Origin of the sequence: Inquilinus sp. CAU 1745 (assembly GCF_039839375.1) — a bacterium.
Lineage (GTDB): Bacteria > Pseudomonadota > Alphaproteobacteria > DSM-16000 > Inquilinaceae > JBDOQU01.
In genome coordinates this window covers 1-110,427 of record NZ_JBDOQU010000015.1, presented here as the reverse complement: position 1 = coordinate 110,427, position 110,427 = coordinate 1, and the positions used below count along the sequence as shown (strand labels likewise).

General features: G+C 67.2%; 111 protein-coding genes and 1 tRNA gene. 56 read left to right on the top strand and 56 right to left on the bottom strand.

The window, feature by feature from the left end:
• Positions 1-47 precede the first annotated feature (47 nt).
• The 7 genes from pspF to asnB all read left to right on the top strand — a co-directional run bounded on the left by pspF (position 48) and on the right by asnB (position 7,808).
• Positions 48-1,055: a phage shock protein operon transcriptional activator gene (pspF, locus tag AAFN89_RS16610; RefSeq protein WP_347540294.1), complete on the top strand. Its 1,008-nt coding sequence runs from the start codon at positions 48-50 to the stop codon at positions 1,053-1,055.
• 68 nt (positions 1,056-1,123) lie between these two features.
• On the top strand, positions 1,124-1,864 hold the full coding sequence (locus tag AAFN89_RS16605; protein ID WP_347540293.1) for a response regulator: 741 nt from the start codon (positions 1,124-1,126) through the stop codon (positions 1,862-1,864).
• Positions 1,865-1,956: 92 nt separating this feature from the next.
• A complete protein-coding gene (locus tag AAFN89_RS16600; protein ID WP_347540291.1) occupies positions 1,957-3,783 on the top strand; it encodes an ATP-binding protein in 1,827 nt (608 codons plus the stop codon).
• A gap of 75 nt (positions 3,784-3,858) precedes the next feature.
• A complete protein-coding gene (locus tag AAFN89_RS16595) occupies positions 3,859-4,449 on the top strand; it encodes an HAD-IB family hydrolase (RefSeq protein ID WP_347540290.1) in 591 nt (196 codons plus the stop codon).
• Between the two features lie 44 nt (positions 4,450-4,493).
• Complete coding sequence (locus tag AAFN89_RS16590; protein ID WP_347540289.1) at positions 4,494-5,438, top strand: nucleoside hydrolase; 945 nt, start codon at positions 4,494-4,496, stop codon at positions 5,436-5,438.
• A 153-nt stretch (positions 5,439-5,591) separates the two neighbouring features.
• Positions 5,592-6,014 carry a GNAT family N-acetyltransferase gene (locus AAFN89_RS16585; protein ID WP_347540288.1) on the top strand — a complete coding sequence of 141 codons (423 nt, stop codon included), beginning with the start codon at positions 5,592-5,594 and terminating at the stop codon, positions 6,012-6,014.
• Positions 6,015-6,059: 45 nt separating this feature from the next.
• On the top strand, positions 6,060-7,808 hold the full coding sequence (gene asnB, locus AAFN89_RS16580; RefSeq protein WP_347540284.1) for an asparagine synthase (glutamine-hydrolyzing): 1,749 nt from the start codon (positions 6,060-6,062) through the stop codon (positions 7,806-7,808).
• Between the two features lie 8 nt (positions 7,809-7,816).
• On the opposite strand, the gene AAFN89_RS16575 is transcribed toward asnB, so the two are convergent.
• The 3 genes from AAFN89_RS16575 to AAFN89_RS16565 all read right to left on the bottom strand — a co-directional run bounded on the left by AAFN89_RS16575 (position 7,817) and on the right by AAFN89_RS16565 (position 10,776).
• Positions 7,817-7,893, bottom strand: a tRNA-Arg gene (locus tag AAFN89_RS16575).
• Between the two features lie 70 nt (positions 7,894-7,963).
• Positions 7,964-8,893, bottom strand: coding sequence for an ATP-grasp fold amidoligase family protein (locus AAFN89_RS16570; RefSeq protein WP_347540283.1), 930 nt, complete (start codon positions 8,891-8,893; stop codon positions 7,964-7,966).
• Between the two features lie 74 nt (positions 8,894-8,967).
• Positions 8,968-10,776 (bottom strand): PAS domain S-box protein, encoded by a 1,809-nt coding sequence (locus AAFN89_RS16565; RefSeq protein ID WP_347540282.1) that lies wholly within the window; start codon positions 10,774-10,776, stop codon positions 8,968-8,970.
• 190 nt (positions 10,777-10,966) lie between these two features.
• On the opposite strand from AAFN89_RS16565, the gene AAFN89_RS16560 reads away from it, so the two are divergent.
• Entirely contained in the window at positions 10,967-11,827 is an 861-nt protein-coding gene (locus tag AAFN89_RS16560; RefSeq protein WP_347540281.1) for an NAD(P)-dependent oxidoreductase, read from the top strand.
• A 10-nt stretch (positions 11,828-11,837) separates the two neighbouring features.
• Positions 11,838-12,638 (top strand): enoyl-CoA hydratase-related protein, encoded by an 801-nt coding sequence (locus tag AAFN89_RS16555; RefSeq protein ID WP_347540280.1) that lies wholly within the window; start codon positions 11,838-11,840, stop codon positions 12,636-12,638.
• Between the two features lie 111 nt (positions 12,639-12,749).
• On the opposite strand, the gene AAFN89_RS16550 is transcribed toward AAFN89_RS16555, so the two are convergent.
• A complete protein-coding gene (locus tag AAFN89_RS16550; RefSeq protein ID WP_347540279.1) occupies positions 12,750-13,592 on the bottom strand; it encodes an EamA family transporter in 843 nt (280 codons plus the stop codon).
• A gap of 86 nt (positions 13,593-13,678) precedes the next feature.
• Between AAFN89_RS16550 and AAFN89_RS16545 the strand changes: the two genes are divergently transcribed.
• Complete coding sequence (locus AAFN89_RS16545; protein ID WP_347540278.1) at positions 13,679-14,539, top strand: LysR substrate-binding domain-containing protein; 861 nt, start codon at positions 13,679-13,681, stop codon at positions 14,537-14,539.
• A 116-nt stretch (positions 14,540-14,655) separates the two neighbouring features.
• Here the strand turns inward: AAFN89_RS16545 and polA are convergent, their stop codons facing one another.
• From polA to AAFN89_RS16525, 4 genes are all read right to left on the bottom strand, one after another.
• Entirely contained in the window at positions 14,656-17,511 is a 2,856-nt protein-coding gene (gene polA / locus AAFN89_RS16540) for a DNA polymerase I (protein WP_347540277.1), read from the bottom strand.
• Between the two features lie 54 nt (positions 17,512-17,565).
• Positions 17,566-19,095, bottom strand: coding sequence for a murein biosynthesis integral membrane protein MurJ (murJ, locus tag AAFN89_RS16535; protein WP_347540276.1), 1,530 nt, complete (start codon positions 19,093-19,095; stop codon positions 17,566-17,568).
• A gap of 93 nt (positions 19,096-19,188) precedes the next feature.
• Positions 19,189-19,452: a hypothetical protein gene (locus tag AAFN89_RS16530; protein ID WP_347540275.1), complete on the bottom strand. Its 264-nt coding sequence runs from the start codon at positions 19,450-19,452 to the stop codon at positions 19,189-19,191.
• A gap of 175 nt (positions 19,453-19,627) precedes the next feature.
• Positions 19,628-20,707 (bottom strand): class I SAM-dependent methyltransferase, encoded by a 1,080-nt coding sequence (locus AAFN89_RS16525; RefSeq protein ID WP_347540274.1) that lies wholly within the window; start codon positions 20,705-20,707, stop codon positions 19,628-19,630.
• Between the two features lie 185 nt (positions 20,708-20,892).
• On the opposite strand from AAFN89_RS16525, the gene AAFN89_RS16520 reads away from it, so the two are divergent.
• Positions 20,893-21,972 (top strand): AraC family transcriptional regulator, encoded by a 1,080-nt coding sequence (locus AAFN89_RS16520; protein ID WP_347540272.1) that lies wholly within the window; start codon positions 20,893-20,895, stop codon positions 21,970-21,972.
• Positions 21,973-22,088: 116 nt separating this feature from the next.
• Here the strand turns inward: AAFN89_RS16520 and AAFN89_RS16515 are convergent, their stop codons facing one another.
• From AAFN89_RS16515 to AAFN89_RS16505, 3 genes are all read right to left on the bottom strand, one after another.
• Complete coding sequence (locus AAFN89_RS16515; RefSeq protein WP_347540270.1) at positions 22,089-22,613, bottom strand: hypothetical protein; 525 nt, start codon at positions 22,611-22,613, stop codon at positions 22,089-22,091.
• 253 nt (positions 22,614-22,866) lie between these two features.
• A complete protein-coding gene (locus tag AAFN89_RS16510) occupies positions 22,867-23,682 on the bottom strand; it encodes a FadR/GntR family transcriptional regulator (RefSeq protein WP_347540268.1) in 816 nt (271 codons plus the stop codon).
• A gap of 86 nt (positions 23,683-23,768) precedes the next feature.
• Entirely contained in the window at positions 23,769-24,764 is a 996-nt protein-coding gene (locus AAFN89_RS16505; protein WP_347540267.1) for a DMT family transporter, read from the bottom strand.
• Positions 24,765-24,866: 102 nt separating this feature from the next.
• On the opposite strand from AAFN89_RS16505, the gene AAFN89_RS16500 reads away from it, so the two are divergent.
• From AAFN89_RS16500 to AAFN89_RS16475, 6 genes are all read left to right on the top strand, one after another.
• Positions 24,867-25,691, top strand: a complete 825-nt coding sequence (locus AAFN89_RS16500) for an N-formylglutamate amidohydrolase (protein WP_347540265.1) — start codon at positions 24,867-24,869, stop codon at positions 25,689-25,691.
• A gap of 13 nt (positions 25,692-25,704) precedes the next feature.
• On the top strand, positions 25,705-26,844 hold the full coding sequence (locus AAFN89_RS16495; RefSeq protein ID WP_347540264.1) for a carboxylate-amine ligase: 1,140 nt from the start codon (positions 25,705-25,707) through the stop codon (positions 26,842-26,844).
• Positions 26,845-27,136: 292 nt separating this feature from the next.
• Positions 27,137-27,436 carry a DUF1244 domain-containing protein gene (locus AAFN89_RS16490; RefSeq protein WP_347540263.1) on the top strand — a complete coding sequence of 100 codons (300 nt, stop codon included), beginning with the start codon at positions 27,137-27,139 and terminating at the stop codon, positions 27,434-27,436.
• 127 nt (positions 27,437-27,563) lie between these two features.
• Positions 27,564-27,833, top strand: a complete 270-nt coding sequence (locus tag AAFN89_RS16485) for a DUF2312 domain-containing protein (protein WP_347540262.1) — start codon at positions 27,564-27,566, stop codon at positions 27,831-27,833.
• Between the two features lie 10 nt (positions 27,834-27,843).
• Positions 27,844-29,349 carry a TrkH family potassium uptake protein gene (locus tag AAFN89_RS16480; RefSeq protein ID WP_347540261.1) on the top strand — a complete coding sequence of 502 codons (1,506 nt, stop codon included), beginning with the start codon at positions 27,844-27,846 and terminating at the stop codon, positions 29,347-29,349.
• 27 nt (positions 29,350-29,376) lie between these two features.
• Positions 29,377-30,873, top strand: a complete 1,497-nt coding sequence (locus tag AAFN89_RS16475; protein ID WP_347540260.1) for a TrkH family potassium uptake protein — start codon at positions 29,377-29,379, stop codon at positions 30,871-30,873.
• Positions 30,874-30,879: 6 nt separating this feature from the next.
• Here AAFN89_RS16475 and AAFN89_RS16470 read toward each other — a convergent pair whose 3' ends face one another.
• The 9 genes from AAFN89_RS16470 to AAFN89_RS16430 form a co-directional block, all read right to left on the bottom strand.
• The gene (locus tag AAFN89_RS16470) at positions 30,880-31,608 is read right to left on the bottom strand and encodes a DUF4424 family protein (RefSeq protein ID WP_347540259.1); all 729 of its coding nucleotides are present in this window, start codon (positions 31,606-31,608) and stop codon (positions 30,880-30,882) included.
• Between the two features lie 111 nt (positions 31,609-31,719).
• Positions 31,720-32,514, bottom strand: a complete 795-nt coding sequence (locus AAFN89_RS16465; RefSeq protein WP_347540257.1) for a MetQ/NlpA family ABC transporter substrate-binding protein — start codon at positions 32,512-32,514, stop codon at positions 31,720-31,722.
• A 37-nt stretch (positions 32,515-32,551) separates the two neighbouring features.
• Positions 32,552-33,211, bottom strand: coding sequence for a methionine ABC transporter permease (locus AAFN89_RS16460; protein ID WP_347540256.1), 660 nt, complete (start codon positions 33,209-33,211; stop codon positions 32,552-32,554).
• Positions 33,180-34,238 carry a methionine ABC transporter ATP-binding protein gene (locus AAFN89_RS16455; RefSeq protein ID WP_347540254.1) on the bottom strand — a complete coding sequence of 353 codons (1,059 nt, stop codon included), beginning with the start codon at positions 34,236-34,238 and terminating at the stop codon, positions 33,180-33,182. The genes AAFN89_RS16460 and AAFN89_RS16455 overlap by 32 nt, the downstream gene beginning before the upstream one ends.
• A 342-nt stretch (positions 34,239-34,580) precedes the next feature.
• Positions 34,581-38,081, bottom strand: a complete 3,501-nt coding sequence (locus tag AAFN89_RS16450; RefSeq protein ID WP_347540253.1) for an indolepyruvate ferredoxin oxidoreductase family protein — start codon at positions 38,079-38,081, stop codon at positions 34,581-34,583.
• A 418-nt stretch (positions 38,082-38,499) separates the two neighbouring features.
• Complete coding sequence (locus AAFN89_RS16445; RefSeq protein ID WP_347540252.1) at positions 38,500-38,667, bottom strand: hypothetical protein; 168 nt, start codon at positions 38,665-38,667, stop codon at positions 38,500-38,502.
• Between the two features lie 49 nt (positions 38,668-38,716).
• A complete protein-coding gene (locus AAFN89_RS16440; RefSeq protein ID WP_347540250.1) occupies positions 38,717-39,142 on the bottom strand; it encodes a VOC family protein in 426 nt (141 codons plus the stop codon).
• A 7-nt stretch (positions 39,143-39,149) separates the two neighbouring features.
• On the bottom strand, positions 39,150-41,885 hold the full coding sequence (gene secA, locus AAFN89_RS16435) for a preprotein translocase subunit SecA (protein WP_347540249.1): 2,736 nt from the start codon (positions 41,883-41,885) through the stop codon (positions 39,150-39,152).
• A gap of 240 nt (positions 41,886-42,125) precedes the next feature.
• The gene (locus AAFN89_RS16430; RefSeq protein ID WP_347540246.1) at positions 42,126-42,296 is read right to left on the bottom strand and encodes a hypothetical protein; all 171 of its coding nucleotides are present in this window, start codon (positions 42,294-42,296) and stop codon (positions 42,126-42,128) included.
• A gap of 204 nt (positions 42,297-42,500) precedes the next feature.
• Here AAFN89_RS16430 and AAFN89_RS16425 point away from each other — a divergent pair, with 204 nt between their 5' ends.
• The 6 genes from AAFN89_RS16425 to AAFN89_RS16400 all read left to right on the top strand — a co-directional run bounded on the left by AAFN89_RS16425 (position 42,501) and on the right by AAFN89_RS16400 (position 47,337).
• Positions 42,501-43,733, top strand: coding sequence for an O-antigen ligase family protein (locus AAFN89_RS16425; protein ID WP_347540245.1), 1,233 nt, complete (start codon positions 42,501-42,503; stop codon positions 43,731-43,733).
• A 61-nt stretch (positions 43,734-43,794) separates the two neighbouring features.
• Positions 43,795-44,307 carry an OsmC family protein gene (locus AAFN89_RS16420; protein ID WP_347540243.1) on the top strand — a complete coding sequence of 171 codons (513 nt, stop codon included), beginning with the start codon at positions 43,795-43,797 and terminating at the stop codon, positions 44,305-44,307.
• 38 nt (positions 44,308-44,345) lie between these two features.
• Positions 44,346-44,507, top strand: coding sequence for a hypothetical protein (locus tag AAFN89_RS16415; protein ID WP_347540242.1), 162 nt, complete (start codon positions 44,346-44,348; stop codon positions 44,505-44,507).
• A gap of 229 nt (positions 44,508-44,736) precedes the next feature.
• Positions 44,737-45,738: an aliphatic sulfonate ABC transporter substrate-binding protein gene (locus AAFN89_RS16410; protein WP_347540241.1), complete on the top strand. Its 1,002-nt coding sequence runs from the start codon at positions 44,737-44,739 to the stop codon at positions 45,736-45,738.
• On the top strand, positions 45,735-46,607 hold the full coding sequence (locus tag AAFN89_RS16405) for an ABC transporter permease (protein ID WP_347540239.1): 873 nt from the start codon (positions 45,735-45,737) through the stop codon (positions 46,605-46,607). Before AAFN89_RS16410 ends, AAFN89_RS16405 begins: the two co-directional genes overlap by 4 nt.
• A complete protein-coding gene (locus AAFN89_RS16400) occupies positions 46,594-47,337 on the top strand; it encodes an ABC transporter ATP-binding protein (RefSeq protein WP_347540237.1) in 744 nt (247 codons plus the stop codon). Before AAFN89_RS16405 ends, AAFN89_RS16400 begins: the two co-directional genes overlap by 14 nt.
• A gap of 14 nt (positions 47,338-47,351) precedes the next feature.
• Here AAFN89_RS16400 and recQ read toward each other — a convergent pair whose 3' ends face one another.
• The 5 genes from recQ to AAFN89_RS16375 are packed head-to-tail and all read right to left on the bottom strand — an operon-like array spanning position 47,352 to position 52,243.
• Complete coding sequence (gene recQ / locus AAFN89_RS16395) at positions 47,352-49,163, bottom strand: DNA helicase RecQ (RefSeq protein ID WP_347540236.1); 1,812 nt, start codon at positions 49,161-49,163, stop codon at positions 47,352-47,354.
• A 59-nt stretch (positions 49,164-49,222) separates the two neighbouring features.
• Positions 49,223-50,449 (bottom strand): MFS transporter, encoded by a 1,227-nt coding sequence (locus tag AAFN89_RS16390; protein ID WP_347540235.1) that lies wholly within the window; start codon positions 50,447-50,449, stop codon positions 49,223-49,225.
• Positions 50,450-50,470: 21 nt separating this feature from the next.
• Positions 50,471-50,833 (bottom strand): arsenate reductase (glutaredoxin), encoded by a 363-nt coding sequence (arsC, locus tag AAFN89_RS16385; RefSeq protein ID WP_347540233.1) that lies wholly within the window; start codon positions 50,831-50,833, stop codon positions 50,471-50,473.
• A 14-nt stretch (positions 50,834-50,847) separates the two neighbouring features.
• A complete protein-coding gene (gene arsB / locus AAFN89_RS16380) occupies positions 50,848-51,897 on the bottom strand; it encodes an ACR3 family arsenite efflux transporter (protein WP_347540232.1) in 1,050 nt (349 codons plus the stop codon).
• Between the two features lie 19 nt (positions 51,898-51,916).
• The gene (locus AAFN89_RS16375) at positions 51,917-52,243 is read right to left on the bottom strand and encodes a metalloregulator ArsR/SmtB family transcription factor (RefSeq protein WP_347540231.1); all 327 of its coding nucleotides are present in this window, start codon (positions 52,241-52,243) and stop codon (positions 51,917-51,919) included.
• Positions 52,244-52,285: 42 nt separating this feature from the next.
• On the opposite strand from AAFN89_RS16375, the gene AAFN89_RS16370 reads away from it, so the two are divergent.
• From AAFN89_RS16370 to mutT, 6 genes are all read left to right on the top strand, one after another.
• Positions 52,286-52,807 carry a DUF6428 family protein gene (locus AAFN89_RS16370; protein ID WP_347540230.1) on the top strand — a complete coding sequence of 174 codons (522 nt, stop codon included), beginning with the start codon at positions 52,286-52,288 and terminating at the stop codon, positions 52,805-52,807.
• A 118-nt stretch (positions 52,808-52,925) separates the two neighbouring features.
• A complete protein-coding gene (locus AAFN89_RS16365) occupies positions 52,926-53,846 on the top strand; it encodes a peptidylprolyl isomerase (protein ID WP_347540228.1) in 921 nt (306 codons plus the stop codon).
• A 75-nt stretch (positions 53,847-53,921) separates the two neighbouring features.
• The gene (locus AAFN89_RS16360) at positions 53,922-54,284 is read left to right on the top strand and encodes a hypothetical protein (RefSeq protein WP_347540227.1); all 363 of its coding nucleotides are present in this window, start codon (positions 53,922-53,924) and stop codon (positions 54,282-54,284) included.
• 115 nt (positions 54,285-54,399) lie between these two features.
• The gene (argJ, locus tag AAFN89_RS16355; protein WP_347540226.1) at positions 54,400-55,632 is read left to right on the top strand and encodes a bifunctional glutamate N-acetyltransferase/amino-acid acetyltransferase ArgJ; all 1,233 of its coding nucleotides are present in this window, start codon (positions 54,400-54,402) and stop codon (positions 55,630-55,632) included.
• A complete protein-coding gene (locus AAFN89_RS16350; RefSeq protein WP_347540225.1) occupies positions 55,613-56,197 on the top strand; it encodes a GNAT family N-acetyltransferase in 585 nt (194 codons plus the stop codon). Before argJ ends, AAFN89_RS16350 begins: the two co-directional genes overlap by 20 nt.
• Positions 56,194-56,595, top strand: coding sequence for an 8-oxo-dGTP diphosphatase MutT (mutT, locus tag AAFN89_RS16345; protein ID WP_347540224.1), 402 nt, complete (start codon positions 56,194-56,196; stop codon positions 56,593-56,595). The genes AAFN89_RS16350 and mutT overlap by 4 nt, the downstream gene beginning before the upstream one ends.
• Positions 56,596-56,741: 146 nt before the next feature.
• On the opposite strand, the gene AAFN89_RS16340 is transcribed toward mutT, so the two are convergent.
• Positions 56,742-57,455: an RES family NAD+ phosphorylase gene (locus AAFN89_RS16340; protein WP_347540223.1), complete on the bottom strand. Its 714-nt coding sequence runs from the start codon at positions 57,453-57,455 to the stop codon at positions 56,742-56,744.
• The gene (locus AAFN89_RS16335) at positions 57,452-57,865 is read right to left on the bottom strand and encodes an MbcA/ParS/Xre antitoxin family protein (RefSeq protein ID WP_347540222.1); all 414 of its coding nucleotides are present in this window, start codon (positions 57,863-57,865) and stop codon (positions 57,452-57,454) included. Before AAFN89_RS16335 ends, AAFN89_RS16340 begins: the two co-directional genes overlap by 4 nt.
• A 138-nt stretch (positions 57,866-58,003) precedes the next feature.
• On the opposite strand from AAFN89_RS16335, the gene AAFN89_RS16330 reads away from it, so the two are divergent.
• On the top strand, positions 58,004-59,572 hold the full coding sequence (locus AAFN89_RS16330; protein WP_347540221.1) for an EAL domain-containing protein: 1,569 nt from the start codon (positions 58,004-58,006) through the stop codon (positions 59,570-59,572).
• On the opposite strand, the gene AAFN89_RS16325 is transcribed toward AAFN89_RS16330, so the two are convergent.
• Positions 59,569-60,534 (bottom strand): methyltransferase domain-containing protein, encoded by a 966-nt coding sequence (locus AAFN89_RS16325; protein ID WP_347540219.1) that lies wholly within the window; start codon positions 60,532-60,534, stop codon positions 59,569-59,571. The genes AAFN89_RS16330 and AAFN89_RS16325 overlap by 4 nt on opposite strands.
• A 101-nt stretch (positions 60,535-60,635) precedes the next feature.
• Here AAFN89_RS16325 and AAFN89_RS16320 point away from each other — a divergent pair, with 101 nt between their 5' ends.
• From AAFN89_RS16320 to AAFN89_RS16310, 3 genes are read left to right on the top strand one after another with little or no spacing between them, the layout of a single operon-like run.
• The gene (locus AAFN89_RS16320) at positions 60,636-61,346 is read left to right on the top strand and encodes a ComF family protein (protein WP_347540218.1); all 711 of its coding nucleotides are present in this window, start codon (positions 60,636-60,638) and stop codon (positions 61,344-61,346) included.
• A gap of 27 nt (positions 61,347-61,373) precedes the next feature.
• On the top strand, positions 61,374-61,640 hold the full coding sequence (gene grxC / locus AAFN89_RS16315; protein ID WP_347540216.1) for a glutaredoxin 3: 267 nt from the start codon (positions 61,374-61,376) through the stop codon (positions 61,638-61,640).
• Positions 61,637-62,461, top strand: coding sequence for a carbon-nitrogen hydrolase family protein (locus tag AAFN89_RS16310; protein ID WP_347540214.1), 825 nt, complete (start codon positions 61,637-61,639; stop codon positions 62,459-62,461). Before grxC ends, AAFN89_RS16310 begins: the two co-directional genes overlap by 4 nt.
• A 134-nt stretch (positions 62,462-62,595) precedes the next feature.
• On the opposite strand, the gene AAFN89_RS16305 is transcribed toward AAFN89_RS16310, so the two are convergent.
• The 3 genes from AAFN89_RS16305 to AAFN89_RS16295 are packed head-to-tail and all read right to left on the bottom strand — an operon-like array spanning position 62,596 to position 64,621.
• Positions 62,596-63,027 carry an AtaL-like protein gene (locus AAFN89_RS16305; RefSeq protein WP_347540213.1) on the bottom strand — a complete coding sequence of 144 codons (432 nt, stop codon included), beginning with the start codon at positions 63,025-63,027 and terminating at the stop codon, positions 62,596-62,598.
• A gap of 15 nt (positions 63,028-63,042) precedes the next feature.
• Entirely contained in the window at positions 63,043-64,044 is a 1,002-nt protein-coding gene (locus AAFN89_RS16300; protein ID WP_347540212.1) for a Gfo/Idh/MocA family oxidoreductase, read from the bottom strand.
• Positions 64,045-64,075: 31 nt separating this feature from the next.
• Positions 64,076-64,621, bottom strand: a complete 546-nt coding sequence (locus tag AAFN89_RS16295; RefSeq protein WP_347540210.1) for a methyltransferase domain-containing protein — start codon at positions 64,619-64,621, stop codon at positions 64,076-64,078.
• 66 nt (positions 64,622-64,687) lie between these two features.
• Here AAFN89_RS16295 and AAFN89_RS16290 point away from each other — a divergent pair, with 66 nt between their 5' ends.
• Positions 64,688-65,131, top strand: coding sequence for a DUF1178 family protein (locus AAFN89_RS16290; RefSeq protein WP_347540208.1), 444 nt, complete (start codon positions 64,688-64,690; stop codon positions 65,129-65,131).
• Between the two features lie 3 nt (positions 65,132-65,134).
• Here the strand turns inward: AAFN89_RS16290 and ubiG are convergent, their stop codons facing one another.
• Entirely contained in the window at positions 65,135-65,893 is a 759-nt protein-coding gene (ubiG, locus tag AAFN89_RS16285) for a bifunctional 2-polyprenyl-6-hydroxyphenol methylase/3-demethylubiquinol 3-O-methyltransferase UbiG (RefSeq protein ID WP_347540321.1), read from the bottom strand.
• Positions 65,894-66,121: 228 nt separating this feature from the next.
• Between ubiG and AAFN89_RS16280 the strand changes: the two genes are divergently transcribed.
• The 8 genes from AAFN89_RS16280 to AAFN89_RS16245 all read left to right on the top strand — a co-directional run bounded on the left by AAFN89_RS16280 (position 66,122) and on the right by AAFN89_RS16245 (position 77,157).
• The gene (locus AAFN89_RS16280) at positions 66,122-67,342 is read left to right on the top strand and encodes an aspartate kinase (RefSeq protein ID WP_347540207.1); all 1,221 of its coding nucleotides are present in this window, start codon (positions 66,122-66,124) and stop codon (positions 67,340-67,342) included.
• Between the two features lie 25 nt (positions 67,343-67,367).
• Positions 67,368-69,659: a phosphoenolpyruvate--protein phosphotransferase gene (gene ptsP, locus AAFN89_RS16275; RefSeq protein ID WP_347540205.1), complete on the top strand. Its 2,292-nt coding sequence runs from the start codon at positions 67,368-67,370 to the stop codon at positions 69,657-69,659.
• Positions 69,660-70,143: 484 nt separating this feature from the next.
• Complete coding sequence (gene aztD / locus AAFN89_RS16270; protein ID WP_347540204.1) at positions 70,144-71,337, top strand: zinc metallochaperone AztD; 1,194 nt, start codon at positions 70,144-70,146, stop codon at positions 71,335-71,337.
• Positions 71,338-71,570: 233 nt separating this feature from the next.
• Complete coding sequence (locus tag AAFN89_RS16265; RefSeq protein ID WP_347540203.1) at positions 71,571-72,806, top strand: RodZ domain-containing protein; 1,236 nt, start codon at positions 71,571-71,573, stop codon at positions 72,804-72,806.
• Positions 72,807-72,956: 150 nt separating this feature from the next.
• Positions 72,957-74,084, top strand: a complete 1,128-nt coding sequence (ispG, locus tag AAFN89_RS16260) for a flavodoxin-dependent (E)-4-hydroxy-3-methylbut-2-enyl-diphosphate synthase (RefSeq protein ID WP_347540202.1) — start codon at positions 72,957-72,959, stop codon at positions 74,082-74,084.
• A gap of 98 nt (positions 74,085-74,182) precedes the next feature.
• Entirely contained in the window at positions 74,183-75,250 is a 1,068-nt protein-coding gene (gene prfA / locus AAFN89_RS16255) for a peptide chain release factor 1 (protein ID WP_347540201.1), read from the top strand.
• Positions 75,251-75,261: 11 nt separating this feature from the next.
• Positions 75,262-76,125, top strand: coding sequence for a peptide chain release factor N(5)-glutamine methyltransferase (prmC, locus tag AAFN89_RS16250; protein WP_347540200.1), 864 nt, complete (start codon positions 75,262-75,264; stop codon positions 76,123-76,125).
• A 183-nt stretch (positions 76,126-76,308) separates the two neighbouring features.
• On the top strand, positions 76,309-77,157 hold the full coding sequence (locus tag AAFN89_RS16245) for a DUF4167 domain-containing protein (protein WP_347540199.1): 849 nt from the start codon (positions 76,309-76,311) through the stop codon (positions 77,155-77,157).
• Between the two features lie 123 nt (positions 77,158-77,280).
• On the opposite strand, the gene AAFN89_RS16240 is transcribed toward AAFN89_RS16245, so the two are convergent.
• Positions 77,281-78,306, bottom strand: coding sequence for an MltA domain-containing protein (locus AAFN89_RS16240; RefSeq protein WP_347540198.1), 1,026 nt, complete (start codon positions 78,304-78,306; stop codon positions 77,281-77,283).
• Between the two features lie 10 nt (positions 78,307-78,316).
• Complete coding sequence (locus tag AAFN89_RS16235; RefSeq protein WP_347540197.1) at positions 78,317-79,081, bottom strand: MOSC domain-containing protein; 765 nt, start codon at positions 79,079-79,081, stop codon at positions 78,317-78,319.
• 187 nt (positions 79,082-79,268) lie between these two features.
• On the opposite strand from AAFN89_RS16235, the gene clpB reads away from it, so the two are divergent.
• Positions 79,269-81,872 carry an ATP-dependent chaperone ClpB gene (clpB, locus tag AAFN89_RS16230; RefSeq protein ID WP_347540196.1) on the top strand — a complete coding sequence of 868 codons (2,604 nt, stop codon included), beginning with the start codon at positions 79,269-79,271 and terminating at the stop codon, positions 81,870-81,872.
• Positions 81,873-82,033: 161 nt separating this feature from the next.
• Positions 82,034-83,245, top strand: a complete 1,212-nt coding sequence (locus AAFN89_RS16225) for a DUF1207 domain-containing protein (RefSeq protein ID WP_347540195.1) — start codon at positions 82,034-82,036, stop codon at positions 83,243-83,245.
• Between the two features lie 23 nt (positions 83,246-83,268).
• On the opposite strand, the gene AAFN89_RS16220 is transcribed toward AAFN89_RS16225, so the two are convergent.
• The 8 genes from AAFN89_RS16220 to lgt form a co-directional block, all read right to left on the bottom strand.
• Positions 83,269-83,502, bottom strand: coding sequence for a hypothetical protein (locus AAFN89_RS16220; protein ID WP_347540193.1), 234 nt, complete (start codon positions 83,500-83,502; stop codon positions 83,269-83,271).
• Between the two features lie 358 nt (positions 83,503-83,860).
• Positions 83,861-84,499, bottom strand: a complete 639-nt coding sequence (locus AAFN89_RS16215; protein WP_347540190.1) for a hypothetical protein — start codon at positions 84,497-84,499, stop codon at positions 83,861-83,863.
• Between the two features lie 144 nt (positions 84,500-84,643).
• Positions 84,644-85,132 carry a translation initiation factor IF-3 gene (gene infC, locus AAFN89_RS16210; protein ID WP_347540187.1) on the bottom strand — a complete coding sequence of 163 codons (489 nt, stop codon included), beginning with the start codon at positions 85,130-85,132 and terminating at the stop codon, positions 84,644-84,646.
• Positions 85,133-85,258: 126 nt separating this feature from the next.
• Positions 85,259-87,184, bottom strand: coding sequence for a threonine--tRNA ligase (gene thrS, locus AAFN89_RS16205; RefSeq protein ID WP_347540186.1), 1,926 nt, complete (start codon positions 87,182-87,184; stop codon positions 85,259-85,261).
• A gap of 136 nt (positions 87,185-87,320) precedes the next feature.
• Complete coding sequence (locus tag AAFN89_RS16200) at positions 87,321-88,256, bottom strand: ribose-phosphate pyrophosphokinase (protein ID WP_347540184.1); 936 nt, start codon at positions 88,254-88,256, stop codon at positions 87,321-87,323.
• A 190-nt stretch (positions 88,257-88,446) separates the two neighbouring features.
• Positions 88,447-89,214 carry a peptidoglycan editing factor PgeF gene (gene pgeF, locus AAFN89_RS16195; RefSeq protein WP_347540180.1) on the bottom strand — a complete coding sequence of 256 codons (768 nt, stop codon included), beginning with the start codon at positions 89,212-89,214 and terminating at the stop codon, positions 88,447-88,449.
• Positions 89,215-89,227: 13 nt separating this feature from the next.
• Positions 89,228-90,298, bottom strand: a complete 1,071-nt coding sequence (locus AAFN89_RS16190) for a class I SAM-dependent methyltransferase (RefSeq protein WP_347540178.1) — start codon at positions 90,296-90,298, stop codon at positions 89,228-89,230.
• Positions 90,295-91,116, bottom strand: coding sequence for a prolipoprotein diacylglyceryl transferase (gene lgt, locus AAFN89_RS16185; RefSeq protein WP_347540176.1), 822 nt, complete (start codon positions 91,114-91,116; stop codon positions 90,295-90,297). The genes AAFN89_RS16190 and lgt overlap by 4 nt, the downstream gene beginning before the upstream one ends.
• A 188-nt stretch (positions 91,117-91,304) precedes the next feature.
• On the opposite strand from lgt, the gene AAFN89_RS16180 reads away from it, so the two are divergent.
• The 7 genes from AAFN89_RS16180 (at position 91,305) to AAFN89_RS16150 (ending at position 94,987) form a co-directional block, all read left to right on the top strand.
• Positions 91,305-91,652, top strand: coding sequence for an accessory factor UbiK family protein (locus tag AAFN89_RS16180; RefSeq protein WP_347540175.1), 348 nt, complete (start codon positions 91,305-91,307; stop codon positions 91,650-91,652).
• Positions 91,653-91,867: 215 nt separating this feature from the next.
• Positions 91,868-92,371: a YbjN domain-containing protein gene (locus AAFN89_RS16175; protein ID WP_347540173.1), complete on the top strand. Its 504-nt coding sequence runs from the start codon at positions 91,868-91,870 to the stop codon at positions 92,369-92,371.
• A 10-nt stretch (positions 92,372-92,381) separates the two neighbouring features.
• Positions 92,382-93,185, top strand: coding sequence for a pyrroline-5-carboxylate reductase (gene proC / locus AAFN89_RS16170; RefSeq protein WP_347540172.1), 804 nt, complete (start codon positions 92,382-92,384; stop codon positions 93,183-93,185).
• Positions 93,186-93,270: 85 nt separating this feature from the next.
• Complete coding sequence (locus AAFN89_RS16165; RefSeq protein ID WP_347540171.1) at positions 93,271-93,891, top strand: helix-turn-helix domain-containing protein; 621 nt, start codon at positions 93,271-93,273, stop codon at positions 93,889-93,891.
• A gap of 13 nt (positions 93,892-93,904) precedes the next feature.
• A complete protein-coding gene (locus tag AAFN89_RS16160; protein ID WP_347540168.1) occupies positions 93,905-94,330 on the top strand; it encodes a phasin family protein in 426 nt (141 codons plus the stop codon).
• A 61-nt stretch (positions 94,331-94,391) separates the two neighbouring features.
• On the top strand, positions 94,392-94,727 hold the full coding sequence (locus AAFN89_RS16155) for a tRNA-binding protein (RefSeq protein ID WP_347540167.1): 336 nt from the start codon (positions 94,392-94,394) through the stop codon (positions 94,725-94,727).
• Positions 94,728-94,831: 104 nt separating this feature from the next.
• Positions 94,832-94,987 carry a hypothetical protein gene (locus AAFN89_RS16150; protein WP_347540166.1) on the top strand — a complete coding sequence of 52 codons (156 nt, stop codon included), beginning with the start codon at positions 94,832-94,834 and terminating at the stop codon, positions 94,985-94,987.
• A gap of 9 nt (positions 94,988-94,996) precedes the next feature.
• On the opposite strand, the gene AAFN89_RS16145 is transcribed toward AAFN89_RS16150, so the two are convergent.
• The 3 genes from AAFN89_RS16145 to AAFN89_RS16135 all read right to left on the bottom strand — a co-directional run bounded on the left by AAFN89_RS16145 (position 94,997) and on the right by AAFN89_RS16135 (position 97,648).
• On the bottom strand, positions 94,997-96,382 hold the full coding sequence (locus AAFN89_RS16145) for an ATP-binding protein (protein WP_347540165.1): 1,386 nt from the start codon (positions 96,380-96,382) through the stop codon (positions 94,997-94,999).
• Positions 96,382-97,080, bottom strand: coding sequence for a response regulator transcription factor (locus AAFN89_RS16140; protein WP_347540164.1), 699 nt, complete (start codon positions 97,078-97,080; stop codon positions 96,382-96,384). Before AAFN89_RS16140 ends, AAFN89_RS16145 begins: the two co-directional genes overlap by 1 nt.
• 64 nt (positions 97,081-97,144) lie before the next feature.
• Positions 97,145-97,648, bottom strand: a complete 504-nt coding sequence (locus AAFN89_RS16135; RefSeq protein WP_347540163.1) for a MarR family transcriptional regulator — start codon at positions 97,646-97,648, stop codon at positions 97,145-97,147.
• Positions 97,649-97,780: 132 nt separating this feature from the next.
• Here AAFN89_RS16135 and AAFN89_RS16130 point away from each other — a divergent pair, with 132 nt between their 5' ends.
• Positions 97,781-98,683 (top strand): branched-chain amino acid aminotransferase, encoded by a 903-nt coding sequence (locus AAFN89_RS16130; protein WP_347540162.1) that lies wholly within the window; start codon positions 97,781-97,783, stop codon positions 98,681-98,683.
• Between the two features lie 108 nt (positions 98,684-98,791).
• Here the strand turns inward: AAFN89_RS16130 and AAFN89_RS16125 are convergent, their stop codons facing one another.
• Together AAFN89_RS16125 and moaD are read right to left on the bottom strand one after the other, a co-directional pair.
• Positions 98,792-99,244 carry a molybdenum cofactor biosynthesis protein MoaE gene (locus tag AAFN89_RS16125; protein ID WP_347540161.1) on the bottom strand — a complete coding sequence of 151 codons (453 nt, stop codon included), beginning with the start codon at positions 99,242-99,244 and terminating at the stop codon, positions 98,792-98,794.
• Position 99,245: 1 nt separating this feature from the next.
• Complete coding sequence (gene moaD, locus AAFN89_RS16120; RefSeq protein WP_347540160.1) at positions 99,246-99,497, bottom strand: molybdopterin converting factor subunit 1; 252 nt, start codon at positions 99,495-99,497, stop codon at positions 99,246-99,248.
• Positions 99,498-99,656: 159 nt separating this feature from the next.
• On the opposite strand from moaD, the gene AAFN89_RS16115 reads away from it, so the two are divergent.
• Complete coding sequence (locus tag AAFN89_RS16115; RefSeq protein WP_347540159.1) at positions 99,657-99,893, top strand: hypothetical protein; 237 nt, start codon at positions 99,657-99,659, stop codon at positions 99,891-99,893.
• On the opposite strand, the gene glp is transcribed toward AAFN89_RS16115, so the two are convergent.
• The 6 genes from glp to AAFN89_RS16085 form a co-directional block, all read right to left on the bottom strand.
• A complete protein-coding gene (glp, locus tag AAFN89_RS16110) occupies positions 99,865-101,118 on the bottom strand; it encodes a gephyrin-like molybdotransferase Glp (protein WP_347540158.1) in 1,254 nt (417 codons plus the stop codon). The genes AAFN89_RS16115 and glp overlap by 29 nt on opposite strands.
• The gene (mobB, locus tag AAFN89_RS16105) at positions 101,118-101,615 is read right to left on the bottom strand and encodes a molybdopterin-guanine dinucleotide biosynthesis protein B (protein WP_347540156.1); all 498 of its coding nucleotides are present in this window, start codon (positions 101,613-101,615) and stop codon (positions 101,118-101,120) included. Before mobB ends, glp begins: the two co-directional genes overlap by 1 nt.
• A 36-nt stretch (positions 101,616-101,651) precedes the next feature.
• Positions 101,652-102,170 (bottom strand): DUF2062 domain-containing protein, encoded by a 519-nt coding sequence (locus AAFN89_RS16100; RefSeq protein WP_347540154.1) that lies wholly within the window; start codon positions 102,168-102,170, stop codon positions 101,652-101,654.
• 46 nt (positions 102,171-102,216) lie between these two features.
• Positions 102,217-102,837, bottom strand: coding sequence for a CDP-diacylglycerol--glycerol-3-phosphate 3-phosphatidyltransferase (gene pgsA, locus AAFN89_RS16095; RefSeq protein WP_347540153.1), 621 nt, complete (start codon positions 102,835-102,837; stop codon positions 102,217-102,219).
• Between the two features lie 30 nt (positions 102,838-102,867).
• Positions 102,868-104,766 carry an excinuclease ABC subunit UvrC gene (gene uvrC / locus AAFN89_RS16090; RefSeq protein ID WP_347540152.1) on the bottom strand — a complete coding sequence of 633 codons (1,899 nt, stop codon included), beginning with the start codon at positions 104,764-104,766 and terminating at the stop codon, positions 102,868-102,870.
• 356 nt (positions 104,767-105,122) lie between these two features.
• Positions 105,123-105,899: an SDR family oxidoreductase gene (locus AAFN89_RS16085; RefSeq protein ID WP_347540150.1), complete on the bottom strand. Its 777-nt coding sequence runs from the start codon at positions 105,897-105,899 to the stop codon at positions 105,123-105,125.
• A gap of 151 nt (positions 105,900-106,050) precedes the next feature.
• Here AAFN89_RS16085 and AAFN89_RS16080 point away from each other — a divergent pair, with 151 nt between their 5' ends.
• A complete protein-coding gene (locus tag AAFN89_RS16080; protein WP_347540149.1) occupies positions 106,051-106,689 on the top strand; it encodes a LysE family translocator in 639 nt (212 codons plus the stop codon).
• Positions 106,690-106,761: 72 nt separating this feature from the next.
• Here the strand turns inward: AAFN89_RS16080 and AAFN89_RS16075 are convergent, their stop codons facing one another.
• Positions 106,762-107,337, bottom strand: a complete 576-nt coding sequence (locus tag AAFN89_RS16075) for a hypothetical protein (RefSeq protein WP_347540148.1) — start codon at positions 107,335-107,337, stop codon at positions 106,762-106,764.
• A 143-nt stretch (positions 107,338-107,480) separates the two neighbouring features.
• On the opposite strand from AAFN89_RS16075, the gene AAFN89_RS16070 reads away from it, so the two are divergent.
• Positions 107,481-108,881, top strand: coding sequence for an FAD-linked oxidase C-terminal domain-containing protein (locus AAFN89_RS16070; RefSeq protein WP_347540147.1), 1,401 nt, complete (start codon positions 107,481-107,483; stop codon positions 108,879-108,881).
• 22 nt (positions 108,882-108,903) lie between these two features.
• On the opposite strand, the gene AAFN89_RS16065 is transcribed toward AAFN89_RS16070, so the two are convergent.
• Positions 108,904-109,533, bottom strand: coding sequence for an ABATE domain-containing protein (locus AAFN89_RS16065; RefSeq protein WP_347540146.1), 630 nt, complete (start codon positions 109,531-109,533; stop codon positions 108,904-108,906).
• A gap of 69 nt (positions 109,534-109,602) precedes the next feature.
• On the opposite strand from AAFN89_RS16065, the gene AAFN89_RS16060 reads away from it, so the two are divergent.
• Positions 109,603-109,827, top strand: coding sequence for a hypothetical protein (locus AAFN89_RS16060; RefSeq protein WP_347540145.1), 225 nt, complete (start codon positions 109,603-109,605; stop codon positions 109,825-109,827).
• Positions 109,828-109,840: 13 nt separating this feature from the next.
• On the opposite strand, the gene AAFN89_RS16055 is transcribed toward AAFN89_RS16060, so the two are convergent.
• The gene (locus AAFN89_RS16055; protein ID WP_347540144.1) at positions 109,841-110,077 is read right to left on the bottom strand and encodes a hypothetical protein; all 237 of its coding nucleotides are present in this window, start codon (positions 110,075-110,077) and stop codon (positions 109,841-109,843) included.
• Positions 110,078-110,427: the final 350 nt, after the last annotated feature.

Genomic DNA, 110,427 nt, shown 5'->3' with positions numbered 1-110,427 from the left:
ATAGCCAAATATTGGTGAATTGCCCCAATAATGGGTTATATAGACCAATGTCCGAACCACCACCTCTCCTGGGCGAATCCCGCGCCTTCGTCGCGATGCTGGAGCATGTCTCGCGGGTCGCGCCGCTGGACCGGCCGCTCTTGGTCATCGGGGAGCGGGGGACCGGCAAGGAGCTGATCGGGGCGCGGCTGCACTTTCTCTCCCGCCGCTGGGATCGTCCCTTCGTGAAGGTCAATTGCGCGGCGCTCAGCGACGACCTGTTGGAAAGCGAGCTGTTCGGCCATGAGGCGGGGGCGTTCACCGGGGCGGCGCGCCGCCATGTCGGCCGGTTCGAGAGGGCCGAGGGCGGCACGCTGTTCCTGGATGAAATCGCCACCGCCTCCTCCCGCGTCCAGGAGAAGATCCTTCGGGTGGTGGAGTATGGGGAACTGGAGCGGGTGGGCGGATCGGCCACGCTTTTGGTCGATGTCCGGGTGATCGCGGCGACCAATGTCGACCTGCCGGCCCGCGCGGCCGCCGGAACCTTTCGCGCCGACCTCCTAGACCGGCTGGCGTTCGACGTCGTCACGCTGCCGCCGCTGCGGGCGAGGCCGGAGGATATTCCGCTGCTGGCCGACCACTTCGCCGTGGCGATGGCGCGGGAGCTGGGCCTGCCGGAATTCCCCGGCTTCGCTCCGGCGGCGCTGGAGGCGATGGCCGACCATGGCTGGCCCGGGAACGTCCGGGAACTGCGCAACGCCGTGGAGCGCGCGGTCGCCAAGGCTCCCCGACTCGACCGGCCGCTGGAGACGGTCGATATCGATCCCTTCCGTTCGCCCCACCGGCCGCGGGACGCGATGGCCGCGCCACTGGCGGCGGAGGTTCCGGAAGAAGGCGGTTCCGCCCCCGATTCTGCCGACAGCTACCATGACCGCGTCCGGCGGCTGGAGGTCGATCTCCTGACGCGCGCGCTGGCGGAGAATCAGCACCATCAGGGCCGGGCGGCCGCCCAGCTCGGCCTCAGCTATGACCAGTTCAGGGGGCAGCTTCGCAAGCACGGAATGAAGGCCAAATAGCCCCTCAATCATTCCTTAAGGCATGCCCGTGTATCGAAGTCGACTGTCGAACATGGTGTCAGCGACACATGCCACTCGCTTTGTTCATATGTCTGGGGTTCGTGGGTCTGCTGGCCGGTTGGGGCGTCCGGCGCTGGCGACGCGCGCGCGACGTGGCCCTCATCGTCCCCGCGGCCGGCGAACCCGTCGATCGCGGGGCGCTGCATGACCTGAACAATACCCTGACCTCCGTCGGCGGCTTCGCGGAGCTCGCCCGGCTCTATGCCGACCGGCCCGATGAGCGCGACGCCTGCCTGGCGGAGATCCTGCGCGCGGCGCGGCGCGGCGGCGCCATCACCGCCCGCCTGCTGGGCCGGCCGATCGCGACGGTCAAGGACCGTGGGGCGCTGCAAGCCGACCGGGGACGGCACACGATCCTCGTGGTCGACGATGACGAGGCCGTGCGCACCTTCGCGGCCATGGCGCTGGAGGAACTGGGCTACCGCACGCTCCGCGCCGCCGACGCGGCGGAGGCGCTGCGGCTGCTGGACGATGGGGCGCTGATCGACATGCTGCTGACAGACGTGCTGATGCCGGGGTTGAGCGGCGTCGACCTCGCCCGCCGGATCGGTGAGCGGGGCGCCTGCGTGCCGGTCGTCTTCATGTCCGGCTACGAACATCGCCGGCCCGCCAACGGCCGGGTCACGGACAAGAACGCCCTGTGCCTTGCCAAGCCGCTCGATCTGGAGGCGCTGGGCGGCGCGGTGGCGGCGGCGCTGGCCGATCCCGCGCCCTTCCTGCCGCGCCTCGCACCCTCCACCGCCGCCTGACGCCGACGGATCGCGGATTGCCATGATTTATGAAAAAAGCATGTCGATCGTCGCGGACTGCGATATGGTCGCGCCCGAAAAATGACTTCCCCATGCCGATGACATTCAACCTGGGCCAATCCGTGCCGGTCGGCAAGTGCGCCGACAAGCACCTGATCGAACGCGTTCGGTTCCTTTACGGCCAATCGACGGTAGCCATCGGCGGTACGACGCTGGGCGCCCTCCTGACCTACGCCGCCTTGCTGCCGCATGGGGAGCTGGCGCCGCTGACGGCATGGTGCGCCGTCTTCATCGCCGTGGCGGCGCTTCGTTTGTTGCTGGTGCACAGATTCAGGCGGGCCTTCATCCAGGAAGGCCGGATTCGCCATTGGATGCGCCTTCACGCCGTCGGCGCGCTGGCCGCCGGGGTCTGCTATGGCGCATCGGCCCTGTTCCTCACGGAAAGCCAGCCGGAAGCCATCCGCCTGTTCATCTATCTGATCGTCGCGGGGCTGGCGGCGGGAGCGGTCACCACCAATGCCGCGATCATGCCGTCGCTGCTGGCTTTCACCGTGCCGCTCATCGCGCCGCTGACCGTCCATTTCCTCCTGCCGCCCCTGGACCAGTCTTCCTGGCTGGCGGCCATCGCCTCGGTCGTGTTTCTCGCCGCCATGCTGACCGCCGGCTGGCGGCAGAATCGCGCGATCGATGCGATGCTGCGCATCAAGTTCGAGAATCTGGACCTGATCCGGACGCTGGAGAGCGCCAAGGCGGACGGGGAGGTGCTGAACGATTCCCTGAAGGCGGAGATCGCGAGCCGGCGGCGGACGCAGATCGAACTCGCCCGCAGCGTCGCCCTCTATCAGGCGACCATGGACGCGGTCGACCAGGGCATCCTGGTCGCCGACCGCGCCGGCCGCGTCGCCGCCGTCAACGGGCGGTTCCGCGAGCTGTGGGGCGTGTCGGATTCCGGCGTCGCCGACGCGCTGCGGGATCTCGATCCCGTCGACAACAGCCGCCACGGACGGTCGAAGGACCGGCTGATCGAACGGCCGGACGGACGGGTGTTCGAACATCAGGCGCTGCATTATCGGCTGGAGGTCGAGCCGCTGGGCCTTGTCCATACCGTCCGCGACGTGACCGCGCGGATCGCGGCGGAACGCGAGCTGCGCCAGGCCAAGGAGGTCGCGGAGGCGGCCAACCGCGCGAAATCCGAATTCCTGGCCCATATGAGTCATGAGTTGCGGACGCCGCTCAACGCCATCATCGGCTTTTCCGACATCTTCCGGCTGGAGATGTTCGGTTCCGTGGGCAACGACCGCTATCGCTCCTACGCCGACGACATCCATGAAAGCGCGACGCTGCTGCTGTCGCTGATCAACGATATTCTCGACCTTTCCAAGGTGGAGGCCGGCCGGTTCGATCTGTCCGACGATCTGTTGTCGGTTGCCCACGCCGTGTCGGCAACGCTGCGCCTCACCCGGTCCCGCGCCACCGACGCCGGCATCCGCCTGAAGGCAGGGGTGGGGGCGGACCTGCCGGCGCTCCGGGCCGACGAACGGGCGCTGAAGCAGATGCTGGTCAATCTCGTGACCAACGCGGTCAAATTCACGCCCTCGGCGGGGGCGGTGACCATCGACGCGGAGATCGCGGACGACGGCTCGCTGGTCGTCTCCGTCACCGACACCGGCATCGGCATGAGCCAGGAGGAAATCCCCCTGGCGCTGGAGCCGTTCACCCAGATCGACAACGCCATGAGCCGGAGGCATCAAGGCACCGGCCTCGGCCTGCCGCTGGTCCGTGCGCTGATGGAGGCTCATGACGGCCGGCTGGAGCTGGAGAGCGCGCCGGGGAAGGGCACGGTCGCCCGCCTCGTCTTCCCGGCTTCCCGGCTGGTCGGGACGGGCGAGCCGCCGCCGCGCGCGCTCCAGGCGGGGTAAGGCCCAGCCTCTCGCCTTTTCGCCCCGGCCGTACTATGACGGTCGGCGAGTGAGGATCAGGGGGAGAGGGAGCGCATGACGCGCGTCGCCGCGTTTTTCGATTTCGACTGCACGCTGACCCGCCAGGACACGCTGATGCCCTGGCTGATGGAGCTGCGTGGACGGCGGCGGACCTACTACACGGCCGTGCGCGTCGGCATCGCCCATCCCTTTCGGCGCGATACCGGCTCCGGCGATCTGCGCACCCGCGTCAAGGCCGCGCTGCTGGCCCGCCTGCTGGTCAACGTCGCCGTCGACGACGCGCGGGAGGCCGCCGCCCGCCTGTTCAACCGGCTCGACTGGCGCGACGATATCGTGCGCGCCTTCGAGGATCATCTGGAGAAGGGGCACAGGGTCGTCGTCGCCACCGGCGCGCCTACTGTGGTCGCGGAACCGCTCTTGCAGAAGCGATTCGGCGGGGCCGAGATCATCGGGACGGAGCTGGAGGTCGATGGTGGCAGGCTGACCGGCCGGATGAAGGGCGTCAATTGCGTGCGTCAGGGTAAGGCGGCCCTCGTCTCGGACTGGCTTGAGATAAACGGCCCGTTCGAAGACCTCTACGGCTACGGCAACCGGCCCCACGACCTGCCGATGCTGGCGCTGATGACCCACCGGCGGATCGTCTAGATCCTTCCCCCGTTCCCGACTTTCCGATTCTGAAGAGACTTCCCATGGCCAGCGATCCGCGCCCGATCATCATCGATACCGACCCCGGCCAGGACGATGCCGTGGCGATACTGCTGGCCTTCGCATCCCCGGAGCTGAAGGTCCTCGGCCTCACCACCGTCGCCGGCAACGTGCCGCTGCCCCTGACGACGCTGAACGCGCTGAAGATCCGGGAACTGGGCGGCCGGCCGGAGGTGCCGGTGCGGGCCGGCTGCGCACGGCCTATGCTCCGGCCCCTGGTAACCGCCGAACATGTCCATGGCAGGACCGGGCTGGATGGGGCGGACCTTCCCGATCCGGCGCTGGGCCTCGCCGACGGCCACGCCGTCGACTGGATGGTCGACACGCTGATGGCGGCCGGCGACGGGGAGATCACGCTCTGCCCGCTGGGGCCGCTGACCAACATCGCGGCGGCGATCGTCAAGGAGCCTCGGATCGTGCCGAAGATCCGGGAGATCGTGCTGATGGGCGGCGGGTATTTCGAGGCCGGCAATATCACGCCGATGGCGGAATTCAACATCTATGTCGATCCCCACGCCGCCTCGATCGTGCTCGACAGCGGCGCGCCGGCGACGATCCTGCCGCTGGACGTCACCCATAAGGCGCTGATCAGCCGGGCCTGGCTGGACGGCCTCCGGACCGCCGGCACCCCGGTCACGGTCGCGGTCGCCGGGCTGGTCGATTATTTCGAACGATTCGATACGGAGAAATATGGCGGGGAGGGCGGGCCGCTGCACGATCCCTGCGTCATCGCCTACCTGCTCCATCCCGAATGGTTCGAAGGAAGGGAATGCGGCGTGAAGGTGGAGACCCAGTCGGAACTGACCATGGGCGCGACCGTGGTCGATTGGTGGCGCGTCACCGACTGGCCGAAGAACGCCCGCTTCATCACCGCGCTCGACCGTCCGCGCTATTTCGACCTCCTGGCGGAGCGCCTGGCGACGCTGTGACATATTGGCCCTCTCCCCTGTGGGAGAGGGTTGGGTGAGGGGTGTTTTTGGTTGTTTCGTGCCGGCCAACCCCCGCACCCTCCCGCCCGCTCCGCGGTCGGGCCCCTCCCTCTCCCACAAGGGGAGAGGGCGACGTTTGTGAGAGGGATGGCGATGGCCTCGATCGAACTCGACATCACGGACGCCCCGCGCGAGGAGGACCACCGCGCGGTGTTCGAGGGGTTGAGCGCCCATAACAGGCCCTTCATTGGCGCGGCCGGCCGGCGGAAGCTCTGCGTGTTCGCCAGGGAAGGCGGCCGGGTCGTGGGCGGTCTGGTTGGCGAAACGTCGCGGCGGTGGCTTCAGGTCGATCTGCTCTGGATCGACGACTCCCATCGCGGCCGGGGCCTTGGTCGCGGGCTGCTGGAGGCAGCGGAGACGGAGGCGCGGGTGCGGGGCTGCGTCGGCGTCCGGCTGGAAACCATGGATTTCCAGGCCCGGCCCTTCTACGAACGTCACGGCTATGTTTTATCCGGCCAGGTGGATGACTATATGGGTGGTCGAACGGATTTCCTGATGATCAAGCGGCTGGTCTGAGGCTTTCATTTGAAGACGGTCATGCCGGCGAGGGATTGAACAGGCATGTGTGGAATCGCCGGAATCATGGCCTCGACGCGGGGCGGCGTCGACGCGGCCGCGCTCGATGCGCTCGGCAGGGCGCTGGCCCATCGCGGTCCCGACGGCGATGGCCGCTTCGCCGACGATCATGTCGGCCTCGCCCATACCAGGCTTTCGATCATCGGCCTCGACGACGGCGCTCAGCCCCTCCATGGCCCCGGCGGGGAGGTGCTGGTCGCTAATGGCGAGATCTACAATTACATCGAGCTTCGGCGTGACTTCCCCGACTACGCCTTCCGCACCGGTTCGGATTGCGAGGTGATCCTCGCCCTCTACCGCCGGCACGGGCTGGATTTCGCGCGCCATCTGCGCGGCATGTACGCTCTCGCCCTCTACGATCCCGCCGCCGGCCGGCTGGTGCTGGCCCGCGATCCGTTCGGGATCAAGCCGCTCTATGTGGCGGAAACCCCGGCCGGCCTCGCCTTCGCCTCGGAACCCCGCGCCTTCATCGGCGCCGGCCTCCTCTCCCCCAGCGTCCAGCCCTCCAAGGCGCTGGAGGTCATCGACACCCAGATGGTCGAAGGCGGGACGACGATCTATGAGAGCGTCGAACGGATCGCGCCGGGCGAGACGGTCGTCGTCGAAGGCGGCCGGATCGTCGAACGCCGCCGCCTCCGGCCGCTGGCCGACCGCGAGCCGCCCCATGCCGATGAGCCGGCGACGCTGGAGGCGCTGGAGAAGGCCTGGTTCGGTAGCGTCGAGCTTCACCAGCGGTCCGACGTCCCGTTCGGGCTTTTCCTGTCCGGCGGCGTCGATTCCTCCGCTGTCCTGGCGGCGATGGCGCGGCTGCTCGACCGGCCGGTCCGCGCCTATGCGGCCGGCTTCCCCGGCGCCAGCGTCGCCGATGAGCGCGACCAGGCCCACCGGGTCGCCGATGCGCTGGGCGCGGAGTTCGTCGACGTGCCGGTGACGGAGGAGATGTTCTGGTCCCATCTGCCGGAGATGGTGGCCGCGTCGGACGATCCGGTGGCCGACTACGCCGCCGTGCCGACCTGGCTTCTCGCCCGCCGGGCCAGAGAGGATGTGAAGGTCGTGCTGACCGGGGAGGGCGGGGATGAGATGTTCGCCGGCTATGGCCGCTACCGTTCGGCCTCCCGCCTGCTGCTCCCAAAGCCTGTCCGGCGGGGCGACGGGCTGCTGTCTCGCCTGGGGCTGACCCGCGGCGGCGTCGCATCGCCGCGCGACCGGCAGAGGCTGAAGACGGACTGGCGGCAGACGCGTCTCCAGCGGGCGCAGTGGGAGGATATCTCCACCTGGCTGCCCGACGATCTGCTGCTGAAGCTGGACCGGAACCTGATGTGGCACGGCGTCGAGGGGCGGGTGCCCTTCGTCGATCCTGAGATGGCGCGCTTCGCCTTCCATCTGCCCGATGGGCTGAAGCTGCGTGGCAAGGCCGGGAAGTACATCCTGAAGCGCTGGCTGGAGGGCGTGTGCCCGCAGGCCGAGCCCTTCTCGAAGAAGCGCGGCTTCACCGTGCCGGTGCGCGACTGGATCGCCGGCCGCGCCGACCGGCTGGGGCCGCTGGTGGCCGCCCAGCCCGGCGTCGCGGAGCTATGCCGGCCGGACGCGGTGCGGGAGGTCTTCAAGGGCGGCGGGAAGACCGCGTTGCTTGCCTGCTGGCGGCTCACCTACTACGCGCTGTGGCACCACATCCACATACTGGGCGCTCCGCACGACGGCGACATCATGGGCGTGCTGGCTGCGCGGCCTTAGGGGGAGACTGGTACGCCCGGCGGGATTCGAACCCACGACCCCAGGATTAGGAATCCTGTGCTCTATCCTGCTGAGCTACGGGCGCGACGCCGGCTCTATAGCATATGGGAGCGGTCTCGTGCAGTCCCGGTTTGACCATGCCATCCGGGCTTCTCTCACGACGCCGCTGGTGCGCCGGCGACGGCCGGATCGCCCGTCCAGGCGGCTTCCGGCCAGCCGAACTTCCGGCCCAGCAGCAGGTCCCATTCGGGCGGGTCGAACCTGGTCATGCCGGCCGCCGGTGTGAAGGTCAGTTCTCCGATGAAGATCCTGTCCGCATGGAGGTAGCAATCCACGCGGCAATAGCCGAAGGGGCCGGCGAGCCGCTTGGCCAGCCCGATCATCTCGTCGAACAGGGCGGGCTTGCCGTCGACGCCGTATCCTTCGTTCTGGTCATGATCGACGTTCCTGAAGGGGGCGGGCGTCCAGGATTCCAGATAGATGTCCTCCCGCTGCCGGCCGAAGCGGCCACGGATCACCTGGACATAGACGAAGGGCGGTTCGGACGGGCCGGGATTGAAGATGTGGCATTTGTAGTCGGCGGGAGACGCGCCATCCTCCAGGAGCGCCTCCTCCACGATGAGCATCGGGACAATGGCCTTGTAGTGCCTCTCGCCGTGCCGGGCGGAGAAATCCTCATCCAGCCAGGCGTTGGCTTCTCGGGCGATGGCCGCCAGGTCCTCCGCGCGCCCGTCCTTCACGACCCTGACATGGCCGGAGCCGTGATTGGCCTTGATCACGAAGCCGCCTTCCATCTTCTCCAGATCGTCGGCGGTTAAGTGTGAATAGATCCCGATCAGCGGCACAAGATGATCGGTGCCGATAATGCTCCCGATATAGTCCCTGGCGAGAAGCTTGTCCGACAGCCTCGCCAGGACGGGGGAAGGATATCTCATCCTGTGAAATATCTTCTCCGAGAATTTCTTCGGGAATCTGTAGTCGCAGATCCGTTTATGGTGTTTGAAGTATCTGAGCTGATAGGAAATACTGTCCGGAGAATAGGGGATCAGAATTTCATTATAAATGAATTTCAGCCTGGATTTCATCGCCGGCTCCAATGGAATACTGGCGAACCTCTCCCCGCTCCATGTTAACCATAAATGATGGCCCGTGTCCTCTGCTATCGGCTGCCGGTATCGGGCCAGGAGATGATGACGGTGCAGCCGGGTCGCGAGGCTTTCTCCTCACCGGGGGCGAAAGCGACTTCGCCATCCACCTGCCCCGCCAGCAGTTGCGTCAGCTTCAGCCCCAGCGAGGCAGAGGTCGCCGGGTCGATGTCCGGCGACACGCCGACGCCGTTGTCGGCCACCTTCAGCAGCGCGCGGCCGCCGGACCGGTCGAGGGAGATCGCCAGTCGGCCGTCCTTTATCCCGGCGTCCGGCGGGAAGGCGTGGGTGAGGGCGTTGGTCAGTATTTCGTTGAAGACCAGCCCCAGCGGCACCGCCCGGTCCATATCCAGCCCCACCGAAGACAGGTTGAAGCTCACCGACGGAGCATCGCCGGTGGCGTAGAGCCTGATCAGGTGGCTGGACAGGCGGCGGATATAGTCGGCCATGTCTATCCGCGCCAGCGAGTCGCCCTCGCACAGCATCTGGTGGACCAGCCCCAGCGACCGGACCCTGTTGCTCAACTCCTCATAGCTGCGGCGGACTTCGGGATAGACGATCGACCGGGATTGCAGGTTCAGGAGGCCGATGATCACCTGCATGTTGTTCTTCACGCGGTGATGGACCTCCTTCAGCAGCGTCTCCTTCTCCGCGAGCGAAGCCTTGATCTGGTTCTCCGCCTGCTTCCGCCGCGTCCGGTCGCGCGCCGTGACCACCGCCGCGCCGACCGCGCCGTGGGTATTGCGCACCGGCACCATGGTGTATTCGTAGTGGCGCGATCCATCGGCCGTCGCCACGGCGCAATCCGCGCTGACGGGCGCGGCGACGCGGATCGCCTCCGACAGGGTCTTCTCGATCGTATCGACGATCGGCGCGGGCAGCCCGACCGCGTCGAACCGTTCTCCGACCAGCTCGGTCGCGTTCCCGCGGCCCGCCGCCTCGGCCGACCGTTCGCTGGCGAACAGGTAGCGGCCGTCGCGGTCCAGCATGCTGATATCCGCCGCGACCGCGGCGACCACCGCGTCCAGCGTTCTCGCATGCTCTTCCGCCCGCGCCGCGGCCCGCTCCTGCGCCTGTTCGGCCCGCACCCGGTCGGTCACATCCATGCTGAAGACGTAGAATCCTTCCGGATCGCCCGCCTCGGTGCGGTGGGGAACGTAGGTGACGCGCATCACCCGGTTGCCCTTCAGTCCAAGATCCAGCGCCGCCTCGTAGGTCACCGGCTTGCCGGCCAGCGCCGCCAGGATATGGGTTTCGATGTGTTTGTAACCTTCGACGCCCACCACCTCCCGGATATGCCGGCCGAGGATCTTGTCGCGGTCGATCCCGAACGTTTCCTCATAGGCCCGGTTGACGTCGACATAGCGCCCGTCGGAATCGATCTCCGCCGCCATGGCAGGCAGGCTGTCCAGCATGGTGCGCAGCCGGTGCTCCGCGCGGCGGCGGCGGTCGATATCCTCGATCATGCCGATGAAGAAGGAACCGCCATCGGGATCGCGGCCCAGCGAAACGGTGACGCGGCCCCAGCGGGCCCGCCCGTCTTTCCGGAGGTAGCGCTTCTCCCGCCGGTAGGTGTCGATCTTTCCCGCCGACAGCCGGCCCATCTGCCGGGCATCCTCCGCCCGGTCGCCCGGATGGGTCAGGTCGGCCAACCGCCGGCTCACTATTTCATCCTGGTCGTAGCCCAGGAAATCGGCGATCGCCGGATTGGCGTTCAGGACCTGGCCATCCATGCCGATCAGCAGAACGCCGATGCCGGCGTCTCTGAATACGATGGCCCAGGGAATTTGGGGCTGCCATTCTACTTGCACGGCGACGTTCATCCCGGAAGTTCCTGATGCATTCACGGGCGGGCCTGACATTCCAGCGAGAATCCCACAACCTGCCATGACGCCACGATATCGCCAAGCGATCAGGTCGGGCGCGCCACCGCCTCTCCCAAGGGGGAATGCTGGCGTCGATCGCATCGGCGGGTTATCCGGAAGGCAATGCTTTGTGGAGGATAACGTTCCCATGAACTCTTCGAAAAACCCCAGCCTTCGGGGCAAGACCCTGTTCATCAGCGGGGCCAGCCGCGGCATCGGCCTCGCCATCGCCCTGCGCGCCGCGCGCGACGGCGCCAATGTCGCCGTGGCCGCGAAGACGGCCGACCCGCACCCGAGGCTTCCCGGCACCGTCCACAGCGCGGCGGAGGAGATCGAGAAGGCAGGCGGCCGCGCGCTGCCCCTGGTCGTCGACATCAGGGACGAGGCCCAGATCGCCGACGGCGTCTCAAAGACGGTAGAAACCTTCGGCGGCATCGACATCTGCGTCAACAACGCCAGCGCGATCAGCCTGACCGGGACGCTGGAGACGCCGATGAAACGGTTCGACCTGATGCACCAGGTCAATACGCGCGGGACCTTCGCCGTCAGCCAGGCCTGCCTGCCCCATCTGCTGAAGGCGGAGAACCCGCATATCCTGATGCTGTCGCCGCCCCTCTCGCTGGCGCCGCGCTGGTTCAGGAACCATGTCGCCTACACTATCGCGAAATACGGCATGAGCCTCTGCGTGCTCGGCATGGCGGCGGAGTTCGCCGATCGCGGTGTCGCCGTCAACGCGCTGTGGCCGCGCACCATCATCGCCACGGCGGCGCTTTCCATGATTCCCGGCGTGAAGGCGGAGAACGGCCGCTCGCCGGAGATCGTGGCCGACGCCGCCCACCGCATCCTCACCAGCGACGCGCGGACGACCACCGGTAACTTCTTCATCGATGAGGACCTGTTGCGCGAGGCGAGGGTGACGGATTTCGACCGTTACGCCCTGACGCCCGGCGCGCCCCTGTTGCCGGACTTCTTCCTGGACGACGAACCGGCGCTGCCGGGCTATGAGTGAGGGACTGCCGATGCCCGAAGAAGCCGTTCTGTTCTCCGTCGCCGGCGCGGTCGCCACGATCACCCTCAACCGCCCCCATGCGCTGAACGCGCTCGACCGCGACATGGCGCTGGGCCTGCGCGACGCGCTGGGCCGGGCGGAGGCCGATCCGGCCATCCGCTGCGTGATCGTCACCGGGGCCGGCGATCATTTCATGGCCGGCGGCGACATCAGGACCTTCGCCGGCATGGTCGCCGAAGGGAAGGCCGCAGACCAGGCGGCTTTCGCCCGGACGATCGGGGAGGTCCATGACAGTGTGGAGATCCTGCGCCGGATGCCCAAACCCGTGGTGGCTGCCGTCAGGGGCGCGGTAGCGGGGTTCGGCGTCAGCCTGATGCTCGCCTGCGACCTGGCCGTCGCGGCCAACGATACCGTGCTGACGCTTGCCTACTGCCATATCGGCGTCAGCCCCGATGGCGGCGCGACCTGGCACCTGCCCCGTGTTGTCGGCCTTCGCAAGGCGATGGAGATCGCGCTGCTGGGCGACCGTTTCGACGCCGCGACGGCGGAGCGGCTGGGCCTGGTCAACCGCGTCGTCCCCGCGGCCGACCTGGACGGGACGGCCGCCGCGCTGGCGGCGCGACTGGCCGCCGGCCCGACGCTCGCCTACGCCCGCACCAAGGCGCTGCTGAACGCCTCGGCGGACCGTACGTTGGCCGACCAGCTCACCGACGAAGCCTCCGCCTTCGCCGCCTCCGCCGCCACGGAGGATTTCGCCGAAGGCGTCACCGCCTTCGTGGAGAAACGGAAGCCGGCATTTCGAGGTACCTGAAAAAGCCCCTCACCCAACCCTCTCCCCGGAGGGGCGAGGGCTACCTTTTCACCCTCGCCCCTCCGGGGAGAGGGAGGGACCCGCGAAGCGGGAGGGTGAGGGGCAAGCGGTCTACATCCTTAGCGCCACAACGCCGCCGGCGACCATCATCGCGGCCAAGATGCGCCAGCGGCCGAAGCTTTCCTTCAGGAACAGCGTGCCGATCGCGGCGGCGAAGATGACGCTGGTTTCCCGCAGGGCCGCGACGGCGGCAAGGGGCGCCTGGGTCATCGCCCAGACGGCCAGTGCGTAGGCGGCCACGGACATGATCCCGCCGGCCGCGCCGCGCGCCCATTCCCGCCGGACCACGGTCCAGAAGGACCGGCCGCGCCGGACCGCGACGGCGGCGACGAAGATCGGCATGTCCAGCGCCAGAAGCCACAGCACATAGGCGGCTCCATGCCCGTCATTCGCCCGGCCGCCCAGCCCGTCGGTCAGCGTATAGGCGGCGATGCAGCCGCCGGTGGCCAATGCGTAGAGCAGCGGCCTCGGCTCCTCCAGCAGCTTCGGTCCGCCGCGCAGCGCCAGCGCCATAACGCCCAGCGCGATGATCAGCACGCCCGCCAGCGTCGCCGGAGGCAGCACCTCGCCGACCACCATCGCGGACAGCAGCACCACGATCAGCGGCCCCGTGCCGCGTGCGATCGGATAGACATGGCCCAGATCGCCATGCTGGTAGGCCCGGACCAGGCACAGCCGGTAGAGGATGTGGATGAAGACCGAGGCGGCCAGGAACGGCCAGGCCTCCGCCGTGGGGGTTGGCACGAAGGGCAGCGCCGCGAACGAGGCGAGGCCGGAGGTCAGGGTCAGCAGCCCCATGGCCGACAGCCGGTCGGCCGACACCTTGACCATCGCGTTCCAGGTGGCGTGAAGGAAGGCCGCCAGCAGGACGGCGGCGAAGATCGTTGCGCTCATGGCCTGAAGGGGTAGCGTCCGGCGGGGCGGGCTGACAAACGAGTTTTCGGGCGTCATGATGTGAGGAAACCTCACGAGACCATCCGATGCGCCTGCCGCCGCTGAACGCCCTTCGCGCCTTCGAGGCCGCCGCCCGCCACGCCAGCCTCACCCGCGCGGCCGACGAACTTGGCGTGACCCATGGCGCGGTCAGCCGGCAGGTGAAGGCGCTGGAGGATCATCTGGGCGTGACCCTGTTCCTGCGGCGGCATCGCGGGATCGTGCTGACGGAGCCGGGCCGGGCTCTGCTGCCCTCGCTCACCGCGGCGTTCGGCCTGATCGCCGGCGCGGTGGGGACGCTGGCGCCATCACGGCTCGTGCTGTCCTGCCCGGCGACACTGATGATGCGGTGGCTGATCCCCCGGATGGCGACCTTCAAGCGCCTGCATCCGGAGGTCGACATAAGGCTGTCGGCGGCCCATGGCCCTGTCGACTTCGTCCGCGACGGCGTCGATCTGGCGATCCGGAACTCCCTGACGCCGCTACCCGACGGGGCGGTCGCGGTTCCGTTCCTCAAGGAAAGCTTCGGCCCCGTCTGCCATCCGCGACTGGTCGAGGAGGTGGGGCTGCGGCACCCGCGCGACTTGGCGCGCTGCCGGTTCCTGCATACCGAGACGCGGCTTTCGGCGTGGGAGGACTGGCTATCGGCCGCCGAAATCGACGGTGTGAAGGTCCGGGAGGATGAGCGGTTCGAGCATTTCTATTTCATGCTTCAGGCCGCCGCCAGCGGGCTGGGCGTCGCGATCGGCCCTTCGGCGCTGGTCGAGGACGACATCGCCGCCGGCCGCCTCGTCGCGCCCTTCGGCTTCCTCGACAATGGCCGCACCTGCCTCGTCATGGCGCCACCCCAGACCGTCGCCCGCCCTGACGCCCGCGCTTTTATCGACTGGCTCGTTGGCGTGGGGTGAGCGGGTTTACCCCCACCCCGACCTTCCCCCGCGTTGCAGGGGAGGGAGTCCAATAGCCCCCTCTCCTGCTTGCGGGAGAGGGGGTTGGGGGTGAGGGTGGTTTTAGGTTTGCGGCATCAATGCGCGGCGGCCCAGTTGTCGCCGATGCCGGCTTCGGCGACCAGGGGCACGCCGAGGGTGGCGGAGGCTTCCATGACGCGCCGGGCAATCTCGGCCGTCTTCTCGGCCTCCGCCTCCGGAGCCTCGAACACCAACTCGTCATGGACCTGGAGCAGCATGCGGGCCTTCAGGCCGGCTTCCTCCAGCGCGTCGGGCAGGCGGGCCATGGCGCGCTTGATGATGTCGGCCGCCGTGCCCTGGATCGGCGCGTTGATCGCCTGCCGCTCGGCGAAGCCGCGTCGCGCCGGGTTCGGGTCCTTGATTCCCGGCACATGGCATTTCCGGCCGAACAGCGTGGTGACGAAGCCCTTCTCCCGCGCCGTGCGCCGGGTTTCGTCCATCCAGACCTTCAGTTCGGAGAATTTCTCCAGATAGGCCTTGATGAAGACCGACGCCTCGCTCTGCGGAATGCCGAGCTGGTTGGCGAGGCCAAAGGCCGATATGCCGTAGATGATCCCGAAATTGATCGCCTTGGCCTTGCGCCTCGTCTCCCCCGTCATCTCCGCCAGCGGCACGCCGAACACCTGGCTGGCGGTCAGCGCATGGATGTCCGTGCCGTCATGGAAAGCCTGCTTCAGCGCGCCGATGCCCGCGATCTCCGCCACCAGCCGAAGCTCGATCTGGCTGTAGTCGACAGAGATCAGCTTGCAGCCTTCCTCCGCCACGAAGGCGTAGCGGATCTTCCGGCCTTCCTCCGTCCGGATCGGGATGTTCTGGAGGTTCGGGTCGTTCGAGGACAGCCTGCCGGTGTTGGTCGCCGCGAGGCTGAAGGAGGTATGGACGCGGCCGGTCTTCGGGTTGATCTGGGTCTGGAGCGCGTCGGTATAGGTGCCTTTCAGCTTGGAAAGCTGCCGCCAGTCCAGCACCTTGCGCGCGATTTCGATCCCCTGGACGGCCAGCGGCTCCAGGATCTCAGAGCCTGTCGCGTAGGCGCCGGTCTTGCCCTTCTTTCCGCCTTGGATGCTCATCTCGTCGAACAGCACCTCACCGAGCTGCTTTGGCGATCCGACATTGAAGGGGCGGCCGGCCAGCCCGTGAATCTCGGTTTCCAGCGCCGCCAATCGCCCGGCGAACTCGGCCGACAGGCCGGCCAGCACCTGGCGGTCGATCCTGACGCCCTCGAACTCCATGCGGCCGACGATGCGGGCCAGCGGCCGCTCGATGGTCTCGTAGACCGTCGTCATCCGCTCCGCCAGCAGGCGCGGCTTCAGCAGCCGGTGGAGGCGCAGCGTGACGTCGGCATCCTCCGCGGCATAGGCCAGCGCCTTGTCCAGCGGCACCCGGTCGAAGGTGATCTGTTTCTTGCCGGTGCCGCACAGTTCGGAAAAGCTGATCGTCTTGTGGCCCAGATGAAGCTGCGCCAGCTCGTCCATCCCGTGGCCGTGAGCGCCGCCGTCCAGCACGTAGGACAGCAGCATGGTGTCGTCGACCGGCTGCGTGTCGACGCCGTGGCGGGCCAGCACCAGATAGTCGTATTTCAGATTGTGCCCCACCTTCAGGACCGACGGGTCCTCCAGCAGCGGCTTCAGCAGCGCCACCACGCGCTCCAGCGGGATCTGCTTCGGCGCCGGCTGGGCGGCGGCCTCGCCGTCCAGCGCCAGCGCGCCCTGGCTCTCGGCCCCGACATGGCAGATCGGGATGTAGCAGGCTTCCCCGGGCGTGACGGAGAGGGAGACGCCAACCAGATCGCAGATGGCGGCGTCCAGCGAGTTCGTCTCCGTGTCGAAGGCGACCGTCCCGGCCTCCACCGCGCGATCGATCCAGGCCTTGAGAGACTCCTCGTCCTGGACCAGCTCATAGGAGCCCTCGCCCGGCGCGACGACGGGCGCGGGGTCGATGGCGGGCGTCGGCGGCGTGTCGGCCGTGCCGTCCAGCTCCGCCTGCACCCGGGCGGTGATCGATCGGAAGCCCTGCGCCTCCAGGAAGGCGACCAGCCGCGTCCGGTCCGGCGGGTCGACGATCATGCCGTCCAGCCCCAGCGGCGCGTCGACATGGGCGTCCAGCCGCACCAGATCGCGGGAGATGCGGGCCTGGTCGGCATACTGGATCAGGCTTTCCCGGCGCTTGGGCTGCTTGATCTCATGCGCCCGGGCCAGCAGGCTGTCCAGGTCGCCATAATCGGAGATAAGCTGCGCGGCTGTCTTGACCCCGATCCCCGGCACGCCCGGAACGTTGTCCACCGGGTCTCCGGCCAGCGCCTGAATGTCGACGACGCATTTCGGCGGCAGGCCGAACTTCTCCACCACTTCCGCCTCGTCGATCACCTTGTTCTTGATCGGGTCCAGCATGGTGACGCCGTCGCCGACGAGCTGCATCAGGTCCTTGTCGGAGGAGACGATGACGACCTTCGACCCTTCCTCCTTCGCCAGCCGGCAATATGTCGCGATCAGGTCGTCGGCCTCGTAGCCTTCCTTTTCGACCATCGGCAGCTCGAAGGCGAGCGTCGCCTCCCGGATCAGCGGGAATTGCGGGATCAGCTCCTCCGGCGGCTCGGCCCGGTTGGCCTTGTAGTCGGCGTAGATGGCGTTGCGGAAATTCTCCCGCGAGGCGTCGAACACGACCGCGACATGGTCGGCCTTGATGTCGGCCAGCAGCTTCAGGAGCATGTTGGCGTAGCCATAGACGGCGTTGACCGGCACCCCGTCGGACCGCCGGTTCATCATCGGCAGCGCATGGAAGGCGCGGAAGATGAAGCCGGAACCGTCCACCAGGTAGTAGGTCCTGGGGCCGGCGGCGGGGCCGGTTTCCAACGGGGCGGTTTCGGCGCCGGCGAGGGCCGGGGCGGCGGGCGCGGGGGCGTTCGTCTCGGTCATGGGCGGGACTATAAGCGGCGTCCGCCCGGCGCGCCACCGCCTCTGGAAACAGCTTCAGCCGCGCGCCCGTCGCAGGCCCCGAAGGTCGCTCGGCCGCACCGCGCCCAGCGCCAGCGCAAGGCCGCCGAAGACCGCCGCGCCGATGCCGACCAGCGCCGCCAGCGCCAGCCCGCGCTCGGCCGCCGTTCCGTCGAACAGCGGCGACAGCAGGATCTCCGCCCCCACCAGCGCCGCTGCCATCCCGGCGACGGCCAGCAGGAGGCGCGGCAGCCGCCGCTTCAGCCGTTCGTCGGGCCGGAACAGCCCGCGCCGATGGAGCGTCCAGCCCAGCAGCCCGGCATTGACCCAGGCGGCGGCGGAGGTGCCCAGCGCGATGCCGACATGGGCGAACGGCCCGATCAGCGCCAGCTTCAGCGCGATGTTCACCGCCACGGCGGCGATGGCGATCCGGACCGGCGTGCCTGTGTCCTCCCGCGCATAGAAGCCCGGCAGCAGGCTTTTGACGATGACGAAGGCGGGCAGCCCGATGGCGTAGGCGGTCAGCGCGGCGGCCGACGCGGCGCTGTCGGCGGCCGTGAACGCGCCGCGCTGGAACAGGGCCGACAGGATCGGCCCGGCCGCCACAAGGAAGGCGGCGGCGGCCGGCAGGGTCAGGGTCAGCGACAGCTCGATAGCGCGGTTCTGCTGGAAGGACGCGCCCTCATCGTCGCCCGATTTCAGCCGCCGCGACAGCTCCGGCAGCAGCACCGTGCCGACCGCGACGCCGATGACGCCCAGCGGAAGCTGGTTGATCCGGTCAGCGTAATAGAGGAAGGAGACGGACCCGGCGGGCAGCAGGGAGGCGATCAGCGTGTCGACGAACAGGCTGATCTGCACCACGCCCGCCCCCAGCGCCGCCGGCCCCAGAACCTTGAGGAACCGGCGGATGCCGGGCGTCAGCCGTGGGAGGGGCAGCCGCAAGGCCATGCCCGCCCGGCGCGCCGCCCAGGCCAGCAGCGCGAACTGCGCCACCCCCGCCGCCAGCACGCCCCAGGCCAGCGCATGGCCCGGCGTCGCGACATGGGGACTCAGCCACAAGAGCGCCGCGATCAGGCAGAGATTGAGCAGGATCGGCGCGGCGGCGGCAGCGGAGAACCGCCCCAGGCTGTTCAGGATGCCGCCCAGGAGCGAGACGATGGAGATCAGCAGCAAATAGGGGAAGGTGATGCGGGTGAACAGAACCGCCAGGTCGAACCGCACCGGATCGTCCACGAAGCCCGGCGCGAAGACATGGATGAAGGCCGGCATCGCCAGTTCGAACACGACCAGCAGCAGAAGCTGGACGGCCAGCAGCACCGCCAGCACCTGCTCGGCGAACTGCTTGGCCGCCGCCGCGCCTTCCTCGACATGGCGCTTGGAGAAAAGGGGCACGAAGGCGGCGTTGAACGCGCCCTCGGCGAACAGCGCGCGGAAATGGTTGGGCAGCCGGAAGGCGACGAAGAAGGCGTCGGCCACCGGCCCCGCGCCCAGAAGCGCCGCCGTCACGACGTCCCGCACGAACCCCGCCACCCGGCTCGCCAGCGTCAACCCCCCGACGGAGGCCACCTTCCCCAACATGCTCAAACCAATGCGCCCCCGCGCCTCGGGAAACCGGCGCGGACTATAGGGGGCGGGAAGGGCGGCCGGAAGGGAAAGGCGTCAGCGGATCAGGCTGACCATGGCGACCGAAAGGCCGAAGACGGCGATGATGGTGGTGAAGTTGATGGCGATGAGTTGCAGGCCGGTGGGCGTGGAACTGACACGGCCCTTAAGCTCGGCCACGTCCAGCTTCACGGCGGCAAGCTCCTTCCGCATTCCCGCGACTTCGTCGGTAAGCGCGGAAAGCACCGGCTCGATCCGCCGCAGCACGGCGGAGAGATCGTCGGGTGGTTCAGCCTGTGTCCGCGAGCGCGCCATGGCCATGAATATAAGCCTTCCCCGCCGCTGAATCGAGGCTGCGTCCCGGGCCCCGCACAAAAGAGGCGGACCGAAGCCCGCATCTCCCAGTTTCCTATCGACCAAACCATTCTTCAACTCATAAATGAGAACTACATCGTAGTTTTTCTCGAATCAGGTAGTTCTGTACTTTTGCCCCGAGTTACGGTCGCGCCTCCAGCACCATGTTCGTCGGGGTTTCGGTGGCGCGGCGGATGCGGGTGAAGCCGGCTTCCTTCAGGACCGCCGTCAGCCGCTTCTCCCCGGCCTGCGCGCCCAGCGCCAGCCCGACTTCCTGCGAGCGGGAGGCCGGGGTGCAGATCAGGGTGGAGGCGGAATAGAAAAGCTGGCCGATCAGGTGGAGGTTCTCGGTCAGCCGGTCGCCGGCCAGCGGCTCGACCAGCATCAGCGTGCCGTCCGGCTTCAGGCTCTCCCGGATATGACGGGCGGCCCCGACCGGATCGCCCATGTCGTGCAGGGCGTCGAAGACGCAGATGAGGTCGAAATCCTTCTCCGGATAGTCCTTGGCGGTGACCGTGCCGAACCAGGTGTTGTCCATCACGCCGGCCTCGATCGCGTTCTCCCGCGCCGTCGCGATGGAGGGCGCGTGGAAGTCGAAGCCGTAGATGGTGGATTTCGGGAAGGCCTGCGCCATGAGCACGGTCGAGGAGCCGTGGCCGCAGCCGATATCGGCGACCTTTCCTCCCGCCTCCAGCTTCTCCACCACCCCGTCCAGCGCCGGCAGCCAGGACGGGATCAGATTGGCGACATAGCCCGCCCGGAAGAAACGGTCCACGCCCCGGAAGCAGCAGGCATGATGTTCGCCCCAGGACCGGCCGGCGCCGGACCTGAAGATCTCGATCGCCTTATCGTGTGTCGCATATTGCGAGACGACGGTCTGGGAGAAACCCTGCGCGCAGGCCGGATGCCCCTCGGCCGACAGGACGATCGCCTGCTCCGGCGTGAGGGAGAACGCATCGTCATCCTCGTCATAGGTCACGTAGCCGGCGGCGGCCTGGGCGCTCAGCCATTCCAGCAGATACCGCTCGTCCACGCCGGTCGCGCGGGCCAGATCGGCCGAACCGCAGGGGCCTTTTTCCCGCAGCGCGCGATAGATGCCGGTCTGGTCGCCGATATAGGAGAGGAGCGTCGCCAGCGCGCCGCCGATATCTCCCATCACCTTGCCGGCGAACTCTTCCAGACGCTGCTCATCCGGCTCAATATTTGGTAAAATCACATTCATCTTACCTGGTCCTTTTGCCGATTGTGACCGTGCTCACCGACGGGTCGCGCCCGAAAGGCGCTGAAATGCCCGACGGCAGCCTCCGGCGGTCGGTCCGACACGGTCGCTGTTAACGGATGCGGAATGCCCTTGCTGTCCGCCTTCCGGAGGCGCCGTATCTCTAGACGGGAGGGTAGGGAACGGGAATGACCGCGCGTCCGCCAACATTGCCCCAGCGTCCGGATGTTCGCTGCCCCGCCCAGCGCCTGCCTGCCGAGGCCGACATCCTCTCCGACGTGCTGAGGACGGTCCGGCTTTCCGGCGCGCTCTTCTTCGATGTGCGGGCCTCCTCGCCCTGGGTCGCGGAAACCCCGCCGGCGGCGGAACTGGCCTCCATGGTCATGCCGGGCGCGCAGCATGTGATCGAATATCACGTGGTGGTCGCCGGCGAATGCTGGGCCGGCCTGACGGAGACGGGGGCGGAGCCAGTGCGCCTGACCCAGGGCAGCGTGGCCGTCTTCCCGCAGGGCGATCCCCATGTCTTCTCCAGCGCGCCCCGGATGCGCGCGGCGGCGCAGGCGACGGCCGATCCGGCGCTCTACCTGCCGCGGTTGGACAGGGCCATGCCCTTCGTGGTGGAGCAGCAGGGCGGCGGGCCGGAGAAGACGCGGCTCCTGTGCGGTTTCCTCGGCTGCGACGCCCGGCCCTTCAACCCGCTCATTCAGGCGCTGCCCAGGATGCTCCACATCCCCGGCTGCTACTCGAAGAAAAGCGGGAAGCTGGGTTTCCTGATCGGGGCGATCATCGAGGAAAGCCGCGACGGGCGCATCGGCGGCGGCGGCATCCTGGCGAAGCTGAGCGAGCTGATCTTCCTGGAGGTCGTCCGGCTTCACGCGGAAAGCCTGGCGGACGGCGCGAGAGGGTGGCTGGCGGGCCTGGGCGACCCGCAGGTCGGCCGGGCGATCCGCCTCCTCCACGGCGATCCGGGCCGTCCCTGGACCCTGCCGGATCTGGCGAGGGAGGCCGGCGTCTCCCGCACCATCCTGGCTGAACGCTTTACCGCGGCGCTGGGAATGCCGCCGATGACCTACCTGCTGAACTGGCGGATGCAGATCGCCGCCGGGATGCTGACCTGCGGGGAGGCGAAAATCGCCGGCGTCGCGGCCGATGTGGGCTACGAATCCGAAGCCGCGTTCAGCCGGGCCTTCAAACGGTCGACCGGCATGCCGCCGGCGGCCTGGCGTATGGCGGCGCGGGAGCGGGCCCCGTCGGGGCGGGTGGCCTAACCTGCCTCCGCCGGCTGATCGCCCCGCCGTCCCCGTTCCTCATAATGGGGCAGCGTCCAACCAAACAAGGGCATTGCCGTCTCGGCGGAGTAGGAGCGATGTTTGGACGCTGATCTTCAGGCCCCCGGCCACGGAGACCAGCCGAGTAGGATTGCGAAGAAGTTATAGAAAAGTACAGCCACAGCGGATAGTCCGGTACCTACGCAGACGTACATGACGACGTTCCAGATGCGCATGAGCTTCGTCAGTTTTGCTTCTCGGTCTTCTTTCCGAAGTTTTTGCAACCGCCGTAGGAATTCTGATGGCGGATGCCCGGCTGTAAGGAGGCGGACCTGCTTGGTCATACCTTTTGATGTCAAAACCATTTTATAAACTTCAAAAAATACGAATGTAGCCAATGAAATTCCCAACAGGAGCGCCACCAAGATGGTGGCTGTTGGAGCTAGCTGGTCGCGTGTATATGACCAAAGCGTGAAAGCGCCAGCATACCCTCCAAGAGTTATCAAGTTCGTGTACGCCGCAGCGCGGTCGAAAGCAGCAGACTGTAGCTCGATAATGATGTCGCGCTGCTCTTTAGCCGCGTCACGCAGTGCGGCTTCTCCTATTGTCGACGCAAATGGAGTTCGCTTGTGTTCACTCATGCGCGAAGTCCCTTTAGGGCTGTGTAGTTCAATTCTGGCAGCATTCTAGTAGACCCCTAGCCGCGCCTCAGATTGCAACAGGTTATTCTTCATATGAGATGGAGTTCTTCGCAACTTCTGACATTTGCCCGCACGCTTTAATTTATTCTGCGTAAGGATTGGAGTTTGGTGGCGTCTAGGTTTGGCTGTAAAGCGGACAAAAACTAACCTCTGCCAACGCAACGCTGATATCACGCACGATGCTATGGGTGAATCAGACGTCACCGCCTTCGTTCCCGTCGCCATCCCCCCGCCGTCCGCGCTCCTCGTCATAATGGGTCAGCACCCACGCGAGGTGGGCGCGCATGGCGGTTTCGGCCTGTTCCGGGCGGTGGCCGGCGATGGCGTCGAAGATGGCGCGGTGGTGGCGCAGCACGGTCGCGTCGTCATCCGGCTTCATGAAGAGCTGGTAGCGGTGGAAATCCAGCATCTGGGAGAGGATGTCCCGGATCACCGACAGGATGTGGGTATAGACCGGGCTGCCCGCCGCCTTGCCGATGGCGAAGTGGAAGCGCATGTCCTCCACCGCCTTGTCGGGCTGCCGCCGTCCGCCGTCGCCGACCGGCCGCCGGGGCGGGGCCGCCGCCATGGCCTCCAGCGCCTCGCCAATCTCCGCCACCTGGTCCGGCGTGGCGCGTTCGGCCGCCCGGCGCGCGGCCCAACTCTCCAGCGCCATGCGGATCTCCGCCAGATCGTGGAGATTGTCGATCTGCGAGCGCACGAGCGCCGTCAGCGCGTCGTCCATCGCCGCGGCGGAGGAGACGATGCGCGTGCCGCCGCCCTGGATGGCGGTCACGAACCCCTGCGCCTTCAGTTGCTGGAGCGCGGCGCGCACCGAGACCCGGCTGACCGCCATCTGCTGGGCCAGATGCCGTTCGCCCGGCAGCCGCTCGCCGGGCGACAGATCGCCCTGCGCGATCCGGTCCAGAAGCGTCTGCGCCACCCGGTCCGCGACCCCGCCGGCCGTTCCGCCAGTCGTCCTGCCGGCCGTCCCGCCGATCGCGTTCTTCGAAATCTTTCCGTCCCCCACCGGCTCCATCGCCTCCAGTTCAGGCCGATGGTGGGCCGGGGGCTGCGCCCCGTCAACGATAGGTGGTGAGGATCGGCGCTCTCGCGTCAGGTCGGCGGCGGGGTGGGCTTCGCCGAGGAGCCCCTGCGGGCGAGCGAGATGCCGCCCAGCACGATCGCGCCGCCCAGGATCTGCGCCGGCCCCAGCGCCTCTCCGAAGATGATCCAGGCCAGCACCGCCGCCGCCACCGGCTGGACCAGCAGGCTGACGCTGGAGAAGGAGGCCGGCAGGTGCGCCAACGCATAGGCGATCAGGCTCTGCCCGCCGGCATGGGTGATGATCGCCAGCCCCAGCACCATCGACCAGCCGAACAGGGTCTGCGGGATCAGCGTCTCCCCGGACAGCAGCGCGACCGGCAGCACCATCAGAGAGGTCGCGATGGCGCTCCAGGTCATAATGGTGGCGGTGGAGAAATGCGCCCGAAGCCGGCCGACGGTCAGGATGTAGGCGGCGTAGAAGAGGCCGGTGATCAGGCCGAAACTGTCGCCCAGCAGGTGTCCCGCCCCCACCGACAGGCTGTCGCCCATCAGCACGACCGCGCCGGAAACGGCCAGCGCGAGGCCGGCCACGAAGACGCGGCTGAACCGCTCCTTGAACAGGAGGAAGGAGAGCAGCGCGACATAGATCGGCGCGACGTTGGCCAGCAGGGTGGAGTTGGCGACGCTGGTGTATTTGATCGACAGATGCCAGAAGATCAGGTCGCCGGCGAAGAAGGCCCCGGCCAGCAGCAGCGTCCCGTAGTCGCGGGCGGAGCTGGGCCGCCGGGCCACTCGCTTGCCGGCGCCGGGATTCCGCGGCTCCAGCGCCATCCAGACCCACAGCACCGGGATCGCCAGCGCCGGCCGCCAGAAGGCCGCGGCGGTCGGCCCGATCTCCGACAGGACGGACCGCACGAAGATCGGCGACAGGGCGATGGACAGTGCCCCCGTCAGCAGCAGCGCGAAGGCTATGCGCGCCGTGCGGTCGGAATCCGAAGGGCCGGGGCCGACGGTCGCCGGCGCTGCCGGGTGGGGGGATGCCTGGGGGGAAGTTCGGGCGGTCATGGGGCCGCACTCTACCGGCGCACGGGACGGCCGTGAACGGCGGAATTGTCAGGGTGCAAGCCTGGATTGGCGGGGCGGCGGATTCGAGTATAGTGCCCGCCCATGACCGTCGCTTCCCTGTCCTCCCCGCCCGTGCCCACCGCCTCCCGCTATCCGCTTATCGGCGAAGACGACCCGCCGCCCTTCGCCCATGTCAACGCGGAGGGCGCGGCGCCGGCGCTGCTGGTCGCCGACCATGCCGGCCGCGCCTTTCCCAAGGCGCTGGGGTGGCTGGGGCTGGGCGATGCGGCGCTGGGCCGGCATGTCGCCTACGATATCGGCGTCGACTGGCTGACGCGGCGGCTGGCCGTGCTGCTGGACGCGCCGGCGCTGATCCACCGCTATTCGCGGCTGATCCTGGACCCCAACCGGCCGCTGGACGACCCGACCTCCATCTGCGCCATCAGCGACGGCGTGATCGTGCCCGGCAACCGGCATCTCTCCGCCGCCGAGGCGGAGGCGAGGGCGGACAGCTTCTTCCATCCCTATCACAACGCCATCGGCGCGGAGATCGACGGCTTCCTCGGCCGCGGCGTTACGCCGGCCTTCATCTCCGTCCACAGCTTCACGCCGGAGATGCGGGGCTTCCGGAGGCCGTGGGAGATCGGGGTGCTGTGGGGCGATGACGGCCGGATGGCCGTGCCGCTGATGACGGCGCTGGAGAAGGACGGCGTCCTGGTGGGCGACAACGAGCCCTATAGCGGCAAGCACACCCACGGCCACACGGTGGAGGAGCACGCGCTGCCCCGCCGCCTGCCCAACGTGCTGCTGGAGTTCCGGCAGGACCTCGTGACGAATGAGGAGGACGCCCATCGCTGGGCCGACCGGATCGCCGGCCCGCTGCTCGATTTGCTGGCCGATCCGGCGCTGACCCGGCCGGCGGCCTAGGGGTTCCCCGACCGTGGCGGCCAATCCCGAACCCTCCTTCACGCTCGGCATCGAGGAGGAATACCTCCTGGTCGATCCGGTGACCCGCGATCTGATGGTCGAGCCGCCGGCCAGCCTCCTGGAGGCCTGCGAGAAGCGGGCCGAAGGCCATATCAGCCCGGAATTCATGAAATGCCAGATCGAGGTCGGCACGCCGGTCTGCAAGACGATCCAGGAAGCGCGGGAGGAGCTGGCCTTCCTGCGCACGGCGGTGTCTGAGGAGGCGCGCAACCACGATCTGGCGATCATCGCCGCCGCCACCCATCCCTTCGCCACCTGGCGGCCGCAGAAGACCACCGGTCGCCAGCGCTATGATCAGCTCGCCCGCGATATCGGCGTGCCGGCGCGGCGGTTGCTGATCTGCGCCATGCACGTCCATGTCGGGATCGAGGACGAGAACCTGCGCATCGACCTGATGAACCAGGCGCGCTACTTCCTGCCTCACCTGCTTGCGCTCTCGACCTCCTCGCCTTTCTGGCAGGGGCAGGATACGGGCCTGAAATCCTACCGTCTCGCCGTCTTCAACGAATTGCCGCGCACCGGCATACCGGAGGATTACCGCGGCTTCGGCGAATATGAGCAGCATGTGAACGCGCTGGTGCAGGCGGGCGCGATCGAGGACGGGACGAAGCTGTGGTGGGACATCCGCCCGTCGGCGCGTTTCCCGACGCTGGAGATGCGGATCAGCGACATCTGCACACGGCTGGACGACGGCGTCACCATCGCCGCGCTCTATCTCAGCATCCTGCGCATGTTGTGGCGGCTGAAGCGGATGAACGTCACCTGGCGGCGCTACAAGACGCTGCTGATCAACGAGAACCGGTGGCGCGCCATGCGCTACGGGCTCGATAGCGGACTGATCGATTTCGGCCGGGGCGAACTCGTGCCCTATGCGGAGCTGCTGGAGGAGATCCTGGCCCTCGTGCGCGAGGATGCCGAGGCGCTGGGCTGCTGGCCGGAGGTGGAGCGTGCCCGCCGCATCCTCAGCCGCCGCACCAGCGCGGACAGCCAGCTCCGCCTCTACAACGAGGCCCGCCAGTCCGGCGCTGGCTCCCAGGAAGCCTGCGCCCGTGTCGTCGACTGGCTGATCGAGGAAACGATGGCCGGGCTTTGAGGGTTTTCTCGTAATTGGTCATTCCCGACTTGATCGGGAATCCATAGGCCGTCGCCGCTGCACCGGCGGCGAAGAGTTGGGCGCGACTTCGGCCGCATCAACACCGCATGGATGCTGGATCAAGTCCAGCATGACATTGTTTTTGTTGGTCATTCCGGACTTGATCCGGAATCCATGGGGCCTCGCCGCATCACTGGCGACGAAGGATCGGCATGACGGTTCTGGACGGTTCCACAAACCCGCGCCCCTCCGGTAGGATAGCGCCCATGATCCCGGGACATGGAGAGAACCGATGGACGAGAAGATCAGGACAGAGCTCGAGGCGGCGGCGTTCCGGCGGTTGGTCGAGCATTTCCGGCAGCGCACCGACGTCCAGAACATCGACGTCATGAACCTGGCCGGCTTCTGCCGCAACTGCCTGTCCAAATGGTACCGCGCGGCGGCGGAGGAGCGCGGGATCGAGATGAGCTACGACGAGGCGCGGGAGATCGTCTACGGCATGCCCTACGAGGACTGGAAGGCGCAGCACCAGCCCGAGGCGACCGAAGAGCAGAAGGCCGCCTTCCACGCATCCCAGGCCTCACGGCACTGATCCCTGCCGCAGCCGCCCCCATTCCCGCCCTGGCGCTTGCAAGGCGGGGCCGCTGCTCTTATCGTCCGCTCCGCCCGGCGACGGGCGGCAAACAGCGACATTCCAGCAACTCATCAGAGATCATTTCATGCCTGACGTTGGCGGCATCACGGCCGATCATCTTCGGTCCTATATCGAACGCATCGAACGCCTGGAGGAGGAGAAGGCGACCCTTTCCGCCGATATCCGCGAGGTCTATGCCGAGGCCAAGGGCACCGGCTTCGACAGCAAGATCATGCGGCAGATCATCCGCCTGCGGAAGATGGAGGCGGCCGACCGGGAGGAGCAGGAACAGCTTCTCGATCTCTACAAGGCCGCGCTGGGCATGGTCGAAAGCCCGCCGGACCAGGACCTCTAGGCGGGGGTAGATGTCGAACGGCCCGATCGTCGGCGAGCGCCGCCTCCCGTTCGAGGCGACGAGCTACAGGCTCGACGCCGGGCCGGTCCTCTACATCGTCGGCTTCCTGCTGATCCTGTTCGCGATCGCGATGCTGGTGCCGATGACCGCCGATCTGGTCACCGGGAACAGCGACTGGATCGCCTTCGCCATGTCGGCGCTGTTCACGCTGTTCATCGGCGGCGCGCTTGCGATCACCTGCTATCAGCCGCGGATCGTGCTCACGCTCCGCCAGACCTTTGTCCTGACGACGGCGAGCTGGTTCGGCATCGCCGCGGTTTCCGCCCTGCCGTTCTTCTTCTCCGATCTCGACCTCAACATCGCCGAAAGCTATTTCGAGGCGATGTCCGGGCTGACGACGACGGGCGGCACGACCATCGTCGGGCTGGACGGCGCGCCGGCCGGCATCCTGCTCTGGCGGTCGCTGCTGCAATGGCTGGGCGGCGTCGGCATCATCGTCATGGGCATCGCCATCCTGCCTTTCCTGAAGATCGGCGGAATGCAGCTTTTCCATTCGGAAAGCTCCGACCGGTCGGACAAGGTGGTGCCCAGCATCTCCGGGCTGGCGCTCAATATCGGCATCCTCTACCTGGCGCTGACGGCGGCGTGCTTCGCCCTGCTGCGCTTCTGGGGCATGGGCGCATTCGACGCCATCAACCATGCCATGACCTCGGTATCGACGGCCGGATTCTCCACCAAGGACGCCTCGATCGGCTATTGGAGCGATCCCGGCATCCAGTGGACGATCACGCTCTTCATGCTGGCGGGCGCGCTGCCCTTCGTCCGCTATGTCAGCTTCATGCGCGGCGACTACCGGTCGCTCTGGCGGGACGCCCAGGTGCGCCACTTCCTGATCTTTGTCCTTCTGGTCTGGGGAGGAATGGCGCTGTGGCTGGAAGCCCAGGGGCAATACCCGCTTTGGGAGGCGCTGCGGCACGCGGCGTTCAGTACCACCTCCATGATCACCACGACCGGCTTCGCGACGGAGGACTACGCACTCTGGGGGTCGGCCTGCTATCTCGTCTTCTACACGCTGATGTTCGTCGGCGGCTGCACCGGGTCGACCACCGGCGGCATCAAGTTCCTGCGCTTCGACATAATGTGGCTGGCGCTGAAGAACCAGCTCGTCCGGCTCTACAGCCCCCACCAGGTGCGGCGCTGGGAGTATAACGACCGTGCGGTATCCAACGACGTGGTGCTGTCGGTCGTCACCTTCTTCTTCGTCTTCGTCGGCTTCTACCTCGTCTTCTCCGTCATCCTCGGCATGCTGGGGCTGGATTTCATCACGGCGATCACCGGCGCAGCGACGGCGCTGGCCAATGTCGGTCTCGGCATGGGCGACTTCATCGGCCCGGCCGGCAATTTCGCCTCGCTGCCCGACAGCGCGAAATGGGTGCTGGCCTTCGCCATGCTGATGGGCCGGCTGGAATTCTTCACCGTGCTGGTGCTGCTGACGCCGGGATTCTGGAAGAAGTAGGCGGGCGGGAGAGGGAAGGGGTCGGTCATGGCGCTGACGGCGCACTCCCACATCGCCGAGGACGGTGCGGCTTATCGGCTGGATCCGCGGCCGATCTTCTATGTCATCGGCTTCCTGATGATCATCTTCGCCGTCGCGATGCTGATCCCGATGGCGGTCGACCTGGTCACCGGCAATCCGGACTGGTTCGCCTTCGCCCTGTCGATCATGGTGACCTTGTTCGCCGGCGGTGCGCTGGCCTTCACCTGCTATCAGCCGAAGGTGGAGCTGACGATCCGCCAGACCTTCGTGCTGACGACCACGAGCTGGGTCGCCATCGCCGCCGTCTCGGCCCTGCCGTTCTTCTTCTCCGAACTCGACCTCAACCTCGCCGACAGCTATTTCGAGTCGATGTCCGGGCTGACGACAACCGGATCGACGGTCATCGTCGGGCTGGACAACACGCCCAAGGGCATCCTGCTCTGGCGGTCGCTGCTGCACTGGCTGGGCGGGATCGGCATCATCGTCATGGGGCTCGCTATCCTGCCCTTCCTGAAGATCGGCGGGATGCAGCTCTTCCACACCGAAAGCTCAGACCGGTCGGACAAGGTGGTGCCCAGCGTCACCGACCTGACCCTGTGGATCGGCGTCACCTACGTGGCGCTCACCATCCTCTGCTTCCTCGCCCTGCGCTTCTTCGGGATGGGCGCGTTCGACGCCGTCAACCACGCCATGGCGACCCTCTCGACCGGCGGCTTCTCGACCAGCGACCTGTCCGCCGCCAATTGGAGCCAGCCCGGCATCCACTGGACCCTGACGGTCTTCATGGTGCTGGGCGGCCTGCCCTTCGTCCGCTATGTCAGCCTGCTCCGGGGCAATCGGGACGCGCTGTGGCGGGACAGCCAGGTGCGGGTCTTCCTCATCTCCCTCGCCATGGTCTGGATCGTGATGGCGCTCTGGCTCCAGCGGACGAGCGACTATGGCTTCTGGGACGCGCTGCGGCTGGTGTCGTTCAACGTCACCTCCGTCGTGACCACCACGGGCTTCGCGCTGACCGACTATTCGCTTTGGGGCGCGCCCGCGGTCGTGGCTTTCTATCTGCTGACCTTCGTCGGCGGCTGCACCGGATCGACAGCCGGCGGCATCAAGATCTTCCGGTTCGAGATATTGTGGATCACGCTGAAGAACCAGCTCGTCCGGCTCTACAGCCCGCATCAGGTGCTGCGGCGGGAATATAACGGGAAGAACGTCCGGACGGAGGTGGTGATCTCCGTCGTCATCTTCTTCTTCGTCTTCATCGCGGCCCAGTTTCTCTTCGCCCTCATCCTCGGGATGATGGGGCTCGACCTCGTGACCGCGACTACCGGCGCGGCCACGGCGCTGGCGAATGTCGGGCCGGGGCTGGGCGACATCATCGGCCCGGCGGGCAATTTCTCCACCCTGCCGAACGGCGCCAAATGGGTGCTGTCGCTGGCGATGCTGCTGGGACGGCTGGAATTCTTCACCGTGCTGGTGATGCTGACCCCGGCCTTCTGGCGGCGCTGAGTCCGGTCAGGACAGGATAAGGAAGCGTATGTCGGCGGATGGCACAACGCCGCGCCGGTCGATCGTCAGGGGTTGGGTGCTGGCCTGGCCGCGCCCGTTGACGCAGGCGAAGATCGTGCCGTCCTCCCCAGGATGCATGGTCACGATCAGCCGGTCGATCACGCCGGCCCAGTCGAGGTCGCGGCTCAGCGCATAATCGACCCGGCGGGCGGTCAGCGTCTCCCGCCCCTCCGCCTTCGCCGCTTCCAGCAGCCGCGCCAGCCGCGGGGCCAGCCTGTCGTTCATGCAGTAGTCGCGGCCCCAATCGTCCGCGCCGATGAGGATGGCGTTGATCTCCGCCTCGCCGAACGAGGCCTCCTCGACCGCCGGCCGGTAGCGCAGTTCCACCGTCGCCGTCGCGCCGGGGGCGATCACGCCTTTCCATAGGCCGTCGCCGACCAGCGTCTCGGGCTCCAGCGCCGCCCCGTCCAGTGTGACGGATATGCTGTCGGGGTCGATGGTCTCTTCGCCGCGGGGCAGGGAGAAGCCGACCGTCGCGGGTTCGTCACCGCGATGTCGGAAGGTGTAGCGGACCCGGACCTCCTCCGGCGCGATCAGCAGATCCTGCGCTTCCAGGGCCAGGTCGAAGGGCAGTTCCATGACCAGCCCGCCCGCGCCCTGCGGTTCCTTCTGGCCGGATGCGCCGGCCGTCAGGGCCAGCAGGATCCCAAGCGCCGCGATCGCCGTCCTTATCATCACCATCCTTTCGGCCAGCTGTCTGGATGACGACTATGCCGGCTGGGGGAAGGCGGCGCCACCCCGCCGGGAAGGGCGGGGCGGCGTCTTCGGGCTCATAAGTTCAGGGAATCACCAGCCGGGAACGACCGAACCGCCGAACCGCTCCTCGACGAACGCCTTCACCTCGTCGGTGTGATAGGCGTCGACCAGCGTCTGCACCCAGGGGGCCTCCGCGTCTTCCGCCCGCACCGCGATGATGTTGGTGTAGGGGCTGTCCGGCGTTTCCTGCGCGATGGAATCGGTGTTCGGGTCCAGCCCGGCCTCGACCGCGTAGTTGGTGTTGACGGCGGCGGCGTCCACATCCTCCAGCGACCGGGGAAGCTGGGCGGCATCCAGCTCCACGAACTCCAAATTCTTCGGGTTCTCCGTGATGTCGATGACGCCCGCGGTCAGCCCGGCCGCGTCGTCGACTTCGATCAGCCCTTCGGATTCCAACAGCAGCAGCGCCCGCCCGCCATTGGTCGGATCGTTCTGGATGGCGACGGTCGCGCCTTCCTCCAACTCATCCAGGCTGTCGACGGTCTTGGAATAGAAGCCCATCGGGAACACGACCGTCTTGGCGACGGAGACCAGGTCGAACCCGCGATCCTCGTTCTGGTTTTCCAGATAGGGCAGGTGCTGGAAGGAGTTGGCTTCGATGTCGCCGTACTGCAGCGCCTGGTTGGGCACGACATAGTCGGTGAACTCGATAACCTCGATCTCCAGCCCGGCCTCGGCGGCGATCGGCTTCACCACCTCCATGATCTCGGCATGGGGGCCGGCGGAAACGCCGATCCGGATTTCCTCGGCCTCTGCGGCCGTGGCGCCGAAGGCGGCGAGCGAGAGGCCGAGGGCGACGCGCCCGGCGACGGGGGGAAGGGACATTCTGTTCTCCTTTGGTTGGATAGACGTGGACTGAGGATTAAAGGATGCGCTTGTTGACCTTGCGGGCCAGCCCATCGCCCAGGCTCTGGACGATCTGCACCATGGCGATCAGGATCACCACGACGGCGGCCATCATCTCCGGCCGGAACCGCTGGTAGCCGTAGCGGATGCCGAGATCGCCCAGACCCCCGCCGCCGACCGCGCCGACCATGGCCGAATAGCCGATCAGGCTGACCAGCGTCAGGGTCAGGCCGGCGACAACGCCGGGCAGGGATTCCGGCAGCAGCACCTTTGAGATGATCTGCCGCGGGGCGGCGCCCATCGCCTGGGCCGCCTCGACCAGCCCCGGATCGACCTCCCGGATCGACGTCTCCACGATACGGGCGATGAAGGGGACGGCCGCCACGGTCAGCGGCACGATGGCCGCCGTGGTGCCGATGGACGATCCGGCGACCAGCCGCGTGAACGGGATGATCGCGACGACCAGGATGATGAAGGGCGTCGACCGGGTGGCGTTGACGATGGCGCCGGCGACCCTGTTGAAAGTCAGGCTCTGCAGGATTTCGCCGCGCCCGGTGATCGCCAAGAGGACGCCCAGCGGCAGGCCCAGCGCCGTGCCGATGATGCCGGACGCCGCGACCATATAGACGGTCTGCCAGCTGGCCTCAGCCAGCAGCAGCAAGAGTTGTTCGGACATGGCCGAGGACCTCGATGCCAAGGGATTGGGATTTCAGATAGACGATGGCGGCTTCGACCCGTGCGGGATCGCCCGCCGCCTCGACCACCAGCGTGCCGAAGGGGCGGCCGGCGATATGGTCGATCCGGCCATGCAGGATGTTGACGTCCACGCCATGGGTGCGGGCCAGCCGGCTGATGACGGGGTCGTTGGCGGTCGCGCCCAGGAAGGTGATGCGGATGACCGTGGCCGATCCGGCCGATGGCCGGTCTTCCAGCCTCTCAGCGACCTCGGCGGGCAGCCCGTGATCGACCACGCTGGCGACCAGCCGCTTGGTCAGCTCTGTCTCCGGCCGCGTCAGCACGTCGAACACGTCGCCTTCCTCCACGATCCGGCCGGCATCCAGCACGGCCACCCGGTGGGCGATGCGCTTGATGACCTCCATCTCATGGGTAATGACGATGATTGTCAGGCCCAGCCGCCGGTTGATGTCGCGCAGCAGGTCCAGGATCGACGCCGTGGTTTCGGGATCAAGGGCCGAGGTCGCCTCGTCGCACAGCAGCACCTTCGGGTCGCTGGCCAGCGCCCGGGCGATGCCGACGCGCTGCTTCTGCCCGCCGGAAAGCTCCGCCGGATAGCGGTCGCGCTTGTCGGTGAGGCCGACCAGCTCCAGCAGCGGCGCCACCTTCTCAGCGATCGCGGCTTTCGGCACGCCCGCCAGCTCCAGCGGCAGGGCGACATTGCCGAAGACGGTGCGGGAGGACAGCAGGTTGAAATGCTGGAAGATCATGCCGATCTGCCGCCGCGCCGCGCGCAGCTCCCGCTCCGGCAAATTGGTGATCTCCATCCCGTCGACGGAGACGCTGCCGCTCGTCGGCTGTTCCAGCAGGTTGACCAGCCGGATCAGCGTCGACTTGCCGGCCCCGCTGCGGCCGATCACGCCGAAGACCTCGCCGCGCTCGACCGCGATGTCGACGCCGTCCAGCGCCGTCACAGTCGCCGCGCCGTCCGTCTCGAAGCGTTTGACGACGTTCTTGAGAACGATCATCGGTCCTTTCCCTTCCGGGCAATAAAAAATCCGCCACGGCTCAACCGGGCGGATCGTCAGACCGCTCGCTTTAGCCGCATTTGTAAAGCGCCCGCAAGCTGAAGCTCAAATCGGCGCTGTGAAACCAATCTAGTATCGCTCCGGCGATTTGTAAAACCCCGAAGCCGCGCATGGCAGGCATGTTGCGGTGCAAACTCGCCTGCCACCGACTTCGTTGGTCACCTCCGACCTGATCGGAGGTCCAGGGGGCCTTGCCCTCGCAGACTTCGTAGGACCGACGCGAAGGCCGTTCCATTCGGCCCCTGGATGCCCGATCAGGTCGGGCATGACCAAATGCCGCCTCTATTCCGCCGCTTCCCGATGGCCGGGGGCAGGGCCATGGAAGGTTTGGACAAGCTGTTCCTCCCGCGCCCTGGCGATTGCGAGGTTCGCTTCCTTGACATGGCCGAAGCCGCGGATCGTCTGGGGCAGCCGGGCGATCTCCACGGCGACGGCGTGGTTCTCCGCATTCAGCCCGTCCAGAAGCTCCGCGATTCGCGCCTCATAGTCCGCGATCAGCCGCCGCTCCATCTTCCGTTCCGCCGTCCGGCCGAACGGGTCGAAGGGCGTGCCGCGCAGCCGCTTCATCTTCGCCAGAAGGCCGAAGGCGCGCAGCATCCACGGCCCGAAGGTCCGCTTCTTCAGATGGCCCGTCTCCGGGTCGCGGTCGGCCATGATCGGCGGGGCCAGGTGGAAAGACAGGCGGTAGTCGCCCTCGAACTGGTCCTGGAGGCGCTTCATGAACGTGCCGTCGGTATAGAGCCGCGCCACCTCATATTCGTCCTTGTAGGACATCAGCTTGAAGGCGGAGCGGGCGACGGCGTCGGTCAGTTCCGTGTTACCCGGCAGGATGGTCTCCTCCCGTGCCCGCACGCGGCCAACAAGATCGCGATAGCGGTCGGCATGGGCCTTGTCCTGATAATCGGTCAGGAAGGCGGCGCGCCGGTCGATCGCCTCCTCCAGCGTCCGGCTGATCGCGCGGTCGGCCATACGATCGTTCGCCCGGTCATCCGGCGCGGGGGCGACCATCGCCTCCACGGCCGCAAGATCGACCGCTGCCCGCCGGCCCCACAGGAAGGCGCGGCGGTTCATCGCGATGCCGACGCCGTTCAGCTCGATCGCCTTGTCGATCGCTTCCGCCGACACCGGAATCCGGCCGCGCTGGTAGGCGAAGCCCATCATGAACAGGTTCGTCGCGATGGAATCGCCCAGCAGCGCCGTGGCCAGCCGGGTCGCGTCGACCATGTCGACCAGCCCCTCGTCGCCGGCCGTCTGGCGGACGATGTCCACCATCTCCTTCTCCGGGAACCGGAAGTCCGGATCGCGGGTGAAGGCGCCGGTGAAGGTCCGCTGGCTGTTGATGACCGCCGCCGTGACCTCCGGCTTCATCTTGGAGACGCCTTCCGGAGAGGCCGCGACCACAAGGTCGCAGCCCAGCACAAGATGGGCACCGCCGGCCGCGATGCGGACGGCATTGATCGCGTCCGGCGTCGCGGCGACACGGACATGGCTGACCACAGCGCCGCCCTTCTGCGCCAGTCCCGCCTGGTCCAGCACCGACACGCCCCTGCCTTCAAGATGGGCCGCCATGCCGATCAGCGCGCCGATGGTCACCACGCCGGTGCCGCCGATGCCGGTGATCAGGATGCCGTAGGGATCGTCCAGCGCCGGCAGGGTCGGTTCCGGCAGGTCCGGCCAGTCGCCCCCGCTGCCGGCATCTGCGGCCTTCGGCTTGCGTACCGCGCCGCCTTCGACCGTGACGAAGCTGGGGCAGAAGCCGTTCAGGCAGGAATAATCCTTATTGCAGCTCGACTGATCGATCGCGCGCTTGCGCCCGAACTCCGTCTCCACCGGGACGACGGACAGGCAGTTGGATTTGACGCCGCAATCGCCGCAGCCCTCGCACACCTGCTCGTTGATGAAGACGCGCTTGGGCGGGTCGACCATCAGCTTCCGCTTCCGCCGCCGGCGCTTCTCCGCAGCACAGGTCTGGTCGTAGACCAGGACGGTAACGCCCGGCGTCTCGCGCAAATCACGCTGGATATGGTCCAGCTCGTCGCGATGGGCGACCGGGATATGGGCGGGAAGGACGCCCGTGCCCTCGTAACGCTCCGGCTCGTCGGTGACGACGACGATCTTCCCGGCCCCTTCGGCGGAAAGCTGGTCGACGATCATCGGCACGCTCAGCGTGCCGTCCACCGGCTGGCCGCCGGTCATCGCCACGGCGTCGTTGTAGAGGATCTTGTAGGTGATGTTGGCCTTCGCGGCGATCGCGGCCCGGATCGCCAGCACGCCGGAATGGAAATAGGTGCCGTCGCCCAGATTGGCGAAGACGTGCTGTGTCTCGGTGAACGGGGCCTGGCCGATCCAGGCCGCGCCCTCGCCGCCCATCTGGCTGAACGTCTCCGTGCTGCGGTCCATCCAGGTTGCCATGTAATGGCAGCCGATGCCCGCCAGCGCCCGGCTGCCTTCCGGCACCACGGTCGAGGTGTTGTGCGGGCAGCCGGAGCAATAGTGCGGCACCCGGTCCATCGCCGGATGCATCGTCACCTTCTGCCGCTCCTTGCCCTCCAGGAACTCCACCCGCTCCCGCAGGTCCGGACGGTCCAGCTTCTTCAGCAGCCGGCGGCCGATCACCACGGCGATCTGGGCCGGGGATAGCTCGCCGGTGGAGGGCAGGATCCAGTCGCGGTTCTCGTCGAACTTGCCGACGATCACCGGGCGCCTGTCGGCATGCCAGTTGTAGAGCTGCTCCTTCAACTGGTTCTCGATCAGCGCGCGCTTCTCCTCCACCACGATCAGCTCGTCCAGCCCCTCGGCGAAGGCGCGAACGCCCTGCGGCTCCAGCGGCCAGGGCATGGCGACCTTGTAGATCGCCAGCCCTATCTCCCGCGCCATCGCCTCGTCGATGCGCAGATCCTCCAACGCCTGGCGGACGTCCAGATAGCTCTTGCCGACGGTGACGATGCCGAAGCGGTGCTGCGGGGCGTCATAGATCACGCGGTCCAGCCGGTTGGCGCGGGCGAAGGCCAGCGCGGCGTAGAGCTTGTGCCGCATCAGCCTTTCTTCCTGCACCATCGGCGCGTCCGGCCAGCGGATGTTGAGGCCGCCGCGCGGCATCTCGAAATCCTCCGGCAGGACGATGTCGACGCGGTGCGGATCGACGGTGACGGAGGCGGAGCTGTCGACATTCTCCGCGATCGTCTTGAACCCGATCCAGCAGCCGGAATAGCGGCTCATCGCCCAGCCGAAGAGGCCGAGATCGAGGAACTCCTGGACGTTGGAGGGGTTCAGCACCGGCATCATCGCCGCTGCGAAGGCGTGCTCGGACTGGTGCGGGACCGTGGAGGACTTGCAGGCATGGTCATCGCCGGCCAGCGCCAGCACGCCGCCATGGGCCGAACTGCCGGCGAAATTGGCGTGCTTGAACACGTCGCCCGAACGGTCGACGCCGGGGCCCTTGCCGTACCAGATGCCGAAGACGCCGTCATATTTCGCGCCCGGCCACAGCCCGACCTGCTGGCTGCCCCAGACGGCGGTCGCGCCCAGATCCTCATTCACGCCGGGCTGGAATTCGATGTGGTTTTGCGACAGATACTTCCGCGCCTTCCACAGCGCCTGGTCGAAGCCGCCCAGCGGCGATCCGCGATAGCCTGAGATGAAGGCCGCCGTGTTCAGCCCGGCCGCCACATCGCGCTGCCGCTGCATCATCGGCAGGCGTACCAGCGCCTGCGTCCCGGTCAGGTAGACCCGTCCGGATTCCAGCGTGTACTTGTCGTCGAGCGTCACTGCCGCGAGCGTCATGGCGCTGTCTCTCCCTGGTCGCGAATTAGGACCGCGTGTTCTTTTTGTTCTCTCTAGAAGGTAACCCTTACTGACCTTTTCCTCAACGCGTCGACCGCGTGCGGCCTTAAAAAGCAACGAAGCTAGCCGCCGATGGTGCGACCTTTATGGAAAATAATCATTCCCCGCCCCGGCAACGATCGAAACATTCGATGCTGCAGTTGCGAAATAATTGGAAGCGCCCTTATCCTGAGCTTGTCGAAGGATCTGTGCCCACATGGTTCGACAGGCTCACCATGAAATTATCCAAGTTGGTCATTCCCGACTTGATCGGGAATCCATAGGCCGTCGCCGCTCCGCCGTCGGTGCAGGAGAGGCCACGGTCCCGCCCGCTATCGACGCCGCATGGATGCCGGATCGGGGTCCGGCATGACGGACTTCAGTGCCTCACATGGTTCGACAGGCTCACCATGAGGATTTTCTCGTAGTTGGTCATTCCCGACTTGATCGGGAATCCATAGGCCGACGCCGCTTCGCTGACGGCGAAGAAACGAGCGCCGCCAAGGCGTCCATCGACGCTGCATGGATGCTGGATCAAGTCCAGCATGACGTCTTTGGCGAAAGGGAGGCTCTCCTCGCCGTGAAGGGGGCACGCTTCAATAGTTCGGCCACAGTCCCGGCGTCGCCAGTTCGATCACATGGCCGTCAGGGTCGTGGAAATAGAGGCTGGCGCCGCCGCGGGCCCAACTCATCTCGCTGTAGATCGGAACGCCATGGTCGGCGAGGTGCGCCCGCCAGCGGTCCAGGTCCGCGCGCTCGATGGCGAAGGCCATGTGCAGCGGGCCCGCGCCGTCATGGCCGGGGACGGTGCCGCGTTCGTCGGTCATGTCCTCCAGCGTCGCGCCGCGGCGGAAGACCAGCAGGACGCCGCTCCGCCCCGCATCGAACGCCGTCAGGCGCGGCGTCTCGATCATCGGGGCGAGGCCCAGAACGTCCCGGTAGAAGGCGATGGCGCGCGCCATGCCGTCGACATAGAGCGCGGTCTCCAGAAGGCCGGCGATCCGTGGTCGGTCGTCCGGCATCCCGCGATCAGGCCCCGGCGGCTGCCACGACGCCGTGGCAGTGCTTGTACTTCTTGCCCGAACCGCAGGGGCAGGGGGCGTTGCGCGCCACCTTGCCCCAACTGGCCGGATCGCCCGGATCGATCCGGACCCCCAGCGGCGGCGCGGCGCGCGCCGGCTGGCCGCCGGCGGCCGCGGCGGGCTCGCCGGCTCCGGCCAGCGCCGGGTCCTGGCGGGTTTCGTGCATCTCCTGCGGCGGCGGCTGCTGCGGCACGGCGTCGGGACGGCCGACCCGCATCTCGACATGGGAGAGGACGCGCGTGACGCTCTCGCGCAACTGGCCCAGCATCGCCTGGAACAGCTCGAACGCCTCCGCCTGATACTCCCGCAGCGGGTCCCGCTGGGCGTAGGCGCGGAGCGAGATGCCCTGGCGCAGATGGTCCAGCGTCAGCAGATGGTCCTTCCAGGTCTGGTCCAGCACCTGGAGCAGCAGGCTCTTCTCGGCCATCCGCATTATGTCGGCGCCGTACTGCTCCTCCTTGGCCTTCATCTTCTCGTCGGAAGCGGCGCGCACCCGCTCCTCGATCTCGGCCTCGGCGATGCCTTCCTCCTTCGCCCATTCGTCGACCGGTAGGTCGAGATTGAGCGTCGTGGCAACCTGCTCCCGCAGGCCCGCCAGGTCCCACTGCTCGGAATAGGAATTGCTGGGGATGGCGGCGGAGACCATGTCGGCGATGATGTCGTGGCGCATCTCCTCGACCATCTGGGCCACGTCGGCCGTCGCCATGATCTCCTTGCGCTGGTCGTAGATGACCTTGCGCTGGTCGTTCATGACGTTGTCGAACTTCAGCAGGTTCTTGCGGATGTCGAAGTTCCGTGCTTCGACCTTCTGCTGGGCCTTCTCAAGCGCCTTGTTGATCCAGGGATGGATGATCGCCTCACCCTCCTGGAGCCCCAGCCGCTTGAGCATTCCGTCCAGCCGGTCCGACGCGAAGATGCGCATCAGATCGTCTTCCAGGCTGAGGAAGAACTTGGAGTGGCCGGGGTCGCCCTGCCGGCCCGACCGGCCGCGAAGCTGGTTGTCGATGCGCCGGCTCTCATGGCGCTCCGTGCCGACGACGTAGAGACCGCCGGCCTCCAGGACGATCTGCCTTGCTTCCTCGATATCCTTCTCGATCTCGGCGACCTTGGCGGCGCGGGCGGCCTCGTCCTCGATGCCCGCCGCCTCGTCGGCGACCCGCATCTCCAGATTGCCGCCCAGCTTGATGTCGGTGCCGCGCCCGGCCATGTTGGTCGCGATGGTCACCGCGCCCGGCTGGCCGGCCTGGGCGATGATGTGGGCCTCCTGCTCGTGGAAGCGGGCGTTCAGCACATTGTGCTTGATCTTCGCGGCCTTCAGCGCCGCGGCCAGGGTCTCCGACTTCTCGATCGACACGGTGCCGACCAGGACCGGCTGCCGCCGCGCGGAGCAATCCTTGATCAGCTCGATGATCGCGGCGTTCTTCTCCGGCCCGGTGCGATAGACCTCGTCATCGTCGTCGACCCGCGTGACCTCGACATTGGTCGGGATCTCCACGACCTCCAGCCCGTAGATCTCCCCGAACTCCGACGCCTCGGTCATGGCCGTGCCGGTCATGCCGGCCAGCTTGGGGTACATCCGGAAATAGTTCTGGAAGGTGATGGAGGCCAGCGTCTGGTTCTCGCGCTGGATCTTGGCCTTCTCCTTGGCCTCGATTGCCTGATGCAGCCCTTCGGAATAGCGCCGGCCCTCCATCATGCGGCCGGTGAACTCGTCGATGATGATGACCTTGTCATCCTTGACGATGTAGTCCCGGTCGCGCTGGAACAGCTTGTGGGCGCGCAAGGCCTGGTTGGCGTGGTGGACAAGGTTGACGTTGCCGACATCGTAAAGGCCGCCTTCGTCCAGCATGCCCGCCTCGCGCAGCATGATCTCGACCTTCTCCTGGCCGCTCTCGCTCAGGATGACGGTGCGGGCCTTCTCGTCCATCTCGTAATCGTCGGGCGCGAGCGACGGGATCAGCCGGTCGACCTTGATGTAGAGTTCGGAGGAATCCTGCGCGGGGCCGGAAATGATGAGCGGCGTGCGCGCCTCGTCGATCAGGATCGAATCCACCTCGTCGACGATGGCGTAGTTGAACGGCCGCTGGACCATGTCCTCCAGTCGGAACTTCATGTTGTCGCGCAGATAGTCGAAGCCGAACTCGTTGTTCGTGCCGTAGGTGACGTCCGCGGCGTAGGCTTCCTTGCGCTCGGGATCGGTCAGCCCGTGGACGATGCAGCCGACCTTCAGCCCCAGGAAGCGGTAGATCTGGCCCATCCACTCGCTGTCGCGGCTGGCCAGATAGTCGTTGACGGTGACGACATGGACGCCCTTGCCGCCGAGCGCGTTCAGATAGACCGGCAGGGTCGCGACCAGCGTCTTGCCCTCGCCGGTCTTCATCTCGGAGATCTTGCCCTGGTGAAGCACCATGCCGCCGACAAGCTGCACGTCGAAGGGCCGCATGCCCAGCACGCGCTTTGCGGCCTCCCGCACGGTGGCGAATGCTTCGGGCAGGATCTCGTCCAGGCTCTCGCCCTTCTCCAGCCGCTCGCGGAAGAGGTCGGTGCGGCCGCGAAGGTCGTCATCGCCGAGCGCCGCGAATTCCTCTTCCAGCGCATTGATCTGCAGCACGGTCTTGTGGAGCGACTTGACCACGCGGTCGTTGGCGGTGCCGAAGAATTTTCGGGCGAGCGCACCCAACATGGGCATAAACCTCGGATATGGAGCGGATGGCGGCTAGAAGGCCGTCAAGTCAGGATAAATGGTCCCGTCCCCGAACGGATTCAATCGCCGCCGCCCTCGGGCCGGAGAGGGTTCCGCCCGTCCCGCTCGGCCGTTGCGGGATCGGGCCTGTCGACAAGCGGGCGGACAATAGCCGATGAAAAGCCGATTTCCAACTGGCGGTGGCGGCGGTGTTGGGAGACGTCCAGGGGGCGGTCAGAATCAGACGCTGCCGCGCCGGGCCTGGCGGGCGGTCAGCATGGCTGCGGGGACCCAGAACATCAGCCATTCCAACCTGACGATCTCCGCCGACGAACTGCCCCGGCAGCACATTGTGGGGGGCGAACTATCCACGCCGATCACGTCCCAAGGGCAGGTCGTGGCCGAAGTCATGACCGCTGAGCCGGCCAAGCAATTTGCGGGCGTCGTGGCAGTATAGCCGCCGGGGACCCGCGATCCAGCCGCGACGATGCATTCGTTGGCCTCTTGCTGGCGCTCCGTTTAGCCGATAGGAAGCTGAAATCCAGCCGCGACAGAGGCGGGGACATCCTCGATCTGGACTCGGTTTATCCCCGAAGCACGACAAGCAGTTTATCCATGTCAGTTACCGACAAACTCCCGCGCCTTGCTCCTGCCCAGGGTGATGTTGTAGCGGAAAAACTACCCGCTTTCCTGTTTCTGATCGTCTCGCCGCTCGCCGTTGCGGCGCATCTGGGTGTGGCGGCGCTCCTGATTGTCGGCGGTGTGATAGCCATCGCCGCAAATCCGCGCGTTGCGGTGGATGCAAGATCGCTCCGTCCATTGATTGTTCTCCTCATAGTCCTCAGCCTATGGGCGGCGGCCAGTTCAGTCTGGTCGGTAAATTCACAACAGAGCCGAAGTGAAATATGGAAATTCCTGGCCGTTGAGGCCATGGGGCTGGTACTGCTTGGATCCGCTCTCATCCTCCGCGTGGAAGCAAGGCGACGGGTTCTTTACTACGCCGCGTCCGGCATATCGATTGCCATCGCCGGTTTGGCCGTACTGGCGATCATGAACTATTCCGGTTCTTTTCCAGTGGCGGATTATCGTAACGGGGCGACTGTTGTCATGCTGATCGCCTGCCCGATCATCGTGGGTTTGTTCGACCAGGGCCGTAGACGAACGGGCATTGCGATCGGCCTGTTTATGACCATCGTTGTCGTCGCAATCGGTAACGAAGCAACCAAACTAGCTTTGGCGGTAAGCATCGTCGTACTGCCCGCCGCGTTATTTTTTCCGAAGACCGTCGCTGCCATGATCGGTCTCGCATTGGCGACAATGATTTTTTTGATGCCCCTTGCGTCATTCAGTGACGCCTTCGTCTCCAAAATTCACCAGATGGCCCCGTGGATTGGCTCCTCAGGACTTCACCGCCTGATTATCTGGGGATTTACGAACGACGCCATCGGTGCAAGGCCGTTCCTGGGCTGGGGATTTGACGCGGCCCATTATCTTCCTCCCGGGCCGGCGTTGCAGGAAATGCCCCAGCTATCCTATCCAGTGCCGGCCGGGTTCGGAAAAGTGCCTCATCATCCGCATAACGCGGCTCTTCAATGGCGCGTGGAACTGGGGTTGCCGGGGGCAATCCTTTGCCTCTCGATTGCGCTTTGGTCACTTTGGCGGATTTGTTTGTCGGGTTGGTCCAGAAGTTCCAAGGCGTCGGCATTGGTCGCGGCCTCCGCCACATTGACAATCGCCTCACTCAGCTATGGCTTCTGGCAGACGTGGTGGTTTTCCTGCATATGGCTTGTCGCAATCTTGACGGTTGCTTGTGGCCGTAGTTCTCCAGATAGCCGCCATGAGATTTAAGGTGCTAGGGGCTTTGAGGATTTCATCCGAATAGCCGAAGTTTATTTTTGGGAGAAGAAAGATGGATTCCGCCGCGTTGAAATCCCTCCAGGCCCCGCTCAAGGCGCGCTATCGCGATGCGCCGGACGCGGCGCGGCTGACGCTGAAGGCCTCGGGCCAGCTCGGCGAAGGGGTCGTCTGCTCCGTCCAGACCGGCCGTACGATGGTGGAGGCGGGGCTGCATCCGGCGACCGGCGGCGACGGCCTCTCCCTCTGCTCAGGCGACATGCTGCTGGAGGCGCTGGTCGCCTGCGCCGGCGTGACGCTGAAGGCGGTCGCCACGGCGCTCGACCTGCCGGTCAATGGCGGGGCGGTTCGGGCGGAGGGTGACCTCGACTTCCGCGGCACGCTTGGCGTCGATCGGGAAGCGCCGGTCGGCTTCTCCGCCATCCGCCTCACCTTCGACCTCGACGCCGACCTCGATCCGGACAAGCAAGCCAGCCTGCTGAAGCTGACGGAGCGCTATTGCGTGGTCTACCAGACCCTCAAGGGCGGCGTGGACGTGACGGTGGAGCTGAAAGCGGCGGCGGGCTGAGAAGTCGGGAGCTTAAGTCTCTCCAGGAAGAGACCGTCATGCTGGACTTGATCCAGCATCCATACGGCATTGATGGCCGCCCGGACCGCGCCCGGTTCCTCGCCGTCGGTGATGGCGGAGAGGGCCTATGGATTCCGGATCAAGTCCGGAATGACCAAAAAACAAAACAAATTGGTAAAATTATCTATTTGACGTACTAATTTCGCTCTTATAGTTTTTCCACAGCGCCGATTTGAGGTTCAGCTTGCGGGCGCTCGATAAATGCAGCTAAAGCGAGCGGGGCAATGGAACCGCTCGGACCTCGGAAGACAGGTCGCGGAATCCGCCTCCATGCTTCCTTCGGTCCGGCTTCTTCCCCGCTTGGAACCTCGTTGACGCCACTGGCGCGCCGGGAGGTCCGGGCGCCGCAACGAAGGGGAAGCTTTGCCCATGTCCACCCGTTCCGCCCATGCCCGGTCCGTCGCCGGCGCGCTTGCCGCCCTCCTGGCCGTAGGCCTCGCCGGTTCCGCCAATGCGGAGACCGACCGCATCGCCATCGACTACGCCTATTACAACCCGGTCAGCCTGCTCCTGAAGGAAAAGGGCTGGCTGGAGGAGGAGTTCGCGGCCGAGGATATCGACATCGCCTGGGTGCTCAGCCTCGGCTCCAACAAGGCGCTGGAGTTCCTCCGGGGCGGCAGCGTCGATTTCGGCTCCACCGCCGGCGGCGCGGCGCTGCTGGGGCGCGCCAACGGCAATCCGATCAACGCCGTCTACATCTATTCCCAGCCGGAATGGACAGCACTGGTCACCCGACCGGATACCGGCATCGATTCGGTGGATGATCTGGCCGGGCGGCGCGTCGCCGTCACCCGCGGCACCGATCCCCACCTCTTCCTCCTGCGCGCGCTGAACGAGGCGGGGCTGAGCGAGGACGATCTGGAGGTCGTGCTGCTCCAGCATCCCGACGGCGCCCGCGCGCTGGTCCAGGGATCGGTCGACGCCTGGGCGGGGCTGGACCCGCACATGGCGCAGGTGGAGCTGGAGAATGACGCGATCCTCTTCTACCGCAACACCGACTTCAACTCCTATGGCGTGCTCAATGTCCGCGAGGATTTCGCCGAGGAGAATCCCGAACTGACGGAGCGGGTGCTGGAGGTCTATGAGCGGGGCCGCCGGTACGCTCTGGAGAATCCCGACGAGGTCCGGGACATCCTGATCGCCGCCACCCGGCTGGACGAGGCCGTGGCCGAACGCCAGCTTTCCGAACGCACGCTCTACCCCGATCCGGTGATCGGCGAGGGCCATGCGGTGAACTGGCAGGCGGTGGGCGAGACCTTGCAGGAGATCGGGCTGATCCGGCCCGATGCCGATATCGCCGCGCTGGTCGACGACCTGATCGATTCCTCCTACGCCGAACGGGCGGTGGAGCGGCAGCAGGCGCAACGGTGACGGCCAGCGCCGACTCCGCCGGCGTCGACACCGCCGGGCGCGTCCGGCCGGCCCCCGCCGCCGGCGCGCGCCGGCGGTTCCGGCCGGGCGGGTCGCTGAAGGGCTGGATCGTGCCGGTTGCTATCGTCCTTCTGTGGGAAGGGCTGTCGCGCGCCGGATTGTTCGATCCGACCCTGTTGCCCGGCCCCTCGGCGGTGCTGGACGAACTCCGCTACCAGCTTGAGCAGGGGGATCTCTTCCAGCATATCGGGATCACGCTCTGGCGGGTCGTCCTCGGGTTCGGCGCGGGGCTGGCGGCGGCGACTTTCTTCGGCGCGCTGACCGGCTATTCCCGCACCGCCCGCGCACTGCTCGACCCGACCCTCCAGGCGCTGAAGGCGGTGCCGTCGCTGGCCTGGGTGCCGCTCTTCATCCTGTGGTTCGGCATCTTCGAGGCGTCCAAGATCACCCTGATCGCGGTCGGCGTCTTCTTCCCGATCTACCTTGCGCTCATGAGCGGCATCCAGGATGTCGACCGCAAGCTGGTCGAGGTCGGGCGGGTGATGGGCTTCTCCCGGCTCGCCATCGTCCGGCGCATCCTGCTGCCGGCGACGCTGCCCGCCTTCTTCATCGGCGCCCGGTCCGGTCTGGCGCTCGGCTGGATGTTCGTGATCGCGGCGGAACTGATGGGCGCCAGCAAGGGGCTGGGCTTCCTGATGTTCGACGGCCAGATGACCGGCCGGCCGGCCCAGATCATCGCCGCGCTGATCCTCTTCGCGCTGATCGGCAAGGCGACGGACGCGCTGCTGGCGCTCTGCGAACGCCGGATGCTGCGCTGGCGCGACAGCTTCGGCGGCATGAAGGAGGGAAAGCCCGATGCTCAGCCTTGAAGGCCTCGTGAAACGATTTCCCAATGGCACGCTGGCGCTCGACGGCGTCGACCTGACCGTCGGGGAAGGGGAGATACTGGGGATCGTCGGCACCAGCGGCTGCGGGAAATCCACGCTGCTGCGCCTGCTGGCGGGGCTGGACCACCCGACCGGCGGACGGGTGGTGGTGGACGGCGCGCCCGTGGCCGAACCGTCGCCTTCGGTCGGCATGATCTTCCAGGAACCGCGCCTGATGCCCTGGCTGACGGTGACGCAGAACGTGACCTTCGGCATCGCCGGCTTGCCGAAGCCCGAACAGGCGCGCCGTGCCCGGGAGACGCTGGCCCGCGTCGGCCTCTCCGACTTCGCCGAGGCCTATCCGCGACAGCTTTCCGGCGGCATGGCGCAGCGCGTGGCGATTGCCCGCGCGCTGGTCCGCCGGCCCTCCATCCTCCTGCTGGACGAACCGTTCAGCGCGCTGGACAGCTTCACCCGGCTCACCCTCCAGGACCATCTTCTGAAGATCTGGGAGGGCGGGGCGTTGACCATGGTTTTCGTGACGCACGATCTGGAGGAGGCGCTGGCGCTCAGCGACCGGGTGGTGGTGATGCGCAGCCGCCCCGGCCGCATCCACAACGTCCTGCAACTCTCCGACCCGCGTCCGCGCCGCCGCGATTCCCAGCGTTTCCAGTCGCTGAAGACGGAACTGATGGCCGCGCTCGATCTCTATGAGGACGCAGCCGGCATCTGACCGGCGGAACGCTTCTACCGTCCCGCCACCACCTCGAGGAAGGCCGCGCCGTAGCGGTCCAGCTTCGCCCGGCCGACGCCGGGCAGACGGGCCATGTCGTTATAATCGCGCGGTTTGTCCCGCGCGATCTCGATCAGCGTGGAATCGTGGAAGATGACGTAGGGCGGCACGCCCTGCTCCTTCGCCAGTTCCATCCGCCGCCGGCGCAGCGCCTGAAACAGCGTCTCGTCGGCTGGATCGACCAGATGGGCGCGCGACCGGCCGGACTCGCCGCCCCGCCCCACTTTCGCGCGCGGATCGCGGCGGAACTCCACCCGCTGGTCCCCGCGCAGGATCGCCCGGCATTCCTCCGCCAGCCGCAGCCCGCCATGCCCTTCGATGTCGGTCACCAGAAGGCCGTGGGCGACTAGCTGCCGGAAGACGGATTTCCAGGAATCGCGGCCGATATCCCGGCCGACGCCGTGGACTGTCAGCCGGTCATGGCCGACGGTGCGCACCTTCTCCGTCTCCGCGCCCATCAGCACGTCGATGACATGGGCCGCGCCGAACCGTTGGCCGGTGCGATAGACGGCCGACAGCGCCTTCTGCGCCTCCACCGTGCCGTCATAGCTCTCCACCGGCTCCAGGCAGGTGTCGCAGTTCCCGCAGGGGTCGCCGCGGTCGCCGAAATATTCCAGCAGCACCTGCCGGCGGCAGCGGGTCGTCTCGCAATAGCCCAGCAGGGCGTCCAGCTTCCGCCGTTCTATCCGCCGCTGGGCTTCCGGCGCCTCGGACCCTTCCATCAATTGTCGGAGCTTCGCCACATCCTCCAGCCCGTAGGCCATCCAGGCGTTCGACGGCAGCCCGTCGCGCCCGGCGCGGCCGGTCTCCTGGTAATAGGCCTCCAGGCTCTTGGGCAGGTCCAGATGGGCGACGAAGCGGACATCGGGCTTGTCGATGCCCATGCCGAAGGCGATGGTCGCCACCATCACCACCCCTTCCTCCTTCAGGAAGCGGTCCTGATGGGCGGCGCGGGTCTCCGCCGGCAATCCCGCATGGTAGGGCAGGGCGGTCCAGCCCTTCTCCCGCAGCCAGGAGGCCGTCTCATCCACCTTGTTGCGCGACATGCAATAGACGATGCCGCTCTCGTTCTTGTGCTCGGCCTCCAGGAAGGCCAGAAGCTGCGTCCGCGCGCTATTCTTCGGCGTCACCCGATAGCGGATGTTCGGCCGGTCGAACCCGGCGACGAAGGTCCGGCTGTGCCGATCCGGATCGTCCAGCCGCAGCCTTTCGACGATGTCCTTCCGGGTCGGCCCGTCGGCCGTCGCGGTCAGCGCCACGCGCGGCACGGTCGGGAAGCGGTCGTGCAGGATCGAAAGCTGGAGGTAGTCGGGCCGGAAATCATGCCCCCATTGGGAGACGCAATGCGCCTCGTCGATGGCGAAGAGCGCGATCCGACAGTCGGCCAGCCGGTCCAGCAGCCCGTTGCCCAGCAGCCTTTCCGGCGCGACATAGAGCAGGTCCAGCTCGCCCGCATATAGCCGCCGGTAGGTCTCCCGCGCCTCATCCGCGCCCAGGCTGGAATTCAGCGCCGCCGCGCGGACGCCCAACTGCCGCAGCGCCTCCACCTGGTCCTGCATCAGCGCGATCAGCGGGCTGACCACCACGCCCACGCCGTCCCGCGCCAGCGCGGGGATCTGATAGCAGAGCGACTTGCCGCCGCCGGTCGGCATCAGCACCAGCGCATCGCCGCCGGAAATCACATGGTCGATGATCTCCGCCTGCTCGCCGCGGAACCGGTCATAGCCGAAGATCGTCTGGAGAATCTCAAGGGGTGGGCGCGCCATGGCCCCGCTTATACTACATCTGGAGATCGGGCCAAGGCGCGAAATAAGGGCAAGTCGCCCTATGCCGGGTCGCCCCACCGGGCATGCAGGATCGCCAGCGTCAGCACGACGCAGAGATTGGCCGCCGCCAGCCCGGCGACCATGACGAAGACCGCCTCCGCCCCGCCCCGGTCGATCAGGAAGGCGCCGGCCGAAGGCGCCAGCGCCTGGGCGACCAGGGTCGGCATCGCCAGCCTGCCCATCAGCACCGGATAATCGCCGGGACCGAAGAGCGCCAGCGGCAGCGCGCCCCGTGCGATGGTCCAGATGCCCAGCCCGGACCCGTAGAAGACGAGCGCCAGCGCCGGTATCGAGAGGCCGGAATAGAGCAGGAGGATGCCCGTTGCGCCCAGGATGGCGGCGGCCGTGAGGGTCCGGATCGGATGATAGTGGCGGCCGAAGGCGATCTCGAACAGCCGGCCGCCGACCTGCGAGGGGCCGATCAGCATCCCCATCGACACGGCCGCCGCCAGCGCGACGCCCCTGGCGTCCAGCAGGGCGATCAGATGGACCGACATGGTGGTGGCGATGATCCCGGCGATGACCAGCGCGGCCGCCAGCAGGAGGAACATCCTACGCCCTCGCGGCGACAGGTCCGGTGAGCCGGCCGGCCGCGCGGCGGTTCCGTTCGGCGGTGGCGGAGCGGCGGCTTTCCTCGGCAGACAGGAGAGAAGCAGCGGCAGCGACAGGCCGATCTGGATCGCCGCGTAGGCGAGGCAGGTTCCGCGCCACCCCACCGTCTCGACCAGCCAGGCCGACAGCGGCCAGCAGACCGTGCTGGCGAAGCCGCCGAAGAGGGTGAGCGTGGTGATCGGCCGCCGCGCCGCCTTGCCATAGAGGCTCCCCAGCGTGGAGAAGGCGGGATCGTAGAGGCTGGCGCTCATGGCGAGGCCGATGATCAGCCAGCCGGCCAGGAAGACCGGCAGGGTCGGGGAGAGGCCCAGCAGCGCCAGCCCCGCGCCCATCAGCGCCGCCCCGCCGGCCAGCACGCCGCGCCCGCCATGCCGGGCGATCAGCCGCCCGACCTTGGGCGCGGCCAGTCCCGACACCAGAAGGGCGGCGGAGAAGCCGCCGACGACGAAGGTCAGCGGCCAGCCCGTATCCTCGGCGATCGGCCCGGCGAGGACGGTCAGCAGATAGAAGGAGGTCCCCCAGGCCAGAATCTGGGTGATCCCCAGCGCGACGAGGATGCGCCGGCCGTGCGGCATGGGCGCGGCGGCCGGCTCGCCGGGGGGATCGGCTGCCATGATCGTCCGGAATCCGCTTGCCTACTTACGGGGCTGCGGCAGGATATCCAGGACGGCTTCCGACGGTCGGCAGAGCCGCGTGCCCTCGGACGTGACGACGAACGGCCGGTTGATCAGGATCGGGTGTTCCAGCATGGCGTCCAGAAGCCGGTCGTCGGTCAGCGCCGGATCGTCGAGGCCCAGCTCCGCATAAGGCGTGCCCTTCTCGCGGATCGCCTCGCGGACGGTCAGGCCGGCATCGGCGATCATCTTCTTCAGCGCGTCCCGCTCCGGCGGCGTCTTCAGATATTCCACGACCGTCGGCTCGATTCCCGCATCGCGGATGAGCGCCAGCGTGTTGCGCGACGTTCCGCAGGCGGGGTTGTGATAGATGGTGACACCCATCGCACTGGTCCTCTTCACGCTTCGCTAGTGGAATCGACAGCGATTCCCCGTTCGTACCATCCCCGGCTGCGGTTGACGATCCAGACCACCGACAGCATGACCGGAACCTCCACCAGCACGCCGACGACGGTCGCCAGCGCGGCTCCGGAGGTGAAGCCGAACAGGCTGATCGCGGCGGCGACGGCCAGTTCGAAGAAGTTCGACGCCCCGATCAGCGCCGAAGGGCCGGCCACGCAATGCCGTTCGCCCGCCGCCCGGTTCAGCAGGTAGGCGAGACCGGAGGTGAAGTAGACCTGGATCAGGATCGGGACCGCCAGCAGCGCGATCACCATGGGCTGGGCCAGGATCTGCTCCCCCTGGAAACCGAACAGCAGGACCAGCGTCGCCAGCAGCGCGACGAGCGACAGGGGCTGCAGCGCCTTCAGCAGCCGGTCCAGCGCCGCCTGTCCGCCCGCCGCGAGCAGGCGGAGGCGCAGGAGCTGGGCCGCGATCACGGGGATGACGATATAGAGCGCGACCGACAGGACGAGCGTCCCCCACGGCACCGTGATCGCCGACAGGCCGAGCAGAAGCCCGACGATCGGCGCGAAGGCCACGACCATGATCGCGTCGTTCAGCGCCACCTGCGACAGGGTGAAGTGCGGTTCCCCCCGCGTCAGGTTCGACCAGACGAACACCATGGCGGTGCAGGGCGCGGCGGCCAGGATGATCAGCCCGGCGATGTAGGAATCGATCTGCGCCTCCGGCAGGTAGGGCCGGAACAGCCAGCCGATGAACAGCCAGCCCAGCAGCGCCATGGAGAATGGCTTGATCGCCCAGTTGATGAACAGGGTCACGCCGATGCCGCGCCAGTGCGCGCCGACCTTGCGGAGCGCCGCGAAATCGATGCGCAGCAGCATCGGCACGACCATCAGCCAGATCAGCAGGGCGACGGGGATGTTGACCTTGGCGACCTCCATCGCGCCCGCCGCCCGGAAGAAATCGGGGACCAGATGGCCGAGGGCGACCCCCGCGACGATGCAGAGCGCGACCCAGAGGGTGAGGTACCGTTCAAAGATGGACATGGGCGTGCTCAGGCTTCCGTCAGGCAGGGAGAGGGGCGGAGGGCGGGGCGCAGATTTCCGGCCGGCCGGCGCAGCAATCCTCCATCAGGAACCGGATAAGGCCGCTCAGCGCTTCGTACTCCGCGCAATAGATGATCGACCGGGAATCCCGCCGCGCCGCCGCCAGGCCGGCCCGCTGGATCTCCTTCAGATGGAAGGAGACGTTGGAGGGGGAGACGCCCGCCGTCTCGGCGATCGCGCCGGCGGCCATGCCCTCCGGCCCCGCCCGGACCAGCAGGCGGAGGATCCGCAGTCTGGTTTCCTGCGCCATCGCGCCGAACGCCATCAGGGCTTGCTTTTCATCCATATTTCAATAATCCTAAAATTATCGAACTAAGGAGTACGACAAATGATCGATGCCGACAACCCCGAAATCGCCAGCCTGCCGCGTCCGGACGACATCTCGATCGGTGAATTGCTTGGCTTCCTCGCCGACCATTCCGACAAGCCTCTGGTCTTCCTCTATGACGGCAGGCCGGTGCGGCCGGGCTACCATGTGACGGAGGTGAAGGCCGCCCGGTTCTCCGCGCTGGATTGCGGGGCCAATCCCGAAGCCTGGCCGGAGATCTTCGTCCAGCTATGGGATGTGGACGAACAGCCTCGCCAGCACATGCCGGCCGGGAAGTTCAAGGCCATCATCACCAAGGTCTCCGACCATGTGGCGCTGGAGGCCGACGCGAAGCTGACTTTCGAGGTCAGCGACGGGATCGCGCCGATGCGGCTCTACAAGGCCGGTTCGCCGGAAATCGTCGATAGCCGCGTCCATGTCGCCCTTGCCCCGCGCCCGGCAAGCTGCAAGCCGAGGGACAGGTGGCTGGAAAGCCAGGGTCGGAACGGCGCGGGATGCTGTGGCGATTCGGCCCCGGCGTAGGCTCGCCGCGCCTTGTGGCCGCCGCAAAGCTGTGTTCTATGAAGCGCCGACCGGGCTGGATGCCCGCCGGATCATCGGTTGCTGATTCACGACCGTTTCGAAAGGATAGAAGCCTCCCATGTCTCTCCACGCATTGCGCAGCGCCGCCGGCGCCGCCGCGCTGACGCTCGCCCTCGCGGGCTGGACTCCGGCCATCGCCCAGGACGATGCCGCGGCCTCCTCGGAGGAGCCGGCCGAGGACCGGGTCGTCGCCGAAGTGAATGGCGAGCCGATCTATGAGAGCGAGGTGATGGCGGCGATGCAGAACCTGCCGCCGCAGCTTCGCCAGATGCCGCCGCAGATGGTGGTGCCGATGCTGGCCGACCAGCTTGCGACCGGCCTGCTGATTTCGGAGCAGGGCTACGCCGAAGGGCTGGAGGACAGCGAGGAGGTGCAGGAGCGTCTGGCCGACGCCGAACGCCGCATCGTCCAGGATGTCTGGCTGAGCCGGGAGATTGAGGAGCGGATCACCGACGAGGCGGTGGATGAGGCCTATCAGCAATATCTGGAGGAGAACCCGCCGGCCGAGGAGGTGCATGCGCGCCACATCCTGGTTGAGACGAAGGAGGAGGCCGAGGCGCTGATCCAGCAGCTTGAGGACGGCGCTGACTTCGCCACGCTGGCCAACGAGAACTCCACCGACGGCAACGGCACGAGCGGCGGCGACCTGGGATATTTCCGCCAGGAGCAGATGGTCGAGCCGTTCGGCGCGGCCGCCTTCGCGATGGAGCCCGGAACCGTCAGCGAGGAGCCGGTGGAGACCCAGTTCGGCTGGCACGTCATCAAGGTCGAGGAAAAGCGCCTCTCCGAGCAGCCTTCGCTGGAAGAGGTCCGCCCGCAGCTCGAAGGCGACCTGACCCAGGGGGCGATCCAGGAGATCGTGGCGGAGCTGCGCGCCGACGCGGAGATTGTCATCTTCGGCCCCGACGGCGAACCCCTCCCCGCCGAAGGCGAGGAAGAAGCCCCGGCGGAGGGTGAGGAAGAAGCGCCGGCGGAATAAACCGCCATTGATCTCCAACGGAAAGCCCGGCCCTCGCGCCGGGCTTTCGCGACTCCGGATGGAAGGCTGAACCAGATGGCTCGAACCCAGATTCTCCGCCTCATCGGGTCCGCCGCCAAAATCATCGTCTGCGTCGTTCTCGCCGTGGTCGCGTTTTACCCGCCCACTGCCGGCTACTACATCGCGGCCTGCGCCCATGATGGCGGCGCGGATTGGGCGATGCTTGGCCTGATGGCGATGCCGTTGGTTCAGCCGCTCCTGCTCGCCATGCCGATCGCCCTCCTCGCCATCCTGATCCACGCGGCCTTTCGGGAGACCTTCAAACCGTTTCTTTGGGCGGTCGCGATCTGCGTGGCGACATCCCTCGTCGCCGGGGTCGCGATCTATGCCATCGCCGAGGCGTCGGACGCTTATGAGCGATGCACTTTCGGCTTCTGAGGCATCCTGCGGTTCCTTGAGCCATCGTCGACGCCGATCCACGATCATCTTGCCCCGGACAGGGCCTTCGGCTTAAAGCGGACGGACCGTTCGCGTTTTCGGAGCTTCCCTTTCGATGGCCCTTGCCCGCTCGCCCCTCGCCCCCGACCGTTTTCCCGACCTGCCGCCGATCGACGGTGTGCGCGTCGCCGGCAAGGCCGTGGGGCTCAAGAAGAACGGGACGAAGGACCTGTTCGTGGCGCTGCTCGACCCGGGCGCGACGATCGCGGGCGTGCTCACCCGCTCCCGCTGCGCATCGGCCCCGGTCGAATGGTGCCGGCAGGCGCTCAAACGCGGATCGGCGCGGCTGATCGTCGCCAATTCCGGCAACTCCAACGCCTTCACCGGCAATGCCGGCGACCGGACGGTGGAGGAGACGGTGGCGGCCGCCACCCGGTTCGCCGGTTGCGCCCCGCATGAGGTATTCATCGCATCGACGGGCGTCATAGGCGAGCCGCTGGGGCCGGACGCGATCGGCGCCCGGCTGCCGGCGGTGGCGGAGGCGGCCGCGCCCGGCGACTGGCTCGACGCGGCCGACGCGATCTGCACCACCGACACTTTCCCCAAGGGCGCAACCCGGACGGCGACCATCGACGGCGTGACGGTCACGCTCTGTGGCATCGCCAAGGGGTCGGGCATGATCGCGCCGGACATGGCGACGATGCTGGCCTTCGCCTTCACCGACGCCGCCATCGCCGCCCCCGCCCTTCAGGAACTGCTGACGGCGGCGGCGGATCGGTCCTTCAACGCGATCACGGTCGACGGCGACACCTCGACCAGCGACACGCTGCTGCTGGCCGCCACCGGGAAGGCCGGGCACGCGCCGGCCGACCGGGCCGACGATCCCAGGCTGGAGGATTTCAGGCGCGCGCTGGATGAATTGATGATCGACCTTGCCCACCAGGTGGTGAAGGACGGGGAGGGCGCGCACAAGTTCGTCACCATCGCCGTCACCGGCGCGGAATCGGACCGCTCGGCCAGGATCGTCGGTCTCGCCATCGCCAACTCGCCCCTCGTCAAGACCGCCATCGCGGGGGAGGACGCCAATTGGGGCCGTATCGTCATGGCGGTCGGCAAGGCCGGGGAGAAGGCGGACCGCGACAGGCTGTCGATCGGCATCGGCGGGGTCGAGATCACCAGCCTGGGCCAGCGCGTGCCGGACTATGACGAAGCGCCGGTCGCCGCCCACATGAAGGGCGCGGAAATCGACATCGCGGTCGATCTCGGCGTCGGCGAAGGCGCGGCGACGGTCTGGACCTGCGACCTCACCCACGGATATATCTCGATCAATGCCGATTACCGCAGTTGATCGCGTCTCAGCGCTGCGCCAGCGGCTGGAGACCGGCAGGCTCGTGCTGCGCCGGCATGTCCGCACCGACGCCCGGCCGATCGCGGAGCTTCTGAACGATTGGGAGGTCGCGCGCTGGCTGGCCCAGGTGCCGTTCCCCTATACGGAGCGCGACGCGGTGGAATGGATCCACCAGACCGGCCGCGACTGGCGGGACCGCCGCGACTATCAGTTCGTCGTGACGGAGCGGGAGGGCGAGCGGATGGTCGGGCATATGGGCGTCCGCGCCGACCCGCGCGAGGCGGCGGGTGAAATCGGCTACTGGTTCGGCCGGGATCATTGGGGCAAGGGCTATGGGGCGGAGGCCGCGCGCGCGATGGTCTCCTTCGCCTTCGAGGATCTGGGGCTCGACCGGCTGTGGGCGACCTATTTGCCGGAGAATGTCCGGTCGCTCAACGTCCTCAGCAAGGCGGGGCTGATGCCCGACGGCTTCCGCGAAACGAATTTCGCGGCGCTGAACCGGACCGTCCGCTGCCCCAGGATGGCGCTGGAGCGAAACGACTATCTGGCGGCGGCCGCGCAATGAAGCCGATCATTCTGGTCGCCGCCGTGGCGCTGATCGATTCCGACGGGCGGGTGTTGCTGGCCGACCGGCCGGAGGGCAAGGAGATGGCCGGCCTCTGGGAATTCCCCGGCGGCAAGGTCGATCCAGGCGAGACGCCTGAGTCCGCGCTCATCCGCGAATTGCGGGAGGAGTTGGGGATCGACACGCAGGAAAGCTGCCTCGCGCCCTTCACCTTCGCCTCCCACGCCTATGAGAAATTCCACCTGCTGATGCCGCTCTATCTCTGCCGCAAATGGGAAGGCGCGCCCCACCCGCATGAAGGCCAGCGCCTGGCCTGGGTGCGCCCCACGAAGCTCCGCGACTACCCCATGCCCCCGGCCGACAAGCCGCTGGTCGCGATGCTGCTGGATTTTCTGTGAAAAGCCCTCTCCCCTCGTGGGAGAGGGTTGGGTGAGGGGGTAGTTTCGTCCCGCCGGCGTGATGGTCGGGAGGATTTTCCCCCCTCACCCTCCCATCCGCTACGCGGACGGGCCCCTCCCTCTCCCACGAGGGGCGAGGGTGAAATTCAAACGATCCCGTAAACCTGCCCCGTCCCCGCATCGCGGTAGAAATCCACACGCTCCCCGTCCCAGTGATAGTCGAGATGCCGTCCCTGCACGGGATCGGCGGCGAGGTCGGGATGGAACAGGCCGACGCATTCGCCGCCCTCCCGCCGGACGCTCGGATAGACCAGCCCGTCCGATCCGGCGGTTCGCAGCGCGGCGCCCAGCCGCTGGGCCGGGGCGTAGTCGTCGGGGTCCAGCACCTGCGCGTGGGCGGGGTCGCCGCCGCGGATATCGTGCAGACGCGCCGTCACCGACACCGCGATCTCCCGGAACTGGGATGTCCATCCCGCCGGCTCGTTCGTGCGGGCCATGAACCGGCTGTGATGGCGGATGGTCTCGAACAGGGCGGTCTCGAACCCGTCTCCGGCATAGAGCACGCCATAGCTCCCGTCGGTGAACCGGCTCGGCCGGTCGGGGCTGGCATGGGTGAAGGACGCCATCAGGAAACTGGCTCCCGGCCCGGCGACGCGACGCGCCTCCGGCACCATGTCGAGGTTCCCGATCGTTTCCATCAGCCGAGGGTTCGTCTTCTGCTCAGCCGACAGGATCAGCGGCCAGTCGGCCGGGTCGGCAATGTCCTCGAACAGGTCGATGGGCGGGAAGGCGCTGCGGATGATCCGGACCGCCTCCGGCCAGTCAATTTCGGAGGACGGGACGGAGGCGGGATCGATCACCAGCCGCCCCGCTCGGCGTCCAGATAGCGGCGAACCCGCATCAGGTCCGTCAGTTCGCCGCCCAGCATCACCTCCAGCGCCGACCGGCCGCCGAACGCCGTGTTGGGGGCCTTGATCCAGCCATAGCCGCGCTGGCGCTCACGGAAGATGATGCGCAGCGCCTTGTGGATGCCCATCAGGTTCGACAGCCGGGCCTTCCCGTCCCTGCCCATCCGTCCGATGGCGCCCGCCTTCCAGCGGCGATAGGTCCTGACCGGCAGGTCCAGCAGCGCCGCCGCCTGCTCGTCGGTCACCCCCCATAGCCGGAACAGGTTGGCGCCCGCCCGAAACATCGCCGCCGCTTCCTCTTCGGTGACCGGCGAGGGGACGAAATCGCGCTGGGACGTGTCGATCGGCAGCAGGACGGCCATGACGATTCTCCTTTGGCAAAGATATAAGAAATTACTGCCAATTGGCAATATCGGATGCCGCGTCATGCCTGCTTCGCAACCGATGCTATTTTAGGTAGTATTTCGCCGCATGATCGGATGCTCATTAAGGGGGGATGCTTGAGCAGGCGCACGGCCATCGTGATCGCGCTGGTGACAGGGCTGGCGGCGATCGCGCTTCCGATCATGGTCGCCCTTCATCTGGCGCGGGAAGGGAGCGTCGAGGAGGAAATGGCCCGCGTCGCACTGCTGGCCGGCGAAGTGCTCCAGCGCAGCGACCGGATCAGCGACCAGATGGGCACGGCGTTCATAAGACTCCGCGCCACCGAGGCGGCCACTCCCTGCTCTGCGGAAAACATCGCGCTGATGCGTCAGATCGACATGATTTCGAGCCTTCTTCAGGCCGTCGGATATGTCGACGCCGATCGGCTCGTCTGCTCGTCCCTGGGACGCCATGGCGAGCGGTTCCCGATCGGGCCGCCGGACCATGTCGATGCGACGGGGATCGCCATGCGCGCCTCCGTCGAACTGTCGATCACCCCCGGCGTCGCATTCACGATCGCCGCCGACGCGGCAAGCGGATACGCCGCCATCGTGCATCGCGACGCGCCGCTGGACGTTCCCCTGCGGCGACCGGACGTGTCGCTCGGGGTCGTGACGGCGAGCACAGGCGAACCCATTCTAGGACGAGGCGAGTTCAGGCCGGAATGGATCGAGGCGCTGGGGGACGCGCATGACACCGTCTTCTTCGACGGTCGGCATGTGGTCGCGGTCGCCCGGTCACGGTTCTACGATCACGCGGCCTATGTGGCGGCGCCGGCGGCGTACCTGACTGAAAGCGCACGCGCGCTGGCTATGGTTCTGGCGCCCGTCGGGGGAATCGCCGGGCTGCTTCTCGCTTTCGCGGTCTTCGCCCTGGCGCGGCAGCAGCTTTCCCTTCCGGCGATGCTGCGGAGCGGCCTGCGAAGGAATGAGTTCTTCGTCCACTACCAGCCGATCGTCGAACTGGAAACCGCCCGCTGGGTGGGGGCGGAGGCGCTGGTCCGGTGGCGGCGGGACGGCGAGACGGTGCGGCCCGACCTGTTCATCCCGGAGGCCGAGGAAGCCGGGCTGATCCGGCGCGTGACGCAACGGGTGATGGAACTGGTCGCCGGCGAAGCGGCGGGCCTCCTGCGCCGGAACCCGCATTTCCATATCGGCATCAACCTGTCCTCCGAAGACCTCCAGGCACCGGACATGGTCGACAATCTGCGCGATACCCTCCGTGACGCGGGCATCGCGCCGGCCAGCCTTCTGCTGGAGGCGACGGAGCGCGGGTTCCTCAAGGCGGACTCCTCCAGGCAGATCGTCCGCGATCTGCGGGCGCTCGGCGTCAGCGTGGCGATCGACGATTTCGGCACCGGCTATTCCAGCCTCTCCTACCTGACGACGTTCGAACTCGACTATCTGAAGATCGACAAGTCTTTCGTCGACACGATCGGGCAGGAGGCGGCGACCAGCCAGGTCATCGTGCACATCATCGCGATGGCCAGGGCCCTTGGCCTCGCGATGATCGCCGAAGGGGTGGAAACCGAAGCCCAGGCACGATTCCTGAAGGAGAATGGCGTGCAGTACGCGCAAGGCTGGTTCTACGCCAGACCGATGCCTTTCGCGGAGCTGACCCGGCTGCTGGAGGAAAGCGAGGGCTAGAGGGGCCTGTCCGGAAGCCGCCGTTCCTCGGCGCCCAGCGCATCGGCCAGGCGGGATTCGGCGCTGCCGGGGCGCAGCGGCTTCTGCTGGCTTTCATGGGGCGCCCAGCCGGTCAGCGTGATGATCTGGAAGGTCGCCGGAATGCGGCCGTCGGGGCGGCCGAACATCTCATGATAATGCCGGGCGACGGCGGGCCAGAAGGCTCGGCCCGGCGGGCGTGGATCGCGGTTCAGGTTCGCCTGGGTCTCGCCCATGCCGCGCAGATCGGCGATCAGCCGGAAGGCGTTCTCGTAGGTGACGGTCACAATGTCGCTGTCGACCACGGGCAGGGCGAAGCCGGCGCGCTGAAGCAGCCCGCCCGCGTCCCGAACCTCCGTGAAGGGGGATATGCGCGGGCTGACGCCGCCCGCGACCTCCATCTCCGCCTCCATCATTGCGCGGCGCAACTCGTGGAGCGTGTCGCCGCCCAGCAGGGTCGCCAGCAGCAGCCCGTCCGGTTTCAGGACTCGGGCCCCCTGGATCAGCGCGCCCGGCAGGTCGTTCGTCCAGTGCAGCGACAGATTGCTGACCACCAGGTCGAAGGCCCCCGGCGCGAAGGGCAGCGCCTCCTCGTCGGCCGCCACCCCGTTCTCCGCCAGCCGCGCCATGGCCGGCGACAGGTCGCAGGAGATTGAGCGCTCTATGCCCTTCCGCCCGACCAGCCGCCGCGACAGCGCGCCGTCCCGGCCGCCGATCTCCAGCACGTCGCGGAAATCCCGCCGCACATCGTCCAGCCGGTCCAGGATCTGGTCGCCCACATGACCGGTCAGGAAGCCGAACTCCCCGATCGCCGCGGCCGCGCGGTCGCGATGGCGGCGGACGGCTCGCCGGTCGAACACGGTCATGCTGTCGGAAACAAGGGACATTGCGTCGATATGGTCCTTCGGCGGGGGCGCGCAATATTGCCGATCGGCCGCGCCCATGCCAGCCTTCGGCCGCCATGACCGAAACCGCCACCCCAGAAGCCACCCCCGCCCCCACCCCAACCGCCCGCCTCCCGGCTATCTTCCGGCTCGCCGGACGGATGGCGCTCGACGCCGTGCTGCCGCCCCGCTGCCTCGGCTGCGGAGAGACGGTGGAGGCCACGGGCGGCCTCTGCGTTACCTGCTGGTCCGGCCTCACCTTCATCGATCATCCGCGCTGCGCCTGCTGCGGCGCGCCCTTCGATTACGATGTCGGGGGCGAGGCGCTGTGCGGGGCCTGCATCCGGGCGCGGCCGGCCTTCGACATGGCTCGCGCCGCCCTGGCCTATGACGATGCCAGCCGGGGGCTGGTGCTGGGATTCAAGCATGGCGACCAGCTTCACGCGGCCGCCGCCTTCGCCGGCTGGATGGCGCGGGCCGGGGCGGACGCCATCGCCCGGGCTGACATGATCGCGCCTGTGCCGCTGCACCGCTGGCGGCTGTGGCGGCGGCGCTACAACCAGTCGGCCCTGCTGGCGCTCGCCATCGGCAGGCTGGCGGGGAAGCCGGTGGAGCCGGCGCTGCTGGCGCGGCGTCGCGCCACCCCCACCCAGGCGGGGCGCAGCCGGTCGGGCCGGGCGCGGAACGTGCGCGGGGCGTTCGCCGTGCGGCCGGATTTCGCCGATTCCGTCAAGGGCCGTTCCGTCCTGCTGGTCGACGATGTGCTGACGACCGGCGCGACGGTGGAGGAATGCGCCCTCGTGCTGAAGCGCGCCGGCGCGGCGGAGGTCGGCGTGCTTGCTCTTGCCCGGGTGCAGCGTCCGGTGCTGTGATGGGGCTTCCCATCCGGGAGAGGACATATGCCTTCCGTCACAATCTATTCGACCAGCCTCTGCGGCTATTGCGCCATGGCCAAGCGACTCCTGACCGACAAGGGCGTGGCGTTCCAGGAGATCGATGTCGGCCGCGATCCCTCGCGCCGGCAGGAGATGCGGGACCGCGCCGGCGGACGCAACACCGTGCCGCAGATCTTCATCGGCGATATCCATGTCGGCGGCTGCGACGATCTCTATGCGCTGCATGATGCCGGGGGGCTCGATCCGCTGCTGAAGGGAACGCAATCATGAGCGCCGTCAGGGTCGCCTGCGTCCAGGTCAATGCCGGGCCGGAGATCGAACCGAACCTCACGGCCGCCGGCGATCTGGTCCGGCGGGCGCGGGATTCAGGCGCGGAGCTGATCGCCCTGCCGGAGAACGTCTCGATGATCGTCCAGGGCCGCGCCAAGGTGCTGGAGCGCGCGCGGCCGCAGGACGACCATCCGGCCGTGCCCTTCTTCGCCGATCTGGCGCGGGAGACGGGGGCGATGATCCTCGCCGGCTCCTTAGCCGTCTCGCTGGGGGAAGGGCGGGTCGCCAACCGCAGCTTCCTTTTCGACGCGGAAGGGCGGATCGTCGCGACATACGACAAGATCCACATGTTCGATGTCGATCTGCCGGGCGGCGAGAGCTACCGCGAAAGCGCGACCTTCCGCCCCGGCGACCAGGCGGTGCTGGTGGAGACGCCGTGGGGCGGGCTCGGCATGACCATCTGCTACGATGTCCGCTTCGCCTATCTCTATCGCGCGCTGGCGCAGGCGGGCGCTTCGATCATCACCGTGCCGGCCGCCTTCACCGTGCCGACCGGACAGGCCCATTGGCACGTCCTGCTGCGCGCTCGGGCGATCGAGACCGGCTGCTTCGTCATCGCCCCGGCCCAGACCGGAACCCATGACCAGGGAAGGCGGACCTACGGCCATTCCCTGATCGTCGCCCCCTGGGGCGAAATCCTGGCCGACGCCGGGGAAGATGTCGGCTTCATCCCCGCCGACCTCGACCTCGACGCCGTGGCGGAGGCGAGGAAACGTGTTCCGGCGCTAAGGCATGATCGGGAGTATGGTGGGCTGGAGTAACCAAAAGACCCCTCACCCTCCCGCTTCGCGGGCCCCTCCCTCTCCCCTGAGGGGCGAGGGTGAAAAGTAAGCCCTCTCCCCGCCGGGGAGAGGGTTGGGTGAGGGGCGTTTTCTTCAGCCGGCGCGATCGCCAGTCACCCCTTCTTCGCCCGCTGTTCCGCCAGCGCCTTGGTGTAGAGCGCCGCCGCGCGGACGGTGCGTTCGGCCAGGGTCGGGTCGTCGGGAACGTCGGCGTCCAGCGGCTCCCAATCCATGGAGAAGATCAGCATCGCCGTCGTCGCCGGATAGTCGACCTCCACCCGATGAACCGTCGTGCCCTCGTAGAGCGGGTCGTCGACCAGGGTGAAGGTGATTTCCCAGCCCGATTCGTCGATCCTGATCCATTCCCTGACGGCCGTGCCGTTGACGGTCATCTCCCGCAGGACGGCATTGTCCGACCGGTCCAGGATGGCGATGGATTCCACCCCTTCCATGAACCGCTCGGGCTCCTCCACCCGGTCGACCAGCAGTTCCCACACCAGTTCCGGCGCTGCGTCCACGGCCACGCGATGCGTCGCTTGCGTCAAGTTTCCTGCCCCTCCCTAGGGCTTTTCCCATACGCCCGACTCGGCGGACCGGAAGAGCGCATCCAGCACGCGCATGTTCAGGATGGAATCCTCCAGCGGCACCGGCTGGGGCGTGTCCTCCAGGATGGCGCGGCTGAAGGCGTCGCCGGCGACCGTATACTGGTCGACGGTAGACAGCTCGATCGTCTCGACCTCCTCGCCGAAGACCGAGCCCACGCGGTCGACCGTCACTCGGCAGGGGCGGTCGGGCGGCGCGTTGAACGGGATTTCCACCTCCACCATTCCGCTGGTCCCGACGAACCGCATCCGCTGGTGGGGCAGGGCCTGGGTGGAATAGACGAAGCTGGCCTGCACACCGGGGAAATCCATCAGCGCGCTGCCCAGCCGGTCGATCCCGGTCGAAGGATCGCGGTCGATCATCGCGGTGACGCGCGTCGGCTCCGCCCCGGTCACGAAGCGGGCGGTGGTCACCGGATAGCAGCCGATGTCCAGCATCCCGCCGCCGCCGATATCGGCCATGTTGCGGATGTTCGCCGGATCGTCGTTGAAATAGCTGAAGAAGCCCTGGATCGCCCGCAATTCGCCCACCGCGCCCCCGGCGACCAGGTCGCGGACCTTCAGCCATTGCGGGTGCGTCCGGACCATGAAGGCTTCCTGGATCCTGACGCCGGTCCGGTCGCGCACGGCGATCAGCGTCTCGGCCTCCTCCGCCGTCATCGCGATCGGCTTCTCGCACAGCACATGCTTACCGGCCTCCGCCGCCTTCACCGTCCAGGGGACGTGCAGATGGTTGGGCAGCGGGTTGTAGATCGCGTCGATATCCGGATCGGCCAGCAACTCCTCGTAGCTGCCATAGGCCCTGACGACGCCCAGCCGGTCGGCCGCCTTCCGCGCCGTCGCGATGTCGCGCGAGGCGATGGCGTCGATCCGGCAATGCTTGCCCTTCTGCATCGCCGGGATGACCTTCGCCAGCCCGATATTCGCGGTGCTGAGGATGCCCCAGGAGAGTGTCGCCATCGTTTCCGCTCCGTCCTTCCAGAAATCGCCGTCAGCCGGCCGGCAGCGGCCGGGGATCGGCGGCGTCGATTGCCGCCAATCGCTGCACCACCGCCGCCTTGGGGGAGGATACCTCCCCCTGCTCGAACGCCAGAACCTGAAGCTTTCCGGCCACGGCGTCCAGAAGCTCCCCGCTTTTCAGCAGGTATGCGGGGCTCGAAGGCCGGCCGAACCGTTCGTTCCCTTCCGCGAAGGTCTCGTAAAGCAGCAGCCCGCCCGGCTCCACGGCGTCGATCAGCGCCGGCAGCAGCGGGCGGTGGAGGTAGTTGGTCACGATGATTGCGGAAAACCGGCGCAACCCGAAGGGCCAGGGCCCGCCTTCCAGGTCCGCCAGCACGATCTCGATGCCTTCCCGGCCCTCCAGATCGGCAAGGCCGCGCACGTCGATGTCGACCCCCACGACCGGATGGCCGAGCCCGGCGAAATGCCGCAGATGGCGGCCATTGCCGCACGCCAAATCCAGCACCGGACCGTCCCGCCGGACGAGCGGCGCGAACCGGACAACCCAGGGTGAGGGAATGTGAAGCGGCGTTTTCATTGCCGTTACCGTTTCTTCATCATATTTCTACAGCGTAGCGACAGCGCCGGAACCGCCGGCGCTCCCATGGAAACAACGCAAGCGATGATACTCTTCAACCTGCGGTGCCCGGACGGCCATCGTTTCGAAGCCTGGTTCAAGGATGGCGCCGCCTATGACGCCCAGGCGGCGGGCGGCGCCATCTCCTGCCCGGTCTGCGGCGACACGCAGATCGCCAAGGCCCCCATGGCGCCGCGCATCGTCAAGGGCGGGTCCTCCTCGGCACGGGAGCGGAAGGTGGCCGCGCTGATGGCCCAGGCGAACCGTCAGATGACGGAGGTGCGCCGGACCATCGAGGAGAAGTTCGACTATGTCGGCGACCGGTTCGCCGAGGAGGCGCGCCGCATCCATTACGGCGAGGCCGATCATCGCGACATCTATGGCGAGGCGACGGACAGCCAGGCCCGCGAGTTGGAGGATGAGGGCGTCGGCTTCGCCCGCATCCCCTGGCCGGCGCGCACGGATTCCTGAACTTTAGCCCCTCCGCCCGAACAGGATGTAGTTCACCTCCAGGTTCCGGGGGGCGAGCCGCCACTCCCCGCGCAGCGGGTCCAGGACCATGCCGCTGACATCGTCGGCCGCGATGCCGTGGCGGCGCAGGCCCGCCGCCAGTTCCGAAGGCCGGACGAACTGCCGCCAGCGATGAGTCCCGCGCGGCACCCAGCGCAGCAGGTATTCCGCCCCGACGATCGCCAGCGCGAAGCTGCGCGGCGTCCGGTTCAGCGTCGACATCACGATGCAGCCGCCCGGCTTCATCAGCCGGGACAGCGCTTCCAGGAAAGCGTCGGGATCGGCGACATGCTCGACGATCTCCAGCGCCAGCACGACGTCGAACCGCTTCCCCTCCGCCGCCAGCGCCTCGGCGGTCTGGACGCGGTAGTCGATCGAAAGCCCGCCTTCCTCGGCATGCTTCCTGGCGGCGGCGACGCCTTCGCCGCCCGCGTCGATGCCCACCGCCTCTGCGCCCAGCCGGGCCATCGGTTCGGTCAGCAACCCGCCGCCGCATCCCACGTCGACGATGTCCAGCCCGGCCAACGGCGACGGCGCCATGGGATCGCGGCCGAAATGGCCGCAGACCCGATCCCTGATATAGCCCAGCCGCACCGGGTTCATGCGGTGCAGCGGCTTGAACGGTCCGTTCGGATCCCACCATGTCGACGCCACGGAATCGAAGCGCGCGACATCGTCCGGATCCAGGGTCGCTGAGGAGGGGGAGGGGGCGCTCTCGGCCATGGCGATCATCGTTTCTCCGGGGTCGGATATGCAGGGGCGTCGGCAGGGGCATCGGGTTGCCTCGAACGACCCGACAGAGTATGGATAGCCGCGCCGGTCCGGGCAATGAAACGTGGGCTTCCAAGCCCCGGTTCGGCCCGGGCTTTCGCCATCCGGGCCGCCTTCCGGCCGGTCTCCGGTTTCCGCCCAGCCAGACCACCGGTTTCCGAGGAGCCGTTCGAAGACCAGATGGCACGCATCGTCATGAAATTCGGCGGCACGTCGGTTGCCGACGTGGACCGTATCAAGAATGTCGCCCGCCGCGTCAAGGCCGAGGTCGATCGCGGCAACCAGGTCGCGGTCGTCGTCTCCGCCATGGCCGGGGTGACCAACCAGCTCGTCGATTATTGCCGGCAGGTGAGCCCGCTCCACGACGCCCGCGAATACGACGCCATCGTCGCATCGGGGGAGCAGGTGACCTCGGGGCTGACCGCCATGGCGGTGCAGGAGCTGGGGGTCACCGCGCGGTCGTGGCTCGGCTGGCAGATCAGGGTCAGGACCGACGACGTCCACGGCAAGGCACGTATCCAGGGAATCGAGACGGCCGAACTGGACCGCCGCCTTTCGGCCGGGGAGGTGGCGGTGGTCGCCGGCTTCCAGGGCGTCTCCCCCACCGGGCGGATCACGACGCTGGGCCGCGGCGGGTCCGATACCTCCGCCGTCGCGCTGGCCGCGGCGCTGGAGGCCGACCGCTGCGACATCTACACCGATGTCGACGGCGTCTATACCTGCGACCCGCGAATCGTGCGCGGCGCGCGCAAACTTCATAAGATCACCTACGAGGAAATGCTGGAGATGGCGTCCCAGGGCGCCAAGGTGCTTCAGACCCGTTCGGTCGAGATGGCGATGAAGCACCGGGTGCGCGTCCAGGTGCGCTCCAGTTTCGAGGATACGCCAGGGACCCTGGTGGTGGATGAGGACGAGATCGTGGAACAGGAAGTCGTCAGCGGAATCGCCTATAGCCGGGACGAGGCGAAGATCACCCTCATGAAGGTCCCCGACCGTCCGGGCGTGGCCGCCTCCATCTTCGGGCCGCTGGCGGAGAACGCCATCAATGTCGACATGATCGTCCAGAACGTGTCGGAGGACGGAAGATCGACTGACCTCACCTTCACCGTCGGCAACACCGATATCGACCGCACCGTGCAGGTCCTGTCCTCGGTGAAGGAGGCGCTGGGCTATGAGAGGCTGGTTCCCGATCCGGACGTGGTGAAGATCTCCGTCATCGGCGTCGGCATGCGAAGCCACGCCGGCGTCGCCCAGCGCATGTTCAAGGCGCTGGCGGAGAACGGGATCAACATCCAGGTCATTTCGACGTCGGAGATCAAGATCAGCGTGCTGGTGGCGGAGAAGTACCTGGAGCTCGCCGTCCGCGCCCTGCACACCGCCTACGGGCTGGACGCCGCCTGATGGGCCGGCGCGCCGGCCGCTTCGGATGATCCGCACGCCGGGACAGTCCGTTCCGGGCGTCAGCCCGTCCCGTCGCCTGCTGGCGCGCCTGCGCGACGTCATGGCCGGGTCGGGCACCGCCCAGTCGCGGCTGGACAAGATTGTCACCCTGATCGCGGCGGAGATGGTGGCGGAGGTCTGCTCCTGCTACGTCATGCGCCCCGGCGAGGTGCTGGAGCTGTTCGCGACCGTCGGCCTCAATCCCGAAGCCGTCCACCGCACCCGGCTCCGGGTCGGGGAGGGCCTGGTCGGCGACATCGCGGCCAGCGCCCGGCCGCTCGCCATCGCCAACGCGCCCAGCCATCCCAGCTTCGCCTACCGGCCGGAGACGGGGGAGGATCCCTACCAGTCGCTGGTCGGCGTGCCCATCCTGCGCGGCGGCAAGGTGCGGGGCGTGCTGGTCATTCAGAATGCCCGCCGCCGCAACTATAGCGAGGAGGAGGTCGAGACCCTCCAAACCATCGCGATGGTGGTGGCGGAGCTGGTCGCCGGCCGGGAACGGGAGCGCCAGGCGGCCGGCGCGCCGCCGACGGAGGCGACGGCCAGCGATCTGCCGTCGCGCCTCGACGGCATGACGCTCAATCCCGGCCTGGCACAGGGGCTGGCCGTCCTGCACCAGCAGCAGCTCACGATCAGGGAGATGGTCGCCGACGACCCGGCGGTGGAGCTGTCGCGCTTCCGCGCGGCGGTCGACACCATGCACGCCTCGCTGGATCAGCTTCTGGCGACGACGGCGGCGGCGGGGATCGAGGAGAGCAAGGACATATTGGAGGCCTACCGCATGTTCGCGGAGGATCGCGGCTGGCTCGGCCGCATCCATGAGGCGATCAATGCCGGCCTGACGGCGGAGGCGGCGGTCCAGCGCGTCCGCAACGACACCCGCGCCCGCATGGCGCACATGACCGATCCCTATATCCGCGAAAGGCTGCTGGATTTCGACGATCTGGCGAACCGGCTGCTGCTGCATCTGTCGGGCAGAACCTCGGCCGCCGCGTCGGGCACGCTGCCGGACGATGTGGTGCTGGTAGCCCGCACCATCGGCCCGGCGGAGCTTCTGGATTACGACCAGAAGCGCCTCCGCGCGCTGGTGCTGGAGGACGGCTCCACGACCAGCCACGTCGCCATCGTCGCCCGGGCGATGAACATCCCCGTGGTCGGCAAGGCCGCCGAGGCGATGACGCTGATCGAGCATCTGGACCCGGTGGTGGTCGATGGCGACAACGGCCAGGTCTTCGTCCGCCCGGCGGAGGACGTGCAGGAGGCGTTCCAGCAGAACGTGCTGCTGCGCGAACAGCGACAGCAGGAATATGCGGAGGTCGCGCCCCTTCCGGCCGATAGTCTGGACGGCGCCCGGGTCTCGCTCAACGTCAATGCCGGCCTGCTGATCGACATGCCGCATCTCGACGCCACGGGCGCCGACGGCGTCGGGCTCTACCGCACCGAAATCCAGTTCATGGTGCGATCGGAATTCCCCGACGTCGCGGTCCAGACCGACCTCTACGCGAAGATCCTGGACGCCGCCGGCGACAAGCCGGTCGTCTTCCGGACCCTCGATATCGGCGGCGACAAGTCGCTGCCCTATTTCGAGGCGCAGGAGCAGGAGAATCCGGCGCTGGGCTGGCGCGCCATCCGCATCGGACTCGACCGGCCGGCGATGCTGCGGACCCAGCTCCGCGCGCTGATCCGGGCGGCGGCGGGACGGCCGGTCCATGTCATGTTCCCGATGGTCGCCACCGTCGCCGAATTCGACGCCGCCCGCCGCCTGATGGATATGGAGCTGACGCGCGCCGCCCGGGAAAACGTCGCCACGCCGTCCACCGTCCGGGTCGGGCTGATGCTGGAGGTGCCGTCGCTCCTGTGGCAGTTGCCGGCGCTGCTGCCCAAGGTCGATTTCGTCTCGGTCGGCTCCAACGATCTGACGCAATATCTCTACGCCGCCGATCGCGGGAACCCGATGATATCCCGCCGCTACGACCCGCTGTCGCCGGCGTTGCTCACGCTGCTTCGCGAACTGGCGCTGCGCTGCCGGGAGGCGGGCGTTCCGGTCGGCCTCTGCGGGGAGATGGCGGCCAGGCCGCTCGAGGCGATGGCGCTCATCGGCCTCGGCTTCCGCAGCCTGTCGATGAGCCCGGCCGCCGTGGGCCCGGTCAAGATGATGATCCGCAGTCTCGATGTCGGCCGGCTGGAGCGGTTCCTCGACCCCCTCTGCCGCTCCGACGGCCACAGCCTCCGCGCACCCTTGCGCGCCTACGCCCTCGACCGCGGCGTGCGGATCTGACGGGAAGGATTCTCCGCCGCTCCACCATTTTTGTTGGTCATTCCGGACTTGATCCGGAATCCATGGGACCTCACCGCTTCACCGTCGGCGAAGAACCGGGCACGGCTCGTCCATCCTCGACGCCGCATGGATGCTGGATCAAGTCCAGCATGACATTGTTTTTGTTGGTCATTCCGGACTTGATCCGGAATCCATGGGACCTCACCGCTTCACCGTCGGCGAAGAACCGGGCACGGCTCGTCCATTCTCGACGCCGCATGAATGCTGGATCAAGTCCAGCATGATATTGTTTTCGAGCATGACATTGTTTTTGTTGGTCATTCCGGACTTGATCCGGAATCCATTAGCCCATTCCGCCTCACCGGCGGTGAAGAACCGGGCGCCGTCTCGCCCGCCGTCGGCGGTCCATGGATGCCGACAAACCGCTTGCCGTCATCGCCCTTCCGTGGAATAGTTATGTTATAACATAACTAACGGAACGATCATGCGAATCTTCAGAAATCTCCTCCTCTCCGCCGCCCTGGCCGTGGCCGTCGCGCCGGCCCATGCGGAGGAGGGGGAGCACTGGCGGCTCTTCGTCGCCGATCATGGCGAGTCCGTCGTGCGGGCGGTCGATCTCGCTGACGGGGCGGTAGTCGGAACCTTCGAGCTTTCGGCCCCCGCGCGGCTTTACAGGACGGAATCCGAACGGACGGTCTTCGCCGTCCAGCGGGACGCCGACGCGGTGTCGGTCATCGACACCGGCATCCTGTTGGAAGATCACGGCGACCATGCGGATCTGGACGTTTCCGCGCCGCGCCTCCTGGAGGCGACGGTCGAAGGCGACAGGCCTGTCCATTTCGTCGCCCATGACGGCAGGGTCGCGCTGTTCTTCGATGGCGAAGGCGTGGCCCGCATCGTCACGGAGGCGGCCCTGCTGGACGGCGACGCGAACCCGGCGGAGATTTCCGCCGAAGCGCCCCATCACGGCGTCGCCGCGACATTCGGCGATCATATACTCGTCTCCGTCCCCAATCCTGACGATCCGACCGAACTTCCGATCGGAATCCAGGTCCTCACGGGCGAAGGCGATCCGGTCGGCGGGGTCCATGCCTGCCCCGGTCTCCATGGAGAGGCGGCCTCCGGGTCGATGATGGCGTTCGGTTGCGAGGCCGGGCTGCTGATCGTCGAATCCGGCGACGATGCGCCGTCCGTGCGCCTGCTGCCCTATCCGGACGATTTGCCGGAAGGCAAGACCGGAACCCTGCTCGGCGGCGTCGCGCTCCGGTATTTCCTCGGCAATTACGGCCCGGACGCCGTGGTCGTCGTCGACCCGTCGGAGGAGGATGCGTTCTCCCTCGTCCGGCTGCCGGCCCGGCGCGTCGATTTCGCCGTCGATCCGGCCCGGCCGCGTTTCGCCTATGCGCTCACCGAGGATGGCGATCTTCACAAGCTGGACGTGATGGCGGCGGAAATCGTGGCGACGGCCGCAATTACCCGGCCCTACAGCATGGACGGGCACTGGAGCGACCCCCGCCCGCGCATCGCCGTGGCGGGGGATGAGATCGTGCTGTCCGACCCGCTTGCCGGCGTGTTGCGCATCATTGATCCCGAAACGCTGCAGGAAACCCGCCGGATTGATATCGACGGCATGCCGTACAACCTCGTGGCGGTCGGGGGCTCCGGCCTCCATCACTGATCCGCCGCTGCCCGCCCCTTCCGCTTCGCGCGGAAGGGGCCTTCCGATGCCTTCGCCGTCGGACCCTCCCAAGGCGGTTTGGAATCTGCCTTTGCCCCGACACCCGATTTTGTCTACAACGTTGCGCGATAATCATTTTGGTGTGCAACGGCGCTCCGTTTACCGAAAAGCGACAATTCAGGTCCATACCCTGTGATCGGGATGTAGGGTTTTATCAAGTCACGGCGTGAAACATGGCCAGAACCACCAGAACATTGTCGGTTGTTTCGGATGACGGCGAGGCCGAAGGCTTGGACCAGAGCTACGACGAACGCGCCTACGACCTGACGGTCGGCGGCATCCTGCGCGATGCGCGCGAACGGGCGGGATACTCCCTCCGCGAAGTGGCAACCCTCCTGCGCATACGGCACGCCTACCTCCAGGCGATGGAGGAAGGGCGGTTCAAGGATCTGCCGGGTTCCGTCTACGCCGTCGGCTTCCTGAAGACCTATGGCGAACTGCTGGACCTGGATGTCGACGAACTGGTGCGCCGGTTCAAGAGTGAGATCGACGGCGCCCCCCAGCATGCGGAGCTGAATTTCCCCGCCCCGGTGCCCGAAGGCCGGATGCCGGGCGGCGCGCTGGTCCTGATCGCGCTGCTGCTGGGCGGCCTCGTCTATGGCGGCTGGTACTATCTGGCCTCCAACGACCGCACGGTGGCGGAGATCGTGGCCCCGCTGCCGGAACGGTTCGCCGCGCTGATCGGCGGCGCGTCCGATCCGGTCGTCGCCCCGCCGCCGGAGGCCGTGACGCCGGTGACCCCCGTGCCCCCCGCAACCGAAACTCCCGCCGCGCCGCCGGCTCCGGTCGCGGAGACGCCTCTTCCGGCGTTGGAGGATGCTCCGGCCGACACGCCCGTCCCGACGCTCACTGCCGATAACGACGCACCGGCGCTGCCGGCCGCGCCTTCCGTCGCCGACACGCCGCCGGCGGTTCCGGCCGGGACGGTCGAGGATGCCCCGGCGACGGCGCTGAACCAGCCGCTGGACCAACCGGCGACGCCGGTCCCTTCGACCGCCGATCTCCCGCCCGCGCCCGAAGCGCCCGCCGCCGCCCCGGCCGCCGAAACGCCGGCTGCCGCCGCCACGAGCACGGTCGCGTCCGCGCCGCCGCCGCTGCCGCCGGCTGAGGAGCCCGTGGCGGCCCCGGCCCCGGCGCTGGACGATGGCATCGTCATCACAGCGACGGCGCAGAGCTGGGTGCAGATCCGCGACGCGGAAGGCAATCTCGTGATGACCCGCGTGCTGGAGCCGGGGGAGGTCTATTCCGTTCCCCAGACGGACGGCCTCCGGATGGTCACCGGCAATGCCGGCGGCCTGCGCATCATGGTGGATGGCGAGGAAGCGCCGGCGCTGGGCGGCCCGGGCGACGTGGTCCGGGACGTGGCGCTGGACGGCGCGCAGCTTCTGGCGGGCGCCGCCGCCGACTGAACGCCGCCGACTGATGGCCGCGCCGGTTTAACGCATTGCCCTAGCGGGCCATCGGCCCCACATTTGTTGGCGCTTCGGTGCGTCCGCGTTTCCCGACTCCGCGTTGAGGAGGGAACCACCACGACCGGCTCACAACGACCTGCTGCGAAGATGACCGTTATCCGCCCCTATCGACAGATCGACCGCCGGAAGAGCCGGCGGATCATGGTCGGGTCCGTCCCCGTCGGCGGCGATTCGCCGATCACCGTCCAGTCGATGACCAACACGCTGACGAAGGACGCCCAGGCCACCATCGCGCAGATCCGGGCGCTGGAGGTGGCGGGCGCGGACATCGTGCGCGTCTCCTGCCCCGACGAGGAATCCAGCGCGGCGCTGAAGGAGATCGTGCCGGAGGTGACGGTCCCGCTCGTCGCCGACATCCATTTCCACTACAAGCGCGGGATCGAGGCGGCGAAGAACGGAGCCGCCTGCCTGCGCATCAATCCCGGCAATATCGGCAGCAAGGACCGGGTGCGGGAGGTAGTGAAGGCCGCTCGCGACAACAATTGCTCCATGCGCATCGGCGTCAATGCCGGCTCCCTGGAGCGGGAATTGCTGGAACGGTATGGCGAACCCTGCCCGGAGGCGATGGTGGAAAGCGCGCTCAACCATGCGCGGCTGCTGGAGGACGAGGATTTCCTCGACTTCAAGATCTCCGTCAAGGCGTCCGACGTGTTCCTGGCCGTGGCTGCCTACCAGCAGCTTGCGGAGGCCTGCGACTATCCGCTCCATCTCGGCGTGACGGAGGCGGGCGGGCTCCGCTCCGGTACGGTGAAAAGCTCCGTCGGCATGGGGATGCTGCTGTGGTCGGGCATCGGCGACACCATCCGCGTGTCGCTGTCGGCCGATCCGGTGGAGGAGGTGAAGGTCGGCTTCGACATGCTGAAGTCGCTGGGCCTGCGCCATCGCGGCGTCAACGTCGTCTCCTGCCCTTCCTGCGCGCGCCAGCAGTTCGACGTGATCGAGACGGTGAAGGTGCTGGAGGAGCGGCTGGCCCACATCACCACGCCGCTCACCGTCTCCGTCATCGGCTGCGTGGTCAACGGTCCGGGGGAGGCGACGATGACCGATATCGGCTTCACCGGCGGCGGCAAGGGCGTCCATCAGGTCTATGTGGGCGGGCTGCCCCATCACCGGCTGAAGGATCAGGGCATCGTTGACCATCTGGTCTCGATGGTCGAGGAGAAGGCCCGCGAGATCGAGGCGGCGAAGGATGTCGCCGACCAGGCGGCCGAATAGGCGCGCGGCGCTTCGATCCTCCCGAATGATGACAAAAGACGACAAATGATGACGGATTTTTCCACGGGCCGGACCGGCCTCCCGGAAGGCTGCCGACCGTGAGCATAGAGGACAGTTTCAACAAGGTGCTGGCGCGGGTGGCCGAACTGCGGGATACGCTCGCTTCCCCGGCGCTCGACGCTGTCCGCATGGCCGGCCTGTCGAAGGAATATTCCGATCTGGAGCCGGTGGCGGCGGAGATCGCGTCGCTCAGGGCCGCCCGGACGGAGCTGGCGGACCTCGACCAGATGCGCGCCGACGGCGATCCGGAGATGCGCCGCATGGCGGAGGAGGAATATTACGCGCTGAAGGAGCGCCTGCCGGCGATGGAACGCCGGGTCCAGGTGCTGCTGCTGCCCAGGGACGAGGCGGACGAGAAGAACGCCATCCTGGAGATCCGCGCCGGCACGGGCGGGGACGAAGCCGCCCTGTTCGCCGGCGACCTGTTCGAGATGTACCGGAAATACGCGGCCCTCCAGGGCTGGCGGTTCGAGGTGATGGATCTGAGCGAGACCGGCATCGGCGGCATGAAGGAAGCGATCGCCAACATCACCGGGCGCAACGTCTTCGCCCGGCTGAAGTTCGAAAGCGGCGTCCACCGCGTCCAGCGGGTGCCGGCGACCGAAGCATCGGGCCGCATCCACACCTCCGCCGCCACCGTCGCCGTGCTGCCGGATGTGGAGGAGGTCGACGTGACGATCGACGACAAGGACCTCCGCATCGACGTCTACCGCGCGTCGGGCGCCGGCGGGCAGCACGTCAACAAGACGGAAAGCGCGGTGCGCATCACCCATTTGCCCAGCGGCATCGTTGTCGCCCAGCAGGATGAGAAGTCGCAACACAAGAACAAGGCAAAGGCGATGAAGATCCTGCGCGCCCGGATCTATGAGGCGGAGCGCGCGGTCCAGGACGCGGAGCGGGCGGCCGACCGCAAGAGCCAGGTCGGCTCCGGCGACCGGTCCGAACGTATCCGGACGTACAATTTCCCGCAGGGGAGAGTCACCGACCACCGCATCAACCTGACGCTCTACAAGATCGACAAGGTGATGCTGGGCGAGGCGCTGGACGAGATCATCGACGCGCTGACCGCGGAGGACGAGGCCGCGCGCCTCGCCGCGCTCAACTGACGGGCAGGACCGTGGCGGCGCTCATCGCCGCCATCGCCGGCGATCTCGCCCGCGCCGGAATCCCCGACGCCAGGATCGACGCGCGCCTCCTGGTCGGGCACGCGCTGGGCCTCGACCGGGCCGGCCTTCTTTCCTCCGCCAACCGCATCGTGGGGCCGGCGGAGCTTGAGCGGATCGAAAGGTTGGCCGCGCGGCGGCTCCGGCGCGAACCGGTGAGCCGTATCCTCGGATCGCGGGAATTCTGGAGCCTGGATTTCCTCCTTTCCCCCGCGACGCTCGACCCCCGACCGGACAGCGAGACGATCGTGGAGGCGGCGCTGGCGCTGTCGCCGGACCGGGATGCACCCCTGCGGGTCCTCGATCTCGGCGTCGGCACGGGATGCCTGCTCCTCGCCATCCTGTCGGAACGACCCAACGCCTTCGGCATCGGCCTCGACCGCAGCGCGGAGGCCGCCGCGACGGCGCGGGCGAACGCGGCGCGGCTGGGGCTCGCCGGCCGCGCGGCGATGGCGGTCGGCGACTGGGGAACGCCCCTGGAGGGGACATTCGACCTGATCGTCTCCAACCCGCCCTATATCTCGGCGGGCGATCTGGGCGGGCTGGAGCCGGAGGTGACCCTCCATGACCCGCCGCTGGCGCTCTCCGGCGGGCGGGACGGGCTGGACGCCTATCGCGCCATCGCCGCGCAGGCGCCCCGCCTGCTGGGGCCAGGCGGCTGGATCGTACTGGAGGCGGGGAAGGGCCAGGCGGGCGACGTATCGGCGCTGCTGGCTGACGCCGGACTGGCCGACATCGGCGTCCGAAACGACCTCTCTTCCGTCCCGAGGGCGGTTTTCGGGCAGAAAACGTTTGGAATCGGTTCGGAGGGACGCTAGGTTCTTTCTATCGAAAGAGCGGCGGCATGTCTGTCACGTCTCTTTCCGCGGCTTCCTACATCGACGGCCACCTGTGATCGTCCGCGACGGACGAAAGTGTCACAAGCGGGCTCGTTCGATGGGATGCGCTACTGACCGACCCATGGGGCGTCGGCAGACACTCTAAGGCGAAGCACAGGCTTGATGAGACAGGGACCGAACACCAGACGTTCGCGCGGCCGAGGCAACAATAACCAGGGCGGCCGCCGGTCTAACCTTCCGAACCGGAACCAGACTTTCGACAGCAACGGGCCGGACGTCCGCATCCGCGGCAACGCCCATCAGGTGTTCGAGAAGTACCAGGCGCTTGCCCGCGACGCGACGGCGTCCGGCGATCGCGTGATGATGGAGAACTATCTCCAGCACGCCGAGCACTATCAGCGCATCATCAATTCGGTGAATGAAGCGTTCAACCAGCAGCAACAGCAGCAGTTGGACCAGCGCGACAATTCCGACAATCGCGACGACGACAGAGGCGGCAACGGCCATCGCAGGCCGGATAATCGCGATCAGGACAACCGTAGTCAGGATAATCGCGGCCAGGACAACCGCGACAATCGCGGCCGCGACGACGACCGGGACGACAATCGCGACCGGGACGACCGGCGCGACCAGAACGATCAGCGCGATTTCGGCGGGCGTCGCGACGGCGGCCATCGGGATCGCCCGAACCGCGACCAGCCCCGTGGCGGTCGGGATGGTGGTCGGGAGGGCGGCCGCGATCAGGATACCCGTGAGGAGGACCTGTTCGAGGATCCCCGCCAGGCCGACGCGCGGGATGCCGACAGCCATAATGGGCAAATCAACGGGCGCGATGAAGACCAGCCCGAGCCGCCGGCCCGGCCCGTCCGTCGCCGCGCGCCTCGCGCCGCCGCGGAAGCCCCGGTCGAGGCCGGCGGTGCGGAAGCCTCCCCGGAGGAAGCCGAAAAGCCCCGCCGCCGCCCCGGCCGCCCCCGCAAGAACCCGGCCCCCGACGCCACCGACGCGGGCTGACCAACCAACAAGCACCCCTCACCCAACCCTCTCCCCAACGGGGAGAGGGCTACCAATTTCACCCCTCGCCCCTCAGGGGAGAGGGAGGGACCCGATCGCGTAGCGATTGGGAGGGTGAGGGGCTTATTGGTTCTTCGGCCTCAGCACCCAATACCGCCCCTCCGACCGCATTGCCCCGGCTATCGCGCCGGCCTCTTTCCCATAGCCCCAGAAGACATCGCCCCTGACCGCGCCCTGGATTGCGCTGCCGGTGTCCTGCGCGACCATCAGCCGGCTGAGCGACCCCATGCCGTTCGCCGCCGGCACGGAGTCCAGCTCCACCCATAGCGGCGTGCCCAGCGGGATGTGGTCCGGGTCGACGGCGAGCGACCGGCCGGGCGTCAGCGGGACGCCCAGCGCGCCGGTCGCGCCGGTGTCGGGATGGGCTTCGAAGAAGATGTAGGACTGGTTCAGGTTCATGAGGTCCTGCGCGTGTGCCGGGTTGGCTTCCATCCAGTCGCGGATGAACGCCATCGACATCGTCTCCGGCGTCGCCTCCCCCCAATCGATCAGCGCGCGGCCGACGGCGAAATAGGGGTGGCCGTTGCGCCCGGCGAAGCCCACGCCGACCGTCGACCCATCCGCCATCTCCACCCGGCCCGATCCCTGGATGTGCAGGAAGAACCGGTCGACGGGATTGTCCAGCCACAATATCTCCAGCCCACGCCCCTCCAGCGCACCGTCCTCGATCTCCGCCCGCGTCGGCAGCGCGCCGGACCCTCCCGGCGGGGCATAGAGCGGGTAGCGGTACGTCGCCGTCGGCTGCCACGATCCGCGCAGGCCGGGGACGTAGTAACCGGTGAACAGCCCGTCCCGGCCGCCATCCGCCGCCGTCACCGGCACGGCGACCAGCCAGCGGTCCAGGAAGGCGCGGACGGCCTCGTCGTCCTCGGGAAGGTCGGCCAGCGCGGCGCAGACCGGCCGCCACGCCGCGCCCTGCCGCTCCGCCATTATCCCGCAACTGTTCCGCAGCGCGGGCAGCGCCTCGGCGATATGGCGGTCGGCGGCGTAGTCGGGATGGATTGTCCGGATCATCTCCGCCGGCCTTTCCCCGCCCGCGCAGGCGGCCACCGTCAGCAGGGCGAACAGAGTGGGGGCCAGGCGCATCATCGGGGGATCGTCAGGCCGGAACCGCCACGATCGGATCGGCGACGCTGATCCTGCCGCCCTCGATCACCTCCGCATAGATCCCGCAATCGGCATGGCCGTAGCCGGTCAGCAGCGATTTCGGGATATTCAGGTCGCGCGCGCCGCTGTCGGGGTCGACATTCGTCGCGGCGCACCGGCCGATGCGCTCCCGCACGACCAGCCGCGCATCGCCGATCGACAGCTCCTGACCGACCAGATCGAATTCCCCCCAGGCCGGCAGCCTCTCGACCAGCAGATTGCCGCGGAAGCGGCGCGGGTCTATCGGCCGGCGCACCACCCGTTCGAGGTCCTTGAGCGAGGCGAGGTTGATGAGCGAGACGAAATTCTCCCGCGTGTCGGAGAACATGATGCCCGGCGCCTCGACCAGCTTCGGCGCGCCCAGCGCCTCCCGCCCCATATAGGCGGCGAAGAACTGGTTGATGAGGTCGCGGCCGATCTGGGTTTCCAGATTGCCGCGCGCCACCGGCTTGCCGTCCCGCTCGACAGTCAGCATCGTCGATTCCGGATCGAAGCGCGTCGTCAGCGCCGCCAGCCGCTCATTCTGCATCAGCATCAGGAATTGCCGCTTGGGCTGCCATTCCGGCTGGGAAGGGTCGAACCGGCTGGCCCCGTGGGCAATCGCGAACCGTCGGTCGTTCGGCAGCCCCTCGCCCGGCGTCAGGACCGTGGAGTCGAGCGGCTGGGTGCTCAGCCCCTTGACCGGATAATAATGGATGGCGGCGATCTGCGCGTTCATCCAAGCCTTATGGGGTGACGCGCCGGACGCTGTCAATCGAACCCCTTCCTCCCCGTGCTCTTGAGCCCGGTTTGTCCGGGGGCCATATAGGAAGCGGCATCCTCCCGGATCGCACATCTCGTGGATCAAGGCTGCGCCGTGCCTATTCTAAAGGGCGGTGACGCCGGTAAGCGGAGTTAAAAACCCCATGAATTTCGAGAAATTCACAGAGCGCAGTCGCGGCTTCGTCCAGGCGGCGCAGACACTGGCCCTTCGCGAGGGCCATCAGCAATTGACGCCCGAACACCTCCTGAAAGTTCTGCTGGACGATCAGGAAGGGATGGCGGCCAATCTCATCATCACGGCCGGCGGAGACGCCAAGGCCGTTCTCACCGCGACCGACGCCGCGCTCGGCAAGCTACCGAAGGTCGAAGGCTCCGGCGCGTCGCAGGTCTATCTCAGCCGGGAACTGAGCCGCGTCTTCGAGAACGCGGAGGAGCAGGCGACCAAGGCCAAGGACCAGTTCGTCACGGTCGAAAGGCTGCTGATCGCGCTGGCGCTCGCCCAGGGCACGCCGGCCGCCAAGGCGCTGTCGGAGGCGGGCGCGACGGCGCAGAAGCTGAACGGCGTGGTCAACGACATCCGCAAGGGCCGCACCGCCGATAGCGCCAACGCCGAAGCCAATTTCGACGCGCTGAACAAATACGCCCGCGACCTGACCGAAGCGGCGCGCGACGGCAAGCTGGATCCGGTGATCGGCCGGGATGAGGAGATCAGGCGGACCATCCAGGTCCTGTCCCGCCGGACCAAGAACAACCCCGTGCTGATCGGCGAGCCCGGCGTCGGCAAGACCGCGATCGTGGAGGGGCTGGCCCAGCGCATCGTCAATGGCGATGTGCCGGAAGGCCTGCGCAACAAGCGCCTGCTGGCGCTCGACCTCGGCGCGCTGATCGCGGGCGCCAAGTTCCGGGGAGAGTTCGAGGAACGGCTGAAGGCCGTCCTCCAGGAGGTCCAGTCCGCGGCCGGAGAGATCGTCCTCTTCATCGACGAGATGCACACGCTGGTCGGCGCGGGCAAGGCCGACGGCGCGATGGATGCGTCCAACATGCTGAAGCCGGCGCTGGCGCGGGGCGAACTGCATTGCGTCGGCGCGACGACGCTGGACGAATACCGCAAGCATGTGGAGAAGGACGCGGCGCTGGCCCGGCGCTTCCAGCCGGTCTTCGTTTCCGAACCGACGGTGGAGGACACGATCTCCATCCTCCGCGGCCTGAAGGAGAAGTACGAGCTGCATCACGGCGTCCGCATCACCGACGCCGCGATCGTGTCCTCCGCGACCCTGTCGCACCGCTACATCACCGACCGGTTCCTGCCCGACAAGGCCATCGACCTGATCGATGAGGCCGCGTCGCGCCTGCGCATGGAGGTCGATTCCAAGCCCGAATCGATCGATGAGCTGGACCGCCGCATCATCCAGCTCAAGATCGAGCGGGAGGCGCTGAAGAAGGAATCCGATCCGGGTTCCAAGGAGCGGCTGGACCGGCTCGAAACCGAACTGTCGGAGCTTGAGCAGAAATCGGCGGAGCTGACCGCCGCCTGGCGGGCGGAGAAGGAGAAGCTCAGCTCCTCCCAGAAGCTGAAGGAGCAGCTCGACCACGCCCGGGTGGAGCTGGAACAGGCGCAGCGCGGCGGCAACTGGGCGCGCGCCGGTGAACTGACCTACGGCGTGATCCCGGAACTGGAGCGCCGCCTGTCCGAAGCCGACGGCGTCGTCGGCGGCCAGATGCTGAAGGAGGAGGTGCGGTCGGACGACATCGCGGCCGTCGTCTCCCGCTGGACCGGCATCCCGGTGGACAAGATGCTGGAGGGCGAACGGGAGAAGCTTCTGCAGATGGAGCAGAAGCTGCAATCCCGCGTGGTCGGGCAGGGGGAGGCGGTGACCGCCGTCGCCAACGCCGTCCGCCGCGCCCGCGCCGGCCTGCAGGACCCCAACCGGCCCATCGGCTCCTTCCTGTTCCTGGGGCCGACCGGCGTCGGCAAGACGGAGCTGACGAAGGCGCTGGCGGAATTCCTGTTCGACGACGAAAGCGCGATGGTCCGCATCGATATGTCGGAATACATGGAGAAGCATTCCGTCGCCCGGCTGATCGGCGCGCCTCCCGGCTATGTCGGCTATGACGAAGGCGGGGCGCTGACCGAAGCGGTGCGCCGCCGGCCCTATCAGGTCGTGCTGTTCGACGAGGTGGAGAAGGCCCATCCGGACGTCTTCAACGTCCTGCTCCAGGTGCTCGACGACGGGCGTCTGACGGACGGGCAGGGGCGGACGGTGGATTTTCGCAACACGCTCATCGTCATGACTTCCAACCTGGGGTCGGAATATCTGGCCTCCGCCCCGGCGGAAGAGAGCGAGCAGGCGGCAATCCTGGCGCGGGAGAAGGTGCTGAAGGCCGCGCGCGACCATTTCCGGCCGGAATTCCTCAACCGGCTGGATGAGATGATCGTGTTCGGCCGGCTGACCCGTGAGGACATGACGGGGATCGTCGACATCCAGCTCCAGCGGCTGCGGAAGCTGCTGGCCGACCGGGATATCGAACTGGACCTGGATGCGGGCGCGAAGGCCTGGCTGGCGGATGCCGGCTACGACCCCGCCTATGGCGCGCGGCCGCTGAAGCGGGTCATCCAGCGGGCGCTCCAGAACCCGCTGGCGACGCGCATCCTGGAAGGGGAGATCGTCGACGGCCAGAAGGTCGAGGTGACGGCCGGCGATGTCGGCCTGCTGATCGAGGGCCGGCTGGCGGACGCCGCCGAGTAGGGCGGCCTCCCATCATCTCCGGAAAAGCCGGCTTCCTCGCGCGGGGGCCGGCTTTTTCCTAATGCGGTCATATTTCCGACGGGTTCTCCGGCGACCAAGGCAGCCAGGATATGGTATGCGGGGGTCGTCGCCCCCAAAAGGTCTTTCAGGAGAGTTGGTCGATGTCTGTTGGTTCCGCCGGACGCCGCGCGCGTGGTCTTCTCTATGCAACGCCGCTGCTGCTCGCCGGCTGGACGGGCCTTGCCCATGCCCAGGCAATTCCGGGACAGGCGCCTGACGACAGCTTCATCACCGGCTACGCGGCGGCCATTCTTGCCCGCGAATTCCAGCTTCCCAATGCGGCCGTCGTGGTCGACAGCGGCGTGGTCCGGGTGACGGCACCACTTCTGGACGCCCGTGAGGTTCCCCGCCTCCAGCAGGCGATCGGAACCATCCCCGGCGTCAGCCACGTGATGGTGGTGGAGGCGGAGACGCAGCTGATCAAGGAGGAAGGCGAAGGGGCCGAAGCGCCGGCCGTGGTGGCGGGGGAAGCGGCCCCGACGCCGGAGCCGGTGACGCCCGTTCCGCTGGCCTCCGGCGCGGCGGCGACCGTGGACGTGCAGGAACCCCAGATCCTCGCCCGGTCGACCCTGTTCGACCCGCTGCTGGCGGATCGGCGCTGGCCTCACTTCTCGGCATCCTACCAGTATTACACCAACGATCCGGACGTGGAGCATGCCGGCGCCACCAGCTTCGGGGAGACCTTCTCCCTCTATCGCAGCGAAGGGCTGGGCGGGCAGTGGGAGATCGGCTTTCAGGCCGGCGTGTTCGCAGTCTTCGACCTCGCCAGCGACAGCGCGGACCTGATCAACGCCGATTACTGGGTCGGCATCCCGTTCAACTACCGGCGCGGCAACTTCTCCTCGACCAGCCGCATCTATCACCAGAGCTCCCATCTGGGCGACGAATATCTGCTGCGGGAGGAGGTCGACGGCGAGAACCGCGTCAATGTCAGCTATGAGGCGATCGACACGATCCTCTCCTACGACATCAACGAGAGCTGGCGGGTCTATGGCGGCGGCGGGTACCTGTTCCACCGGGAGCCGGCGGAGCTGGAGCCGTGGATGACCCAGGCCGGCGTCGAATGGCGCGGCAGCGAACTGATCTCCGACACGCTGCGCCCGATCGCGGCGGCCGACCTGCAATGGCGGGAGGAGAACGAATGGAACACCGACATCGCGCTCCGCGCCGGCTTCCAGATCGAAAACTCCCGCCTCACCAGCCAGACCGTCCAGATCACCGCCGAATACTATAACGGCCGCAACCCCAACGGTCAGTTCTACGAACGCGACCTGGAATATTTCGGCCTGGGCCTCCACGTCTATTTCGACTGAGGCGAGAGGGCGAAAACCTTTCCTCAATTCGTCATTCCGGACTTGATCCGGAATCCATGGGTCGTCGCCAGTTTCACTGGCGGCGAAGAACTGGCGCGGTCCTGACCTTCATCGACACCGCATGGATGCTGGATCAAGTCCAGCATGACATTGTTTTTATTGGACATTCCCGACTTGTTCGGGAATCCATGGGCCGCCGCCGCTTCACCGGCGGAGAAGACCGGACGCCGTATGGATGCCGGATCGGGGGCCGGCATGACGTTTTTGGCGGGAAAATGCGCGTTTCTTTCTCACCTTGAGCCTGTCGAAAGGTGCGTGCCCTACATGGTTCGACAGGCTCACCATGAGGTTTTTATCTTGGTTGGTCATTCCCGACTTGATCGGGAATCCATAGGCCGTTGCCGCTTCGCCGGCGGGGCAAGACGGGCGCGGCCTCAGCCGCCATCGACGCCGCATGGATGCCGGATCGGAGTCCGGCATGACGTTTTGGCGGGATCGGAGTCCGGCATGACGTTTTGGCGGGGAGATTGCGCGTTTCTTCCCCACCTTGAGCCTGTCGAAAGGTACGTGCCCCACATGGTTCGACAGGCTCACCATGAGGAGGTGGGGCGCGTCCTACTCCACTATCGCCGGGGCGATGTTGGTTTCCGGTTGGGGGACCATTTCGTAGCCGTCGGGGAAAAGCTGCTGGACGGCGTCGCGGACCATGAATTTGAAGGAGGTGGAGCCGGGCTCCACGATTCCCGTCATGGAACTGTCGGAGGTGCGCAGCGCCTCATCCCCCTCGCAGAAGGCGGCGGTGACATAGGTGGACTGGCGCAGATCGTCGAATCTCGGCGGCGCGGTCTCCAGCGCCTCCGGCGTGTCCTGCTGCAAGGTGCAGAGCGCCCCTCGGTCCACCTCCTCGGTCCCATGGAAGACCATCACCAGCCGGTAGTCGTTCTCGGGCAGGTAAGCCGATGAGTTGGTGAAGTTCGTCTCCGGATCGAGCAGCCGTTCCGGCAGGTCGCGGATCACCGACTGGTTGAACTCCTCCTCCGACAGGCTCGGGTCCGATCCCACGATCAGGATAGACCATTCCGCCTCCTCTTGCGGAGGGGGCGACTCCGTCGCCTCGGCCGCTTCGTCCGTCGCGCCGCCGGCCGGCGCGTCCTCCGCCGGCTGCTGCTGGGCGTAGACCGCGGCGGGGAAAAGCGCGGCGCCGGCGATCAGGGCGGCGGCTCCCGCGCGGCGTCGAATGTCGAGGAGTGTCATCTGGTATCGCATCTTCAGGCAAAACGATCTTGCAGGAGATTTGGGTCCAAAAGGGCGGAAAGCCAACAGCCAAATAGGGAAAAGGCCCGCGGGTCAAGCGCGGGCCTCGTCTCCGGCCATCGGCCGACGCCTCAGCCCCACATCTTAACGCGGCGTCAGGACCATGATCATCTGCCGGCCTTCCATCTTGGGCATCTGCTCGACCTTGGCCATCTCTTCCAGCTCGTCGCGGACGCGGACAAGGACGTTCATGCCCAACTCCTGGTGCGCCATCTCGCGCCCCCTGAACCGCAAGGTGACCTTCACCTTGTCGCCCTCTTCGATGAAGCGGCGCGCGTTCCGCATCTTTACCTGATAGTCGTTGTCGTCGATGTTCGGGCGGAGCTTTATCTCCTTGACATCGATGACCTTCTGCTTCTTGCGCGCTTCGTTCTTCTTCTTCTGGGCTTCGTACTTGTATTTGCCGTAGTCCAGGATCTTGCAGACCGGCGGGTCGGCGTTCGGCGAGACCTCCACCAGGTCCAGGGCGGCGTCCTCCGCCGCGCGCAGCGCGTCGCGGATATGCACGACGCCGATCATCTCGCCATCCGCGCCCACCAGGCGGACGGATGGCACGTCGATCTCACGGTTCACCCGGGGCCCTTCGCGGGTCGGGGGAGCGTTTTGGGGTCCTCTGGCTATGAACAGCCTCCTATCGCAGTGATGTCGCCACGGTCTTCGACCGCAGTTCGGTTGAACACATGGTAACGCACCCCCGCTTTAGGCAAGCGGAGAACGCGCATCACCTTCAATTGTAGAAACAGCGTCGTCGAGAGCAAGAATTTCCTGATCCTTGCCGCCCAGCCGGCGCAGGGCGACGGTCCGCTGTTCGGCCTCCCGGTTGCCCACGACCACCAGCAGAGGCACCTTCTTCAGCGAGTGTTCCCTGATCTTGTAGTTGATCTTCTCGTTCCGGACGTCCAATTCCGCCCTGATTCCCCGCGCGCGAAGCTGCTCCAGCACCTCCGCGCCATAGGCGTCGGCGTCGTTGGTGATGGTCGCGACCACCGCCTGGACCGGCGCCAGCCACAGCGGGAAGCGGCCGGCGTAATGCTCGATCAGGATGCCGATGAACCGCTCCATCGATCCCAGTAGCGCCCGGTGCAGCATCACCGGCCGGTGGCGCTGGCTGTCCTCCGCGATATAGCTGGCGTCCAGCCGCTCGGGCAGCACGAAGTCGAGTTGCAGCGTCCCGCACTGCCACGTCCGCCCGATCGCGTCGGTCAGGTGGAATTCGACCTTCGGGCCATAGAATGCGCCTTCGCCGGGTAGTTCCTCGAACTCCAGGCCGGCTTCCCGCAGCGCCTGGCGCAGCCCGTCCTCCGCCCGGTCCCAGACCTCGTCGTCGCCGGCCTTGTCGTCGGGCCGCAGCGCCAGCTTGATGTCGATATTCTCGAAACCCAGATCGCGATAGACCTGCATCTGCAGCCGGCAGTAATCGACCGCCTCCTGCGTCACCTGGTCCTCGCGGCAGAAGATATGCGCGTCGTCCTGGGTGAAGGCGCGGACCCGCATGATGCCGTGGAGCGCGCCCGAAGGCTCGTTCCGGTGGCAGGCGCCGAACTCCGCCATGCGGATCGGCAGGTCGCGGTAGCTGACCAGCCCCTGCTTGAAGATCTGGACGTGGCCGGGACAGTTCATCGGCTTCAGGCCGAAGACGCGGTCGTCGTCGACCCGGACCTTGTACATGTTGTCGCCGTAGAAGTCCCAATGGCCGGAGGCCTGGAACAGGGACTTGTCGATCAGTTGAGGCGTCCGGACTTCGTCATAGCCGGCATCCGCCAGCTTGTCCCGGATGTAGTTCTCCAGCGTCCGCCACAGCGTCCAGCCCTTGGCGTGCCAGAAGACGCTGCCCGCCGCCTCTTCCTGGAGGTGGAACAAATCCATCTCCTTGCCGATGCGGCGATGGTCGCGCTTCTCCGCCTCCTCAAGCTGGGTGAGGTAGGCGTTCAGCTCCTTCTCGTCGCGCCAGGCCGTGCCGTAGATGCGCTGGAGCATCGCGTTCCGGTGGTCGCCGCGCCAGTAGGCGCCGGCCACCTTGGTCAGCTTCACGCCCTTGCCGACATGCCCCGTCGACGGCATGTGCGGGCCGCGGCAGAGGTCCAGCCATTCGCCCTGGCGGTAGACGGAGATCGTCTCCGTCTCCGGCAGGTCGCGGATGATCTCCGCCTTGTACTTCTCGCCCCGGTCCTCGAAGAAACGGATGGCTTCCTGCCGGTCCCATTCCTCTCGCCGGAACGGCTCGTTCCGGGCCATGATCTCGGCCATCTTCGCCTCGATCTTCGCCAGATCGTCGGGCGTGAAGGGCTCGTCGCGGGCGAAATCGTAATAGAAGCCGTTGTCGATCGCGGGGCCGATCGTCACCTGGGTGCCGGGATAGAGCGTCTGGACGGCCTCGGCCATCACATGGGCGGCGTCGTGCCGGATCAGCTCCAGCGCCTCGGGCGACTGGCGCGTGATGATGGCGACCGACGAATCGTCGGCGATGTTGGTGTCCAGATCCTTCAGCGCGCCGTCGATTTTGACGCCGATCGCCGCCTTGGACAGGCTCTTTGCGATGTTCGCCGCGATCTCCGCGCCGGACACCGGACCGTCGAAATTGCGCACGCTGCCGTCGGGCAACGTGATCGCGACACCCTTCTCCATGCCAACCTTCAGATTGAACGGGTCTTTCAAGAGCGCGGAACTCTATGGGGTTTCGCGGTCGAGTCAAGCATAGGGCCGATGGGCATCCGGCCGATGGATGCTCCTGCCGTCAGGCCCGTCAATTGATCAGGCCCCGTCAATTGAAAAGGGAGGAGACGGAGCGTTCCTCGGAAATCCGCTTCATCGCCTCGCCGACCAGCGACGCGATGGTCAACTGGCGGATGTTGTGGCCGACGCGCACGGCCTCGGTCGCCAGGATCGAATCCGTCGTCACCAGCTCATGAAGCGGCGAGGCGGCCACGCGGGCGACGGCGCCGCCGGACAGCACGCCATGGGTGACATAGGCCGAAACGGACTTCGCCCCCGCCTCGCTCAGCGCCACGGCGGCGTTGCACAGCGTGCCGGCGCTGTCGACGATGTCGTCGACCAGGATGCAGACCCGGCCTTCCACATCGCCGATGATGTTCATCACCTCCGACACGCCGGCGCGTTCGCGCCTCTTGTCGATGATGGCCAGGTCGGCGTCCAGCCGCTTGGCGATGGCGCGGGCGCGCACCACGCCGCCCACGTCGGGCGACACGATGACGAGGTCGTCGTCCCCGTTCTGCCGTTCCTTGATGTCCTTCACGAACACCGGCCCGGCGACGAGGTTGTCCAGCGGGATGTCGAAGAAGCCCTGGATCTGCCCGGCATGGAGGTCCAGCGTCAGCACGCGGTCGGCCCCGGCCTGGGTGATCAGATTGGCGACAAGCTTGGCGGAGATGGGGGTGCGCGGGCCGGTCTTCCGGTCCTGGCGGGCATAGCCGTAATAGGGCAGGACCGCCGTGATCCGCCGGGCCGATCCGCGCCGCAGCGCGTCCATCGTGACCAGCAGCTCCATCAGGTTGTCGTTGGCGGGATAGCTGGTCGACTGGATGACGAACACATCCTCGCCGCGCACATTCTCCAGGATCTCGACGAACACCTCCATGTCGGCGAAGCGCCGGATCGACGCCTTGGTCAACGGGGTCTGGAGATATGCGGAGATCGCCTCGCTCAGCGGCCGGTTGCTGTTGCAAGCGAGGATTTTCATTGGCTGTGGCCGTTCATTTGCTGGAATCGCGCGGGCGGTCGAAGAGAGGCGCGGGTCATATATCAGCGGTCCTTGGACATGTAAATGTCGTAGACCGCGCCGAACGCCGGCCGCGCTTCCTTCACAGCACGCAGCTCACCATCAGTCCCAGGACGCAGAAGACGATCAGCATCACCATGTAGGGCATCGCCTATTCCTCCAGCAGGATCGCCGACAGCCCCCGGCCATAGTCGCCTTCGCCGCGAAGGCAGGACCGGCGGTAGCTGAAGAAGAGATCCTCCTCCTTCAGCGTGTCGTGGCTGGAAAGCGCGATCTCTCCCACGCCTGCTTGCTCCAGCCTGCCGGCGATGTAGAAGCCGAGATCGAAGAGGAGATGCCCGGCGCGGGGGGAGGGGGCGAAGAAGCGTTCGTTCGCGGCGTCGTCGGCCACGAACCGCTCGCGGAATTCCGGCCCCACCTCATAGCTGTCCGCGCCGATCCGGGGGCCGATGACGGCGACGATCCGTTCGGCCTTCGCGCCCAGCCCGGCCATGGCGTCGAGTGTCGCGTCGGTCACGCCGCCCAGCGCGCCCTTCCACCCGGCATGGGCCGCGCCGATGATTCCGGCTTCGCTGTCGGCGAACAGGACGGGGGCGCAATCGGCGGTCAGGATGCCCAGCGCGATGCCCGGCCGGTCGGTGACCAGAGCGTCGGCGCGGGGGGCGTCGGCGTGCGGCCACGGCGACTCGACCACCGCCACATCCGCGCTGTGGGTCTGGTGGACGGTGACGAGTTCGGCCGAATCCCCGGATAGCCGGGTCATGCAGGCCGCGCGGTTCCGGGCGACGTTCTCCGCCGAATCGTCCGATCCGAAACCGCAGTTCCGCGACTCGTAGAGGCCGGTCGAGAAGCCGTTGCGGCGGGTGAAGAAGCCGTGGCGGATTCCGTTCCGGGCGCTCAATGTCGGGTGCTGGATCATGGATGGTCCGCTGTCAGGTGAAGCCGGCGGGCGTTCCGGCGTCGGGATGGACGATGGCCAGCGCCTTGAACAGGTTGCCCATGGCGTCGGGGCCGGTCAGGCGGTCGAGCCCGCTCTGGATCGCCCGGCGTTGGGCGGGCGAAGCGTTGGCCGACAGGATATGCGCCCGCTCCCGGATGCCCAGCGCCTCCAGGAAGGCGCGCTGGGTGATGGGCCCGAAGGTCCGGGCTGCGGTCTGGCGCGCGGCGCTGGCGAGCGCGCCGAAATCGACATGAGCGGTCAAATCGGCCTCTCCCGGATCGGCCAGCGGGTCGACGAAGGCATGGCCGCGCACCGCCTGGAAACTGTCGCCCGTCCCGCCGCCATGGCCGTAATCGATGACGATCGCCCCGCCGCTCCGGCTTCCGATCCTTTCCGCGATGCCTGTCGCCAGCGACAGGCCGGCCGGGCAGATCTCCGCGATCGTCCCCGGCGGGCCGGAGGCCGCGATCAGCGCGGCGGCGGGATCGGCCTGGGCCGAAAGCGCGAAGGCGAAGGCGCTTTCCTTTTCGTCCCAGGCTACCAGCCGCTCCCGCCAGCCCCGGTCGGTCATCTGGAATTGGCGGATCGGCAGCGCGTCGAAAAGCTCGTTCGCGATGACCAGCGCCGGACCGTCCGGGACCTCGTCGAAGCGGTCGTGCCAGGTCGGGCCGGCGTCGGGCAGCGTTTCGGCCTGCCTTTCCCGAAGCGTTGGGCTCGTCTCCACCAGATGCACCGCGATCGCCTCCCGGAATCCGGGGAGACTCCGGGCGGCGCGCAGCGCGTCGGCCATCAGCGTCCCGCGCCCCGGCCCCAGCTCCACCAGCCTGACCGGCGCGGGGCGGCCGATCCGGACCCAGAGATCGGCGCACCAGAGGCCGATCAGCTCCCCGAACATCTGGCTGATCTCCGGCGCGGTGGTGAAATCGCCTGCGACGCCGAACGGATCCCGGGTGGCGTAATAGCCATGGGCAGGATGGCCCAGCGCCGTCGCCATGAAGTCGGCCACGCTGACCGGGCCGTCATGCGCGATCCGCCGGCGCAGCAGATCGGCCAGCGGATTCATGCCGCCGCCGAAGCCGTTTCCGTCAGCGGCGGCCGTCGCATCGCCCGCCAGATGAAGACAATGCCGACGGCGATCATGGGCAGGGACAGAAGCTGCCCCATGGTCGCGCCGAACCACAGGAAGCCGAGCTGCGCGTCCGGCTCCCGCACGAATTCCACCAGGAAGCGGCAGATTCCGTAGCCGATCAGGAAGGTTCCGCCGACGATGCCGGGGCGGGCGCGGATATCCTTCCGGTGCGCCAGGTAGAGCAGCACCAGGAACAGCACCAGCCCTTCCAGGATGGCCTCGTAGATCTGGCTCGGATGGCGGGGCAGGGGGCCGGCGCCGGGGAAGACCACGCCCCAGGGCAGGTCGGTCGTCCTGCCCCACAGCTCCGCGTTCACGAAATTGGCGATGCGCCCGAAGAACAGGCCGATCGGCGCCGCCGCCGCGATCACGTCGCCCAGCGCGAAGGGGGAGAAGCCGCGCTTCAGCGCGAACAGGATCAGCGCCAGGATCACGCCCAGCATCCCGCCATGGAAGGACATCCCGCCCTCCCAGACGCGCAGCGCGGCCAGCGGGCTCTCCAGATAGTAGGGCAGGTTGTAGAACAGCACATAGCCGACCCGCCCGCCCAGGATGGTGCCGACGACCGCCCAGGTGAGGTAGTCGTCCAGATCGGCGCGGTGGGGCCGGAACGGCGTCAGCCGCGCCAGATGGAGGCAGTAGCGCCAGCCCGCGAGGAACCCGACCAGATAGGCCAGCGCATACCAGCGGATCGCGAACGGGCCGATCTGGAGGGCGATCGGATCGATGTCTGGGAAGGGAATGCCGGTCATCGGGGGCCTTTGGCGCGTGAACGATCGGGCTCGGGGATACACGATAGAAGATGACATCGGGCTTCCGACGCCCCACGTCCTGATTATCGGTCCTCCCATGCGCCTTATAGGCGGTCGAGGGCGCGTGTTGCAACGCGATGGCGGTCCCGGCATAGTGCCGGCCATTCGTAGAGTTCGAGGATAGTTCGATGCAGGTGGACAGCAAGCTGCTTGACGACCTGGCCCGTGTCGCGTCTGGCGCCATGGGAACGGTGTTCGGCGTGCGCGACGAGATGGAAGCCCAGATGCGCCAGCGGCTGGAGCGTGTGCTGGCGCGCATGGACGTCGTCAGCCGCGAGGAGTTCGAGGTCGTTCGCGCCATGGCCGCGAAGGCGCGGGAAGAGCAGGAGACGCTGGAACGCCGTGTGGCCGATCTGGAATCAAGGCTGGCCGCCGCGAAGTCGCCCGCTCCGGCCAGGAAGGCGGCGGGGAAGACGACTGCCGGGAGGACCGCCCCTCGCAAGCCCGCCGCCCACAAGAAAGCCCCCGATGCCTGATTGGCGACGGCGGAAATTCACCGATCGGTCACATTATTCAGTTTAAATGCAGTTGCGTGACGCGGCGGTCCTGTGACACCGTACTTCCAGTGGTGGCCCGATATTCGCAATCCACTAGGTTTCGACGATTTCCGAAATCTAGGCATGGAAGCAGGGCTAGGGAATATGGGACGGGTCGCCCGCGCGAAAGCGCCCACGAAGGAGGGCATTGCAGCATGACGGTTGTCTCCGTTGAAAGCACCGACTTCACGCAGAACCCGCTCGACATCATGGAAGAGATCGTGCTGGCGAACGACTGGGCGTTCGAACGGTCCAGCCATGACGAGATGCTGGTGGAGGTCGCGGGTCGCTGGTGCAGTTACCGGCTCTTCTTCTTCTGGCAGGACGAGATCAGCGCGATGCAGTTCTCCTGCCAGTTCGACATGAAGGTGCCGGAGGATCGGCGGCCGGCAGCGTATGAGCTTCTGGCCACCATCAACGAACGCATGTGGCTTGGCCATTTCGACGTCGACAGCGACGAAAGCGTGCCGATGTTCCGCCACACCACCCTGCTGCGCGGCCATCAGGGCGCCAGCGTGGAGATGCTGGAGGACCTCGTCGACATCGCCCTGTCGGAATGCGAGCGGTTCTATCCGGCCTTCGACTTCGTCGTGGCGGGCGGCCGGTCGGCCTCCGAAGCGGTGACCGCCGCGATCCTGGACACCGTCGCCGAAGCCTGAGGGCCGATCCATGTCAGATACGGTGCTGCTCGTCGGCTGCGGGAAGATGGGCGGCGCCCTTCTGGAAGGCTGGCTGAAGGCCGGCGTGGCGGGCCGCGTCTGCGTGGTCGAACCCTATCAGGATTCAGTCCCCGATCATCCGGCGATCCTCAGGGTGGATTCGGCGGAAGATATCCCCGCCGATCTCGATCCCGCCTGCATCGTCTTCGCCGTCAAGCCGCAGGCGATGGCGGACATCCTTCCCGCCTATCGCCGCTTCGCCGGCGGACGCGCGGTTTTCCTGTCGATCGCGGCCGGCAAGACGATCGGCTTCTTCACCGGCGCGCTGGGGGATGGTTCCGCCATCGTTCGGGCCATGCCGAACACGCCCGCCGCGATCGGCAAGGGAATCTCCGTCCTCGTCTCCTCGCCCGCCGTCGATCCCGGTCAGCGCGCGCTGTGCGGCCGTCTGATGGCGGCGGCCGGCGCGGTCGAATGGGTGGAGGATGAAGGGCTGATCGATGCCGTCACGGCGCTTTCCGGCGGCGGGCCGGCCTATGTCTTCCTGCTGATAGAGACGCTGGCGGCGGCCGGACGGGCCTCCGGCCTGCCGGGCGACCTCGCCGAACGGCTGGCGCGCCAGACCGTGATCGGGGCGGGGGCGCTGGCAGAGGCGTCTTCCGAACCGGCCGGCACGCTGCGCCGGAACGTCACCAGCCCGAACGGCACCACCCAGGCGGCGCTGGAGGTGCTGATGGCGGAGGATGGCGTGCAGCCTCTCTTCGACAGCGCCATCGCGGCGGCGACGCGGCGATCCCGCGAACTCGCCTCCTGACGACCTTGCCCGGTGGTCAACCGGGTCGCCCTTCCCATATGATTGGGGAGAACTCTCCTCTCAACGGCATGCCGACGGTCCAGCGATGGTGAAGAAGGCAGACATCCCGGCGTACATCCTCAAGGTCGCGATGGAGCAGACGGCGGAGCGCGGCTGGCGGCAGATGCAACTGGCCGACGTCGCCAGGGCCGCCGGGGTGCCGATGGCCGAACTCTACCGCCATTACGCCAGCAAGCCGGCGCTCGCCGCGGGGCTGAGCCGGCTGGTCGACGAGGCGGTGCTGGAGGTGGAGCCGGACCTGGAGGACAGCCCCCGCGACCGGCTGTTCGACGCCATGATGCGCAGGCTGGACGCGCTGAACGGCTACGGGCCGGGCGTCAAGGCGATGATGCGCGACATGCGCCACGATCCGATGACGGCGCTGTGCCTCCAGCCGCAGTTCGAACGGTCGATGCGCTGGATGCTCGAAGCCTCCGCGATCCCGGCGACCGGAATGCGCGGTCGGGCGAAGGTCCGGGCGCTGGGCGTGCTTTATCTCCTGGTCCTGCGGACCTGGCTCGACGACGATACCGAGGACATGGCCCGCACCATGGCGACGCTCGACCGGCGGCTGGAGCAGGCGGAACGGGTCGCCAACAGCCTGGAAGCCCGCCCCCGCAAATCCGCCCCCCAAAACCCGCAGGATTCCGCCGACATCTCGATCTGAGGAGCATCGAAGGATGGCCACGAAGCAGAGCGCGCCCTTCTGGGATTTCGACGTGACCCGGATGATGGGTGATTTTCGCATGCCCGGCATGGATGCGGAGGCCGTGATGACGGCTCAGCGCAAGAATGTCGAGGCGCTGACCGCCGCCAACCAGCGCGCGATGGAAGGAATGCAGGAGGTCGCCCGCCGCCACGTGGAGATCATGCGCCGGGCGGTGGAGGACATGACCGCCTCAGTTGCGGAGTTCGCGACCGCCGGCACGCCGGAAGCCAAGGTCGCCAAACAGGCCGACCTCACGAAGGCGTCGTTCGAACGAACCCTCGCCGGCATGCGCGAACTGTCGGAGATGCTGGCCAAATCCAATGCGGAGGCCGCCGACATCATCAACAGGCGCATCGCAGCCATGCTGGACGAGACCGGGAAAAAGCCCGACAAATAATCACCACCCCTCGTCCTGAGCTTGTCGAAGGACGTTCTCCCCTTCGCTCCACAGGCTCGTCATGACCATCAGTTTCGATGATTTCCTGAAAGTCGACATCCGCGTCGGCACCGTCGTCTCGGCCGAACCCTATCCGGAGGCGCGGAAGCCGGCGATCAAGCTGGTCGTCGATTTCGGGTCGGAGATCGGGCGGAAGAAGACCTCCGCCCAGATCACCCGCCACTATTCCATCGAAACGCTCGTCGGCCGGCAGGTGGCGGCGGTCGTCAATTTCCCGCCCAAGCAGATCGGCAAGTTCGTCTCCGAAGTCCTGGTCCTGGGCTTCGCCGACGTCGAAGGCGGCATCGTCCTCATCGCCCCCGACCAGAAAGTCCCCGACGGCGGCCGCCTGCATTGATCCCTTGTTGGTCATTCCCGACCTGATTGGGAATCCATAGGCCGCCGCCGCTTCACCGGGGGCGAAGGAGCGGGCGCGGCCGGACGATCTTCGACACCGTATGGATGCTGGATCAAGTCCAGCATGACGTTGTTTTTGTTGGTCATTCCGGACTTGATCCGGAATCCATGGGCCAGCGCCGCCGCGCCGGCGGTGAAGAACCGGACGCAATTCCACCCGCCTTCGACGCCGTATGGATGCCGGATCGGGGTCCGGCATGACGGGCACATCTAAACCGGCAGGCGGATCACACAGCGGAGGCCGCCTTGCGGGCTGCGGGACAGGGCGATGTCGCCGCCATGGCCGCGGGCCACGTCGCGGGCGATGGTGAGGCCGAGGCCGGTGCCGCCCGTTTCCTTGTTGCGGGACCGGTCCAGGCGGAAGAAGGGGCGGAACACGTCCTCCAGTTGCTCCTCGGGAATGCCGGGGCCGTCATCGTCGATCACGATCACGGCGGTGTCCTCGTCCAGCCCCGCAGTCACCTGGATATGGTCGGCGTGGCGGCGGGCGTTCGACAGCAGGTTCGCCAGGCACCGCCGCACCGCCTGCGGCCGGAGCGACAGGATGAGCGGGCGGGAATCCATCCTGAAATCGATGGTCGCCCCCTCCCGCCGGGCGGCCGCCACCACGTCGCCGAGCAGAGTCTGGAGGTCCGTCGGCGCCGGCGGCTCCGCGCCCTCGCCCCGGGCGAACGCCAGATAGCCCTCGATCATCCTCTCCATGTCGGTGACGTCGGCGCGCAGCTCCTCCGTTTCCGGATTGTCGCCCAGGATCGCCAGTTGCAGCTTCATCCGGGTCAACGGCGTGCGCAGATCGTGGCTGACGCCTGCCAGCATCTCCGTCCGCTGAGTGATCTGCCGCTGGATGCGTTCCTGCATGATCAGGAAGGCCCGCGCCGCCTGCCTCACCTCCTGCGCGCCCTCGGGCTTGAGGGAGGGCACGTCGCGACCCTTGCCCAGCCCGTCGGCGGCGATGGCGAGGCGGCGGATCGGCCTGATCTGGTTGCGCATGAAAACGATCGCGACGGTCAGCAGCACGAAGCCCGATCCCAGCAGCCACAGGATGAACACCCGGCTGGTGGAACTGAACAGCCGCCGGCGCGGCACCACCACCTCCAGCACCCCGTCCTCCAGCAGGATGCGGACGACGACCCATTCCTCCGCGACGTTGGTCGTCACCGTGAAGGGCTGGCTCAGGCGCTCGTCCAGCGCGCTGGTGATCTGGCCGGCCAGATTCTCGAAATCGAAGACTTCCGGAACCTCGCCCAGCGCGCCGTCCGGTTCGAACGACACCAGCAGCGACATGGTGCGCGACGCCTGGGAGAACAGCGCCCGCCGCTCGGCCGGCGGCAAATCCCGGCTTTCGCTGATGAGGAACCGCACCTCGCCGGCCACGCCCTCGGCCAGCCGCTTGGTCATCTCGTCCCAATGGGTGTCGAAGAAATAGAAGGTCGCGATCGCCTGCATCAGCAGCATCGGCGTCACGATGATCATCAGCGACCGGCCGAACAGCGTCCGGGGCAGCAGCCGCTTGATCGCCGGCCGCCGCCGCGCGCCGTAGCCGGCGGGGCCGCGAAGCCCCGAACGGCGGGGCGGCTGGGTGGCTTCCTCGGCCATCAGCCGTCGGGCCTCAAGATATAGCCCTCCCCGCGCACGGTGTGCAGGTAGCGCGGCATCCGGGGGTCGGGCTCGATCTTGCGCCGCAGCCTAGTGACCTGGACATCGACGGTGCGGGCGTTGCCGGTGACGCGGCTGCGCTCCGTCAGCTCCTCCCGCGACAGCACGGCCCCGGCATTCTCCGCCAGGACGGACAGCAGGCTCGCCTCCGCCGTCGTCAGGCGAATGCGTTCCTCGCCGCGCCACAACTCCTCCCGCACCGGGTCGAAGCGGACCGCGCCCAGACGGATCGGGCCGGCGGCGGGCCGGGCGACGGGCCGGGGCGCGACCACGCGCCGCAGGATCGCATTGATCCGCAGAAGCAGCTCGCGCGGCTCGAACGGCTTGGTCAGATAGTCGTCCGCGCCGCTCTCCAGCCCCCTGATCCTGTCGTCGGCCTCGCCCATCGCCGTCAGCAGCAGGATCGGCGTCTCCGCCGCGTCGCGCATCGACTGCGTCAGCTCCAGCCCGCTTTCGCCCGGCATCATCACGTCGACGACCATCAAATCGAAGCGGATGGAGGCCAGTTTCGCCCGCGCCTCGGCGGCGTCGCCGGCCATTGTCACCAGGAAGCCGTTGTCCGACAGATAGCGCCGCAGCAACTCCCGCAGGCGACGGTCGTCGTCGATCACCAGGATATGAGGCTTCTCGGACATCATCGCGGCCAATCTAGCATCCGGCGCGGCGGCTGTGTCCCCCGGGCAGGGCGACGCCGAGAGAATGTCACCGGCGGCGCTCCGCCTTCCCGCCGGCGGCGGACGCGGGGGCCTGTTCGGGCTCCATGATCCCGGCCAGCACCAGCCGGAACCCCTCGACCGCCTCCGCCCCGGCCTGCCGGTAGGCCCGCGCGATGCGCCGCCGCTGGTTCTCCGACAGGTCGCGCTCCAGCTCTTTCCCCTGCTCGGTCAGCTCCAGAAGTCGCTGACGGCGGTCCCGCGTGCCCTGCTTCTGGATGACATAGCCCTTGCCGACCAGATCCCCCAGCACCCGCGACAGGCTCTGCTTGGTGATGCGGAGGATCTTCAGAAGCTCTGTCACCGTGATGCCGGGGTGCCGGCCGACGAAATAGATCACCCGGTGATGGGCGCGGCCCAGCCCCAGCAGGGCCAGCATCGCGTCAGGTTCGGCCGTGAAATCACGATAGGCGTAGAACAGCAGCTCGATCCCCTGCCGCAATTCCTCTTCCCTCAGGAACAGCGGATTTACGATGGGCTTCAGGTCGGTCATGTGCGGGCTTCATATCAATCACGCGTTGGGTGCAAGGCTGATGATACGTCAGGATTATTGACACAGTCACGAGATGAACGTTACATAAGTGACGTTAGTTGAGAAATTTTAGAATAAACGAAGGCTGTGATCATGGCGCTTGTTCCATTCGACGATCGTGAGGGCACCATCTGGCAGGACGGCAAGCTGGGTCCGTGGCGGGACGCCAAGGTGCATGTCCTGACCCATGGGCTGCACTATGCCTCCAGCGTGTTCGAGGGCGAGCGCGTCTATGGCGGCCAGGTCTTCAAGCTGTCGGAACATTCCCAGCGCCTGATCGATTCCGCGAAGATCCTGGGCTTCGACCTGCCCTACACGGTGGCGGAGATCGACGCCGCGACCATGATGGTCGTCCGGGACAACAACATCGTCGACGGCTATGTCCGCCCGGTCGCCTGGCGCGGGTCGGAGATGATGGGCGTCTCCGCCCAGCACAACACCATCCATCTCGCCATCGCGACCTGGGAATGGCCCAGCTATTTCTCGCCGGAAGCGCGGCTGAAGGGGATCAGGCTCCAGACCTCCAGTTGGGCGCGCCCCGCCCCGACCACGGCGCCCGTGCGCTCCAAGGCCGCCGGCCTCTACATGATCTGCACCATGAGCAAGCATCTGGCGGAACAGCAGGGTTATCACGACGCGCTGATGCTGGACTATCGCGGCCAGATCGCCGAGGCGACGGGCGCCAACATCTTCATGGTCATCGATGGCAAAATCCACACGCCGACGCCCGATTGCTTCCTGGATGGCATCACGCGGCGGACGGTCATCGATCTCGCCCGCCGGAACGGCATGGACGTGGTCGAACGGGCAATCCGGCCGGAGGATCTGGCGACCGCGACGGAAATCTTCCTGACAGGCACGGCGGCGGAGGTGACGCCGGTCGGTGAGATCGACGGCAGGATCTTCACTCCCGCCCGCATCACCCAGACGCTGATGGCCGCCTATGACGAGGAAGTCAGGCGCCCTGTCGCGGCGGAGGCACAGGCGGCGGAGTAACAACCACCCTCACCCTCCCGCTTCGCGGGTCCCTCCCTCTCCCACAAGTGGGAGAGGGTCAAGTTGGTAGCCCTCGCCCCTCCGGGGAGAGGGTTGGGTGAGGGGCCTTCATCCTCGCCAGCGCTCCGCGGCCTCGTTGTCGGACGCCTTGGCCTCCACCCAGCGCGGGCCGTCCGGCGTCTCCTCCTGTTTCCAGAAGGGCGCTTGGGTCTTCAGCCAGTCGATCAGGAAGCGGCAGGCGTCGAAGGCGGCGTCGCGGTGGGGGGAGGCGGCGGCGACCAGGACGATCCTCTCCCCCGGCTCCAGCTTCCCATAGCGATGGACGATCAGCGAAGCGTCGAGCGGCCAGCGGCGGTTGGCCTCCTCCTCGATCTCCCGCAACTTGCGCTCCGTCATGCCGGGATAATGCTCCAGCGTCATCGACCGGATCGGGCTGTCCCCGGCCATGTCACGGACAAGGCCGACGAAGCTGACGATGCTGCCGATGCCGGCGTTCCCGGCTGTCAGCGCGGTAACCTCCGCCCCCGGATCGAAATCCTCCCGCTGCACCCGGACCGCCATCTCAGCCCCCGGTCACCGGCGGGAACAAAGCGACCTCGTCCCCCGGCTCGATGGGGGAGGACGGCGCGGCGAACTCCTGGTTGACCGCGACCTTGACGACGCTTTCATGGGCCAGAGCCTCCGCATAGGCGGGACCGCGCCCCTTCAGCCAGACGATCAGCCCGGCCACGTCCCGCACATCGGCCGGCGGGGACACCTCTTCCTCCGCCACGCCGATCTTTGTGCGCAGCCATGCGAAATAAAGCAGTCTCATCGGCCGTAGTATCCGGTGGCTACATTTCCAGGGTTCATGCGTACTCTCTTATGGCGTCCGTGCAAGGCCAAAGGAGAGCATCGCTAGCCACAAAGGGGATTGTCACGAAAGATTCCAGATACTTATGATAAGACTCTTACCGTAACTTGGTAAGTAGGCATGACGGCAAGGTTCAATGATCGGGACGCCGACCTGTTCGGCGACATGGCGCGGGCGCTCAGGGAAGCGGCTGAGGAACTGCGCGCCGCCAAGAAGGTGAAGCGCGACAGGCTCTCCGCCCAGCGGCTGGAGACCTATGCCCGGGAGATCGAACTCAACCTGCGCCAGCCGGACCTGTTCCCGAACATGGCTGACGCCGGGCCGCCGGTCAGAAACCGTCGAAGGAAAGGAAGCTGACGGTTTCGCCAGGGCGAATCTCGGTCACCTCCTCCCCCAGCTCCACCAGCCCGTCCGACTCCACCACCGAACTCAGGATTCCCGCGCCGTCCCTCGGATGCTTGACCGCGCGGGGGCGGCCGTCCTCGCCGGTCTCCAGCGTCACCCGGACATATTCCCGGCGGTCCTTCTTCTTCCGGTAGCCGAAGGCGGCGGTCACGGGAAAGAGGCGCGGGGCGGTGCGCTCGGCCCCGGCGCGGCGCAGCAGCAGCGGTCGCGCCACAAGCAGGAAGGTCACCAGCACCGCCACGGGATTGCCGGGCAGGCCGATGAAGGCGGTGGAGCCGATCTGTCCCAGCGCCACCGGCCGGCCGGGCTTGATCGCCAGCCGCCAGGCATGGACCGCGCCGCCCGCCTGCTCCACCGCTTGCTTGACGTGGTCCTCCTCGCCGCCCGACACGCCGCCGGAGGTCATCAGCAAATCGTGTCCGGACGCGGCGTCGCCCAGCGCCCGGCGAAGGCGGCCGGCATCGTCCGGCAGGATGCCAAGGTCGGTGATCTCGCACCCCAGCCGCCGCAACAGCCCGTGGAGGGTGAAGCGGTTGGCGTCGTAGATCGCGCCCTCCGGGGTCGTTGTCCCCGGCTCCCGCACTTCGTCGCCGGTGGAGAAGAGGGCGACCTTGAGGCGGCGAAAGACCGGCAGTTCCGCCAGGCCGATCGAGGCGGCGAGGCCCAGATCGGCCGGCCGCAGCCGCCTGCCGCGCTCGAGGATGGTCGAACCCTCGGCCACATCCTCCCCTGCCAGCCGGTAGTTCGCGCCCTTCCGGATGCCGGGCGGGATGGAGACGGTGTCGCCGTCGACCTCGCAATCCTCCTGCATCAGCACAGTGTCCACCCCGGAGGGCAGGGCCGCGCCCGTGAAGGCGCGCAGGGCCGATCCGGCCGGGAGAGGGTCCGCAAGGGGATGCCCCGCCGCGACCCGCCCCGCCAGGGGAAGACGGGTCGGGCCGTCGGCGGCCAGGTCGGCGAACCGGACCGCATAGCCATCCACGGCGGAATTGTCGTGCGGCGGCACCGACCGGCCGGCGACGATGTCGGCGGCGAGGATGCGGCCCTCCGCGTCGGTCAGCGGCGCGGCTTCGGTCTCGTCGATCGGCGGCAGCCGCCGCTCCAGCTCCGTCAGCGCGTCCTCGATCCGCATCAGCTTTCCGCCGAAGGCGAAGCAATCGTCGGTCAGCTGGGCCATCAGGCGACGCTCTCCCGGATCACCAGATCGGCGATCCCGGCGATGTCGTCCAGATCCAGCACCGGCACCGGCGCGTCCAGCGCGTCCGGCCTGTCGGTGGCGATCCCGACGATATGGGGGTCCTCCGGCTGGAGCGCAGGCTTTCCGACAATGGCGCGGTAGACCTCCAGCTTCGGGTGAGATTCCCGCTTGAAGCCTTCGACGATGACCAGATCGACCGGCGACAGGCGGCGCAGCAACTCCTCAAGCGACGGTTCGGGCGCGCCGCGATGTTCGTGCATCAGCGCCCACCGGTTGGCGGAGCTGACCAGCACCTCATGGGCGCCGGCCTCCCGATGCCGGTAGCTGTCCTTGCCCGGGCTGTCGACGTCGAAGGCATGATGGGCATGCTTGATGGTGGAGACGGCGAGCCCGCGCCCCGTCAGTTCCGGGATCAGCTTCCCGACCAGCGTCGTCTTGCCGCTGCCGCTCCATCCGGCCAGCCCGAAGATCCTCATGATGGCCGGATCCCGGCGGGACGGAGGGCGACCGTGTTATGCCGACCGCTGGCGCGTATCGCCGCGCAGCCGGCGGCGCTTCTCCAGCCTTTCGCCGATCCAGTGGCCGATATGATATCCCGCGATGGTCGCGGCGATGGCGTAGGGCAGGCTGCCCAGCAGGGCGATGCCGAAGAACTGCCAGCTTTCCAGAAGAACATTCCACGGCCCCTCTTCGGCCACCCGGGCGATGACCGACTCTATCCCGCCGACGCCGGGATGGCAGGAGGGAATGATGGCGCACCCGCTCAGGAAATAGAGCGAATAGATCGGCGGGATGGTCAGCGGATTGGTGACGCCCGTCAACACGATCGCGACCGGAAAGTTGAACGGCCGGTCGATCGCGCGCGCCACCGCCCAGCACAGCGCCACGCCGATGACCTGGACGCCGACGCTGGCCGTCAGCCCCCAGAACATCCCCATGGCGACGGTCAGTGCGACCGTCGGCGGGTCCAGGCGGAGCCGGTTGATCGGTTGCAGGAAGCGGCGGAAATAGTGACGCCTTAGGAATTTCAAAGCGTGTGTCTGGGTTTCGGCGGGATCGAAGGGTCGGAAGGAGGAATCAGAAGGAGGCGCCGGCGGCGGTCTTGGGCGGGCTTTCCCGTTTGGCGGCGGGAGGCGGGCTTTCCTCCAGCGCCTGGCGCATGCCTTCGCGGAAATAGGCCCAGCCGGTGACGATGGTCAGCAGCCCGGCCACCCAGACGCCGATCTCGCCGATCGCGACGGTCGGCAGCGCGGCAGGCCCGTAGGGACCGACGATCAGCACGGCAAGCGCGGTCATCTGGACGCCGGTCTTCCATTTCGCCAGGCGGGAGACGGGCAGGCCCTTGGCGTCCATGCCGGCGAGGAACTCGCGCAGGCCGGAGATCAGGATCTCCCGCAGCAGGATGATCAGCGCCGGGATGACGGCCCAGCCATTGATGTGGTCGAAGGCCAGCAGCAGCATCAGCGTCGCCGCCACCAGCATCTTGTCGGCGATCGGGTCCAGCAGCTTCCCCAGGGGGGAGGTGGTCGACATCCGGCGGGCCAGGTAACCGTCCAGATAGTCCGTCGCCGCCGCCACCGTGAACAGGGCGCAGGCGGACCATACCGACCAGGCGGCGTCGATGAAGAACAGCACCACCAGGATCGGAATGCAGATGATCCGGGCGATGGTCAGAAGGTTGGGTAGGCTTGTCAGCATCTTAGGTCAGCGCTCTGTCGGGCCCGCACTTTAGCCCTCGGGGTGGAAATGGGCATAAATGTTTTTTGCGACGGTTTTGTTGATCCCCTCGACCGCCTCCAGATCGGCCAGTCCGGCCCTGGAGACCGCCCGGCCGGAACCGAAATGCATCAGCAGCGCCTTCTTGCGGCGGGGCCCGATCCCGGGGATCTCGTCTATCGGCGAGACGCCGATCGCCTTCGTCCGCCGCGCCCGGTGTGTGCCGATGGCGAAGCGGTGGGCCTCGTCGCGCAGTCGCTGCAGGAAGTAGAGCACCGGGTCGCGCGGCTCAAGGCTGAAGGGCGGGCGGCCGGGCATGAAGAAGCGTTCCCGGCCCGCGTCGCGATCGGGCCCCTTGGCGATGGAGACCAGCGCCACATCCTCGATTCCCAGATCGGCGAACACCTCGCAGGCGACGCTGAGCTGTCCCTGGCCGCCGTCGATCAGCACCAGGTCGGGCCAGCCGGCGGTGCCGCGGTCGGCGTCCTCCTTCAGCGCGCGGGCGAACCGGCGGGTCAGCACCTCCCGCATCATCGCGTAATCGTCGCCCGGCGTCACCGGTCCCTTGATATTGAACTTCCGGTAGGCGTTCTTCACGAACCCGTCCGGGCCGGCGACGACCATGGCGCCGATCGCATTGGTCCCGCCGATATGGCTGTTGTCGTAGACCTCCACGCGCCGCGGCGCGACGTCCAGCCCGAACGCCTCGGCCACCCCTTCCAGCAGGCGCTGCTGGCTGGCGGTGTCGGCCATGCGGCGGGCCAGCGCCTCCCTGGCGTTGGCCAGCGCGTGATCGATCAGCCGCTTCTTGTCACCGCGCCGGGGCACGGCCAGCCGGACCTTGTGGCCGGCATGGACCGACAGCGCCTCGGCCAGCAGGTCGGCCTCCTCCAACTCATGGCTCAGAAGGACATGCTTCGGCGCAGGCTTGGAATCATAGAACTGGCTGACGAAGGCGGTCAGCACCTCCGCCGAATCCTGCGATTTGTCGTGGCTGGGGAAGTAGGCGCGCGTGCCGTAGTTCCGGCCGCCGCGGAAAAAATAGACCTGGATGCAGGTCTGGCCGCCGGCCTGGTGGGCGGCCAGCGCGTCGGCATCCGCGATCCCCTCGACATTGATGTCCTGATGGGCGTGGATCGCCGACAGCGCCCTGATCCGATCGCGGTACTTGGCCGCCTTCTCGAAATCCATCGCCTCGGACGCGGCCAGCATCTTGCGGCCGAACTCGGCCTGGATCGCCTGGCTCTCGCCGGTCAGGAAAGCGCCCGCCTGGGCGACCTGGGCCGCGTATTCCGCCTCGCTCACATAGCCTACGCAGGGCGCTGTGCAGCGCTTGATCTGGTATTGCAGGCAGGGGCGGCTGCGGTTGGCGAAGACATTGTCCGAACAGTTGCGCAGCAGGAAGGCCCGCTGCAGCGCCACGATCGTCCGGTTGACCGCCCCGGCCGAGGCGAAGGGGCCGAAATACTTTCCGGGCTTCGTCTCCGCCCCGCGATGCTTGGTGATGCGGGGGTAGGGGTGGTCGCCGGAGATCAGGATGTGCGGGAACGTCTTATCGTCCCGCAGCAACACGTTGTAGCGCGGCATCAGCCGCTTGATCAGATTGGCTTCCAGAAGAAGCGCCTCGACCTCCGACCGGGTGACCACGAACTCCATGGCCCTGGTCTCGGCGATCATGCGCAGCAGGCGGGCGGGATGCTTGCCGGTCTGGGTGTAGCTGTAGACCCGCTTGCGCAGGTTCCTCGCCTTGCCGACATAGAGCGGCTCGCCCGCTTCCGTCAGCATCCGGTAGACGCCGGGGCCGTTGGGCAGCGTCTTCAGGTGCCGCTGGATCACCGCCAGACCCTCCGGCAGGGACGCCGGTCCGGCGCGCCGCGCTTCCGCTGGCGGGGAGTGATCGGGGCTGGTCATCGCATTGCCATGTCGGGTGTTTCGGGCCTCGCGGCAATGGCGCAGCCGGCATTCGCGCTGATATCCACCAGCCCTGTGGAAAAGTTTTGGGAAAAGCTGTGATGGGATGGACACCCACGGCGGGATTCCGAGGCGAGGTACGGTTTGCCCAAAAAATGTGCAATTGTTATAGTCATTTGAATTCAAACGAAAAAATCAAAGTCAAGCCGTCATGCTTTCGTCATCTTGCCGGATTTGACGGTTGAAGAAGCTTGGGGGGAGGACATGCTGTCGCATGTGAACAACTCCGGCCAATTCACCGTTTGGTCACCCGTCCCGCAATCCGTCCGGCGACTCAATGCCTTGCGGGGCGACCTTCATTCGATTGGTAGGACCTGTGACGGGTGTTGCGCCCATCCCAGATGCTCTCCCCCGTCCAGCGCGATCATCTGCCCCGTCATTGCCGGCGCGTCCAGGATGAACTGGATCGCCGCGGCGATCTCCGCCGGATCGGTGCGCCGGCGGAGCGGGATGTCCTCCCATTGCCGCCGGAACTCGTCCTCCGTCTGCCGGTCGCTCCGCAACGTCGGGCCGGGTCCGATGGCGTTGACGCGGATGCGCGGCGCCAGCGCCATGGCCAGCGTCCGCGTCGCCGTCCAAAGGGCGGACTTGCTGATCGTATAGGAAAGGTAGTGCGGCGTCAGGTTCCAGACCCGCTGGTCGATCAGGTTGACGACATTGCCGCCGGCGTGCTCCGGCAATTGCCGGGCGAATTCTTCCGTCAGCACCACGGGCGCGCGCAGATTGACCTCCATATGCAGGTCCCAGAGGTCCCGCCGCGACTCCCCGATTCCGTCCTCCATGAAAGGGGAGGCGTTGTTGACCAGCAGGGTCAGCGGCCCCAGCGCCTCGACGGCGGCGGGGATAAGGCCCCGCGTCTCCGCCTCGCGCGTCAGGTCCGCGCCCAGCGCCGCCGCCCTCCCGCCCGCATCGCGAATCGCTCGGGCCAGATCCTCGGCCTCCGGGCCGCCGGTATTGTGGTGGATGGCCACCGCCCAGCCGCGATCGGCCAGGGATCGCGCTATCACGCGCCCGATGCGGCGGGCGGCGCCGGTGACCAGGGCGGCGCGGGGAGGGTTGGAAGGTGCTGACATGCCGCCACAGTCGGGGAGGGCGCGCCGACAATCAAGCATGGCGAGCATCGGGAAAGTTGCGAGGAATACGACCGCAAGATCCGGATAGCGCGCCGCGCGGTTCCGCATTAGCGTCCGGCCTTCATCTCCACTGGATTCAAGGCTTCCTCCCATGCTGCCCGATCCCCATACGCTCGGTATCTTCCTAGTCGCGGTGAGCGTCCTCATGGTCACGCCTGGTCCCGACATGCTGTTCATCGCCGCCAACGGCATCGCCCAGGGGCCGCGCGCGGGGCTGGTTTCGGCGCTGGGGGTAGGCGTCGGGTGCCTGGTCCACACGGTGCTGGCGGCGATCGGCGTCTCGGCGCTGGTGCTGGCCTCGCCGGTCGCCTTCGACGCCATCCGGTTCGCCGGGGCGGGCTATCTCGCCTGGCTGGGCGTGCAGGCGATCCGCAACCCGTCGATGCTCGACCTCCACGTCCGGGCGGCGCGTCGGCGGTCGGCCTGGACGATTTTCCGCGGCGGGGTCCTGTGCAACGTGCTGAACCCGAAGGTGGCGATCTTCTTCATCGCCTTCCTGCCGCAGTTCGTCGACCCGGATGCCGGCGCGCTGGCGGTCCAGCTCGTGACGCTGGGGGTGCTGTGCACGATCGTCGGCACCGCCTTCAACATGCTGGTCGGCCTGTCGGGCGGCGGGATCGGGCGCTATCTGGCCGCCCGGCCGGGAGTAGCCCGGATCCAGGGCTGGATCTCCGGGCTGATCTTCCTCGCGCTCGCGGTCAGGCTGGCGGTGGTCGGGCGGACCAGCTAGTGCGATGCTTTCAACGCTTGGTCCCCAAGCGTTGAAAGCTGAATCGCACTAGATTCAGTACACTAGCGTCCCTCAGAGGCAGCCGTCGCGGGCGAGCTGCATTCCGGCGGACGTAGTAATGTAGGTTTCCAGCGGATCGCCTTCCGCGTCGATCAGGGAATTGAAGCGGCTCTCCCGGATGCGGCAATAGGATTCGGTCGAATAGCGGTTCAGGAACTGGCTCTCCTCATTGGCCAGCGCCGTCCGGTATTCGTCGAACAGCGCCGGACCATTGCCGCCTTCCGTCGCGTTGAAATACCGCGTCAGCCGCTCCTCGGCGTCCGTCAGCATCTCCTCATTGCGCGCGTTGAACGCCTGGTACTGGTCGTAGAGCGTCGGATCGGCATAGCTCTGGGTGCAGGCGAGGCTGGCCTGCATCAGCTCGGTATGGATCTTCATCAGCGTGTCGGCGTTGGCTTCCTCGCGCGGCAGGCATTCGCCCGCCGCCGGATTCCGCGCCTGGCTGTTGAGCTGCCGCAGCGCCTCCATCGCCTCTTCCCTGGTCGCGCCCATGTCGCGGCCGACCGTCGCCTCTTGGGCCGACGCCTGTGTCATGGGCAGAATTGCGATGATGGCGACGCCGGCGAGACGGCGGAACGTAAGGGCCATGAGGGCACTCCTGAAGGACGGGTTATCGCTGCTTCATAAACGATAGTGCCGCGATCGGGTTGCGCCAGTCGACCCGGTATGGGAATTCCGGCGGCGCTGCCTTAGGGTGAGCCGCAGCGCTTCCCTCGTCCGGAGACAGACCCATGACCGCCGACCCGGCGCTCCATCGCATCGACACGCCCCGGCCGCTGATAGAGGAGCTTCGCGCGCTGCTCGGCGACCGGCTTTCGACTTCGGCTTCGGTGCGGGAGCAGCATGGCAAGGGCGAAAGCTACCATCCCATGATGGCGCCCGACGCCGTCGCCTTCGCGCAATCGACGGAGGAGGTGGCGGCGATCGTCCGGGCCTGCGCCGCCCACCGGACGCCGATCATCCCGTTCGGCACGGGCACTTCTCTGGAAGGCGGCGTGGTGGCGCTGCATGGCGGGATCACCATCGACCTGTCCGGGATGAACGCCGTCCTGCGCGTGTCGGCGGAGGATATGGATTGCACGGTCCAGGCCGGCGTCACCCGAAAGCAGTTGAACGACCATCTGCGCGATACCGGGCTGATGTTCCCGATCGATCCCGGCGCGGACGCCTCGATCGGCGGGATGACCGCCACCCGCGCGTCGGGCACCAACGCCGTCCGCTACGGCACGATGCGGGAGAACGTGCTGGGGTTGACGGTGGTGTTGGCCGACGGGCGGATCATCCGGACCGGCACGCGCGCCCGAAAGTCCGCCGCCGGCTATGACCTGACCCGGCTCTTCGTCGGGTCGGAGGGTACGCTGGGGATCATCACGGAGATCACGCTGAAGCTGCACGGCATTCCCGAAGCCGTTTCGTCGGCCGTCTGCCCCTTCCCCTCGATCGAGGATGCGGTCAACACGGTCATCCTGACCGTCCAGGCGGGCGTGCCGGTGGCGCGGATGGAGCTTCTGGATTCCGCGACCATGGATGCGGTCAACCGTTACGCCAAGCTGGACTACGCGGTCGCGCCGACGCTTTTCTTCGAATTCCACGGGACGGAGCGCGGCGTGGTGGAGCAGGCGGAGCAGGTGGAGGCCATCGCCGCTGATTTCGGCGGCACGGAATTCCGCTTCGCGACCAGGCCCGAGGACCGGTCCCGGCTATGGCAGGCCAGGCACGATTCCTATTACGCGGTCCTGGCGACCAAGCCCGGCTCCGACGGGATGGCGACCGATGTCTGCGTCCCAATCTCCCGCCTTGCCGACTGCATCACGGAGACGGTCGCGGACGTCGAGGCGTCGGGCATGATGGCTCCCATCGTCGGCCATGTCGGCGACGGCAACTTCCATCTGCTCTACCTGCTGCCGCCGGGGGACGAGGCGGAATATGCCCGCGCCGCCGACCTACATGAACGCATGGTGCTCCGCGCGCTGGCTCATGGCGGCACCTGCACCGGCGAACATGGCATCGGCTACGGCAAGATGCGATTCCTGGAGGCCGAACATGGCGAGGCTGTCGCCGTGATGCGCCAGATCAAGGCGGCGCTCGATCCCGACAATCTGATGAATCCGGGCAAGGTGGTGCGGGCCTGAGGGCAGTATGAGAGTCGGCGCCTCAGCCCTCCTTCCGGCGGCTATAATGCCGCGTCGCCTTGGCGCGGTTGCCGCAGACGCTCATGTCGCACCAGCAGCGCTTGCCGTTCTTGCTGGTGTCCAGGAACATCCAGTCGCAACTGTCCCCGGCGCAGAGGCGCAGCCTGTCGGCCGGCGCCTCCGTCATGACATCCGCGAGAGACCGCAGAACCGGCCATAGCGGCCGGTCGAGCGTTTCTTCCGGGGTGTCCCATGCCCAGCCGATCTCGCCGGCGCCGGTTCCGTCGGCAAGGCGCAAGTGCGCCATCGCGGCTCCCAGCGCCGCGTTGATCTCAGCCATCGGCTTCGCTGGCAGGGGCGTCTTGTCGATCCGCGCCGCCAGCGCCTCGAACATCGCCGCCCGGACGGAGCGGGCATGTGCCGCCGCTGTCCGCGCTGCTTCGGGATGCTCCGTCGCGCGCCGCCGCAGGCCCTCGGCCTCCGTCGGGGAGAGGCTGCCGGCGGCGACCCCCCACCTCAGCAGGTCCTCATAGGTTCGCAAATCGTCGCGGTCGGCCGAAGGTCGGCTCGCCACCGTATTGACGAAATCCAGGCACAGCGCGCCGCCGACGAAACCGTACCTGCTCCAGAGCGTGCCTTGTGTTTCAACCATCAAAAAGTGTTTGACAGGTTATTCGACTCCTGTCAACCATAACCTTCTAAAGTGATTTAGGAGGTTCAAATGACCATCGCGACATCCATGCGGTCCATCGGCGCGAATCTCGGAACCGGCCATCGCCATGATGCAGCGATCGCCCTGTTCAGAATGTTCCTGGGAAGGTCAGGCCGGCGGCGTCCGACGGGGCTGGACGGCCTCGACGATCGGATGCTCAAGGACATCGGGCTCGCCCGGAGGGACGGCGGCGATTATTATGTGCCGCTCGATCCCTGGATCGAACGGCGGTGAGGACAAAAAGCCCTCAGGCGGAAATCGCGACCGGGAAGAATTCTGAGAATGATTTCAGCGCCAGCGTCCGCTGCTCGTCGAGCACGTCGTAACCGCGTTCGACATGGTAGTGGAAGCGGACATGGGGAATTCCCAGAGGATCGCGCGACACCGCGATCACCCGCGCGGTTTCCGACGGGCTGTCGGGCCGGGACCGGCAATAGCGGCCGCCCTCCACGATCTCGGCGGATTTGTTGGCTCGTCTGAACATCGGTCTGGCTCCCTACAAACACGAACCGAATTGTTGCTGATACCGATAATTCACATGAAGGATTGACTAATTATTAACAGGATATTCGTTAGTATTTGATGTTTATTTAGCTGCCATCCGACGCTCCACCTCGAAGGGTGCAGTGCCCACATGGTTCGACAAGCTCACCATGAGGAGAAAAGGCTCCGGCTTGGCCCGGTCCTTCGCCGGCGGTGCAGCGTCGCGGACCCATGGATTCCTGTGTGTTGGATGGTTGCTATGATGGGAGCGGGAAGGAGGCCGTTGGATTCGAGGTCGCCCGATCGGTAGACCGTATGCTGGCCTGGCCCCTTCCCGCTCGTCTTGCACCA

Bases quoted from the DNA above. Each gene is read 5' to 3' on its own strand.
- pspF (WP_347540294.1), top strand. From the start codon at position 48: ATGTCCGAACCACCACCTCTCCTGGGCGAATCCCGCGCCTTCGTCGCG.
- AAFN89_RS16605 (WP_347540293.1), top strand. From the start codon at position 1,124: ATGCCACTCGCTTTGTTCATATGTCTGGGGTTCGTGGGTCTGCTGGCC.
- AAFN89_RS16600 (WP_347540291.1), top strand. From the start codon at position 1,957: ATGCCGATGACATTCAACCTGGGCCAATCCGTGCCGGTCGGCAAGTGC.
- AAFN89_RS16595 (WP_347540290.1), top strand. From the start codon at position 3,859: ATGACGCGCGTCGCCGCGTTTTTCGATTTCGACTGCACGCTGACCCGC.
- AAFN89_RS16590 (WP_347540289.1), top strand. From the start codon at position 4,494: ATGGCCAGCGATCCGCGCCCGATCATCATCGATACCGACCCCGGCCAG.
- AAFN89_RS16585 (WP_347540288.1), top strand. From the start codon at position 5,592: ATGGCCTCGATCGAACTCGACATCACGGACGCCCCGCGCGAGGAGGAC.
- asnB (WP_347540284.1), top strand. From the start codon at position 6,060: ATGTGTGGAATCGCCGGAATCATGGCCTCGACGCGGGGCGGCGTCGAC.
- AAFN89_RS16570 (WP_347540283.1), bottom strand. From the start codon at position 8,893: ATGAAATCCAGGCTGAAATTCATTTATAATGAAATTCTGATCCCCTAT.
- AAFN89_RS16565 (WP_347540282.1), bottom strand. From the start codon at position 10,776: ATGAACGTCGCCGTGCAAGTAGAATGGCAGCCCCAAATTCCCTGGGCC.
- AAFN89_RS16560 (WP_347540281.1), top strand. From the start codon at position 10,967: ATGAACTCTTCGAAAAACCCCAGCCTTCGGGGCAAGACCCTGTTCATC.
- AAFN89_RS16555 (WP_347540280.1), top strand. From the start codon at position 11,838: ATGCCCGAAGAAGCCGTTCTGTTCTCCGTCGCCGGCGCGGTCGCCACG.
- AAFN89_RS16550 (WP_347540279.1), bottom strand. From the start codon at position 13,592: ATGAGCGCAACGATCTTCGCCGCCGTCCTGCTGGCGGCCTTCCTTCAC.
- AAFN89_RS16545 (WP_347540278.1), top strand. From the start codon at position 13,679: ATGCGCCTGCCGCCGCTGAACGCCCTTCGCGCCTTCGAGGCCGCCGCC.
- polA (WP_347540277.1), bottom strand. From the start codon at position 17,511: ATGACCGAGACGAACGCCCCCGCGCCCGCCGCCCCGGCCCTCGCCGGC.
- AAFN89_RS16530 (WP_347540275.1), bottom strand. From the start codon at position 19,452: ATGGCCATGGCGCGCTCGCGGACACAGGCTGAACCACCCGACGATCTC.
- AAFN89_RS16525 (WP_347540274.1), bottom strand. From the start codon at position 20,707: ATGAATGTGATTTTACCAAATATTGAGCCGGATGAGCAGCGTCTGGAA.
- AAFN89_RS16520 (WP_347540272.1), top strand. From the start codon at position 20,893: ATGACCGCGCGTCCGCCAACATTGCCCCAGCGTCCGGATGTTCGCTGC.
- AAFN89_RS16515 (WP_347540270.1), bottom strand. From the start codon at position 22,613: ATGAGTGAACACAAGCGAACTCCATTTGCGTCGACAATAGGAGAAGCC.
- AAFN89_RS16505 (WP_347540267.1), bottom strand. From the start codon at position 24,764: ATGACCGCCCGAACTTCCCCCCAGGCATCCCCCCACCCGGCAGCGCCG.
- AAFN89_RS16500 (WP_347540265.1), top strand. From the start codon at position 24,867: ATGACCGTCGCTTCCCTGTCCTCCCCGCCCGTGCCCACCGCCTCCCGC.
- AAFN89_RS16490 (WP_347540263.1), top strand. From the start codon at position 27,137: ATGGACGAGAAGATCAGGACAGAGCTCGAGGCGGCGGCGTTCCGGCGG.
- AAFN89_RS16485 (WP_347540262.1), top strand. From the start codon at position 27,564: ATGCCTGACGTTGGCGGCATCACGGCCGATCATCTTCGGTCCTATATC.
- AAFN89_RS16480 (WP_347540261.1), top strand. From the start codon at position 27,844: ATGTCGAACGGCCCGATCGTCGGCGAGCGCCGCCTCCCGTTCGAGGCG.
- AAFN89_RS16475 (WP_347540260.1), top strand. From the start codon at position 29,377: ATGGCGCTGACGGCGCACTCCCACATCGCCGAGGACGGTGCGGCTTAT.
- AAFN89_RS16470 (WP_347540259.1), bottom strand. From the start codon at position 31,608: ATGATAAGGACGGCGATCGCGGCGCTTGGGATCCTGCTGGCCCTGACG.
- AAFN89_RS16465 (WP_347540257.1), bottom strand. From the start codon at position 32,514: ATGTCCCTTCCCCCCGTCGCCGGGCGCGTCGCCCTCGGCCTCTCGCTC.
- AAFN89_RS16460 (WP_347540256.1), bottom strand. From the start codon at position 33,211: ATGTCCGAACAACTCTTGCTGCTGCTGGCTGAGGCCAGCTGGCAGACC.
- AAFN89_RS16455 (WP_347540254.1), bottom strand. From the start codon at position 34,238: ATGATCGTTCTCAAGAACGTCGTCAAACGCTTCGAGACGGACGGCGCG.
- AAFN89_RS16450 (WP_347540253.1), bottom strand. From the start codon at position 38,081: ATGACGCTCGCGGCAGTGACGCTCGACGACAAGTACACGCTGGAATCC.
- AAFN89_RS16445 (WP_347540252.1), bottom strand. From the start codon at position 38,667: ATGCTGGACTTGATCCAGCATCCATGCAGCGTCGATGGACGCCTTGGC.
- AAFN89_RS16440 (WP_347540250.1), bottom strand. From the start codon at position 39,142: ATGCCGGACGACCGACCACGGATCGCCGGCCTTCTGGAGACCGCGCTC.
- secA (WP_347540249.1), bottom strand. From the start codon at position 41,885: ATGTTGGGTGCGCTCGCCCGAAAATTCTTCGGCACCGCCAACGACCGC.
- AAFN89_RS16430 (WP_347540246.1), bottom strand. From the start codon at position 42,296: ATGACTTCGGCCACGACCTGCCCTTGGGACGTGATCGGCGTGGATAGT.
- AAFN89_RS16425 (WP_347540245.1), top strand. From the start codon at position 42,501: ATGTCAGTTACCGACAAACTCCCGCGCCTTGCTCCTGCCCAGGGTGAT.
- AAFN89_RS16420 (WP_347540243.1), top strand. From the start codon at position 43,795: ATGGATTCCGCCGCGTTGAAATCCCTCCAGGCCCCGCTCAAGGCGCGC.
- AAFN89_RS16415 (WP_347540242.1), top strand. From the start codon at position 44,346: ATGCTGGACTTGATCCAGCATCCATACGGCATTGATGGCCGCCCGGAC.
- AAFN89_RS16410 (WP_347540241.1), top strand. From the start codon at position 44,737: ATGTCCACCCGTTCCGCCCATGCCCGGTCCGTCGCCGGCGCGCTTGCC.
- AAFN89_RS16400 (WP_347540237.1), top strand. From the start codon at position 46,594: ATGCTCAGCCTTGAAGGCCTCGTGAAACGATTTCCCAATGGCACGCTG.
- recQ (WP_347540236.1), bottom strand. From the start codon at position 49,163: ATGGCGCGCCCACCCCTTGAGATTCTCCAGACGATCTTCGGCTATGAC.
- AAFN89_RS16390 (WP_347540235.1), bottom strand. From the start codon at position 50,449: ATGGCAGCCGATCCCCCCGGCGAGCCGGCCGCCGCGCCCATGCCGCAC.
- arsC (WP_347540233.1), bottom strand. From the start codon at position 50,833: ATGGGTGTCACCATCTATCACAACCCCGCCTGCGGAACGTCGCGCAAC.
- arsB (WP_347540232.1), bottom strand. From the start codon at position 51,897: ATGTCCATCTTTGAACGGTACCTCACCCTCTGGGTCGCGCTCTGCATC.
- AAFN89_RS16375 (WP_347540231.1), bottom strand. From the start codon at position 52,243: ATGGATGAAAAGCAAGCCCTGATGGCGTTCGGCGCGATGGCGCAGGAA.
- AAFN89_RS16370 (WP_347540230.1), top strand. From the start codon at position 52,286: ATGATCGATGCCGACAACCCCGAAATCGCCAGCCTGCCGCGTCCGGAC.
- AAFN89_RS16365 (WP_347540228.1), top strand. From the start codon at position 52,926: ATGTCTCTCCACGCATTGCGCAGCGCCGCCGGCGCCGCCGCGCTGACG.
- AAFN89_RS16360 (WP_347540227.1), top strand. From the start codon at position 53,922: ATGGCTCGAACCCAGATTCTCCGCCTCATCGGGTCCGCCGCCAAAATC.
- argJ (WP_347540226.1), top strand. From the start codon at position 54,400: ATGGCCCTTGCCCGCTCGCCCCTCGCCCCCGACCGTTTTCCCGACCTG.
- AAFN89_RS16350 (WP_347540225.1), top strand. From the start codon at position 55,613: ATGCCGATTACCGCAGTTGATCGCGTCTCAGCGCTGCGCCAGCGGCTG.
- mutT (WP_347540224.1), top strand. From the start codon at position 56,194: ATGAAGCCGATCATTCTGGTCGCCGCCGTGGCGCTGATCGATTCCGAC.
- AAFN89_RS16335 (WP_347540222.1), bottom strand. From the start codon at position 57,865: ATGGCCGTCCTGCTGCCGATCGACACGTCCCAGCGCGATTTCGTCCCC.
- AAFN89_RS16325 (WP_347540219.1), bottom strand. From the start codon at position 60,534: ATGGGCGCGGCCGATCGGCAATATTGCGCGCCCCCGCCGAAGGACCAT.
- AAFN89_RS16320 (WP_347540218.1), top strand. From the start codon at position 60,636: ATGGCGCTCGACGCCGTGCTGCCGCCCCGCTGCCTCGGCTGCGGAGAG.
- grxC (WP_347540216.1), top strand. From the start codon at position 61,374: ATGCCTTCCGTCACAATCTATTCGACCAGCCTCTGCGGCTATTGCGCC.
- AAFN89_RS16310 (WP_347540214.1), top strand. From the start codon at position 61,637: ATGAGCGCCGTCAGGGTCGCCTGCGTCCAGGTCAATGCCGGGCCGGAG.
- AAFN89_RS16300 (WP_347540212.1), bottom strand. From the start codon at position 64,044: ATGGCGACACTCTCCTGGGGCATCCTCAGCACCGCGAATATCGGGCTG.
- AAFN89_RS16295 (WP_347540210.1), bottom strand. From the start codon at position 64,621: ATGAAAACGCCGCTTCACATTCCCTCACCCTGGGTTGTCCGGTTCGCG.
- AAFN89_RS16290 (WP_347540208.1), top strand. From the start codon at position 64,688: ATGGAAACAACGCAAGCGATGATACTCTTCAACCTGCGGTGCCCGGAC.
- ubiG (WP_347540321.1), bottom strand. From the start codon at position 65,893: ATGGCCGAGAGCGCCCCCTCCCCCTCCTCAGCGACCCTGGATCCGGAC.
- AAFN89_RS16280 (WP_347540207.1), top strand. From the start codon at position 66,122: ATGGCACGCATCGTCATGAAATTCGGCGGCACGTCGGTTGCCGACGTG.
- ptsP (WP_347540205.1), top strand. From the start codon at position 67,368: ATGATCCGCACGCCGGGACAGTCCGTTCCGGGCGTCAGCCCGTCCCGT.
- aztD (WP_347540204.1), top strand. From the start codon at position 70,144: ATGCGAATCTTCAGAAATCTCCTCCTCTCCGCCGCCCTGGCCGTGGCC.
- AAFN89_RS16265 (WP_347540203.1), top strand. From the start codon at position 71,571: ATGGCCAGAACCACCAGAACATTGTCGGTTGTTTCGGATGACGGCGAG.
- ispG (WP_347540202.1), top strand. From the start codon at position 72,957: ATGACCGTTATCCGCCCCTATCGACAGATCGACCGCCGGAAGAGCCGG.
- AAFN89_RS16245 (WP_347540199.1), top strand. From the start codon at position 76,309: ATGAGACAGGGACCGAACACCAGACGTTCGCGCGGCCGAGGCAACAAT.
- AAFN89_RS16240 (WP_347540198.1), bottom strand. From the start codon at position 78,306: ATGATGCGCCTGGCCCCCACTCTGTTCGCCCTGCTGACGGTGGCCGCC.
- AAFN89_RS16235 (WP_347540197.1), bottom strand. From the start codon at position 79,081: ATGAACGCGCAGATCGCCGCCATCCATTATTATCCGGTCAAGGGGCTG.
- clpB (WP_347540196.1), top strand. From the start codon at position 79,269: ATGAATTTCGAGAAATTCACAGAGCGCAGTCGCGGCTTCGTCCAGGCG.
- AAFN89_RS16225 (WP_347540195.1), top strand. From the start codon at position 82,034: ATGTCTGTTGGTTCCGCCGGACGCCGCGCGCGTGGTCTTCTCTATGCA.
- AAFN89_RS16220 (WP_347540193.1), bottom strand. From the start codon at position 83,502: ATGCCGGCCCCCGATCCGGCATCCATACGGCGTCCGGTCTTCTCCGCC.
- AAFN89_RS16215 (WP_347540190.1), bottom strand. From the start codon at position 84,499: ATGACACTCCTCGACATTCGACGCCGCGCGGGAGCCGCCGCCCTGATC.
- thrS (WP_347540186.1), bottom strand. From the start codon at position 87,184: ATGGAGAAGGGTGTCGCGATCACGTTGCCCGACGGCAGCGTGCGCAAT.
- AAFN89_RS16200 (WP_347540184.1), bottom strand. From the start codon at position 88,256: ATGAAAATCCTCGCTTGCAACAGCAACCGGCCGCTGAGCGAGGCGATC.
- pgeF (WP_347540180.1), bottom strand. From the start codon at position 89,214: ATGATCCAGCACCCGACATTGAGCGCCCGGAACGGAATCCGCCACGGC.
- AAFN89_RS16190 (WP_347540178.1), bottom strand. From the start codon at position 90,298: ATGAATCCGCTGGCCGATCTGCTGCGCCGGCGGATCGCGCATGACGGC.
- lgt (WP_347540176.1), bottom strand. From the start codon at position 91,116: ATGACCGGCATTCCCTTCCCAGACATCGATCCGATCGCCCTCCAGATC.
- AAFN89_RS16180 (WP_347540175.1), top strand. From the start codon at position 91,305: ATGCAGGTGGACAGCAAGCTGCTTGACGACCTGGCCCGTGTCGCGTCT.
- AAFN89_RS16175 (WP_347540173.1), top strand. From the start codon at position 91,868: ATGACGGTTGTCTCCGTTGAAAGCACCGACTTCACGCAGAACCCGCTC.
- proC (WP_347540172.1), top strand. From the start codon at position 92,382: ATGTCAGATACGGTGCTGCTCGTCGGCTGCGGGAAGATGGGCGGCGCC.
- AAFN89_RS16165 (WP_347540171.1), top strand. From the start codon at position 93,271: ATGGTGAAGAAGGCAGACATCCCGGCGTACATCCTCAAGGTCGCGATG.
- AAFN89_RS16160 (WP_347540168.1), top strand. From the start codon at position 93,905: ATGGCCACGAAGCAGAGCGCGCCCTTCTGGGATTTCGACGTGACCCGG.
- AAFN89_RS16155 (WP_347540167.1), top strand. From the start codon at position 94,392: ATGACCATCAGTTTCGATGATTTCCTGAAAGTCGACATCCGCGTCGGC.
- AAFN89_RS16150 (WP_347540166.1), top strand. From the start codon at position 94,832: ATGCTGGATCAAGTCCAGCATGACGTTGTTTTTGTTGGTCATTCCGGA.
- AAFN89_RS16145 (WP_347540165.1), bottom strand. From the start codon at position 96,382: ATGGCCGAGGAAGCCACCCAGCCGCCCCGCCGTTCGGGGCTTCGCGGC.
- AAFN89_RS16140 (WP_347540164.1), bottom strand. From the start codon at position 97,080: ATGATGTCCGAGAAGCCTCATATCCTGGTGATCGACGACGACCGTCGC.
- AAFN89_RS16135 (WP_347540163.1), bottom strand. From the start codon at position 97,648: ATGACCGACCTGAAGCCCATCGTAAATCCGCTGTTCCTGAGGGAAGAG.
- AAFN89_RS16130 (WP_347540162.1), top strand. From the start codon at position 97,781: ATGGCGCTTGTTCCATTCGACGATCGTGAGGGCACCATCTGGCAGGAC.
- AAFN89_RS16125 (WP_347540161.1), bottom strand. From the start codon at position 99,244: ATGGCGGTCCGGGTGCAGCGGGAGGATTTCGATCCGGGGGCGGAGGTT.
- moaD (WP_347540160.1), bottom strand. From the start codon at position 99,497: ATGAGACTGCTTTATTTCGCATGGCTGCGCACAAAGATCGGCGTGGCG.
- AAFN89_RS16115 (WP_347540159.1), top strand. From the start codon at position 99,657: ATGACGGCAAGGTTCAATGATCGGGACGCCGACCTGTTCGGCGACATG.
- glp (WP_347540158.1), bottom strand. From the start codon at position 101,118: ATGGCCCAGCTGACCGACGATTGCTTCGCCTTCGGCGGAAAGCTGATG.
- mobB (WP_347540156.1), bottom strand. From the start codon at position 101,615: ATGAGGATCTTCGGGCTGGCCGGATGGAGCGGCAGCGGCAAGACGACG.
- pgsA (WP_347540153.1), bottom strand. From the start codon at position 102,837: ATGCTGACAAGCCTACCCAACCTTCTGACCATCGCCCGGATCATCTGC.
- uvrC (WP_347540152.1), bottom strand. From the start codon at position 104,766: ATGACCAGCCCCGATCACTCCCCGCCAGCGGAAGCGCGGCGCGCCGGA.
- AAFN89_RS16085 (WP_347540150.1), bottom strand. From the start codon at position 105,899: ATGTCAGCACCTTCCAACCCTCCCCGCGCCGCCCTGGTCACCGGCGCC.
- AAFN89_RS16080 (WP_347540149.1), top strand. From the start codon at position 106,051: ATGCTGCCCGATCCCCATACGCTCGGTATCTTCCTAGTCGCGGTGAGC.
- AAFN89_RS16075 (WP_347540148.1), bottom strand. From the start codon at position 107,337: ATGGCCCTTACGTTCCGCCGTCTCGCCGGCGTCGCCATCATCGCAATT.
- AAFN89_RS16070 (WP_347540147.1), top strand. From the start codon at position 107,481: ATGACCGCCGACCCGGCGCTCCATCGCATCGACACGCCCCGGCCGCTG.
- AAFN89_RS16065 (WP_347540146.1), bottom strand. From the start codon at position 109,533: ATGGTTGAAACACAAGGCACGCTCTGGAGCAGGTACGGTTTCGTCGGC.
- AAFN89_RS16060 (WP_347540145.1), top strand. From the start codon at position 109,603: ATGACCATCGCGACATCCATGCGGTCCATCGGCGCGAATCTCGGAACC.
- AAFN89_RS16055 (WP_347540144.1), bottom strand. From the start codon at position 110,077: ATGTTCAGACGAGCCAACAAATCCGCCGAGATCGTGGAGGGCGGCCGC.